Genomic DNA, 115,343 nt, shown 5'->3' on the forward strand with positions numbered 1-115,343 from the left:
AGGGAAAGAATTGCTGGAGAATACACTGTATTTTGGCTCTAAAAAGTTGAACAGCAAAAAGGATGAAATAGCACATCTCAAAAGTTTATTGAAGGATACCATGTGACTTTCTGAAGCTGCTACACTATCTTGAGAAATACTTATACTGGGTATTGAATTTTTATATTAAACTAAATGAGAACAATCAGCTTTATCATTTACTTACTGACTGCCTGTTTTTTGGTGATTTCCAGTTGTAACAAGCGTGCAGAAAGTAAAGAAAAGGAAGTCATTACCATTGCAGCAGCTGCCAATATGCAGTTTGCCATTCAAGCTTTGGCAGACTCTTTTGCCAAAGAGCATCGGCTTGAATATAACTTGGTGATCAGCTCATCTGGAAAACTGACAGCACAGATCAAGGAAGGAGCGCCATACGATATTTTTGTCTCTGCCAATATGAAATACCCTAAGGAGATTGACAGCATCGGAAAGGCTGCAACCACCCCAAAAGTATACGCTTACGGGAAACTTGTTCTTTGGTCGATGATGGAAAACATCTCACCATCCATAGAAGCACTTACAGGGAATAAGGTAAACCACATTGCCTTGGCAAACCCTGCAACTGCCCCATATGGAAAAGCCGCTACGGAATCCTTAGAAAAAACGGAATTAACGGAAAAAGTAAAGGGCAAACTGGTGTTTGGGGAGAGCATCGCACAAACCAACCAGTTTATCACATCAAAGTCTGCCGAACTGGGGTTTACGGCACTCTCAGTCGTACTTTCACCTGAAATGAAGGGAAAAGGCAAATGGACACAAGTTCCCGATAGTCTTTATACTCCTTTGGAGCAAGGTGTTATTATTGTCAAGCAAGACAAGACAGTCAGACCTGAAGTACTGCGCTTTTATCAGTACCTATTTTCGACTGACGCAAAAAAAATATTGAAAGCATTTGGATACGCAGTAAATGAATCGACTATCAGGACACATCACTAATATTCGGGTCAGTGGCAGCATGTCTTTGGTTACAGTAAAAGTAGCAACCATTGAACTTCAAACCATTATTATTGAAACACCAGAAACAGCAGCTTACTTGAAGGTTGACCACCCGATTCATATACTTTTCAAGGAAACCGAAGTAGTAATAGGCACTGATACGGAACATGCCGTGAGTCTGACCAACAAGATAAAAGGATCGTTAGCTGTAATTGAAAAAGGTTCTCTTCTAAGCAAGCTGACCATCGAAAGCGAAGTAGGCAACCTGATAGCCATTATCAGCAGCGATGCCGTTAGGCAACTGGACTTACAACAAAACGATACCGTCATAGCCATGATCAAGTTAAATGAAATAATGCTCTCTGAATAATGGATTGGACACCCCTGATACTGACATTTGAGCTGGCAACCGTTACGACATTGCTCCTTTTCCCCTCTCTCTGATGCTGTCCTTCTGGCTGGTGCGAACCAACTCCAAATTAAAGCCCCTGATCGAAACATTGGTCAGTATGCCTTTGGTGCTGCCCCCTACAGTGTTGGGTTTTTACTTTTTGGTGGCATTCAGCCCCAACAATGTATTCGGAGAATGGCTAACCGATTGGTTCGGCATCAAACTGGTTTTCTCTTTCGGAGGATTGGTGGTAGCTTCACTGTTATACAGTCTGCCGTTTATGGTACATCCCCTTCAAGCAGGATTGGCAGGGCTATCTCCCACGCTGACTGAAGCTGCTTATGTGATGGGAAAATCCAAGTTAACCACACTCTTAAAGGTACAGCTACCGAATATCAAACCCGCTATCCTGACAGGTATCGTCCTTTCTTTTGCGCATACGGTAGGTGAATTCGGGGTAGTGCTGATGATCGGTGGCAGTATTCCGGGCAAAACCAAGGTAGCTTCCATTGCTATCTATGAGGAAGTGGAAGCCCTTCATTACGGTGTTGCCAATGTCTATTCCCTAATCCTTTTTGCCATTACTTTTTGTGTATTGCTGTCTGTCTACCTTGTCAATGGCGGCTACCTGAAACGATTTCTGAAATGATTGAACTGAATATACAGAAGCGGCTCAATGCCACAGCAGGAGAAATGCAACTGCAAGTCAATTGTCAAATTGAGCAGGGTACATTTACCACGCTTTATGGTGAATCCGGTGCAGGAAAGACCTCCACCCTCCGCATGCTCTCCGGTTTGATGTCACCTGACAATGGACGCATTACAGTCAATGGCAAGGTATGGTTTGATTCAGAAAAAAGGATTAACCTCTCCCCTCAGCAGCGCAGTATCGGGTATGTCTTTCAGGATTATGCCCTATTTCCAAATATGACGGTACAGGAAAACCTACAGTTTGCCTTGGCGAAAGGTCAACCTCAAAACATTATTGGCGAACTGATAGAAATGATGGAACTGGGAGACCTGCAAAATCGGAAACCCACTACCCTTTCAGGCGGTCAGCAGCAACGTGTAGCCTTGGCAAGAGCATTGGTACAACGTCCTCAGCTGCTACTGCTGGATGAACCGCTTGCCGCACTGGATATCAAAATCAGGCTCAAGTTGCAAGACTTTCTACTGAAAGTACATAGGGAATATAAGCTGACTACCCTCCTGATCAGCCATGATATAGGTGAAATCACCAAGCTATCCCAACAGGTGATGGTACTTGAGAAAGGTAAGATCACCCGACAAGGCACACCTGCCGCCATCTTTACTGATAACCATATCAGTGGCAAATTCCGGTTTGCAGGAGAAATACTTCAAATTGATAAACAGGAAGTAGTTTATATTGTCACCGTACTGGTACAGCAGAATATCGTCAAGGTTATTGCACAGGAGGAAGAAGTCAAAAAATTCCAGATTGGGGATAAGGTAATACTGGCATCAAAAGCTTTCAATCCGATAATTTTGCCAGTGGTAGATTAAATGGTGCGTTTACAAATTCAAACTGTATTTAAATGAATGACATGACATCTATTATAGACGAATATATCCAATTCTGTAAATACGTTGACTTCATAGATAACTATACATTTAAGCATGATACTGTAGATCAGTATACAGTAAAACAATTGGTCCATCAACAAAATTTTAGATCAGCTTATGAGAGTGTCAATGATCATCTAGATGAGAGCCTTACTTGTATAAACTTCTCTTTTAAGAGAATGAGAGAAGCTATTATCTATAACCAAATCAAGAGTGTTTATTCAGAAAATCAGTCACATTATCATAAGTTAATCAAGCTTCAATTTGAACAGAGCTTTTTAGATCATGATCCTATGTTCTTCCGACTAGAATTTACGCTTAATTTATGCTACTATTTCAGCTATGCAAAGCTTGGGAAAGAAGTTCTATTCAATATGATCGACCAATTTATTCGGAGCAGAAACAAAGTTGACAGTTATAGATACCTTGTTTTCTTGGAGTATTTTGTGGACTTAGTCAGCTCTTTTTCTACAGATTTAGGACTTTCAGAAGATGAAAAACAAAGGTTTTATATAGACATCGTTATGACTCCATTTGATCACAATGAATTTTGTGAGGGGGTAACAGATCATCTTCGAAAAGCTTTATGGAATATTAAACCAACTGATGACTGTAGATCTATATTTGAATATTGGGCAAACTCTCCACTCACTACTATTTCAAAAATTGCATCGAAAACTTTGAGTAAAATGTAATAATCATTTAAATCAATGATTCTCAATATAGAAACCAATATTTTTTGGCTGTACTCCTAAATAAATTAAAGCACCACTTTCCAGCAACTGTTTCTCAAATGACTCAATATCTGTTTTCTTTAGAGTGTAATTAACCCTTCGATTACTTTTATCAAGATCAGGTTTCATTTCCATAAATACTTGAAATGGCACTGATGTTTCCTGCTGTATCATTTCATAAATAGTCTGAACTTCTCTGTCTACCTTATTATGTTTCCATTTCTGAACCCTTTCAATCAAATCTAGCTTAAAAACCCAACTCAAAGTATAGATGTCTTTTCTTATATAACCATAAACTAATGGGAATGCGATTTCTGTTCCATCTATTAGTCTTAAAAACATTTTATATTTAAGGTCAATCGCATAAGTTGAAGGGCTATTTTTTCCTTTTTTATAAGTAATAATCTCTCCCTTAGCTCTTATTAATATACCTTGAACTTGAGTGGTTTCTATCGTTTCGATATTATGATGATCTTGATAGATAAACTCTATTTTTCCCGATTTTATATTAATTCCTCCATATTCCCCACCTCTAAATGATTTACGTATTGCCCAAAATCCACCACCTAAATTAATAGGAACAGTAAATAACATAACTGATATAAATGACAAAGGTATATTCTTTTCTACGACGCCTAATATGATATAAATGATTATAGCTGTAGGAATTCCCAAACCTAAAAATTGCTCATACCAAAAGGGTTTAAAGTGTTTAGTATAAGTCTTAAGTACATCTCCCTCAAAAGTACCATAAATATCATCTGTAAATATCGATTTTGGTCTTAGATACTGAAGGTCATAACTTGGTTTTACCTTGATGTTAGTGATCTCCTCTTTGTTTACTTTTCTTAGTACATTAACATCTTTCAAGGAAGATGAAAACCAATCACTTTTAATAAATAAAGATGCTTTCTCTTGTTCATAATCTAAAAACTCATCCAATCTGCTAAGAAGAGTATAATGTTCACTCTTTTGGGAATCAAAATGCACATTTCCCTCTACACAAAACTTATACAGTAGTTGATAAATACCATTTGATTTCAATTGTTTTTTTATCTTCTTATAGTGCCTCCTACGATTGAAAAATGAGAATGATAAAAATAGCGTAGAAAGTACTAATGGAAGCACTCCAAATATTATATTCAATAGTGAAGTCCAACTTTCACTTACATTAAGCAATAGTAAAGTTGTTATTACTGAAAATAAAAGAATCTTAATGAGTATTCCGTAGATTTCCTGATCTTGCCTTCTTGTATTTATATTCCACGCCTTATTATGTATATGCCTATTCCAGCAGTAATCATAGATAAACTTTGATTCTGGTAAATTCTCAACCTCACTAAAATCATAAACAATTGTTCCATTTTCTGTTACATATACATTCCCATCAAATTCAATCAGTAACTTTGTCAAGCTTTCTGTAGCCTCCCATTTAGGAGACCCCGTCAAAGTCATATAATTAGCGACAGTTATTAAATATTCGTGTTTATGAAGATAGGCTACCACCTGATGTTTTACACTTTCCTCTTCATCAACTAAATATTGATCACCTAACAAAAATGATTGAAGAATATGGATATGCGAACGCTTTCTGTTGTCACACTCTAACGTAGGAATGTCCATTGTTTCCTCATAATTAAGATGTTGATCAAAAAACCATCTCAGACAGAAGTAAGTTATTACCAGTAATAAAATACCTATTACAACTTCTGCCTCCAATGCTTTCTTAATATGTAAGACAAATGGATGAAAAGAATAAGATACAAGGATATATGCAATTACACTTAATGCAATTGCATGATAAAAATAGATAGTTGAAGGAAGAGTTATTCTAACAAATTGAAAGACAATGGATTTAGTAATTTTTCGTATACTTTGCCTTACCTTTCTTAAGGTTCGTTTCCACAAAGGCTGAAAAATCATGTTATATATGACACTTTGATCTCTATTGGAGATGCTAAATAAGTGTCCATCTTTTATAAGGCTTTTAATTCCCTGATTTACTTCATTTTGACTGTAACCTGTCAGTATGGTTATTTCGTCTAACGAAGCATTTCCATCAAGCTTTTTAAAAGCCTTATATATTGATTGCTGAATCTCCTTTGATGATGACATCCGATTACAATTAGAATAAAAAATATGCCTCAATAAGGCATTGTCATTTAACCTATGACTTCTTTAATTCCCCATTTTAGAAGTACCTTTCCTGCTTCTCCTTCTAATGTATAAAAATTTTCCAGATCAGTAGTATTTAGCTGTTGTTGAGCTAAGCCTTCAGACAGGCTTCTATTTTTCTCTTCACCAAAGACTTCTATAAATTCTTTAACAGGACGAACTAAGCCTTCATATTCTACATAGTTTAACCATAACCAAACCTTATAAAAAACGCTCTCCTTTTGTTCCATTCCCTCCAACGTACTATCCCAATGGTTTGGTTGGTGTTCAAACTGATACTTTTCTTCAATATATCGAGCAATCAAATAAAGCTTATCACTAGTTTTGACACGCTGACTATACAATCTTTCCTTTGATGCCTTATCCATTAATAACATAGCTTGATTTTAGTTGCTAACTCAAAAAGTGCATTAAAATACACTTTTAATTGCTTTTTAAGCACTTTTTTACTTTTTTGAACTCAAAAGAGCATTATAATGCACCAAGAAGCATTTATTTCTACCATAAAACAAAGGCGTGAAACGCTTGGCATTACGCAACAGGATCTGGCAGAACTGTCTGGAGTAGCACTCCGTACACTGAAGGCGATCGAAAATGGAAAAGGAAACCCTACCCTTTCTACCATTCAGAAACTGCTGGAGGTATTGGGACTCGAAATAGTGATACAGGTAAAGCAATAATAAGATATGAGAAAAGCGGAGGTTTACAGAAATGGTGTGCTGGCGGGTATCCTGACAGAAGAAAACAGGAATAGCTACCGATTTGTCTACGAGGAGGCCTATTTTATGGATACACAACTACCTGCCATAAGCCTAACCTTACCCAAGGTAAAACGGGAATTTCACAGTCCAATCCTGTTCCCATTTTTCTTCAATATGCTGAGTGAAGGTGTCAACCGCAAACTGCAAAGCCTTCAACTGAAAATGGATGAAGAAGACCATTTCGGCCTGCTGCTTGAAACCGCACAATTTGATACCATCGGCGCTGTATCCGTAAAACCGATTGACTGATGAAAGTAGAGATTTACAACTGTCCGGGTACTTTGGCGGAAGGACATTCGACCTATACAACTGCCTGCCGTAAACGACTTTTTGAAGGGAAGAAAGTCAGCCATATACTTCCTTACCGCTCTCCGCAACTTAGTGAAGAGGTGACGGAGCTGTTTATCGAAAACCGCAAGCGTATCTCTATTTCAGGAGTACAGGAAAAACTGAGTATGGTACTGGAAAAGAACAGGCTCAGGCTGACGCATTCCGGTGAACAGGGTACTTATATCCTAAAACCTATTCCGAGAGACCTGAAACTGGTGGAGCAGGTTCCTGCCAATGAGCATTTGACCATGCAGATTGCCCGACAAGTTTACAAGATCAATACGGCTGAGAATGCCCTGATTTTCTTTCAGGACGGTTCCCCAGCCTATATCACCCGACGGTTTGACATAAAATCGGACGGCACCAAGTTTGGACTGGAAGATTTTGCTTCATTAGCCGGCAAGACCAAGGACAATGCAGGACCGGACTTCAAGTACCGATACAGTTACGAGGAAATTGCAGTCTTATTAAGGGAGTTTGTACCTGCTTGGAGAGTTGAAGTGGAAAAACTGTTTGCACAGATCCTGTTCAATTACCTTTTCCATAATGGGGATGCACACCTGAAAAACTTTTCCCTAATTGAAGTAAGGGATGGGGATTACCTGCTAAGCCCTGTATATGACCTGATCAATACACGGCTACACGTTGCTGATTCGGATATGGCGTTGGAAGATGGACTGTTTTCCCATGACTATGAAACTGACAGCTTTGCGGCTAACGGATACTATGCTTACGATGATTTTCTGGAATTTGCCTTGAAGATTGGTGTGCAGGAAAAAAGAGCCATTCGCCTACTGGATACATTCCGCACTGCCAACCCTGAGGTCGAGCAACTTACGCAAAGGAGTTTTCTTTCTGAAGAGCTAAAAGCACAATACCTGACCCTGTACCGTGACCGAATCAAAAGGTTGAATTACTCTTTCAGTGGTAAACTTTAGCAACCAACATAAAGAAAAAGCCCCACCTGATGGCGGGGCTTTTTACTTTTTTGTGTATGTATGAAAATGAATGTCTGCTTTTGATTACAGCGCGATTGTTTCTGTTACGTTAGTCTCGTTGCCTTTGATGTGCACGTAGTAGATACCACTTTTCAGTAGGCTTAGGTCAAGCTGTTTTACTGGCTTGAAACCGCTTACGAAACGTGAGCTGTAAACTTCTTCACCAGCTTCGTTGGTGATTGTAATGTTCAGCACTTTCTCCGCTGCTTTGTTAAAGAACAGGCTCAGTTCTTTACCGTTCAATTTAAACTGGTAAGGCATATCCTTGCTTGTCAGTTGGTAATCTTTCATCACCACTGTTTTAGCTTCTGTAATCTCCAGTTGTCTTACTACACGGTTATCCTCAAACTGAAGTGTCATCGTGTAATCACCTTTTTGCAGTGCTGCAAAGTCCAGTTTAGCAGAAGTTTCTACCACGCCTTCAAACTTGCGGTGCATGACCACTTTGCCTTCTGCATTGCTTAGGATAAAGTCCACTGCCTTACCTTCCATGTCTTTTAGTACCAGTGTTGCCACTTGCTGACCGGTTGCCACTTTAAAGCTGTAAGTGATACCGCCTAGTGGTCTGTAAGTTGCGTTAGCGTTGATCAGTGTAAAGATACTCAGAGTCAGAACTGCCAGAATTGATTTAAATGTTTTCATCGTTCTATGTATTTTCTTGTTTCTTAAAATCTCGTTTAAAGGTCAGACTCCGTAATGTATTTGGTTTTGATCGTTTGGGAACCTCCAGGATTATTTGGTTTGTAGTTCCTTTATCGTTGTCTGACGATACAAACATGAGCAAGAAATTTTTCACTAACAAACGACTGAATATTAAAATAATATTAAGGTTATTTTTACATTTAAAAAATATTTTAAGTGGTAAAAAGTAACTTATAGAATATTGTTTCATGATAAGAATACACTTTTAGAATTTTCTATTTCGCTAATGACACGAAGACGAATAAGCTTTGTTAAGTGTGCTGAGAACATTAAAATTCCTTTTGTAAGCGTATTTGGTTCAGTGAAAATTTATTTTAACATTTTTTAACTTTAATGAAGTTGAATTTTTAACTCAAAAGCCAATAAACGAAATTTCGCTAGTTTTCAACGGACACAAAATCCCCCTCTATCTCTGTATAAAAAGCTGCTTTATTACTATTTGCAAAGGCAGCAACAAATGAGGTTGACCTCGGTCTTAACATATTTTTTCTTCCATTGACTTCTGATATTTACGCTTCCACAATTTCAAGTCAGAATAATAAACCAGACGCTCACTTCTTTACTCCAATTCTATTTCGAACTGAATTCAATTCAAAAGCTTCTCAAATAAAAGGAACTAGCAGCCAATTGAAATATTTGACTCAGGTCAGCCAGTTGATTCATTTATGTGAAATATCTATTTATCGTTTTGACCAATGCAGTCGCCTGTATTTTCCTATGCTATTTCTGAATAGCGCTCGTCTCAACTTCTCCAATTAAATTGACTAATATTAAAATTTACTCAACATTAGAAGCCCTCACATAACAGCCATTTAAACATTTGATTATTGAATTGTTACACATAGTTATAGCTAATTATTTTTTTGATATCATCGCAGCATAAATTTACAAATATTCAAATCTCATGAACACACAAAAACTATTTAAAGCGCTATTACTAGCCATCTATGTAGCAATTTGCAGCTGTAACAATGCTATTATTGACACACAGCCAAACAACCAAGTTGAACCAAATTCAAACTTAAGAACAGCATCTGGCAAGCATGTGCTTTTCATTGGCATTGATGGATTACAGTATGAAAAAATGGCAAATGTGAGCACACCTAACTTAGACAAGTTGAATATAAGTAAAGGCTTTACAGGTGGTATCATGGGTACCCCTTCCGAGCAGAGTACTTATAGCGGTCCGGGATGGGCTACCCTTTTGACTGGTGTATGGTTTGATAAACATGGAGTTCCAAACAACAGTTCTTCCACCTACAAGTCTCAAGCGAAAAGTATCTTTGCCTATGTAAAAGAAGCACAGCCTAATGCAGAAATAGCTTCAGTAGCAGTTTGGTCTCCCATCCATGAGTTTATGGAAAATGACATGAGCTATGTAGACCGTCGATATGACGGCGGAGATGATGCTCATGCCGTTACATGGGCTGTCAATGACCTACAGGATGAAAATACAGACTTACTATTTGTCCATCTGGATAATGTAGACCACGTAGGACATGCCAGTGGATGGGGAAGTGCCTACAACAATGCTATTGCTGAAGTTGACGTACAGGTGGGAACCTTATTACAAGCAGTGGAAGACCGTATAGACCAAACAGGCGAAGATTGGCTGATCATAGTGGCTACCGACCACGGACGTGACCCAAGTTTAGGTTACTCACATGGTAACCAGACCACTTATGAAAAAACCATCTTTGTAGGTATGAACAAGGCAGGTAATGATGAATTCAATTCTTCAGTTACTTCTATTCCAAATTCAGGTTTTAATGGACTGTATGGGACAGTTGCCCAAACTTCAGTGGCTCCTACTATCCTGAGACATCTGGGTATCACGATCCAACCGGAATGGCAATTGGCATCTGCCCCATTGATCGGAGAAGATGGGCCAAGAAAAGTGATGCAAGCTTCTCAAGGAGGAAATAGCGTTTTCTGGTATTCGCAAAGTAGCAATAGTGCCAATATCTACCGCAACAACCAATTGGTAGGAACCATTGCTGGAAATCAAGGTAACTTTACGGACACTACGGCTACAATTGGGTTAAATACCTACACAGTCGAGTTGAATGGTGCTACAGGTTCATTCAGTATGTACGGCAATAGTAATAACCTGTCAATTTCAGCTGCTCTTGACTGGAATGATCTGGCTAACAATACAGCTTACTTCTTCCGAAATGATTATCAGTATGTGCGTTACAACAAATCCAACGACTCAGCTGATGCTGGATACCCTAAACCTGTCAACAGCTCAACATGGCCCGGACTTGATAGTTACAAGGAACTTATCAGTGCATCTTTTAAATGGCACAACCAGTATGGCTACTTTTTCATGAGCGACGGAAGGTACCTGAAATATGATATGAGTACAGACCAAGTGCTTTCCGGCTATCCGAAACAAGTGAACAACTCAACTTGGCCAGGATTGCAAGGATATGGAGATAAGATTGTGGCAGCACTTAACTGGGACAATGACAAGGCTTATTTTTTCCTGAATGATGGCACCTATATCAGTTACAGCATCAGCAATGACCAAGTAGATACTGGTTATCCAAAAGCAATTGACAACAGCTCATGGTCAGGGTTGGAGCCATACGGCAATGCTATTACCGCTGCCCTTGACTGGGACAGTACTTACTGCTATTTCTTTTTGAGTGACAATACCTATATCAAGTACAATAAATCAACCAATACGGCAGAAAGTGGTTACCCAAAAGCTATCAATAGTAGCTCTTGGCCAGGATTAATGTAATTCCGATCAAAACGGTTTATAAAGCAAATAGCCGCTTCTTTATTCAAGAAGCGGTTGTTTTTATTCGTTAGCAAAAAAGCTGTTACCCATTTACATCCATCAGGTAAACCTTGAACAGCAATGCCTTCTGGTCTGTATCGTTGGTGACAGAGTGAGGAATATTGCCATCAAAAAACAGGGTATCTCCCTCGTGCAACTCAATCATCTCCTCACCTAACCCATAGTTGATATCTCCATGAATCACGTACAGCAGTTCCAACCCGTTGGTTGCAATTGGCGGACGGTGAACATTACCGCTCACTTCCACCAAGTTGACCCGCATATTGACATTGGTAATGGCTTGTGATATAAGATCAAAGTAGCGAAGCCCTTCCGAGTCAGAACGCTCTATAGGAGATACCTCCCCTTTCCTGATCAGGATATAATCCATAGATGAATGCCTGACATTCCTTACCAATTCAGCCATATCTACATCCAATGCACGGGCGATATTGAACAACACCGGTAAAGAAGGTACTGTCCTGAAATTTTCAATCTTTGACAACAGGCTAGGTGTTACATCACTCTTCTGAGACACCTCCTGCAAGCTGAGTCTTTTGTCCTGTCTTATTTCCTTAATTGCCTTGCCTATATTTCCAAGACTCTCGTCCTTGATTGCCATCCTTGGTCTGTATTATGTTTCTTAAAAAATTTCCTAAAAATAATGAAATACTTCGTGGTTTCTATCAGATTTCATTTTTTGACAAATATTCACTTTCAATAATTATGCATTTTGTCTGAACGGTATACCAATATATGCATTTGATGATTTTTTAACCTTTCCATTTTTTCCCCTCAATATTACCATAATGTGTATAAATACACATCAGAGTAGCATTTACAGTAAACTAAACATGAACTAAAGTTATACGCAATATTCCCAAATCTATTTTTCAAGGCATTTAATTATTGAGCATCATTCACAAAAGTTGAATATATATCAAATTATGTATTGATTTGTACCAAGCAATTCAGCCAAAGATACACTGGCTGAAAGATGCTTATCACGAGATCTATTTAAAAGGAATAACGAATGGCTTTTAGCCTGAAATGTAAATCCAAAAAAGCATGGGAATCAAACTGGCAGTCTTTGACATGGCAGGTACTACAGTCAAAGACAAGAATTATGTACACAAGGCATTTGTAGACGCTTTTGAAAAAGGCGGCTTCAAGACAACTGAAGAGCAGGTAAACCCACTAATGGGATACCCTAAGCCAATCGCCATCAAAAAGGTATTGGATGATAACAAGGAAGCCTATACGGAAGCTGACATCAAGGTTATCCATGATCAGTTTGTTCGGAATATGGTAGAATTCTACCAAACCGATGCAAGTGTAAAGGAAGAGGAAGGAGTGAGAGAAACTTTCACAGCACTTCACAACAAAGGGATCAAGATTGCCATTGACACAGGGTTCAGCAGGGATATCATGGATGTGATCATCGACAGACTAGGCTGGAAAAAGGACAACCTGATTGATTTCAGTGTGGCTAGCGACGAGGTGACTCAAGGAAGACCGTACCCTGATATGATCTTCAAGGCGATGGAACATTTCGGTGTGGAAGACAGCCAGTCAGTGATCAAGATTGGAGATACCAGCTCTGATATGCAACAGGGTGACGCTGCAAAATGTGGCATGGTGATCGGCATCACGACAGGTGCATTTACGGAAGAGACTTTCAAGCCTTATCCATATACGCACATTATTCACGCTTTGCCCGAGCTTATTCCATTACTCAAGTAACAAAATACAGGGAAAGGTGAGCAATCGCCTTTCCCCTTTCAAAAAATAAACAGCGATGTATCATTTCGAAAAGTTGAATAATTGGTTAGGTAAAAGCCCCAAGCTCACATTTGTGCTTTTCGGTTGGATGACGGCATTTGTGACCTACTCCGGTACCTATGCTTTCCGTAAACCGATCGGTGCTGCCACATTTGCAGGCATGGAGCAATGGGGAGTCGATTACAAGATACTGGTACTGACAGCCCAACTGATCGGATACACGCTTTCCAAGTTTATTGGGGTCAAGTACGTGTCGGAGATGAACAATAAGCAACGGCCTTGGCTTATCCTGATCCTGATCAGCATAGCGGCCACCTCACTTATCCTTTTCGCCATCGTACCAGCGCCTTACAATATATTCTTTATGGTGCTCAACGGGTTACCGCTTGGCATGGTCTGGGGAATTGTCTTTTCCTATCTGGAAGGCAGAACCACTACTGAACTGTTGGGAGCCGGACTTTCTACCACACAGATATTTTCATCAGGTATTGTAAAGTCCGTAGGCAAGTGGCTGATGCTGGAATTGAACGTCTCAGAGTTCTGGATGCCTGCCATAACCGGTTTGCTTTTCCTGATCCCGCTTGTATTGAGTGTATGGCTGATGGACCATTTACCTGTTCCAAGTAAGGAGGATGAAAGGCAAAGAACCAAGCGTATGCCGATGGATGGTAAGGCAAGATGGAAATTTTACCTGCATTTCGGCTTTGGCTTATCCATGTTGTTGCTGCTTTATGTGTTGCTGTGTGTGTTCAGGGATTTCAGGGACAACTTCGCTGCCGAAATCTGGGTCTCACTCGGAAAGGGCAACGATGCCGCAATATTCACGCAAACTGAAACCCCGATCTTTGTCGTGATGCTGGTGATTATAGCCTTGATGATGCGCATCAAAAACAATATGCTGGCTTTTCAGCTGAACCACCTCCTGCTCTTTGGCGGATGTTTGCTGATTGCTGGAGCCACGTGGCTGTTCGAGAGTCATATGATTACACCTGAGGTATGGATTACCCTGATAGGCTTTGGTTTGTATGTGGGGTATGTACCTTATCAAATTATGCTGATGGACCGACTGATTGCAGCATTCAAGTATGTCAGTACGGTGAGCTTCCTGCTCCTGCTCTCAGATGGGCTGGGTTACCTTGGCAGTACAGGATTGCTATTGTACAAGAATTTCGGGATGCCTTCTGCCAGTTACCTGACCTGGATGATCAAAGGCAGCTACATTATCGGCTTTATGGGAGCAACTGTGACACTGGTCAGCAGCCTCTATTTTATCAGGCGATATAAATCTCAAACAGCAGAAACAACCATAGCAGAACCTGTCATGTCAGGTTGCTAATAGACATAAAACACTATCTCATAACAAGGTTTAAACGTTGCACTTGTACGGTTAGACCACTGATGACAAAATATTAATTCTCTATTATTTTTTATCGGAACATAACGAAGTTTTAAACCTCAAACACAGTCATGTACAACATTTACAGGAACTACTTCCTCTTGATAGCCATGCTGCTATTAGGACAGGTTACTTATGCCCAAAAACTGGCGGGAGTCAAAGGTAAAATAGTGGACGATAATGGTCCGTTACCTAGCGCCATGGTATTGATAAAAGGAACCAACAAAGGCACTACTACCGACTTGGAAGGACACTTTCAGTTAGGAGTAGACAAAGCCGGAAACTATACATTGGAGATTGCATTTCTAGGTTATAAATCCATAGAAAAACAAATAACCATCACAGACAACCAGCTGCTAGATATAGGGACCATCTCAATGGTTGAGGATGCCAGTGAATTGACCGAGGTAGTTGTAATGGGTTCCATGAAAGCTTCAGAAGCCAAGGCACTTTCTGTACAGAGAGCATCCCTGAATATCAAGAATGTGCTCTCAACGGATGGTATCGGTAAGCTTCCAGACAGAAATGCAGCTGAGGCAGTACAACGTATTGCTGGCGTTTCGATTGAACGTGACCAAGGTGAGGGGCGTTTTGTAGCAGTACGTGGTCTTCCGGCAGACTGGTCTTCAGCCACCATCAACGGTGACCGTATTCCAGCAGCTGAGGAAGAAACAGGTTCTCGTGCATCCGCTTTTGACTTTTTCCCTTCTGACCTAATTGAAATGGTCGAAGTCTCAAAAGCTATCACACCAGACATGGAGGCAGACGCAATGGGCGGTAGCGTGAACTTTATCACTAAAACAGCACCTGACAGCAGAACCCTGAATGTTACACTTGGTGGTGGTGCCAACCAAAAAGCAGCAGGTGGCATCTACTCTGCCAACGTACTATATGGCGATAGGTCAAAGAATGGAAAATTCGGTTATATCCTGAATGGAACCATCTGGGACAGAGCTTGGGCAACGGACAACTATGAGCCAAGAAGAAAATCTGACGGTGTGTACAGACTGGAACTAAGAGACTATGACGGCAGAAGAAGAACTGTTGGCTTCAACGGTGGTATGGAGTACAACTTCAATGAGAACAGCAAGATAACAGCAAGAGGAGTTTATGGTACTTTGAATGATCATGAAACACACTTCAAACACAGGTTACGTTTTGATAAAATCGATACTGATACAGGAGAAGGCAGAGTGGAGCTACAACACATTGACAACATCCTAATCACAGAGATGTGGGGAGCCGAATTGGCAGGTGACCACAAGCTGAACAGCAAGACAAAAGTGGACTGGAAACTGTCAAGCTACGATAACCAATTCTACTATGGTGATATCCCTGACGGACAGGATAATTCTTACTTCCTCGCGCAATTCAACCAGAGCGGTGTTCCAATGAATGTAGGCATGTTGGAAAGTGGGGATGACAATAAGAACAGACTTCAGTTCACGCCTGACGGAGGACAATTCACGCTGGAAAACCTGGATCAGGTATTGGGTGATGACTTTCAGGTAGACCCTTCTCAAATGAAATTGGCTACTTTCGGTATTTACCGTGTGGCAAAACGTGACAGGGACCGTATCGTTGCACAAGCCAATATTGAATCCAACCTTTCGGATATATTTACCTTGAAGGCAGGATTAAAATTCAGAGACAAGCTAAGAACAGAGTCTTTCTCAGATGAATACTATGAATACACCGGTACAGAGGAAATCACGATGGCCAATGTGGATGAGTTCTTGGGTAAAGCCGCAGGAAGCAGCCTTCAGGATCAGCCAGGCAAAAATGACTACATGAGTGAACTCAATAGCTCATTCAGCCAGAACTTCTCTAAAGTACTGGACCTTGAAACAACACACGAGCTGTATGTCAAACTGAGGGATGCAGGACAACTGAAGCTGTTGGAAGATGATTCAGGGTTGCTATCAAATGGTGGTGCAATAGGCCGTAACTTTGAAGTGCACGAACAGCATATCTCAGGTTATGTGATGGGCACTTACAAGCCAACAACAAAACTGACACTGATTGGCGGCCTAAGGATGACACAAACCCTCACAACGCTTGAAGGCTACAATCTTGTGGACGGCGAGGTACAGCCAACAACCGTTGAAAACAACTACTTGTCTTTACTGCCAATGCTGCACGCCAAGTTCCAGCCTAGCAATATGACCAACTTGAGATTTGCCGTAACAAGAACATTTGCACGCCCTTCATTCTGGCAGATGGCTCCGGGTGGTTCATACATGTCGTTTGACAATATCTACACTGGAGGTAATCCTGAGTTGAAACCCACTTACTCTTGGAACTTTGACCTGATGGCAGAGCATTTCTTTGGTAATGTTGGTGTGATCTCAGGTGGTGTATTTGCAAAGAGCATAGCAGACCCTGTCTTTACCTCTACACGCAAAGGAGATGTATTGACTTATAAAAACATTGAAATCACAGCACCAGACAATGGCGACAATGCATGGTTGGCAGGTGTAGAGGCCAATGTTTCAAGACAGTTTGATTTTCTTCCAGGCTTCCTGAGCGGTTTCGGCATCAATGCAAACGCTACATTTATGAAGTCTGAAATGACCATCCCACTGGATGATGGGGAGGTAAGGGAAACAGCAATCCCTCGTCAGGCAGATGCCCTGTACAACATTGCCCTTTACTATGAAAAAGGTGGCTTTAATGCACGCCTAGCTTGGAACCATAAAGGTGCCTATATCATGGAGCATGGTAGCAGTGATGCACAGGATGAGATCTACGGCGCCTACACCACAATGGACTTTACCACTTCATACAAGGTATCAGACAAGGTGATGATCTTTGCCGAGATGAATAACCTGCTGAATGAGCCGATGACCTATTACCTTGGCGAAGAAGGCAGGCCATTGCAAGTAGAATATTATGGCATCAGAGGACAAATGGGCGTAAAAATCTCGTTGTTCTAATAAAAACTTTAGTTCTCAAAAAACTAATAAATACCTAGTCAGTCAAAAGCCACCTCATATTGAGGTGGCTTTTCTTATTTTGAAATAATAAATCCTTAGGAAGACTCTAACAAAAAAACCACCCGAAACGAATATTCAGGTGGTTACCATTTTCAAAAATGCAACTTCAATCAAATCAAATCATCCCAATTCCCATTGGCGATACGGTCAGCTACTCCAAATGAGAGCGTCATCCCCGCACCTCCCAAAGCGTTCATCAGGATAATATTTTCTTCAGGCTGTGCGATCAGCACTGTTTTTCCAGTTGTAGATTTAGGATATATACCATGCCATGACTCCTGTAAGGCGAAAGTAGGAGCATCAAGGAAAGTCTTCAGATAATCCAAAACAAGTTGGTTGATTTCCATACGGTCAAACGGATCGTGTGTCAGACCATATTCGTGAGAGTCTCCCAATGTCAACTCACCCAGTCCTGTTTGTGAAGCCATCACGTGGATGCCATATTTCGGGTACAGGGGCATCTCTTCTTCAATTCTGCTTTTCAGCTTACCCAAGGAAGGACACTTATCAAACGCCTTATAATGTGTCAGTGTCAAGCCAGCAGCCAAAGCAGGTCCAAGCCTCCAGTTGTTTGGCTGCGCAACTGTACGCATCATCTGCAACTTACATTTGGTAACACCCCATGAGGTATAAATTTCAGGGTAAAGCGTCTCAAGATCTGGACCGCTGCAAACATAAATCTGGTCAGCCACAAAGATTCTTCCATCAGAAGTCGTCACCTTACTGTCACCCACTTCCTTCACTAAAGTATTCCAATGAAACGTTACGCCAAGTTGCTCAGACAAGTAGGAAGGAAAAGTTCGCAGTGCCTCTCTTGGGTCTACAATCACCTCTGTCTTGCTGAATACACCACCCTTCAGGTTTTCCTTCTTGACCGCATTTGAATATTTGTCAATCTTGCCTGCCTCAACCAATTCCAACTCATAAGGTCCATCCTGATAGGCTTGATAGAACTCCTGCAGGACATCCCACTCATCATCACGATAGCCAAGGTGTAAGCTTCCTATCTGGTCTGAGTAGATCCCTGTAGCAGCAATCAGCTCTTTCCATATTTGCCTTGATCTCAGTGCTACCTCATAAAAAACACCTTCTGGCTGTCCAATAGGCCATACCATTCCGAAGTTCCTGACAGATGCGCCAACAGGTTGAGAAGTCCTGTCAAATACGGTAACCTTATTACCTTTCTTAGCTTCAGCCAGTGCCAAAGCCTGTCCTGCTATACCAGCACCAATAATTATGATATCCTTTTTCATATAAGTCAAATTATATCCAAATAAACGGTATATTTTTGACTAATATTCAATTATGTAGATTAAGTTAATTTTAAGGATTTGGTAATTTATGAAGAAGTAAAGAAGACATGGCATTGGTTAATATTCCAAACCAACACTTATAAGTGTGCTTTTTTTCTATCCAAAAAATGATGCTTACGATTTTAAAAAGATCATTTGAGTTTTTAATGTTTAAACTTCTACACCTAAAAAATGATGATTTCTCTAATTGTGTTAGAGAAAAATTAAAATCCTCACTTCCTAATTGAATTTCAAAAACCTCTTTATCAAATACTTACAAACAAAATAGTAGACCTTTGTTATTTTAATTTGATCTAAATAATATTTTAAAATAGCTTTGCCCGCTAATTTTTAAACTAAATAAAGTAAGATGAAAAAGGTTTTAACACTATTACTAGCAGGTGCTTTATTCGCGTCATGTGATAACGAAACGGAACCAACAACTGACAATTCTACACTTGAAGCAGCGGTGCTTGAGAACTACTCTGAGATTGTATACGCAACTTACGACGATGCATACCTAACTGCTTTAGCGCTACAAAACCAAGTAAACCTATTCCTGAACGACCCTAGCCAAGCCGCATTGGAAGATGCAAAGAAGGCATGGTTGGCTGCAAGAGAGCCTTACGGACAATCTGAAGCATTCAGATTCTACGGTGGCCCAATCGATGATGCTGATGGACCTGAAGGTCAGCTGAATGCATGGCCATTGGATGAGGCACATATTGATTACGTAGTTGAAGGTTCAGGTACAAACATCATCAACGATACAGAGACTTTCCCTGAAATCACTAAGGAAGTACTGCTGGAGCAAAATGAGAATGGCAGTGAAACAAATGTCGCTCTAGGCTACCATGCCATTGAGTTCCTTCTTTGGGGACAAGACCTTTCTGATGGCCCGGGTGGCGGAGAAAGACCTTATACAGACTATACCACTGCTGACAATGCCAACAGAAGAGCTACTTACCTGAAACTGGCAATCCAGATTCTGGTAGATGACCTTGCTTCTTTAAGAGCAGAATGGGCTGAAGGCGGTGACTACAGAACTACTTTCGTAGCAGAGAATGGTTCAATCGGCTACATCCTATCAGGTATGGGTAAGCTAAGCAAAGGTGAACTGGCTGGTGAGCGTATCTTTGTGGCTTATGATGAGCAAAGCAAGGAAGACGAGCACTCATGTTTCAGCGACAATACACACAGGGATATTGTAACCAACGCATTGGGTATCAAAAATGTGTACTTGGGTAGCTATACAAGAGTGGATGGTTCTAAAATAGATGGTGCTGGTATTGATGACTTGGTACAAGCTAAGGATGAAACACTAAACACTGAGATCACTTCACTGGTAAATGAGTCAGTGGAAACTTGTGAAGCAATCCAAAGTCCATTTGATCAGGAAATTCTGTCTTCAAATCCTGATGGTAGAGAGAGGGTAAAGAATGCCTTTACGATCCTGAGAGAGCAAGGCGACAAGATTGCTGAAGCCGCTCAAGTGTTGGGTTACTCTTTTGACCCTTCAGATATTTAAGCCACTTTTTCAAGATGAGTAAGCAGGGTAATCGTTTGTATTACCCTTGCTTTTTTCTCCTTAACAGAAAAGTATAACGAATGAAAAAAGTTTACTTACTGAGTATACTCCTGCTGGGTCTTTTGGCATGTGAAGACAAGGATACTACAGTCGCAACGTCATGGTATGAAGAGGGTGAGGAATTTCCGGGAGGCGCAACCTCACATTATGACATCTCTGTCAATGCCTTTTCCAATCCTGCTCCTAATCTTGAAGGTGATGGTGACCTGATCTTTGTGACTGGAAATTCATTTTTTAACCGAAACTGGGTAAAAGCCCCTTCCTCAACGGAGGATTTGGATGGTCTGGGTCCTTTCTTTAACTCCCGCTCATGCGCCGGGTGCCACTTCAAGGATGGCCGTGGAAAAGCTCCTGACCAGTTTGGCGATCCGTTATCCTCTATGCTGGTTCGCTTGAGTGTTCCAGGAAGTGGAAGTCATGGTGAACCTGTAGGCGAACCGACATACGGCGGCCAGTTAGCCAACAATGGCATTCTGGAAGTCGGAGAAAGTGGTGAAGGTGAACTGCTGATTGCATATGAAGAGATTACAGGCGAGTATGCGGATGGGGAAAAATATACAATCCGCAAGCCTACCTATACTTTTAACCTGAATCTGGGAGAGTTTGAAAGTGGTGTCATGTACTCGCCAAGGGTAGCCAACCAGATGATTGGTTTGGGGCTTCTGGAGGCAGTTGAAACTAATACCATCCTGTCTTTTGCTGACGAATTCGATACAAACAAAGACGGCATCAGTGGCAGACCAAACATGGTCTGGGACATGATTGCCCAAAAAGAGGTAATCGGGCGATTCGGTTGGAAAGCCAATATGCCCAACCTGAAACAACAGGTTGCTGGTGCCTTCCTTGGTGATATTGGCATTACCTCATCCCTATTTCCTGACGAGTCTTGTACAGATCTTGAGCAAGCTTGCAATGAAACAATAAGCGGAGGTAAACCGGAATTGAAGGAAAGCATTTTGGACAAGGTTACTTTTTACAGCTCTACACTCGCTGTACCTGTCAGGTCTCAAGCCAAGGATGAGGAAGTGCTTAAGGGAAAAGCCCTCTTCAAGCAACTTCAATGTAGCGGGTGTCATATCCCGAGTATGACAACTGGGGCACATACGATCTCTGCACTGGCCTATCAGACCATCTTTCCTTATACAGATCTCCTGCTTCATGATATGGGTGATGATTTGGCTGATAACCGACCAGACTTCCAAGCAACTGGCAATGAGTGGCGTACTCCGCCTTTATGGGGTATTGGACTGATTGAGACGGTCAATGGACATACGCAACTGCTCCATGACGGTAGAGCCAGAAACGTGGAAGAAGCCATCCTGTGGCATGGTGGAGAAGCTAGCAAATCAAAGGAAAGTTTTATTCAGCTATCAGCAGAGGAAAGAACTGCATTGATCACTTTTGTAAACTCCCTATAACGAATATGAAATCTCTAAAAATATTGGCTTGGGCAATGGTTATCCTGTCCCTTTGCGCCTGTGAATCCGATGAAGGAAGCCGTGACTTTGACAAGGAAGTATTGCTGAAAGACTTGGCTACGAATATCATTGTCCCATCCTATACACAATTTTCGGATGCCTCTTCCTCTTTCCTGAATGCGACAGTGACATTTACCGAAACGCCACAGGAAGATAACCTGATTGCCTTACAGGCAGAATGGGTGAAAATGACCAATTCATGGGCCAGCATCGAAATGGTTGACTTGGGACCCGTTGCCATCAATTACTTCCGCACGTACATCAGCCGTTGGCCACTAACAGAAACTGCGCTGATAGAGGAAGCCATCAATACGACTGAGACCATTGATGAAACCTATGTCAGTAATCAAGGCTCTACCAGAAAAGGACTACATGCAATTGAGTACCTGATCTTCGATCAGGACAATGATCACCAAAAGATCATTGATGCATTTGCAGATCCAAACAGAGGATTGTACCTGAAAGCCTTGGCGCAAAATCTGGTGACGATCTCAACACAGATGAGTAACGACTGGAGCAACACCTATCAAGCTGAGTTTATCGAAAAAATCGGCAACGGCATTGGTACGTCAGTCAATGATCTGGCGAACAATATTATCGTGTTTGCTGAGAATATTAAGAACAAGAAACTAGGTGCACCGCTAGGAAAAGGCTCCCTTACGCAAGAATTGGCGCCCGACCTTGTGGAAAGTCCATACTCCAAGACCTCGGTTGAGCAACTGAAGGAAAACCTGACTTCATTAAAATTATACTTCGAGGGGAATGGAGGAACAGGCTTAGCAAAACTGATTGATTTCTCTACTGAGAATACAGAAAACCATCAGCTCTCAGAAAAAATCATCAGCCAGATTGAGGGAATCATTACTCTTCTGGATGGTTTTAACACACCGCTCTTTACAGCAGTTGAAAACCAGCAACTGGAACAGTCGAATGAACTTTACACCGAGATGGAAAACCTGATTCGCTTGTTAAAGTCTGATATGATGTCGGCTCTTAGCCTGACGCTGACTTTCAGCGATAATGATGGGGATTAGTAATTAAACGCTTCCAAACCGACTCATTTTCAAAATAGATTATGAGTCGGTTTTTTATTGGATCAAAGTTTTACATATTTCTCTACAATATGTCTTTTAATGTTTTGCTCCTCTACAATTTCCCATCCGCTCTGAATCAGGCTATCCCCTTTTACTTCCAGTTCAAAAGTAAACTGATGCCCTCTCATCTCTTCAATTCCTGTGAATGAAAGTGTCTCTGTATATTGGTTTCCTTCCAGTGAATAAACACCTGCTCCACCATAAAAAACTTTCTGTTCATCATTGCTCTGGTTGAAAAAAGCAAAGTGTTTCCCATTGATTATTTTGATAAAATCAGTTGAGGAAAGGTCCTTATAGGTGACACTGCCGTTTTCTTGTGTTTCTGCCTGAACAAGTTTCCAGCTTCCCTGAATCTGATCAGCCAAAATAGGTTCAACGGATTCTTCTACCGAAGCAACTTTCGTGGAGTTACCTTGATCCTGACATCCAAAAAACATAGCAATTGAGGCAGCGGCTATAAGCAAGTATGTTATGCTAATTTTCATTTTTATTGGGTTTAATTACAGTTACAAAAAATTTGAGTTACGAAGATAATCCAATAACTGATAAGTAATAATTTCTTTCTGTTTACAAACTCCTTAAACCCAACCAAAAAGAAAAGTCACCTTATAAACCATAAGGTGACTTGAATAATGTCTTTTAAGCAAAAGCTTAAATCTCCTGCATTTGCCTGATTTGCGAAAGCAACACTTTTTTAGGTGTAAATGGAATCGCAGAGAGCATCACTTTTTGTGCAAAAGTTAACCCTGATACAACGTCCAACTTGCCAGCCAACATCCCTTCGTAACCATCCTTTGCTACGGAACTGGCACTCGCAGTCTTCTCAAACAACGAAGTCTTGTCCATTCCTGATACTGCTGCAAACCCCGTTTCAGTAGCACCTGGCATCAATGTAGTGACTGTTACCTTGGTGTCCCTTAACTCTTCCGCAATGGCATTGCTGAAGAATGTAACGTAAGCCTTTGTTGCATAGTAAACGGCCTGTAACGGTCCGGGCAACAGACTCGCTGTCGAGGATACATTCAGTATTTTCCCTTTATTCTTGGCGACCATATCAGGAAGAAAAAACCTTGTCAGGGCTGTCAGTGCAACAATATTCAGGTTGATCATAGCCAAATCCTGTTCCCATTCCCTTTCGTGGAACTTACCATGTCCACCAAATCCTGCATTATTTATCAAGTAATCTACTTCAATGCCTTTTTCTTTTACCTCATCGTACACTTCTTTTGGCGCACTCAGTTCCGTTAAATCTTTGGTTATCACATAAACCGCACACGAGTACTTGGCCTCCAACTCGCTTTTCAATTGGTTAAGCTTGTCTGCACTTCTGGCAACGATTACCAGATTACCTCCCTTTTCTGCATGAATTCTGGCGAATTCCTGACCTATACCACTTGAAGCTCCTGTAATTAGTGCTGTTGCTTTCATAGTTATATTTGAGTTAAAATGTGTTTCAGATTTTCGATATACAAAGCTCCCTATTTTGGCTATCTTCTTTCAGCACATTTTACAGAAAGTAAAACACATATTCCTTTTACTAAGGAAAACCATAAGCCTCACTCCTAAAATTCAATTGAAATACAGCCATTTAAATAAATGAATAGACAAAAAAATAGGATCACCCTTCTGGATGATCCTCTAAAAAGTCAATTTGGTTTTGATCTCAAAATCTTATTGAATAGCCAGAACTTTACGCCCTTTCTTCTTTTTTGATGTCTTTTTCCTCCTACCCCACCAAATCACTGTTCCTGTTACGGGTAACGAAGCAATGATCAGGCTGGCAAAGAATACAATTAGCTTACCCGGCAGTCCCAAGATTGCCCCAATATGGATATCGTAGTTCATCCGTTGCAGTTTCTTGGCAAAATCGGCATCCTCATACTTCCCGTCAAAAGGCATATCAGCCCCCAGTTTTTTGCCTGTAAACTGGTCAAAGTGGAAATAGTCTACCTGATGGAAACTGCTCGGCTTATGGTTGATATACGTATAGAAAGATTCTGTTTTCAGTTGTGGTACCGAGATATAAGCCTGACCTGTAGCCGGCTTATCTGCCTCCAGTTTTTCCCACACCTGATCGATAACAGGTTTTGGAAGCTCATCAACCACAACAGCAGTTGTATCTGAAAGTGGCATCTGGTAGACTGCACTACCCTTTCCGCCAGTCAGTGTGTAAACAGTATCTGCAAACCACTGAAATCCCATTACCATACCTGTCAGTGCCAAAGCAAGTCCTACCAGCATGGCATAAAAACCCAATACATTATGCAGGTCGTAATTGACCCTTTTCCAGCTGGCGCTCCACTTGATACTGAAACGCTGCTTCCTTGCATTCTTATTTTTGGGCCACCACAGGATAAGCCCTGATATCAACAGTAAAGAGAAAATCAGCGTAGCATAAGTCACGATCGGCTGACCAATCTTTTCAGGCAACCAAAGGAAATGATGCCCGTCCAGTATAAAGTGGAAGAAGTCCTTTTCATCATCTGTAATTGCCTTTACCTCTCCTGTATAAGGGTTGATATGAACCGTGTAGAAATAGTGAGGTTCAAAACCCCAAAACCATACGCTGGCAGTCTTACCGTCTTCAGGATACAGAATACCGTTGGCATCTACGCCCTTACCCAAAGCTGCTGAAGCCTTGGCTTTCAATTCTGTAGGAAGCATCAGGCTTTGTCCTTGCTCAGGCATTTCGATATTGCGAAAGCCTTGTTGCATATCCTTGATCTCATCCTCAAAGGTAAGTACACAACCCGTTATCGCTACGATAAACACCACTAATCCTGACGCCAGCCCTAGCCACAAATGCAGCTTTCCGATGATTTTCCTAACCTTCAAAATGCTATACTTTTTAAATAAAAATGGTTTGACGGATGATCAGCCAAACCGCTTCTTATTTTTATATAAATACTGATGGAATCATTTACTGAATGATAAGTTTATTCGTATATCTACAACGTCTGTTTACGAAATCCTATCGCAGAGAAGAACCCTTTCTACGCTATTTGATTGAATGTCAAATCAGTAAATTACCTTATTTAGACTTGTTTTAAATAAACACGCACGAAGGTAAAAATCCGAAGCCCTATTATCAAACAATATTTAGATTTATTTTAAATAGAATGTGAAATTTTTAAGTCTATAAATAACAAAAAAGCACCTCCAAAACTGAAGGTGCTTTTTGCTATAAAGCCACTGACACTGATGACTCACTGACTCGCAACTTGTAATAGGTCTGTGCCGAGACATCAGTAATGACTCTAGAGACAGTGGATACCGTTTCGCCTCTAATGAGTTTCGCTGTAACGATCAACGGGGCAACCTCAAAATAACCCACACGACTCTCTAATGACGAGAATGTCAATTCGCCTCTTGGTGCTTTTACGATTACCTCATAACTATCATATTGGCTAAAAATACTTGAATCAAATGCTACACTAACCAGATTATTGGCTAAAGAACACATTAGGTCAATACTTTGATTACTGCCAGTTGTGACACCAAATTCTTCAGATTTCCCTGTATAATAAGGCTGATCAAAAGCAGCCGCCTTTGGTGTTTCCAGATTGAAGGTTCTAATGTAATAATTGCCTACAGGTAGGTGAATACCATCTGATATATCAGAAAAATGTTCGAAGTACTTCACTTTTTGTTGGCTTTCGGCATCATATATGGCCACCTGCAATTCATTATTGGAAATACCAGCTACCCTGCCATGTTTTATCGAAATTTGATGATCGATAGACAAGCCTAATCTTACTATTCCTCCTTCTATTGGCTCAACGCTTTCTACCTGATCACAAGCCGAAAACAGCCATACAAGCATAATTGCTCCTATAATTTTTACCTTTTTCATTTTCCAATTGAGTTATAAAACAGTAAAAACAGAAGCAGGCTTAGCGGTATTGCTGATCCCTTTTTCACTTTCAAAAATCATCTTGCCCCATTCGGTCAGTTGTGAACCTTCCCAATCTACCGCCAAATCCAAGTAACTGACAGGGTCACCATTTCCTTTCCATGACCAAGCCAAATACCCCAACTGAAGTTCTTCACAAACTTCCAGTATAGTTTCCCAAGCTACAGCTGCCGGTGGATCACCGTGCTGGAAACCAAATTCCCCTACAATAAGTGGCAACTGGGCATCAACGGCCTGTCTCAACATACTGCTCACCTTATCTGGAGATTTCCAGCTTTCATACATATGGACGGAGAATAAAAGGTTATGCTGCGGATCACTATCCAAAAATGTCTGGCCATATTCCAGAATCAGGTTCAGATCCTGTCCCCAACTACTGCCATCAATGACAATCGTATGGTTCAACCCTGCATTCCTCATCATAGCAATAGCTTCCAGATATGCACTCTTGTAGGTCTGGTCAAAACCACTCCACTCATTGGCAATGTTCACCAGCAAAAGTCCTTCATATTCTTTCAATACCTGACTGATATCTTCCCGAGCCCAGTATGCCGCCATACTCACCAACGATTCCTTGGAGGTTTCGCCTGTGGCATCATGCAATTCCACCATAGGAATCATGCCCCTGTTGATGGTTTCCTGAATGATTTTGCGCAGCATATTCGCTTCCGTATCACCTTGAGCTATATTAGCTTCCCACTGGTTATCATCCCACTCTGCTTCCCACACCAATCTCACTGTATTTGTCCCCTTTGCTGCAATATGAGGCAGTGCCTTGTATGCTTCATAACGACCATAGCTGTCAAACCAGTAGTGTGGGTTGTTGATTCCTCTCATCACAAAGTCATGTCCGTTCATGTCATAGAGACGACCATTCTTGACAAAAAATCCTGATGACTGGATATAGTCGGGGCGGGTTTCATAATGACCTTGATACACGTTGATCAGTGCTGTTTTTTCGTTGACTGTTTCATCTATGATCAACGTTGTCGCTGTCCCACCAGTTTCCACTGCGATCCCAATTGGATAATAGGTACCTTGCTTTGCTCCTTTGATAACAGAACGGGCAATGGTTTCCTTTCCTGAGAGATCAAACAGGTGTGTTTCAATAGTGATATCCTCTCCTTCTACAATATTGAAAAAACCTTCCCGCTCTTCACCTTGCTCAAAGGTCAGGACACCTTGCAATGTCCCTATCTTTGTATAGTATTCCTTGTAGTAATTTTCTACAAATGCATCGTATTCCAAAGTAACCTTGACACTCTGTACTGCGGCAGTAATCGTTGTTGCCTTTGTTTTTTCTGCCTGTACTTCAATTCCTTCTATTTTCCCATAATAATAAGGGTTACCAAATCCATACGGCTCCTTGGTATTTGACTCCACCACGATGTAATACTGTGCTGCTTCCAGTTCCACAGATTCGGGAAGCGTACTTGCATCCGTAAATGCTGCTGCCAAAACGCCGTTGACCTGATAGACTTTGACCTGAAGTTGTGAAAGTGTTGCTGCGATTCTGGCATTAGACGATGCTTGTGTCATTGTGCTGTCCAGGCTTACCGATATTGTCAGGTTACCTTTTGCTGCTGAGGGGGAAGGTTGTGGGTCTTCAGTATTACATGAAACTATAGACAAAATGCTCAACAACCCATACAGCCAAGGGAGTAACTGTTTTTGCATAAGATTGGGTTTTAAAAAGTAAATAAAATGCCGTGACCTTTCAGCCACGGCATTGAAATTATATTCGGCATTACATGGTAACTTTACCTTCCGTTACCTTGATATCATCGATATGGATTTCCATACCTGCCAGATCAGCTGTAGTAAAGGCAATTCTCAAGCGGTCATCTCCCTCATCTGTTCCCCAGTCACCATTGATGCTTGACAATGGCACTGACACGACTGTCCACTCAGTTACGGCATCTCTTGAGACCAAATCGCCACCGTATTTCGCACCATCAATCAGTCTTTCGCACTGGATATATACCTCAGTACCATTGGTATGCATATAGAATGTCAGGTATGGGTCTTTGAAGTCGCTCAGGTCAGGATGGGCATATTCCAGATACCCGAACCAACTCCAGTCTCCACCTCTATCCGCTTCATTCAGGATAACACTTTGGTAATTGCTGCCTTCATAAGCAGAAAGGCCACTCAGGTTCAATCCGTGTGTTGAAGGAACGCCTGTCCAGTCCGCAGCAGTGAAATGATCAATGCCGCTCTCAAAGTTGTCTATACTGATTTCCACCTTTTTCCCATCCGTAATCATCACCTGATCAAGGTAGATTTCCATATTATTTGGCAGGTCAGCAGTAGTGAAAGCGATTCTCAAGCGGTCTGAACCTTCTTCAGCACCCCAATCACCATTGATAGATGCAATCGGGAATGAAACAATCTCCCAACCATTTGTACTTGAGCGTGATACCAGATCACCACCAAACTTGCTGCCACCTTTCAGCATCTCTGCCTGTGCATATACGTCTGTTCCATTGGTATTCAGGTAGAATGTCAGGTGAGGGTCATTAAAATCACTCAGGTCAGGCAGTGCCATTTCTACATAACCAAACCAGTTCCAATCCCCGCTTCTGTTCGCTGCATCAAGTTTCATACCCTGATAATTACTACCCACAGCCGCTTTCACAGCTGGGTCAAGATTTATACCCGAAGTGATGGTGACATTGGTCCAGCTTGGCTCAATCACTTGATTGACCCCATCCTCAAAATCCATCAGCACCAAGTCACCTGCAGCCGGTTTCGAACCATAAAACATTGGAATCGGGTCAGATACTGGTACCTCATTCCCCTGAAGAGTCGTCATACTCAAAATGGCCGTCTCTCCGAATGCCTGATCTGATGGAACTGTAACTTTGATCTCATCTTCTTTGGCAGAGGTAAAGTTGACACTCAGTTCTGTCGAGTTCAGGTAAACCTTGTCCACTAAATCCACATTATCCCCTTTGATTGAGATATTGCTACCCGCCACAATTCTGTCAGGATATTGTACATTCTCAACTGCCAGATAGATTGGCTTAAACATCTCAGCCGTTTCTGACTGCTGGCGGTACTGGTTGCGCAACGTAAATGGATTCTGCTCAATTCTTCTTGGCAGTTTCACCTTCAACTCATTCTCACCCAGACTAATCACCTCACAAGTTATGCCACCAAGCTGTACACTGTTTACCTTGCTTAATGCTTCTCCCCTCAGTGTCACTTCAGATCCGACCACCGCTTCAGCAGGCTCAAAAACATTCACCTGCGGTACTGGCCACACGATATCATTAGGGTCTGCTTCTACATCTGTACAGCCCATAATGCTTGCCGCCGCACCTGCCAATACAAGCAGGCGCAGCAAAGCTGATTTTATATTGATATGTTTCATGAATTTCAATTTTAAAGTGATCAGAAAAAATTACATGCCCAGCCACTGCTCATCCTGCTGAGGAATCGGTACAAATGGCTGGTTTTCCCACTTGTCACCCAATCCATCCTTGTAGGCATTGAGTACCGCTCTTGCACGTCGCTGTCTGACAATGTCAAAGTACCTCAGTGCTTCCATTCCCAGCTCCACTCTTCGCTCATGCCAGATCGCATCTCTCAACTCAATTCCAGACTGATTGGTAAGTGCAGGCAATGCACCGCCAATTACATCAGATGAATAACTCAGATCACCATTCAGGGTAGCGCCATAAGGTTTTGTACTTCTTCTTGCTCTATCCCTGATCATATTTACATAGTCTCTCGCTTCGCCTTCAAAACCAAGGTTGTAGGCAGCTTCTGCATGCATCAGCAGGACATCCGCATATCGCATCTTGCGCGTATTCACAGGGCTTTCACTCTGAGGTGCTTTCTGCTCAGGGGCTACCTGTGCTTTTCGGTTAGAGAAACCTGTTCCGCCTGATTCACTCAAGAAAATCTCCAAGTCATTGCCATACAGCAGAATGCCGTCACCAAATTCATAGATCGTCGATTTCTGACGAGGGTCATTGGTTTCGAATGCATCATGCAAACTTTGTGTTGGAGAATTGAAACCCCAACCGGTATAGCGCTGGTCACTCCAGTCAATTGGTCTGATTCCCTGAAAGATGGTGCTATGTGTACCGTCATTCTTGTCACCATAGAAATCACCACTTGAATTCTGGTTGACAAACTGGATTTCAAAGATGGATTCCACACTGTTTTCACCTTCCATCTCAAAAAGCTGAGCATAGTTTCCCAACAGCGCATACTCACCTGAATTGATGATATCCTTTGTCTGGTTATATACTGTCTGCCAGTTTTCCTGATTGTCGTTGGCTTCCAGCTTCATGGTGTACATCAGTACCCTTGAGAGGTATGCCTTTGCCGCACCTTTTGTTGCCCTGCCGATATTGGCTGCATCATAGTTTAAAGGCAGCAGTTCAATCGCTTCTGTCAGGTCCTTGATGATCTGGTTAAACGTTTCCTGCTCAGAAGCCCTAGTTTGTGTTCTGTATTCACTTGGGGCAATCGTTTTAGTGAAAACGGGCACTTCCCCAAAGATTCTTACCAAGTGGAAATAACCAAAAGCCCTCAGGAACTTGGCTTCCCCAATCAGTCTTGCCTTCTTGCTTTCCTCCGCAGGAGAGCTGTCCAAACCTTCCAGTACAGAGTTAGCCCTGCTCACGATTCTGTAACCGTATTCCCATGCAGCCAAACCAATCAGGTTGGTATTCGTCGCCTCAAAATTTTCGATTGCCTTCAGCTCTGGAAGGTCACTGTCACTTGATCCTTTTACGGCATCATCCGAACGAACATCCCCAAACATCCAGAACTGGTGGTGAAAAGGGTCCGTATCTCGCTGCAATGCATCATAGATGCCGTTTACTGCCAACTCTGCATTGGCTGGATCATTGTAGAAGTTCGCACTTGTTTCCTTTGCCAAAGGTTCTTTGTCAAGGAAGTCTTCACAGGCAGTGCCCATTCCGAGGAGCGCTACCAAAGGAAGGATATATCTCTTTTTCATGATTGTTCTCAGTTTTTGCTTAGAATGAAAGATTGATACCTGCTCTGAATGTTCTTGCCTGCGGATAAGACGCCATGTCCACACCATAAGTCAGTGTCGGGATTGGATCACTTGACGAGGCACTCTGCACCAGTTCACCGATTTCAGGATCAAGTCCTGTATAGTTGGTGAAAGTCAGCAGGTTGTCTGCCGCTACAAAAATTCTCAGCTTGCTGATACCCATTTTCTCTTTCAGGGAAGCAGGCAGTGTGTAGCCCAACTGTACAGTCTTCAGGCGGATGTAGCTCGCATCTTCCACATACAGATCAGAGTAGCGTTCATTCTGGTTCGGGTTATCAGCCGAGAATCTTGGGCCGTTTCGTTCTGGGTTTGCCTCAGTCCAATGGTTTTCTACCCTGTAAAGTGGCATGTTTTCACCTTCCAGAGAGTAATCAATATGGTACCTAAGTGGATTCACAGCCTCTGCCCCTTGCACTCCTGAGATAAACATTTGAAAGTCAAAGTTCTCATAGCTGGCAGATGCATTGATACCATAGAAGAAATCAGGTGTTGCACTTCCCAAGTAGGTACGGTCATTTCCGTCAATCACCCCATCATTGTTCAGGTCAACAAACTTCACGTCACCTGGCTGTGCTTTAGGCTGGATTAAGTTACCATCCTTTACATAACTGTTCACTTCCTCCTGGCTATTGAAAATACCATCCGTTTTCAGGCCATAGAAATAAGCAATCTCATAACCTTCTTCCGTACGGGTTGTATTACCTACCTTGTTCACGTTACCAGCTTCAATCGCTGGCGTATCACCCAAATCCATTACCTCATTGGTGATTTTGGAGAAATTCACCCCTACTTCATATTGGAATTTACGCTCCAGACCACCCCTGAAATTCAGTGAAAGTTCGATACCACGGTTCTGCATTGTACCGATGTTAACTGGAGGTGCCTGATAAGATACAAACTCAGGAACGGGTACCGCCACAATCATGTCCTTTGTATTCTTGATAAAATAGTCAGCAGTCAGTGTCAGCCTGTCCTCAAAGAATCCTGCATCCAGACCGATGTTAGTCATCTCGGTAGTTTCCCATTTCAACTCAGGGTTACTTAGCTCAGTTTGAGCCACACCCTGTACTGGTGTCTGGTTACCGAATGGGTACTTCTGCTCATTGGTCAGTGTTACTGCATACTTATATGGTGCTACAGCATCCTGGTTACCAACCTGTCCCCAGCCACCTCTAAGCTTCAGCTGAGTAATCTGGTCAACTGAGTTCAGGAAGCTTTCTTCCTTTACATTCCAACCCAATGAGAACGAAGGGAATAGCCCCCACCTTGACTCAGGCAAGAACTTGGAAGAACCATCGTATCGCACACTCGCTGTCAGCAGGTACTTACCAGCATATGAATAGTTTGCCCTTGACAGGAATGACAACAATGTTGACTCCTCTGCACCACCCTGAGGCAGGTTTTCTGAAGGTTGTTTACCAGTACTTGGAAACTGAAGTGATGAATCATTCGGCACATCTGTTACAGCAACTCTCGTCCATGCATAATAGCCGGACTGTGCTTCCGTACCGACCATCAGACCGATGTTGTGGTCTCCAATCTCCTTATTGAAATTGGCAAAGTTGGACCAAGTATATCCGTGGAAATCACTTCTCTGTTCTGACAGAGAACTAACTTCTCTTTGTTGTGTAGGCTTCAGGTAATATACAGGCGAATAGGACTTACTGTAATCACCACCCAGATTCGCTGTGAATTGCGACTTGAATGAAATACTAGGTAGGATCTGATAATTCAACCAAACGTTACCCAATAGGTTATTCTTGTTATACTCCGACTGTCTCACATCTTCCTGCATATACAGCGGGTTGTTGATGCTGTTTGCCAGGTATGTTCCCTGCCAGTTACCATCTACATCTTTTGGCGCTGTTACAGGGTCAGCCATCATAGCACCTGTCAATACACCACCATACTGGTCATTTCTGAATGGACCTCTGTCTTCCATAGCCAAAGCCACGCTCAAACCAGAAGTTACTTTGTCAGACATCTTGAACTCAAGGTTGTTTCTCACCGTGAATCTTGAGTAGTCTGTATTCTCAAGGATACCTGTCTGGTCAAAGTAGGAGCCTGAAACTGCATATTTCACGTTTTCATTACCTCCGGTTACTGACAAGGCATAATCCTGCTGATAGCCCTGCTTGAATACTTCCCTGAACCAATCTGTTCCCTTGGCCTGCTGTTCCAGTACGTAATCCACCATTGGGTCAGCTGCATCACCGTGCATCTCTTTCTGGATCGTAGCATATTGTGTAGCATCTGCCATCTCCATAATGTTCCAAGGCGTCTGTACACCAGCACTAGCGGTAAAGTTGAATACTGCCTTACCAGACTTTCCTTTTTTGGTAGTTACCAATACAACACCATTGGCACCTCTGGAACCATAAATAGCTGTCGCTGAAGCATCTTTCAACACTTCAATTGACTCAATATCAGCAGGTGATAGGAAGTCAATATTAGCAGTAGGGAATCCATCCACTACATACAGTGGATCAGAGTTGTTGATTGTTCCAATACCACGAATCCTGATTCGCATACCCGAACCTGGCTTACCTGACTGTGAGGTCACCTGCACACCGGAGATCCGGCCTTGCAGTGCCTGTCCGACACTTGGCGTAGAAATCTGGGTAAGTGCTTCTGGCTTTATGGAGGCAACCGAACCTGTAATGTCACTTTTCTTCTGGACACCGTATCCGACTACTACTACTTCCTCCAGCTGGTCAGCATCTGGAACCATCTGATGGTTGATCGTGCTTTGCCCATTGACTGAGATTCTCATTGTCTCATAACCAATAAAGCTAAACACTAGCTCGGGATTTTCCACTGTTCCCAAATTAATACGGTAGCTACCGTTAAAGTCGGTAATGGAACCTTGGGTTGTTCCGTTGACCAGAATGTTTACACCCGGAAGGCCCTGACCTGTTTCATCGGTTACTGTTCCTGAAACAAATCTTTCTTGCGCAATGAGGCTTAAGGGTGCCAGCAATATAAAGGCAAGTACTGCCATTAGCTGCTGCAATGTTTGTAGTTTCATTTTCATATTGTCAATTATTGAATCACTGAAAAGACCGGAGGCCACACCCCTGCCGGCATCACAAACGTACTTAACACACTTGTGTGAGATCAGTTGATATGATTCAATTATGAGGTATGTTTATTACAATTGTATTTTTCATATTTATTGCAATAGGTAAAAAATTTGCACAAATCCATTTTAAATCATTTAAATGGATTTTATACGTAAAAAAACACCCCCATTGACTCAGCCCATTATTTGAATAATTCCAATTTTCATGAAAAATAATTACCCAAATAAGAAAAGGAATCAACAGGGGTGTTTATAGCAGATAAAAATTACCAGTGTCTATTTGACTATTTAATGGACCTCAGAAACTCTGAAGGTGTTTGCCCAAACTGTTTCTTGAAACATTTCCTGAAGTACTGCGGGTCATTGAAACCAACCTCGTAGGCTACCTCAGAGATATTGAGTTCCTGCTTTTTCATCAGCTCAACAGATTTCTGTAACCTGATGGTCCTGATAAACTCATTGGCAGATAGACCCATATCTGTCTTCATCTTCCTGTAAAGCTGCATTCTGCTCATATTCAATCCTTCTGCCAGTTCATCTACATTGAACTCAGTTTCTGAAATGTGCTCTTCCACCACCTTGCGAACCTTGTCCTCAAAACTGAGTTGCTTTGTACTGACCAATCCCTTTCCTGTATACTCCTTGTTCACTTCCTCACGTACCTTTTCCTTAATTGCTGAACGGGACTCCAGCAACTTATTGACCCTGATTTCAAGGTGCATTGGATCAAATGGTTTAGGAATATAGGAATCAGCTCCAGCCTCCAATGACTCAATGCGTTGCTTGTTATCCGTCAGGGCTGTCAGCATAATAACTGGAATATGGTTGGTTGTCTCATTTTCCTTGATCTTTGCACAAAGTGTTTTACCGTCCATCTTAGGCATCATCACATCCGAGATAACCAGTACAGGACTATACCTGACCACTTTTTCATAGGCATCTTTACCATCTTCCGCTTCCATAACGGCATATTTCCCTTTCAGAATACTCTTGACGTAGGTCCTGATCTCAGCATTATCATCCACGACCAGAATCAGATCCTTCCGCAATAAGGTATTTTCCTCTTCTACAGGTTTATTCAACAGAATCGAAGCATCTGGCAATTTCTTGTTGCTGATTGAAAGATGCTGCTCTTCCCTTTTATTGGCCTTTGGGAAAATGTCCAGATCAGCAGGAATGTACAGTGTAAATACCGTTCCTATATTCTCTTCACTATCTACGAAAACACAGCCATAATGCAGGTCTATAATCGATTTTGTCAGTGAAAGTCCTATCCCTGTTCCACTATCCATGTTTCCCTTTACCTGATAGAACGTCTCAAAAACCTTGTCCAATTCTTCTTTCGGAATACCAAATCCAGAGTCCTTGATCATTACTTCCAGATACGATGAGGAGGTTTTCTCATGATGGGATAGTTGCTGCTTTACCCTGCCCGCCAATGTAGCATGATCGATAATTGTCGCTTCACACCTGATAGAGCCAAAGGCATTGGTAAACTTAAAGGCATTGGAGAGCAGGTTATAGAACACAGATTCCATCTTCTCGAAATCCATCATGACCTGACGCCCACTATCCACATTGAAATCATAAGTGAAAAGAATGTTCTTCTCCTGAGACATATTCTGGAATGCACCACATATCTGCTCCAGAAACTCTTTCATAAAAATCTCTGTCGGTCTGAGTGTCATCTTTCCTGCCTGAATCTTCCTGAAATCCAGCAACTGATTGATCACCCTCAACAGTCTTTGTGTATTACCATACATCACCTTATGCAAATCTTTCACCCCCTTGTTGTCCACTTCCATCCGCATAAGCTGCTCCAACGGCCCTATTATCAGAGAAAGCGGTGTTCTCAACTCATGCGAAAGGTTGGTAAAGAAAGAAATCTTCATCTCATTCACTTCCTGCGCCTTATTGTACTCCAGTGCCTTCATCTTCAACTCATTCTGACGTTTCATCCGGATAAGCAATACCTTGAACACCAGATAAAGTAAGGTCAACAGCAACAGGATATAGCCTATATATGCCCAAACACTCAACCACCAAGGCGGCAACACTGTCAGCTTAATCGTCAGCATGTTCGGGTTCCACTTGCCCTGACTGTCAGTGGATTTCAGTTGCCATGTATAGCTTCCCGGTGCCAGCCCAGTATAGTACGCTTTCCTTTCAGCAGCAGACTTCAGCACCCAATCCTTATCAATACCAGTCAGTTTGTAGGCATATTGCACCTTTCCTGGCAGCAGGTAATCCATGGATGAAAATGTCAATGCAAAGCTATTCTGCTCGTGTGTCAGCGTAATTTGCTTGATTTCCTCCAGTGCTTCCTTGAGAATCACCTCTCCACCTACTTCCTGTCCTGCCAATACTTTTTGCCCATGCAATTCGAATCCTGTCAGTACTGGTGTCTGATGATGGATATACGTTGTTATTTCATTTGGATTGATCACATCCAACGCTTCCCTGCCTCCAAGCAGCAACTGACCTGAACCAGTCATAAAACTGCTGTAAAAATGTGCTCCTCTCAAGCCATTCTGCTGATCAAAACGGTTAACTTCTTTTCCACTCTTATTCAGCTTGTAAACCGCATTCTGAGCGATTGCCCACTGGTTTCCAGCTGTATCAATCTCTACAGATTGTAGGTTGTATGAATTTTCCAGTTCAGGTAAAAGTTCCCTTACCAGTACGCCCTGACTGTTCAATACAAACCCTCCTTTTTCCGTCGCTATTGCCACTTCACCATTCTCAAAAATCTTCAGGTCATTGATAAACAATCCTCTCCTTTTGGACTCCGGAACATAGCTGTCAAACTGCTCCAATGAGACCATCTGACCATTTTTGACTTTCAGTTTGAAGACACCTTTTCCCCTGCTGGCTACCCAAAGGAATCCCTGCTGATCTTCCCTGATACAAACCAAAGGGGTATTTTTAAGTTGTTCAGACTCACTCTGGTTCTCAAAAGTCAACTGCCTGAACTGATTTTCCTTGCTATCAAAATAGTAAATCCCGTGGCTCCATGTTCCTAGCCAGACCACTCCTTTGCTGTCTTTCGTCATGGCAATCACATAATCATCATCCAAATTGCCCCCTCCATGAAAGTAGTGTTTTACACCTTGAACTGTACCTGTATTGTCATTCAAGGCATTACGGTCAAAGGTGAAAAGTCCATCACCCGAAGTGGCTACCCATATATCATTCCCATGCTGCAAGACCTTAGTAATATGCATCGGGTTCTTCAAGGCTTCTTCCTTGGACTTGAGGAATACCCTGACCTTTTTATCTCCATCAAGCCGATACAAACCATGCCTGTGTGTACCCAGCCAAACAGTCCCTACATCCGTCTTATTGATCGTGGTAATTACCTTGATATCGTGATCCTTAACACACTCAAAAGCCTTGTGCTGCTCATGGAATTTGAACATACCCATCAAGGTAGCCACCCATACATTTCCCTGCTGGTCTTCATATAAATGGTCTGGCTTGTTTCCGATAGCCTGTCCTGACTTGTCCAAATATTTGTAACTACCTTCAACCTGCTTGCTGGCAAGGTTGTACCTCACCAGTGCCTGTCCCGTTGCAATCCAAAGAATATCAGGGTTTAGTCTGGAAGGGGTTATCCTTCCCATTGTATTGCTTAACGCCTTCCCATGGAGTGACAGTGGCTGTACATCCATCGTATTGCCGACCCACTCACAATGGTAAATGCCATTGTCGCCCGCTGCCCAAACGCTTCCATCATGAGACTGGACAAGGTTTCGGGTATAAGCTATGTTATTGTTATCATAATAGAATATCTCTTCCCTTGCTGTATTGAGCACGCCCAAGCCAAATGTCATACTGAATAGGACATTGCCATTATTGAGCATACAAAGGGCCAATACATCATCCACAGTATTGATGGTACTGTTGACGGCATTCTTTTTCATGGTATAGGCCACAAAGGAATTGGACTCATCCTGATAAAGGTTAATCCCCCCACGTTGTGTTCCTATCCATAGTTTCCCCTGCTCGTCTTCCATAAAACAGGTAATCCGGTTACTGCTCAAGGAAGCAGGGTTATCTCCTCTGTGCTTGTAGTGTTTGAAGGTTTCGTCAGCCCGATTGTACACATAAATGCCATCGTCATCCGTACCAACCCATACTTCCCCGTTTCTTCGTTCAAGCGTACAGGTGATTTTATTGGTCTCAAACTGACTGACTGCTCTCTGTGCCAAATTTGTCAGCTCATAACCATCATATTTATACAATCCTTCCCAAGTGGAAAGCCACAGGTAACCTGTATGGTCCTGCATCACATGGTTAATACCTGAATGTCGATGGATTACTTCCCTGACCTGCGCTTTCAGGTTCCCCAAAGCACAAATGACGCTACAGATAAATGAAATAATAAATAGGTTGACTCTCATAAAAAGTAACAGTCGTGAAAAATCTCTATCCATCCCGTCAAAATATTTCTGATTCAATTTTCAGACGAGATCTCAAGAAATCCTCCTGATTACACACTTAAATAATGATTACAAATATCTGTATTTCCTACACTAATCAACATTGTACAAGTATATTTTTCCCTGTACAAAAATTCAGGCAATTGAAAATAACATTCCCAATTATCAAATAAACACTTAGCATAATCCAATTTAATCACAAACAAGCCTTTCAATTTTATGTTCATTTATTACACCAAAACATCATTTAATTACAAAATATAGCTTTCATGTAATTTTTATACCTAAAAGCACTCACTTTAAAAAGTACAATGAAATTTTAAAGTAGGAAATTTGAAACTTCTCCCACCAACCCTCCAACATTCCTTTAGCAGTTTTGTATCGGGCCACACACCCTAACGGAATAAGCAATTATTCTTGATTAGTGATGGAGATATGATGCTCCATCCATTAAACCTTTATGAGAATGCAAAAGAAATTCGAACAGCGAACGGCACATACCTGGCAGAAATGGGTTGCAATCGGCCTGTTAAGTTCCGGTTTGTTGTATGCAAATGGAACGATGGCACAAAACGCTTCGCTGGTAGATACCGAGGCCAGCAAGAAAACAGGATACCTTTACGACCAGATGCACTTACTTTCCGGCAAAGGACTCATGCTTGGGCATCAGGATGACACCTCTTATGGTGTTAACTGGTGGGATATGTCTGTCAGTAAAGGATTTGGAAAGTGGCGTAAAAACCAGCCCTCTGATACCAAACGGTCGATCGGTGTTTATCCTGCGGTGTATGGCTGGGATCTCGGGCATATCGGTGAGCCGAATAACCTTGACAAGGTGCCATTTGAAAAAGTGCGTGAGAACATCATCAAGGCATACAGAAGGGGTGGTATTAATACCGTTAGCTGGCATATGAAAAACCTGAAAACCGGTTCCAGTTCATGGGATACGACACAGGTGGTGAAAGACATGCTGCCGGGTGGTACTCTGCATGGCAAGTTCAAGGAAAAACTGGATTTGGTTGCGGACTTCTTACACTCCCTCAACTATTGGGGTGAGCCTATACCGGTACTGTTCAGACCTTGGCATGAGATGACGGGAAAATGGTTCTGGTGGGGAGAAGGAAATTGCACCACTGAAGAATACAAAGCGCTTTACAAGTTTACGGTTGAGTACCTGAGAGATGTCAAGCAAGTACATAACCTGATTTATGTTTACTCCACTGACAGGTTTGACAGTGAGGAAACCTACCTAAAATACTATCCAGGCGACGCATATGTAGATGTACTGGGCTTTGATGACTACCATAGCCTCAAACCTGAGAATAGTGCATCAGGACCTACCTTATTTGCCAAAGAAGTACAGATAGTAGTGAAACTGGCTAAGGAAAAAGGAAAACTTTCTGCCATGACTGAGACTGGCCTGATCGGCTTGCCTGACACTACTTGGTTTTCACAATCACTGCTGTCCAATATTATGAAAAGTGAGGAAGGTAAGCAGCTCAGTTATGTACTGGTGTGGCGCAATGCCAATATCGAACATGATCGACCTGACCATTTCTGTGTTCCACATGAAGGCCATCCTTCGGTAGCTGACTTCAAGGAATTCTATCAGTCACCATTTACCCTTTTTGAGGACCAGCTTCCTGACATGTACAAGAAGGTCAAGGGAAAGGATAACCAGAACGGCAAAGACAAGCAAGCCGATGCGGTTGTGCAGTAATGAAGTTTAACCTAAACCAACACACAGATGGAACTACAAGCGCTGGACCTGGTCATAATTGGGCTGTACCTGCTTTCTACTGTTATTGTGGGGCTTTGGCTCAAAAAACAGGCCTCCAAAAATATGAGCTCCTATTTCCTTGGGGGTAATACGCTCCCTTGGTATATGCTGGGGCTTTCCAATGCCTCAGGCATGTTTGATATCTCAGGTACCATGTGGATGGTGTACCTTGGTTTTGTTTACGGCCTTAAAAGTGTCTGGATTCCATGGCTCTGGCCGGTTTTCAACCAAATATTCCTGATGATTTACCTGTCTGTCTGGCTGCGGAAGTCCAATGTGCTGACAGGAGCCGAATGGATCAGAATCCGATTTGGAGATGGATTGGGAGGCAGGCTTTCACACATGGTAGTTGTGGTCTTTGCCATCCTGAGCGTACTCGGATTCTTGAGCTATGGCTTTATCGGAATCGGAAAGTTTATTGAGATTTTTGTGCCTTGGGATAGCATTTCTGCCTACGTGCCCTTTGAGGTTTCAGCAGAGAATGTCCCCAAACTCTATGGTATTGCCTTTACAGCAATTGCCACATTCTATGTGGTAATGGGGGGAATGCTAAGCATTGTATGGACAGACGTGATACAGTTCTTTATCATGACACTTTCAGCCTTGGTTATCGCAGGTATTGCGATGTCAAAGGTATCTCCTGAAATGCTGGATGCTATAACCCCTGAGGGATGGAGCAATCCTTTCTTTGGTCTTTCACTGGATATGGACTGGTCTGGGCTGATTCCTGCCGTCAATGAGAAAATTGACAGCGACGGTTTTTCCCTGTTCTCCCTGTTCTTTATGATGATGCTTTTCAAGGGCATCTTTGCTTCCATGGCAGGTCCTGCTCCAAACTTTGACATGCAAAAGGTATTGTCTACCAAGTCTCCGAAAGAGGCGGCGAAGATGTCAGGATTTGTTTCACTGGTACTGCTTTTTCCCCGCTACCTGATGATTACAGGGTTTACTGTACTGGCACTGGTATTCTTCAGTGATACTATCAATACGACAGGCAGCTCATTTGACTTTGAGAATATCTTGCCTATGGCTATCAAGGAGTTTGTACCATCAGGGCTGATGGGCTTACTGTTGGCAGGTTTGCTTGCGGCCTTTATGTCAACCTTTGCCTCGACAGTCAATGCAGCGCCTGCCTATATTGTCAACGATATTTACTTACGATATATCAATCCTAAAGCAGGACGAAAACTGCAAATGAGAGCCAGTTACCTGATTTCCACACTTGTGGTTGTGATCAGTACCATCATTGGCTTTTATGTACAGGACATCAATTCTGTACTGCAATGGATCGTATCTGCGCTTTATGGTGGCTACATCGCTGCCAATATGCTGAAATGGTACTGGTGGAGATTCAACGGATATGGTTTCTTCTGGGGAATGGCGGCAGGCATTTTAGCCGCTATGGTCTTCCCGATGATCTTCCCTAATACACTGGAGCTTTACTACTTCCCTTTACTCTTCGCAGTTTCATTGGCGGGCAGTATTCTGGGTTCTCTATTGACTCCTCCTACAGAAGAAGAAACACTGATTGCCTTTTACCGCAAGGTCAGACCTTGGGGATTCTGGAAGCCGGTACATGACAAGGTAATCGCTCAATACCCTTCCTTTAAAGGAAACAAGGATTTCAAAAGAGATATGGTCAATGTGGCTGTCGGCATTGTATGGCAAACAACGCTTACAATTATGCCCGTCTATATCGTGATCAAAGAAGGAATGGGATTCGCAGCCACTGCCGTAATATTCCTGATCTCTGCCCTTATCCTGAAGAAAAACTGGTGGGATAATTTGGACAAGGCATGCGAAACAGATGAGTCAACTCCAATCAGGAAAGAAGAGGCCCTAGCCGAATAAGACATTCAACATTTGAGATAAAAATATTAATACAGCAATGAAAACATTTGAAACAAAACTAAAGGCATTGATCAATGAACAAGAGGCATTGATCAGCCAGAAAAATACACCAAAAGCCGCTTACAACGGTATCTATGATCGCTACGAAAATCCTGTTCTGACAAGGGCACATGCCCCTTTGCACTGGCGTTATGACATGAACCCTGACACCAACCCATTCCTGATGGAAAGGATTGGTATCAATGCCACATTCAATGCAGGTGCCATCAAGTTCAACGGCAAATACATTGTTGTAGCAAGGGTAGAAGGTAACGACCGCAAGTCATTCTTTGCGGTGGCAGAAAGTCCTAACGGAATTGACAACTTCCGCTTCTGGGACTATCCGGTTGTATTGCCTGAAACAGATGAGCCTGACACCAACGTCTACGACATGCGTCTGACGCAGCACGAGGATGGATGGATTTATGGACTGTTCTGTACTGAAAGAAAAGACCCAAAAGCTCCTCAAGGCGATACTTCTTCTGCTGTGGCACAATGTGGCATTGCCCGCACAAAGGATCTCAAAACTTGGGAAAGACTACCTGACCTGATCACCTATTCAGGGCAGCAGCGCAATGTGGTATTGCACCCTGAGTTTATTGACGGGAAATACGCACTCTATACACGTCCGCAGGATGGCTTCATCGATACAGGTTCCGGCGGGGGCATTGGTTTCGGGTTAACGGATTCCATGGAAAATGCCGAAATCAAGGAAGAGTCCATTATCCACAACAAGACTTACCACACCGTCTATGAGGTGAAAAATGGACAGGGACCTGCTCCAATCAAGACCGAAAATGGCTGGCTGCATCTGGCACATGGCGTACGAAATACAGCAGCTGGACTTCGCTACACGCTCTATATGTTTATGACAAGTCTAGAAGATCCTTCAAAAATCATTGCCGTTCCGGGTGGACACTTTATCGCTCCTTACAGCGAAGAGAGAGTGGGTGATGTACCCAATGTCACTTTCGCAAATGGGTGGATTGCAGACGAGGATGGCAAAGTGTTTATCTACTACGCATCCTCTGATACAAGATTGCACGTAGCCACATCTACCATTGACCAATTGATAGATTACTGCCTGAACACCCCACAGGATGGTTTGCGTTCTGATGCTTCTGTGCAGACCATATGCCAACTGGCAGAAAAGAACCTTGCCTTTATGAACCAATTTGCCAATCAGGATTAATGACCATTAAAATGAATCAATATAAATCAGCCATAGAAAAAGAACTGAAGGATAATATCCTTCAGTTTTGGCTCAAGTACACCATAGATAAAGAAAGTGGTGGATTCTATGGCTATATCAGCTATGACAATCAGGTAAAAAGGTTTGCACCAAAGGGTGCGGTGCTTAACGCCCGCATCCTTTGGACATTTGCGGAGGCTTACCAACACTTCAAGCAGCCTGAATACCTACAAGCAGCCAAACGTGCCTTCGACTATATTCGCCAATATTTTATAGATGAGGAATATGGAGGTGTGTACTGGATGGTAGATCATCAGGGCAATCCATTGGAAACCAAAAAACAGGTCTATGCCGTTGCTTTCACCATCTATGCTTTTGCTGCCTATTATAAGGCAACCAATGACAATACCGCATTGATGGATGCACTAACACTTTTCAATGACCTTGAAAAGTATGCTTTTGACAGCATCAAAGGAGGTTACTATGAGGCTTTCAGCAGGGAATGGGAACTGCTGGAAGACTTGAGATTGAGTGACAAGGATGCCAACGAGGCTAAAACCATGAACACACACCTCCATGTGCTGGAAGCCTATACCACGCTATATGAGGTTAGCAAGGACAGGCAAGTAAAAAGACAGCTAGAGCACCTGATTGCTCTATTTGAGGAGAAAATCATCAATGAAAATGCTCATTTCAATCTCTTCTTTGATGAGAACTGGGTTCTGAAATCTTCCGCTGTTTCTTATGGTCATGATATTGAAGGCTCATGGCTGCTGGAAGAAGCAGCAAGGGCACTGGAAGATCAACCCACTTTGGAGCGTATCAGGAAAACAAGCCTTAAGATGGCATCCGTGACGTTGGAAGAAGGGCTTGACCAGAATGGTGCTGTACTGAATGAACTGCATGGAGATGGCACGTTGGATGATGAGCTCCACTGGTGGCCACAGGCTGAAGGTACAGTCGGTTTTCTAAACGCCTACCAGCTTTCATCAGACCCCAAATACCTTGATGCGGCTTTCAGGCTGTGGGATTTTATACAGGGTCGCCTTATCAACAAGGAATATGGTGAGTGGTATTGGAGGGTTGATGCCAATGGAATACCAAACCTGAATGATGAAAAAGTAGGTCCTTGGAAATGTCCATACCACAATGGAAGGGCTTGTCTTGAATTGCTTTACAGAATCAAGCAGCTGGAGGATATTTCACAAACTTCAGCACAATAATGGTGTGCCCTTCGGGGCATCATTATTTACTCTAAAACTAACTTAACCGATGATGAACTAATGAAAATGAAAAAAATTTTAATCTACTCACTGATCCTCTCGATCATACCATTCACATTTTCCTGCAATACATTCAAGAACAGCTTTGTCCGTACCCAAAACACCCAGTTTGTTGTAGGCAACAAGCCCTATTACTTTGTGGGCACCAACTACTGGTATGGCATTACCCTTGGCATGGCAGGCGAAAAAGGAGACAGGGAAAGACTCAACAGGGAACTGGACCAGATGCAGAAAATGGGCATTACCAACCTGCGTATCCTTGCCTCATCTGAAGGTGCTGCCGATGCTCCCTGGCGTGTCCAACCTGCCGTACAAACTGCTGCAGGTGTTTATGACGAGCAAGTTCTTGAAGGGTTGGATTACCTGCTTGTTCAGATGAGAAAAAGGGGAATGAAAGGCGTAATGGTACTCAATAACTTCTGGGCATGGTCTGGCGGTATGGTACAATACCTTGAGTGGAGCGGAAAAGGCCCTGTTCCCTACCCATTTGACGGTAGCCATTCCTGGAACGAATACATCTCCTATGCCAAGCAATTCTATACTGACAAGGGAGCCATGCAACAGTTTGAGGCTTTCCTTGCCATGCTGATCAACCGAACCAACAGCATCAATGGCAAAGCTTACAAGGAAGACCCTACTATTATGGCTTGGCAGCTGGCCAATGAACCCAGAGGTTACGACCAAAGAGAAGCTTACCTGAAATGGGTGGACCATACTGCTTCTTACATCAAGTCATTGGACAGCAAACACCTGGTTTGCATTGGCACAGAAGGCAACACACCGGGCAAGGATGCCGGAACTGATGTATATTCAGATAACCTTTCTAACCAAATCGACTATGTAACCATGCATATCTGGATTCAGAACTGGAGCTGGTTTGACCCAACAAAAGCTGAAACCACATATCCTGAAGCACTGGTAAAGGTCGATGACTATTTCAAAAAACATATCGAGGCTGGCCAGCAACTGAATAAGCCAGTAGTGCTGGAAGAGTTCGGCATCAGCAGGGACCATAATGACCACAAGCCGTCTGCAACCATTGAATGGAGAGATAAATACTACGGCTACCTGTTCAACAAAAGCTGGGATGCGATAAAAGGCAATTCACCATTGACTGGCATCAACTTCTGGTCGTATGCAGGTGAGGGCAGACCTAACAACCCTGAAGGATTCTGGCAAAAGGGTGATGACCTGATCGGTGACCCTCCACACGAGCCACAAGGCTGGTACTCGGTTTATGACCAGGATACCACGACAATTGATATCATTTCAGGCTATGCCGAAAAAATCAATGATTTCAGCAAGCAAGCTGAATTGCTTCAGAAAAAGGCTGTCAAGCAGCAGGAGCAAACTTCACGATAAACCTATTGGACAATTCAACACATCATTTTTTAATTCGATAAATATGAAAAAGTTACTGATAAGTATCGCAGCTATCCTCTGTACAATTGGCTCATTGCAGGCTCAAAAGTTTGATGGACTGGCTAAAACCCCTCCTATGGGATGGAACAGCTGGAATACATTTGCGACTGATATCAATGAACAGCTGGTAAAGGATATTGCGGATTCATTTGTCAAGTATGGGTTAAAAGATGCGGGCTATGAATATATCGTACTAGATGACGGTTGGATGACAAAAGAGCGTGACCAGAACGGAAACCTTGTTCCTGACCCTAAAAAGTTTCCTAATGGAATGAAGGCACTGGCAGATTACGTTCACGCAAAAGGCCTGAAATTCGGACTATACAACTGTGCAGGTGCACAGACTTGTGCAGGTTACCCTGGAAGCCGTGGCTATGAGTATCAGGATGCCCAAAAATATGCTGAATGGGGTGTTGATTTCCTGAAATATGATTGGTGTAATACAGAAAAGCTGAATGCAGAAGGTGCCTACATGACAATGAGGGATGCCTTGTACAAGGCAGGAAGACCTGTGGTATTCAGTATCTGCGAATGGGGCGACAATGAGCCTTGGGAATGGGCGGAGAATATCGGTCACCTTTGGAGAGTCTCAGGCGATATCATCAACTGCTGGGACTGTGAAGTGGGACATGGCTCATGGTCTTCATGGGGTGTTTGGAAAATCATCAATATGCATCAGAACATCCGTAAGCATGCAGGCCCTGGTCACTGGAATGACCTGGATATGATGGAGGTAGGTAACGGCATGACGGACGCTGAAGACCGCAGCCACTTTGCCATGTGGTCAGTTATGGCATCACCACTGATCTTGGGTAACGACCTTAGAACCGCCTCAAAAGAAACCCTTAAGACACTAACCAACAAGGAAGTGATTGCCATCAATCAGGATGAGTTGGGGATTCAGGGATTCAGGTTTACCAACGAGCATAATGTGGAAGTTTGGATCAAGCCACTTAAAAACGATGAGTGGGCATTTGTCTTTGTCAATATGAATGACGAGCCTTACGAACTGAACTTTGACTGGAAAAAACACGGCATCGGCGATGATGTCAATGGCAAATGGCTAGATTTGAGTGCCAATAACCTAAAGGTAAGGGACTTGTTCAACCAAAAAGACCTTGGCGCTACAGACAAAAGTCTGAAAGCAACCATCGGTGTACACGATGTACTGATGATCAAGCTTAGCAATGACAGTCTATAAACGATAACCTGACAGGAAGCAGTGACTAGCCACTGCTTCCTGTCCAAAAACAACACTGAAACCATGAACCATCTGAAAACTTTACTTTGCCTGCTGCTGCTCACCTTCTCCTTTGATCTGTTTGCCAATATCTCCCTTCCGTCCATCTTTGGTCACCATATGGTATTGCAACAGCAGGAGACCGTCAACTTTTGGGGGTGGGGCAAACCTGGAGAAGAAGTGCATATCACTTGCAGCTGGTCTCCTGAAACGGATTACAAGACCATTGTCTCAAACCTCGGCAAATGGAATATTGATGTCAGTACGCCTGAAGCTGGTGGCCCATTCAATATTCATATAAAAGGTTATAACGCCATTGATATCGAGGATGTACTGATCGGAGAAGTATGGCTCGGCAGTGGACAATCCAATATGGAATGGACACCTGCCTTGGGTATAGACAATGCGGAAGAAGAGAAAGTAAAAGCCAATTATCCTGAAATCAGGTTCTTCAATGTATTGAGCAGTACAGCTGACACACCTCAGCAACAGTTGCATGGAGAGTGGGTAAAGTGTACGCCTGAATCCATGTACTACTTCAGTGCCTTGCTTTACTTCTTTGGCAGAGAGCTGCACCAACAGATGAACGTCCCTGTAGGTCTTATCAATTCTTCTTGGGGAGGAACACCCGTAGAGGTCTGGATCCATGAGAGTGCCATCCAGAATGACCGTATTCTGGCTAAAAATGCTTCCCTTCTGCAGGAAATGTCATGGGGACCTCATCAGCCCGGCAAGGCATACAATACAATGATTCACCCACTTATCCCTTACAAGATTAAAGGTGCATTGTGGTATCAGGGGGAGACCAATACAGCCAACCCTCACCACTATGCCCGTACACTCAAAACACTGATTGAGACATGGAGAGCGGAATGGGGCTACGACTTCCCGTTCTACTATGCCCAGATTGCACCATATAGAGACTATGGAAATGACAATGTAAATGGTGCGGTAGTTAGGGATCAGCAAAGAAAAGTCATGGAGCTGGTTCCGAATACAGGTATGGTCGTTACTTCTGATATCGGAAACCTGGACAATATCCACCCTGGCAACAAACAGGATGTAGGTAAAAGATTAGCGACGTGGGCTTTGAGCAAACAGTACGGAAAAGTAGGCTATGCATTTTCAGGCCCTGCCTATAAAGCTTATGAACTGAAACAAGATAAAATTATACTGTCTTTTGACTATGCAGAAAGTGGTCTGGTAGCCAAAGGAGGAGATCTGAAAGCGTTTGAAATACAAGGCGATGACGAAAAATGGTATTCGGCAAGTGCTAAAATAAAAGGTAATAAAGTAACGGTTTGGAGTGATAAAGTCTCCCACCCTACAGCTGTCAGGTACGGCTATAGCAATGATTCTGATCCAAAATTATTTAATGAATCAGGTTTACCCGCTTCCTGTTTTCTATTCTATATTAACTCACCTGAATTATAGAATAGCTAATTACAAATAGTTGAAAAGAAAAAGCGAACCGCCCTAACTTTGGCCAGTTCGCTTTTTTTGTGAGTCTTCCAACTCAATATTATTATTCTACCTCCTTGGCAGGTGTCTCAGGCTTACCTTCCATCAATTCATACATCTTGATAGCAAACTGCTCCCCCATATCAATGTAACCCGCACTGGTATAGTGCCAAGGGTCAGAGTATTCGTAGAACTTGGTTGTTCTTACGATTGCTGCTTTGCTGTCTGTTCTAACAAACTTCTCTTGCGCATAACGAACAATATCTCCATAATTCCAAACAGCTCCATCTTCCTTGTCATTGAAGGAATCTGTAATCTTACCGATTACCACTGGCAGGTCATCTGTCAGCAGGCTTGCTCTCAGCAAATCCATCAGCTGCTTTAGGTTGTCGTGGTAACGGTAAGCTACTTCCTCATTGTAATCACCGTCACTTTCCCCTTGCATCCAAAGGATTCCGGCAGGTTTCAGGATATCCTCTTTTCCATCGCCATCAATATCCTTTACACTGTATGCATTTCTGATTGTTGCTAATGCATGGTCATACTGGTTAATACCTGTTTTTCCATCAAAATCAGGAGTCCAGCAGCCGGCGTAACGGGCAGCCATACTGTCAATGGAAGTTCCGCCTCTTGAATACTTGATCAGGGCGATTTTCTCATTTGGATACAACTCCTGCAACTTTTTGGCAAATGTCATCTCCAAACCAAAACGGTCAGCATGGTTGTTTTTCTTCTCAGTAGCTGTAAAGCCTACGCCATGTCCTGGCTGTAGTTGTTCCCACTGTCCAACACTTCCACCTTCAACCTGATCGTCTGCGGCTGAGTTGCCATGAAAAATCCAAACATTCTTGAACTTGGATTTCAGGTTAGATGGTAAGTCCTTGTTGTAGCCATAGCCATCCATATTGGACTGACCTGCCAACAGAAATACTTTCACCGTATCTTTTTCAGCCTTTTTCTGACCAATTGCCAGAGCTGGGATCAGGAACATAAAAAGTATTCCCAGAGATTTAAGATTTCTCATTTTCAATTTATCATTTAGTGCTTGTTACTTAGTTCAACGTGAACTATGGATTCGTTTCGTGGCTTATTGCATACATCTGGTCGATGGAATAATCGCGCGTGCAACAGCCATCACTATTGTATCTTGCCCATTCATGGCAAAAATTCCGAAGGAACGAGATATAATAGCGATGGGTAATATCCATCGTTTAAATCAGCCATTACTGCTTTGGTGCTGCAATGGTGAGTGTAAACTCCTTCAGTCCATCAGCTGTGGCTTTTAGGGTAACATCCTCTCCTGTTCCATCAAACTGGACGATCACCTGAGCCAGACCATTGAACAATGAACGGTTCCATTTTGGTGCTGCCGTTATCAGCTGAATTGTACCCGGCACTTTATTCGCCTCATCCCACTGGTTCTTTTTCGGCAGCGGCTCCCCTACAATTACGAGCTTGTTTTCACCTTCCTTAAAGAGTTCACGCTTCAATACTATCTCATTCTCACCATCTTTGCGACCAACGTTTTGTCCATTCAAGTAAACCATAGTATTGTTGGCTACCTTCTGGCAGAACCAACTGATTTCAGCATTTTCAAATGCTCCTTTTTCAAGGTTGAAAGTGCTGATCAATGCCTTCTCCGTACCGGAAAATCCTGTGCCTGACTCAGAAACAATTGATAATGATTGCATCAGTTCCTCAGTCAGTTCAGTTACTTTTACCTCCGGAAGTTCCAGCAGTTGGCGCTTATCTACATATTGCTCAAGCTCAACACCTGTTGGATCACCGTTGCCAACCCCAATAAGCTTACCTCCTCCTTCAATCTCAAAGGTGATGTTGTTGCCAGCGGTTGGTACCTGCAAGCCTTTCTTGTCTTCTACTGAGACCTTTACCATGGCAACATCATGATGTGTTGCAGCCTCCATCTTGATTCTGGCAGGAGCTCCAGTCGTCTTGTGCTTCGTTTCCTTGATCTTCTTACCCTTGGCATCATAGCCAATTGCCTTGATCTCACCTGCCTTGTATTTCACCTGCCACTCCAGATGGCCATTGGTTTCCATCGCTTTTCTGCCAAGGCTTTTGCCATTCAGGAACAATTCCACTTCAGTACAATTGCTGTACACCCAAACTGGAACTTCCTCACCTTCTTTACCTTCAAGGTTCCAATGAGGAAGAATATGCAAGACGGTCTCCTTATCTTGCCACCATGATTTCAGGTAAAAGACATTGTCTTTCGGGAATCCGCAAAGGTCCATCATTCCGAAATAAGACAAGTTTGAAGGCCAAGAATAAGGTGTTGGCTCTCCGTGATAGTCCAAACCAGTCCAGATAAACATACCTGTCAAGTAATCACGGGCTGCATAATATTGCCAGCTGCCTTCAATGGTGTACCAGATTTCTCTTGGCTTCCTGTCATAGGCAGCAATGTATTGCTTCACTGAGTCATCGAAATAAATGCCTCTTGTAGCAAACGTAGAACCTTCTTCTGTTCCGATTGTTGGTGTATTCGGGAACTGCTTGTGGTATTCGTCTGTATTGCCATGAGGTAAATAGTTGAAACCCATTACGTCAATGGTTGTGGAAATACCATGTCCCCAACCTCCACTGATCGCTGCATTGATCGGACGGGTAGTATCATACTGCTTGGCAAATTCCTGCATTTTGGCAGCAATCCTTGCTCCTTTCTCATTGCCTTCAATCATCCACTCCTCATTTCCGACAGACCAAACGATCACTGACGGGTGGTTGCGGTCACGTTCCATCAACCTTGACACTTCGTGTAATGCCTCATCATGCGTTCCCATCAAGCGGTTCTCATTGATCACCAGCATACCCATCTCATCACAAAGGTCTAGCAGTTCAGGTGTTGGAGGGTTGTGGGAACTACGGATAGCATTACTTCCCATATCCTTCAGCAAACTGATTCTGTATGCCATCACACCTTTTGTCATGGCTACACCAACACCCGCATGATCCTGATGCAGGTTTGTTCCTTTCAACTTTACGTGCTTTCCATTCAGGAAGAATCCTTTGTCAGCATCAAACTTGATGGTTCTGATACCGAATCTGGTAGTGTATTCATCGACTAGTTGACTTCCCTGATAAACTTTTGTCTTACAAGTGTACAACTGAGGTTGCTCTAAAGACCAAAGTGATGGATTCTCTACCGTTAATTGCTCTTTCAATTCCGAACCTGAAACACCATTCAGTTTGACCTTACTGTTATCAGACTTTGCGACAAGTGTACCTTCCGGATTGTAAATCTCATGGGTCAGTTTCGCTTCAGTACCCTCAAGTGCTGCATTGAAAACCTTAGCCTCCACTGTTACAATTGCCGCATTGCCATTGATTTCACTATGGATAAAAGTGCCGTTTTTAGGAATGTGCAAAGGTGCAGTCTTTCTCAACCAGACATTACGGTAAATACCCGCTCCTTCATAGTACCAGCCTTCTTCCATGGTGACATCTGCACGAACGGCAATTACATTCTCTCCCCCATAATTCAGGTACTCAGAAATGTTGTAGCTGAAGCTTTGGTAACCGCTTGGTTCCTGTCCAAGATAGAATCCATTGACCCAAACCTGAGCATTTCTTGATACACCATCAAAGTCAATGAAAAACTGCTTTCCATCGTCTTCAGCTGCTACATTGAAGTGCTTGCGGTACCAGCCTACACTTGTTTCAGGGAAATTTCTGCCTACTGTCTTGTAACCGTGGCTATGGCTTGCCTTTTCACTGAACGGCATCTCTGCTGCCCAATCGTGCGGCAAATCAAGCTCACGCCATGCCCTGTCATCAAATGCTTGGGCAGTAGCACCATCTCCATAACCCGCTTTTGCCAAATAGGTAAAGTATCCGGTTCCGGTACCAAAGTCCTTTTGCGTATCAAAAGGGTGACCGTAAGCAAATCGCCAATCCCTATTGAAGTTGATCTTTTCCCGATCGTTAGCGTAACTAAGCTTCGGGAGAAGCAAGGCTGCAAACAGTAATAAACCTAAAAAATATGCTCTCATTTTTTGTCGATGTCTATTTTAACTCCTCTATTCGGAAATTTCTTGATATAGGCTGATGGCAACATGCCATACTCTTTCTCGAAATACTTACTGAAGTACCTTGGGCTATTGAAACCTACCTCATAAGCAATCTCAGAGATGGACAGCTGGCTTTTCTCCAGCAGTTGCATACCCCTTTTTAATCTTATAATTCTAATAAACTCAATTGGTGACTTACCGGTAATCGCAGTCAGCTTTTTATATAGCTGCACCCTACTCATACCCAACTCCTTACTCAGGTCTTCTACCGAGAACTTTGGTTCTGCAATGTTTTCCTCTACCAGTCCCATTGCTTTCTTGATAAGCTTCTCATCAATCGGCGTGATCTCCACCTCTGATGGGGTCACCTCCATTTTCTGCTGGAAATTCTGATGAGCTGCCTTTCTACGGCTCATGTACTGCTCAATTCTCAGTTTCAGAATATCCATTCGGAATGGTTTCGTGATATAGTCATCAGCACCTGTCTCATACCCTCTGAGCTTGTCTTCATCACCAGAACGAGCCGTAAGAAGTATGATTGGGATATGTGATGTTTCCACGTCTGACTTCAGTCTTTTACAAAGTTCCAAGCCATCCATTTCCGGCATCATGACATCGGAGATAATCAAGTCAGGCGAGGCCTTTTTAGCCATATTCAGACCTGCCAATCCATCCTCTGCCTCAATCACAGCATACTGATCTTCTAAGGTCTCACGCATAAAGTGACGGAAGTCTGCATTATCTTCTACCAACAATACAGTAGGCTGTGTTGACTTTTCAATTGTTTCTTCCTCTTCCTGTACTTCATTTGGTTCAGACACTTCTACTTCTTCTGCAATTGGCGCTTCAGCATGTTCAACATCAGAGCGAATTGGTAGCTGAACAATAAAAGTAGAGCCCTTACCTATTTCACTTTCAACCTTAATATCACCACCATGAAGCAGCACCATTTCCTTTACAAGGTTTAGCCCAATACCTGAACCGCCAATGCCCATTGACTTCACATTATCAGACTGATAGAAACGGTTAAAGATTTTATCCAAATCTGAAGCCTCTATACCAGTACCCGTATCTGTCACTGCCAGCTCCAACCCTCCTGTTCCATCGAACAGCTCAGGTTTTGTGCTGATTTTTACATGAACGGCTCCATTTGGAGAGGTAAACTTGAGTGCATTTGAAAGTAGGTTCATGGCTATTTTCTTCACCTTCTCCTGATCGAACATAAAGGATTCGGCTTTTACCTCACTCTCATATTTGAAGTCAATCTTCTTTTTCTTAAAACCTTCTTCGAACATCTCACAGACATCCAACAGGAACGAGACTGCATCTCCATACGAGAGATTCAGCTGCATGCCATGCAGATCCAGTCTTCTGAAGTCCAGTAACTGATTGACAAGGTTCAACAGCTCATGTGCATTCTTCTCAATTACACCTAACACCTTTTTCTGACTCTCGCCCAAATTCTCATTCATCAATTTCTCAATAGGTGTCAGAATCAGGGTCAGTGGCGTTCTCAACTCATGGCTGATATTGGTCAAAAACTTTAACTTAAGGTCATCCAGCTCTTGGTTACGTTTTGTCTGCAAGCGTTCCTGTTCTGCAATAAATTTCTGTCTTTCCCGCTTGAGCATGTAATACCTGTACAGAATCAACCCCATAATAAGCAGCAGCCCATAAATCACATACGCCAAAGGTGTCATGTAAAATGGAGGCAATACTGTAATTTTCAAGGTTGAATACTTATCCTGCCAATTGTCCCCTTTTGATGCTTTTACCTTAAATACATAATCTCCAGGGTTTAGGTTGGTATAGGTCACTCTTGGGAAATCATCCCCCATCAGTACCCAATCCTGATCAAAACCCTCCAGCATATAGGCAAACTGAAGTTCATCCGTAAAGTAATCCAGTGTGGCAAATTCAATAGAGAAGACATTCATATTGTGCTTCAGCTCCACTTCCTCCGTATCCTCAATGCATTGTTGCAACAAGATGTTACCATTGAGTTTCTCCCCAACAGACATAGACTTGTTGAATACCTGAAAGTCTGTAAAGATGACCTTTGGAGCGATGGAATCATAAGCCACATCTTCAGGCTTGAACAGGTTAAAACCATTGAAGCCACCAAAGATCAGTTCACCCTTGCTAGTCCTCAACTTGGCATTTACGTTGAATTCCAACCCCTGCAAGCCATCTTCAGGAAGGAAGTTATTGACTTCAAAAGCCAACCCATAGGCAGAAGAGTCTTGTTCAACATGAACCTTGCTCAATCCTGTTGACTTACTCACCCAAATATCCCCCTGTCTATCTTCCAGAATACAGCTGATGATATCAGGCGCCAAACCTTGACTCTTTCCTAACTGTAAAACCTTGTGCTTATCAGGACCCAATACATTCAGCCCTTCCTTGGTCGCAATCCATACATACCCTCTTGAGTCTTCAATAACATCTGTTACATAGTTATCGCTAATCTCAATAATGCCACTTTCTTTTCTGTCAGGAAATGTCTTGTAGGAAGCCGTTTCCATATCATAGAAAATCATCCCTTGTGACGTTCCGATTGCCATATCTCCATTATGCATAGGAGTTATCTGTGTAATCGACTCATCCGGAAGTGAAATTCCTGACTCATTCTCTGGCTTGAAAAAGCGTTTGCTTTGCTTATCAAACAATACAATTCCATTTCCTAACGTACCGATCCAAATCCTTTTCTTTCGGTCTTCTGAGATTGTCCAGATATTGTTGTTAGGCAAACCACCTTCCTTATCAGGATCAAAAGTATATCTGGTAAATTTGTTTCCATCAAACACATTCAGACCTCCTGTGTAAGTCCCGATCCATACCAATCCGTCAGAGTCAATGAACAGACTCACAATTACATCATGACTCAGGGATGAATTGTCTTTAGGATTATGCTTGTATACCTTATAGGTCTGGTTTTTACGGTTGAAATAAATCAATCCTCCACCATTGGTTCCAATCCAAAGGTTGCCTCTAGCATCTTCAGCAAAACAGTCTACATCATTGTATGGAAGGCTGTTTGGCTCTGAAATAAAATGTTGGAAATGCCTGAATTTAAAGAATGAAGGGTGGTAATAACTGATACCATTCTTGTAAGTCGCAACCCAGATAATCCCTTGATCATCCTTGTAAAGATCCATAATGGAGTTTTGCGAAATACTCTTGTCATCTTCTGACTGATGGTACATTACCTGCTGCTTTCCACTTTTGGGGTCAATCAGGTTAATACCACCATGGTCAGTACCAATCCAGATATTGCCTTCTCCATCTTCCACTATTTTGGAGACCAGGTTTGAAGTCAAAGGTCTTTCCTTCAACTTACTGCTATACTGTGTCCATGAGTTGGTTTGAGGAGAGTAAACAAAGGCACCTTCCGCCATAATGTACACCCATATCCTGTTAGCACTATCAATAAAGATCCCTCCTTGCCTTACAGGCTCCTGTACTCTTTTCTGAAGAAAATTAAATGATTGAATTGCCTTGTAGGTCTTGCCATCAAACACCTCTACTACCCCATTATCATACAGGTAATAATACTTGTCCTTATGGTGTGTAAAGACTATCGGGCTATTCGTGTTGTAGGATGTGTTTTCGAAAGGGTCTACCAGCTGTTCTGCCGTTTGGTCATAGAACTGGTAGTGGTTAGATCGTGAGGTCTTGATCCACATGGTCTTGTTTTCGTCAAAATAGATATCCTCAACTGGCTCGTTGATACCCATTTCCAAAAACTTGCGATGTGGCTGGATAAACTTGTCCTGATTAAAATCAAAAATGGCAAACTGCCACCTCAACTTCAACCATAGGTTCCCATCCTTATCTTCCATGATGCCGGCGATATTATTATCCATCAATGATGATGAATCACCTGCTTCATGCGTGTAGTTCTTGAAGTTTTTTCCGTCATAACGGCTCAATCCGAAGGAAGTGCCAAACCACAAGAATCCTCGGGAATCTTTGAAAATGCAGGAGGTTTGGTTATTCACCAAACCTTCTGCACTAGATAATTTGAAAAACGTATTGTGTGGAAAGCTGGCACTTGCATGCAACGACACAAGTACCAGTAATCCCATTATCAACAATTTACCTAATTTCATACTTCACTATATCATGGGAACCCTCACTAATTGATTGTGATAGATTTCTTCCCTGTTATATTATCAGATGCATTTCCCAAATATAACACATACTTTCCCGACTCAAGCACCCAGTCCTGCTTATCATTGTCATAATAAGCTAAATCATCAACTGACACTTCTAAAGTCACCTTTTTGCTCTCACCTGCCATCAGAGATACTTTATCAAAGGCTTTCAGTTCCTTTTTCGCTCTTTCCACTTTAGAGCCAACTTTACCTACATAAAGCTGTGCAACTTCACTTCCTTGTACATCTCCTGTGTTAGTCAGTGTACAAGTCACTTCAATTGTACCACCTGACTTGAACTGTTTGTCGTTTACTTCCAATCCTGAGATTTCAAAAGAGGTATATGACAGACCAAAGCCAAATGCGAACTGAGGTTTGATTTTCTTCGTGTCGTGCCAACGGTAACCAACCAGAATATCTTCCTTGTAGTATTGGTTTACGCTATCACCTGGGTAAGAAAGCTCACCATAGAAGTGCGCTCCATTGTCTTCCAGCTTTACAGGGAAAGTGAAAGGCAATTTACCTGAAGGGTTGATGTCACCTGAGATCACGTCAGCAATTGCATTACCAGCTTCACTACCCAAGTACCAAGCCTGCATTACTGCCGGCACTTTTGATAACCAAGGCATTGACACCGCATTGCCGCTGACCAGAATCATACCCATATTTGGATTTGCCTCCAGCAGTTTAGCGATTAACTCATCCTGTCCGAATGGCAGATCGTATGATAGACGGTCTTCACCCTCACAGTCCTGATGATGGTTCTTGTTCAAGCCACCTACAAACAATACCAGATCAGCTTTTGAAGCAATCTCAATGGCAGCATTTTTCAGTGAGTCCTGATCAAGCTCTGAAGGAATTACCCTTCCATAAGCTGAAGGTCCTGAAGCATAACCCAAAGAGTGCAGGATAGTCGCATTCGGAAAACGACTACGGATACCATCCAGTGGAGAAATCTCATACTTTGCTTTCAGTTCTGAAGAACCACCACCTACAGTCATAGACTTGGTTGCATTTTCACCGATTACTGCAATCACCTGCTTTTTCTCAGGGTCAATCGGGAAGAATCCTTTCTCGTTTTTCAACAAAACGATCCCTTCCTGAGCAACCCTTCTCGCTACGTCCTGATGCTCCTCTGTATTGACACTACCCCAAGGTCTATTTCTGTCCAAACCAGTTCTGAAGATCATTCTCAGGATTCTTCTCACCTTATCATTCAGTTGGTCTTCGCTATACTTACCTTCTTTCAATCCATTCAGGAATGGATTTGCCAAGAAGTAGTTGTCGTATGCCAAGTCGATGCTTGAAGTAAGACCATTAGTCCAAGTACCCATCTCGATGTCCAAACCGTTTTCTACAGATTCCTTTGTATCGTGCGCTCCACCCCAGTCGGTAACCACAACACCATCAAAAGCCCAGTCCCTTTTCAGGATATGGTTCAGCAGAATATCATTGTGGCAGCACCACTGTCCATCGTATTTGTTGTAAGCACCCATGATAGACCAAGCTTTTCCTTCTGTTACTGCCGCCTTGAATGCAGGCAGGTAAATCTCATGCAAGGCACGGTCGCTAACATTTACATTGATATGTCCTCTCCACTTTTCTTGGTTATTCAATGCGTAGTGCTTGACACAAGCCGCTACTCCATTTTGCTGAACACCTTGTACGTATGGAACTACCATTGTAGAAGCCAGGAACGGATCCTCGCCCATATATTCAAAGTTTCTTCCGTTGAGCGGTGTACGGTAAATGTTTACACCTGGCCCCAACAGTACGTCTTTCTTACGGTATCTTGCTTCTTCCCCGATAGCAACACCATACTGGTGCGAAAGCTCAGGGTTAAAAGTTGAAGCCAAGGCTGTCAGTGCCGGAAATGCCGTGATGGAATCATTGGTCCAGTTGGCATAACCCCAGTTGTCCCAATTGATTTCTCCCCTTACACCATGAGGTCCGTCTGACATCCAAACCTCAGGAATACCCAAACGGGGAACGCCTGGTGAACTGAACTTTGACTGTGCATGACACATCGCCACTTTCTCCTCCAAGGTCATCAGAGACATGATGGAATCGATCTTACTTTCAATCTCACGGTTCTCCTGTGCCATGGCATTCCCAGTCCACAGGCTAAAAAATGTGATAATCGCTATTATTGACTTTTTCATAAGAATACTGGTTTACTACTCCCAAACAACCTCTACTTTCACTCCTCCTTGTACTTTCACTTTGATGGTGCCTCCTTGGTTTTCCAGCAATTTTGCTCCTGAAACCTTTACTTTCTTGCCATTTGCTTCAACACCAAAATCCAAGGTCAGCTCCTGATCCTTACCTGAAGTAAAGCTTAAGTCTACCTCTTTCTCAGTCCACTCTAACTTATTTACTTCAACCTGTCCTCTTACGAGCACTCCTTCTACTGAACCGTTTTTCCAATCATCAGGTAAAGCAGGGAAAACATCAATATGACCTGGTCTACCGTTCACCAGCATTCTGGTAATCAATGAAGGGAAACCACCACTGATATCCATATTGAACAAGTTGCCAGGATTATGGGTAGTACCCATTCCTTTTGTCCAGTAATACATGGACAGGTATTCCAATACTTCACTAGTGTTCTCCTTGTCTCTCAATGTTACAGCTGAGTTACCCATCAGGCACATACCGAAAGACATTTCACCTCCGTGGTGTTGCTTACGGATTTTCATTCTTTCTTCAATGGTCTTTGCCGCTGCCGCTTTCAGTGTAGGGTCTGTCAATAGGTCCATATCAGGCATTTCATACAATCCGTACAGGTGGCTTGCATGACGGTGTGACTGGTTCTCAGAAAAACCATCCCACAACCACTCCCTGATCGTACCATCCGCTTCATTGATCTGGTATGGCGGCAACAATGCCATCATGTTTTCCTTCTTGCGGATTTCATTCTTGCTTACACCCAATACTTTTGCTGAAGCAATCCAGTTTCTCAACAGTTCTTTTACCAATACAATATCCATGGTCGCATTGATACAGTTTTGCCATCTGTGCTCCAATGGATTGTTCTCAGGAGAGTAAGAAGGGTTTACCATATACATCCCGTCTTCCCCCAAAACAAGGAAGTCTTCCCAGAAAGCCAATGCCTCTGAAATAAACGGAAATGCTCTTTCCTTCAGGAACTCCACATCACCTGTGTACAGGTAGTAGTCGTAGAAGAATGAGGCAGTCCATGCTGCACCACCGTTCCAGTATTCCATTGTCCATGTCTCGTCATAATGGTTATTGAGACCGTGAGTACTGGTATGGGAAGGAACGTGGATACCTTTTGCTCCATAGAATTGTCTGGCATTGATGCGGTACTGCTCCAACATACGTTCATGGTAATCAAAGTAAGACAGCATTAGCTCAGGCATATTGCCATTCAGGTAATGTGAAACGGCTACTTCAACGTTGCCATCATGTGTAAAGTCTGATGACCAAGGTGGTGTCCAAGTACCACTCCAGATACCTTGCAGGTTTGGAGGGTTGGTTCCTGTTGCACAAATGATATTGTATCTGGCAGCTTCAAACTGTCTTTGGATAATACCCGCAGATGTTTTCTTTTTTGCTGTCAGTACCAATGTTTCTGAAGTCATTGCCTGCTCTTCCTCAGTTGGTTTCAGGTCAAGCTTCATGTTACCGAAAAGTCTACCGTGACTTTCCAGCTGACTTTCAATCAGTTTGTCATAAGAAGTAGATACAGCTGAGATTGTCTTTTTCAATCCTGCCAATGAGGCACTGTTATCTTCTGTATAGTATGGCTTGATATCTACGTAGATCAGCACTTCTTCCGCATTGCGGATAACGGCTCTGTTACCATTAAACTCCAGTGAACCTCCTTTTACCTCAAAACGGGCAACGCCATCATAACCCAAAGGTGAGTTTTGATGAGGTTTGTTATAAGTCACGTGAAAATGCAGATACTGGTCATCCTCAACAGTCGTATTGGCTTCCTTGATTACAGATGAGATAAACTCACTCTGGTTCCATGCATGTGGGTGCTTTACAAGGTTTACATCCAAATCGATTGGGGCTGTACCTGTCACTCTGGTTACCAGTACGCTATCTTTTCTTGAGGCAAAAGTGCTACGCTCAAACTTACCCTTTTGGTCTTTCCACTGCACAATAGCTTCTGCAGTTTCATAGTTAACCATTCTGCGGTACTCTTTTATATTAGAAGCTGGCATCTCAAAGTTCAAGTTTGCCGCAGGTACAAATGGATCAGTCCACTTCTTAGCACCGTAACCTGCCTCTTCCCAAAGCTGAACGCCCATTCTGGCTGCTTCTTCCCACTTACCATCCAGCTGAAGCTGACGGATTTCTTCCAAGTGGTTAGCCATATTTGGAGGAGTTACAGGCCCCTCATTAGGTAGGAACAACAAAGCATGGTTCAGGATAATTGTTTCCTCAAAAGGATCACCCATGACCATCGCTCCTAAAGTACCATTACCAGTCAGCAGGGCATCTTCCCACTGTGCGGCAGGCAGCCAACTTGTAAAACCCTTTTCAGGAGTATCATGCATTTGGGCAAAAGTGCTTGATGCACATAAGACCAAACTGCTGATAACGACTAAGAATATATTACGTAACATAATTTCTGATATTTATGAGATAGCTGTGAAGGTAGTCATGTCTTGAAAAGGACACCCTCGGCTCTGGACAAAGACGGCACTGCCTTGCCAATCAAAACCACAATAGTGATGATGGCGGAAACGAATCCACCACCATCAGATAATAAACACCCAAGATTCACTTTCACCACATTGTTATATGACCAACATTCAGGCACATAACAACGCAACGGGATGATTATTTTAAGAGAAATTATTTAAGCGAAACCTTCACTTCTTCGCCAGCATATTTCACTGACTCGAATGAGAATGATTTCTGAGCAATATCAACAGGATTGTTCTTGTCAACTACCACTACTCTGAACTCACGGTCTTTCACCATGCCATCAAATGCACCTTGACGAGCCTTGATTGTCAGTGTCTGGTCAGCTTCAGACCACTCCATTGGAATCATTGTATAGTTACCTTTTTCGTAGTTGTAGTTAGTACCTTCATCCTCATACAACTCAAAAGTAGCATCCGCACCAGTGTAAACCAGCAAGGTAACAGGCGCATCAGGTTTTTCGCTTGTATACTGGATATCAACACCTGTAGGAACAATTGAACCTGCTTTTACGAACAACGGCATTTCCTCGTAAGGAGCATTGACCACTTTCTTCTGTCCACCTTTGATAAACTCACCTGTGTGTGCATCATACCAGCCATTGCCAGCAGGGAAGTATACTTCTCTTTCACGAGCCTTGTACTCATATACTGGACAAGCCATTAGTGAAGGGCCAAACATAAACTGGTCACCGATGTTGTACACATTCTTGTCTTCAGTAAAGTCCATTGCCAAACCACGCATGATTGTGTAATCCTTGAAGTGCGTCCAACCTGCCAATGAGTAGATATAAGGCATCAGGCGGTAACGCAGCTTGTTGTATTTCACGATTGACTCGTATGCTGGGTGACCTTCAGGGGCAATGTTGTACACCTCTCTGAATGGGTACTGACCGTGCACTCTGAAAAGAGGTACAAATGCACCGAACTGGAACCAACGCGTGTTCAACTCTCTCCACTCTCTCATATCTTCGCTGCCTTCAGTCGCTCTCTCGTATCTTTTCTCAACACAGAATCCACCTACGTCCATTGTCCAGTAAGGAAGACCTGACATTGCAAAGTTGATACCTGCTGAGATTTGAGCTTCCATATCTTCCCAACGTGTTCCAATATCACCACTCCAAGTTACCGCACCGTATTTCTGAAGACCTGCAAAACCTGATCTTGTCAGAATAAATACACGCTCGTCATTATCTACGCTACGCTGACCTTCGTAAATACCTTTCGCATTCATCAGTGCATAAGCATTGAAGTACTGGGTAGATGATCCCATTGCAGTCGGGTTCATCAGGTCTTTACGGTATTGAACGCTTGCATTTGAAAGGATATCTGGCTCAGAAGCATCCATCCACCATGCATCAAATCCTTTTGTATAAAGTTTCTCCTTGATCTGCTCCCAGAACAGTTTTCTAGCGCCTTCACTGTAAGCATCGTAGAATGAACCTACATAACCCTGTGCAATCCAGTCTTTCACGTTATCATCGATCGCTCTTTTGTACATCCAGCCTTTCTCGTCGAACTGCTTGTAATGCTCTGTTGACTCGTAGAACTTAGGCCATACAGACACCATGATATTGGCATTGTTCTCATGAACTTCGTCAATCATTGCCTTTGCATCAGGGAAACGGTCAAGGTCAAAGTCGTGGCTACCCCAAGCATCTTGTGGCCAGTAAGACCAGTCTAGTACGATGTTATCGATTGGAATTTGACGCTTTCTAAATTCTTTCAGTGCACCTAGCAACTCGTCTTGCGTCTTGTAACGCTCACGGCTTTGCCAGAAGCCCATTGACCATTTCGGCATTACCTGTGCCTTACCTGTGATAGTACGGTACTGTCCGATCACTTCATCCATTGACTCACCTTTCATAAAGTAGTAACGGATATCCTGTCCCATTTCAGAGAAGAAAGACAGTCTTTCCTGCTCCTTCTTGTCTACTGGAGAAAGGACTTTCAAACCAATGTAAGAGATACCGCCATCAGGGATCCACTCCAGCTTGATGTTGTGTTTCTTACCTTTTTCCATCTGTACGCTGAACTTGGCAACAGAAGGGTTCCAAGCTGTTCTCCATTTGTCAAACTGAAGCTCGCCATCTACCCAAAGCTTTGTGTAACCTGCATAGTAGCAAAGGAACTTGAATTCACCAGTCTCATCTGCTTCAATGGCACCTTCCCATGTGATGATGGCATTGTTGAAATCCACACCTTTAGGGAAGTTCTCAACAGTCTCAAGGTTTTCGTAGTCAATTGTGCTTTCCTTACGCTCAATAAATACATGCTTGTTGTTACCATGCTCACGGTAAGAAGCATCCAAACCACCTGGATTTCCTGCCTTGTCATACAGCTTCAATGTATTGATCTGCGCATATGGTCTTGCATCACCGAAACGGCTCAGAGAATAGTTATCCCAAAGGATACCATATTTTTTAGTTGATACTACAAACGGTACAGACACCTTCGTGTTGTATTGGAAAAGCTCCTCGTTCTTTCCTTTGTAGTTCATTTCATTAGCCTGATGCTGACCCAATCCATAAAGGGCCTCATCTGCTGGAGAGTCAAACTGCTGACGAAGCTCGTAAGCAGCTACACTGTCCACAGTAACAGGAGAGAATGTTCTTCCCTCAACCGCTTTCTCCTTGATGATCTCACTACCATCTGCGTTGAAGTAAGCGACTGCTCCTGACTTTTTATTTACTGTAACCTGCAAAGCATCTGTTTTGATTGCCCATTCAGATGAATGCTCAGTTACTTCAAAATCTTTAAACTTTGAAGGCTGCTCTGCCTCAGTCAAACTTTTTGTCTGATCGAAATTAGCATTTGCTGTTGCCTCCACTTTTACAATATCATCTTGCAGGAGTGTCAAACGCACTTTCTTCACCTGATCAGCCCCTTCAATATCGAAAGTCAATGCATTCCCATCTGCCTTGAAGCTTTTCTTACAAGAAGAAAATACTGTTAGGAACACGATTGAATATATAAGCCACTTTTTCATTTCTTAAGCTTAAATGGTTGAAATTGTTTGCTAGAGGCATGCCCCCTTTTTTTGAGGGCATGCTTCATGATAAATTACTCTTGTCCTTCCAGCACAAAGTGGAATACCATATATTCTGCTTTATCTGGGTCACGCTTACCGAACCAGATATCAGTCACTACCTCACCAGCTGTCTGCGTTTTGACAATTCTCCACTCATTGTCCACTGTAGTAGTAGCTACTACCCATGAACCAATGTTGAAGGCAGGTGTAACCTCATTAAACGTTACGATATTTGTACTTGCATCTACTTCAAATGTTCCTTCAGTTACAACACCAGCATTGTCTGTAACTTTCACTACACCGTCGTTGAAGAACTCAACCTGGCAAGGTGCAATACCATCCTGATCTGCTGCAGTGTAACCAGCCCAATCAGGGTAGTCTTCAACTGCTGTAAAGCCGTTCAGCAATTCTCCTGTCAGGCTAGCCCAGTCAAATGGTGTTTCCTTGCTCAACACCCACTTCTTGCTGTTTGAAGTACCCAATGCATCTTCAACGCTGTCACCACCTAGATCCACTTCGATATCAGGATCACCAGCAGGTGTCCAGTTCTCAGCATAATCCTTTGAGATAAAGTTGTAAATCAACAATGCTGCACCTTCACCTGACAATGCAGGGTCACGTGTCACTGCCAATTGCATAGCATTCTCAGAGATAGAGATTACTTTAGTTTTACCCCAGTCTACCACATTACCGTCATTAGGCTCACCATGAAGGATGCCAGCATCTGTCAGTTGCAGCGTTTTGGCATCAGTATCCAGGAAGTAAACACCTGTCTCTACTTTCCCTAGCATATTGTGGTCTACGGTTACAGATGGTTGTCCTTTAAGGCTAAATGTCATAGAACCATAGTCACCCGCAGGCATCATCCAGCTACCGTCATACCCAGCTTCCCATACCCAGCAATCAGCATCACCATAACATTCATTATCCCAACCATAATCAAGGCCAGCATAGTACAATGGACCGTTGAAGTACTTCAGGTTAGCATCAGCATCCAGATCAAGGTACCATACCTTTTCATTACCAACACCACCTGACAACAGCTCCCACATTGGGTCTTTCAGGTAATCAAAGTTGGTTGTTGTAATTTCAAGGCTAAATGTGTCAGCAGCCACGTAACCACCTTCACTCATCACACCGTATACAAATTGGTATTCACCCGGAAATGCCAGTTTTACGGTATCTTCTACTCTTGTGGAACGTCCTAAAGGCGTAATCCAAAGTGGCGCAGCATTTGGTGTTTCACTTGACAGGATCACCATATTGGGATCTTCAGGATTTGATACAATGGAAAATTTCAAATCTTCCTTTGACATCATATTTCCCAAATCATATTCTTCAGGTTGGCAACTCCAAAAACCGATGATAGTAAGCAGCAGGAGTGACCATCTATTTATATTTCTTTTCATAATTCTTCGATTAAAAAGTTATTACTTCCAACCTTCATTTTGAGTAAGTACACCCCCTGATCTCGTGATCTGATTCTGAGGAATCATCTGAAGACCACGAGTTTCAATCAGGTTGCTTGCCTTAATCGTCTTTTCAGTGTCAACCCCACCATCTTGCAGTGTGATTACCTGATTGACAGTAGCTGCTGCTACCTCAACACCTTGGCGAAGCAAATCCCAGTAACGGATACCTTCAAATGCGAACTCCCACATACGCTCACGAAGAATGTTTTCATTTGTAGCTGCAACTGAACCCAAACCAGCACGTCCTCTTACCTGATCAAGGTAGTCTTGCGCATTAGCGCTTCCCAGCTCGGCTGCCATCAGCAATACATCTGCATAACGCATCACTACATAGTCCTGGAACTGTCCAATCTGGAAGTTTACAGCACCATTAGCTTCTGCTACATCAGTACCATCAGGGTTGGCAAGTGGTGTATATTTTTTATTGGTATAACCACTGTATTCACGCTGATCAGAAACATCAAAGTCCAATCCTTCTTCCTCAATAGCAATGATAGAAGCATCTCTTCTGTTATCATTTGTTGCATATGAGTTATAAAGTTTAGGGTTTACAGTACATGCACCCCAACCTTTTCCATAAGGGCTATATGATTTCGATTTTGCATCACGAAGTCCCAACATTACCAACCAGTGGTTACCGTCTGTGTTGCCATCGTAATCTGAAGTAATGTTATACTTTATTGCAAAAACAGTTTCTGCATTGTCTTTACCTGCATAGGTAGTTTGCAACTCCTCTCCTGACGCAGAAGTATATGAAGAGGCAGCAGGCCACAAGTCTTTAAAGTCTGCTATCAGTTGGTAGTTACCACTACTGATTACCTCTTCAAGACCCGTCAAAACCTCTTCCTTACTTACCAAACCAACCAAGTCAGACTTACCATAGTAACCTGTGTAAAACAAGAATACTTTAGCTAAATATGCTTTAGCCACAAAACGGTTAACTTTTCCTGGACTTACTGTTTCACTACCAAACTCAGCCGCAAAAAGAAGGTCTTCCGTAATGGCTTTATAAGTTGAATCTGATTCAGACTGCGGGATGTTACCGTTCACTGGTTCAAGTACCAAAGGAACTCGCTCCCATAGACGAACCATATCAAAATAAGCGTAAGCACGAAGGAACCTTGCTTCAGCTTCTGTCTCTACTTTTGCAGTTTCATCACCTTCCCAATCGATCTGGTCCATTTTCTGGAGCAGGGCATTGGAGCGGTAAATTGCCTTGTAGTAATTTTTCCAGTTCTCGTCGAAGATGTTGACTTCTCCTGGTGAACGCTGGAGATCAAACTCATCCAACACCTGATAGTTGTAAGCATCGTTGTTTCCTACTCCTCCAAAACAGTTGTCTGAAAACACTTCTGAAGCAGTTGGAAATGCAACTCCACTTGAATAAAGCTGTTGCATTCCATCATAGCAACCAACAATTGCCATCTCAGCATCAGCTTTAGTTTGATAAAAGTTTTCGTCCGTTATTTGCGTTAGCGGCTCACCATCCAGAAAACCTGAACATCCACCAGCCATCAGCAAACCCACAAAGGACATATATCTAATTACTTTTTTCATGATATTTCTTTCCTTAGAAGTTAATATTTGCACCAACTAGATAAGTTTTAGGGCGAGGGTAGAAACCTAAATCGACACCTGATGATCCTCCTTGAAGGCCATATCCAACTTCAGGGTCCATACCATTGTAGTTAGTGAATACAAATGGATTTTGAACTGTTGCATACAGTCTCAAACGCTTGAAGAAACCATTAGAAACAAGGTGCTTGAAATCATAACCTAGCGTGATGTTGTTGATTCTCAAGAAATCGCCATCTTTCACAAAAATATCTGAGAACTGAACGTAGTTCACGTTCGTTTGTGTTACTCGAGGTATTGTATTAGAGGTTCCCTCACCGTGCCACCTGTCTAGGATTTCAGTTGTATAGTTCGAATAGCCATTTGCATGGTTTCTGTATGACTGGACAATCTGATTACCCGCTACACCGTATGCCAATACAGAGAAGTCAAACCCTTTGTATTCTGCGGATAACGTGAAGCTAAACGTATAATCAGGGTTAGGGTCGCCTAGGTTTACCTTATCGTTATCATCAATTACACCATCATTGTTTACGTCAATATAGCGTAGGTCACCTGGTTGTGCATTTGGCTGAATCAAGCTGCCTTCAGGACCTGTATAACTTGCTACTTCTGCTTCGTTCTGGAAGATTCCATCAGTTTGCAATCCCCAGAAGTAACCAATAGGCAGACCTGTTTGCGCTCTACGATAGAATTGTCCTGCATTGTCATACAACACGTTTTCCAAACCAGGAACAATACCATCATCCGTTGGCACATCAGTAACTTTATTCTTGTTCTTGGTAATATTAGCTCCAATGCTATACTTCAACTCACCTACCTGATCAGACCAGTTCAAACCAATCTCAATACCTTTGTTGATAACATTACCTCCATTAAAGACAGGAGCATCTGCACCATCTGTTGCATAACCTGGTCTTTCCAATAACCAATCTTTAGTTGTCTTATTATACCAGTCAAACGTTGTTGAAAGCTTACCTTTAAGGAAGTCAGCATCAAAACCAATATTGGTTTGCTCTGAGGTTTCCCAACGTACATCAGGGTTACCGAGACGGCTAGGATACGCGCCAATTGCATTACCGGAAGCATTGAAATCTTCTGAGCCGAAATAGTAATTACTATTGCCAATACTTATAGGAGCTAAGAATTGCCATGCTTCAATACTTTGGTTACCCACCTGTCCCCAGCTGGCTCTCAACTTAAAGAAATCCATAAAGGGCTCTGTGAATGACATAAAGTCTTCAGCAGAAACAATCCAACCTGCTGAAACTGAAGGGAAGTATCCCCATTGATTTACATTAGCAAACCTTGAAGAACCATCCGCACGGAAAGTGGTATTGAACAGGTACTTCTCATTATAGGTATAGTTCAGCCTTCCATAATAGGATAATCTATTTTCAGGATCATTTGGAGAACCATCATAAGTCAGTTGGGCATAATCTTGATTAGTAGTATTATTAATCCAAGCATGGTCGTAATCATTAAAGATCATGTCTGTATTGGTTATACTCAATGATTGACCTGTATTCTCATAAGCAGTTACACCAGCCATCAGGCTAAGGTCACTTTTGCCGAATCTCATGTCATACTGAGCAAAGTTATCCCAAGTCCAAGCTAAGCCTTGTCCTAATGCTTGTGAAACACTATTATTGATTCTTCTATCATAGATTGACAGTTCATATTCAGGTTTGTAATAACGACTCGAAGTATAGTAGTAATCAAAGCCTATACGAGAAGTAAACTTCAACCCATCAAGTGGATTCACCTCAACGAATACATTACCCAATAACTTCGCTTCTGTATTCTTACCTTGATTGTTCAACATCATAGAAGCAAATGGATTGGATTCACCGGGAAACCAAGGACTCCATTCTTCTCCCTGATACATTACACCTGCTAGGTTGCTCATGTAATTACCATTATCATCATATACAGGCAAGAATGGGCTTGTATTGAAAGCACCTCTCAATGAGTTGTTGTATTGATCTCCTACTGATACCCCTCTTCTTGTAGAGTGAGAGAAAGTCAGGTTCTGACCGATCTTAACAATATCTCCCAGCACTTTGTGGTCTGTATTTATACGCAACGAGTAACGTTCGTAGTCTGATACTTCAGGTCCACCCATGATACCTTCCTGTCCTGTATAAGACAGTGACATTGAGTATACTGATGTTTGGTTACCACCATTAAGACCCAATACATAGTTTTCCGTCACAGCGTTGTTATAGATCATTTGATCTAACCAATCTGTTCCTTCACCCATTGAAGCAATCTGCTCACTCGTAAAGATTGGCGCTTTACCAGAGTTGATGGCAGCTTCATTCATGATCACTGCATACTCTTTACCATTTAGCAAGTCAACCTTTCCCGCTGGCTGCTGAACACCATAATAAGTATCGAAAGTCACATTCATAGAACCTTCTTTACCTTTCTTAGTAGTAATCAGTACTACACCATTGGCAGCCTGAGAACCATAGATAGCAGCAGAAGCAGCATCCTTCAATACGTCAAATGACTCGATATCTGCAGCATTTAGATAAGAGATGTCTCCTGTCTGTACACCATCTACAATATAAAGTGGCTGTGAATTACCAATGGTACCAACACCCCTGATGTTTACTTTCATTGACTCACCAGGCTGACCTGATGTAGCAGTAATATTAACACCCGGAGTTTGTCCTTGCATTGCGTCCAGCGGGTTCGCTGTACTTAACTTTGATATAGTTTCACCTTTTACCTGGCCTGTTGCACCTGTCAAAAGTTTCTTCTTCTGAACACCATATCCCACAACAACAATTTCTTCCAGTTCAGCAGCATCTTCTGACAAAGCAACTTTGACTTGTGACTGTCCGGTTAGAAGGACTTCCTGAGAAACATGCCCTACGAAAGAAACAACCAGTGTCTCTCCTTCTTTTGCTTGTATCGCAAATTTCCCATCAAAGTCAGTCAACGTTCCCGTTACGGTTCCTTTGATTAGAACATTGGCACCCGGTAAAGGAGAACCATCCATTTCCGAAACAACTACACCTTTAATCATTCCTCCTGTTTGTCCAAATACTGTAGTAGTACTCACAACAAAGAGAAATATTAAAAGATAGAAGTGCGATCTAGAGAAGCTAAATCTGTACTCCCCAAAATCAATTTTGTCTTTGTGCTTCATATTTATTGGTTTTACATAAATAAGAGTTCACACTTAAACCCCCAAGTGTGTATGGCAAATGTAAAACTCACCCTTAAAGAGGAGTGGCGAAAATGTTAACAATATGTGTCGAAATGATACTTTATGAAAAAAAAGTAGGATTTAACGAGTGTTAAAATGATCGAAACATTATGACATTTTTAAAATAAACCCACAAAATCAACATATAAACCAACATTTACGCACTTATTTTAAAACATACCTAACAATAATTGTAAATAACTGAAGTGACGATTTGATACATATCATATGTGCCATTGACACTATTTGAAGGTATCCAGCAAAGGGTAATTTTATTACGCTTTTGAACACTTATTACCTAAACCCTGTCTTTGGATACATTTGATTGGCTCAAAACGAATGGCATTTTTTATACCTACTCAAACTTGCACAGCAAGCCACATCTTCTTGTGAATTCACAAGCCTAGCAAACCCGATAAAATCAGCGAAAAAGTATCAAATAGAGGCATTGAAAATGAATAAGGTTCATTTAAACACTTATTGTTATCAATTTAACCATTTGGTTTCCGCTATATATCGGATTTTTGAGCAAAACAAGGTGACAGCTATAAAAGGGTACAAATATAAGCTTTATTCCCTTGAAAATGAGTTAACAGAAATCACCAAATGCACAAAGGGAATAAAAAGCCCTTGTAAGCAACCAAAACTTCTAAACTAGCAAGGCAACACATGAGAAAACTGATACTCTTTTTTGTAACCTATACGTTTATTCTTCAGGCTTCTGCTCAGAAGTACGACTTTCAAGACCAAACACAAACAACTGAACAGCGGATAACATCCCTTCTATCCTCCATGACATTGGAAGAAAAAATTCATTGTCTAGGAACAAACCCCACAGTGAGTAGGCTCAATGTTAGGGGAACAGATCATATAGAAGGTCTTCATGGTGTAGCAATGGGAGAACCAGGTAATTGGGGAAAAGACAATCCTATTCCGACCACTACATTTCCACAAGCCATCGGTATGGCCCAAACATGGGATACACTGCTCCTCAAAAAAATGGGAGAGGTTGAAGGGTATGAGGCAAGATACCTATTGCAGTCTCCTGAATTCCAAAGAGGAGGACTTGTTGTCAGAGCACCTAATGCTGACATTGGAAGAGATATCCGTTGGGGTAGAAATGAGGAGTGCTACGGTGAGGATGCCTTTTTCAATGGCAAAATGACAGCCTCCATGATCAGAGGCTTGCAAGGAGATCATCCAAAATACTGGCAAACTGCCGCTTTAATGAAACATTTTCTTGCCAACAGCAACGAAGATACCCGCACTTTTTCCTCTTCTGACTTTGATGAGCGCCTTTTGAGAGAATATTACGCCTTACCATTTGAAATGGGTATCAAGGAAGGTGGTTCTAGAGCCTTTATGGCAGCCTACAACAAAGTAAATCAGGTACCGATGATGGTAAGTCCCCTGCTCAAGTCACTGGCTATTGAAGAATGGGGGCAGGATGGTATTATCTGTACTGATGGTGGCGCACTTAAGTTGTTGATTTCAGATCACAAGTATTTCAGCGATGTTACATATGGGGCATCTTCAGGGGTAAAAAGAGGAATCAACCAGTTTTTGGACGACCATAAGGAAGCCATTGCAAAAGGTATTGAGAAAGGAATCATTACTGAACAAGATATAGACGAAGTACTAAGAGGTGTATTCCGTGTGATGATCAAATTGGGCATGCTGGATAATCCTGATGATAACCCGTATGCCAAGATCGGTTTGAACGAAAAACAACACCCTTGGGAAACAAATGAACACATGCAGGCAGTACTGGAAGCAACAAAAGCATCAATTGTACTCCTAAAAAACGAAAACAACACCCTTCCAATTAACAAAAAGAACATATCCAAAATCGTTTTGGTAGGTCCAATCGCCAATGAGGTTCGACTGGACTGGTACAGCGGAACGCCTCCCTACTCTGTTACCATTCTGGAAGGTTTAAAGAAATTTGCTGGCAAGCAGGTAGAGATTGAATGGATTGAAAATTTCGACCGAAAATCCGATTCACTAAAAGTAGCTCAGGCTGACATTGTCATTCCATGTGTCGGTAATCACCCGACAGGAGAAGCAGGTTGGGCTAAAGTAACCCGTGACAGCTACGGCAAAGAAGCCGTTGACCGCAAGTCAATCATTTTGGAAGATGAGGCATGGGTAAAAGACCTGTATGAACTGAATCCAAGAATGGTAATGGTATTGGTGAGTAGCTTCCCTTATGCAATCAACTGGTCTAACCAAAATGTTCCTGCCATTTTACATATGACACACAACAGTCAGGAAATGGGTAATGCCTTGGCTGAAGTGGTATTTGGCGCTTACAGTCCTGCAGGCAAATTGGTGCAAACCTGGCCAATGTCTGAACAAGACCTTCCTGAACTGATGGATTACAATATCCGTAACGGCAGTACTTACCAGTATTTTAAAGGGAATCCACTTTATGCGTTCGGTTATGGTTTGTCCTATACCGAATTCAAATACGACGACCTGAAAATCACGCCTTCCGATGACCATTGTTTAGTAAGCCTAACAGTGGAGAATATTGGCGCATTTGATAGCGATGAGGTAGTAGAGGTATATGTCCGTTATCCGCAATCAGAAGTAGAGCGACCAAACAAGTCGCTGATGGGATTTGCACGCAAGACCATCAAGAAAGGTAAAAAAGTAACCGTTGAAATTCCGGTTAGCTACAAATACCTAAGGTACTGGAATACGGCGGAACAGACTTTTGAACTGGAAAAAGGTCCTATTCAGATATTGGTAGGCGCTTCTTCCGATGATATCAGACTAAAAGAAACGACAAACATAGCAACTTCAAATCTGTAAATTTCTGAAGATGAAAAAACTGTATATAGGATTACTATTACTGTTACTCACAGGTCAACTTATGGCCCAATCCTTTTTCAAGAAAGAGGATATGATGAATGTGGGTGTGTATTATTATCCAGAACATTGGGATAAGGCGCAGTGGGAAAGAGATATCAAGAATATTGCAGATCATGGATTCGAGTTTATCCATATGGCTGAGTTTGCTTGGGCCAATATGGAGCCAACGGAAGGCAATTATGATTTCAAATGGCTGGATGAGGTAATTGATCTGGCAAACAAACATGGGCTTAAAGTCATTTTGGGTACACCAACGCCTTGTCCCCCACAATGGATGGGCGAAAAGTATCCTGAAATTTATGTGATGGATGCCCATTACCAGCGCAAGGAGCATGGTACAAGGGAAAATATGTCGCTGTCTCACCCGAAAGTAATTGCGGAGACAAAAGCGATTGTCACACAAATGGCCAAAAGGTATGGGAAAAATCCTGCCATCATGGGTTGGCAAATTGACAACGAGCCAGAAGGTAAGGCTGATTACAGCCCTGCTGCCCTAACAGCATTCAAGGAATGGCTGAAAGCTAAATACGGAACCATTGAAGCATTGAACCATGCTTGGGGTAACCTATTCTGGAGCCAGACATACAACAGTTTTGAAAGTGTTGCCATCCACAATGCCACACAAGTTGGCTGGTGGGGTGTCAACCCAATTGCATTACTGGACTTCAATCGCTTTACAGCTGACCAGCAAGCTAGATTTTTGGACTTACAGGCAGAAGTATTGCGTGAATACATCAATAGAGAACAATTTATCACAACCAACTACGTAGCCAAAAGCTACAGTGCAGACCCTAGCAGAACAGAGAAACTGGATTTTGCCAGTTTTACAGCTTATCCAAACTACGGCTCTACCAACCTTGGCGACCTTGGATTCAGATTGGGAGACCACAATGTACTGTTATATGCCAATGACTATTACAAATCTCTTTCTGGTGTTACAGGCGTAATGGAACTGCAACCCGGACAAGTAAACTGGGCTTCTGTAAACAGCCTGCTGCTTTCTGGAACTGTAAGAATGTGGCTGTGGCACAACTTCGCAGGCGGCAGTGACTATGCATGTACTTACCGTTACCGTCAGGTACTCTACGGAGCCGAGCAATATCACTCAGGCATTGTAACAACAGATGGTGTAAGCCTGTCACAGGGTGGTAAAGAGTATGTAGACTTTATCAATGAAGTAAAAATGCTCCGCAAACAATACGATGCCAAGGCTGAATTACCAAAAGCTTGGCAAGACAGAAAAACGGCTGTGATGTGGAACTATGATAACTTCTGGAACCTAAACCAGCAAAGCCAAACAGGTAAATGGAACAGCTGGGAACACCTACACAAGTATCACCGAATCCTGAACAGTTTTGGCGCTCCTGTTACATTTGTGGATGAGAAGGCTGACTTCTCTGAGTATCCGTTTATGGTGGTTCCTGCCTATGAAATGGTAGATGAGGTACTGGTACAGAAATGGAAAGACTACGTAAAACAAGGTGGTAACCTGATCATAAGCTGTCGTACAGGTGCTAAAGACAAGAACAATCACCTTTGGGAAGGAAACCTTTCTGCGATTATGAATGAGCTAATCGGAGGTGAGATTCAGGTTTTTGACATGATGCCTTATGGCAAGACAGGTAAAGTAGCACTGAACAACCAAACCTACGACTGGGGTGTTTGGGGGGACCAGATCAAACCTTCGAAAGGGACTGAAGTAATCGGTGCTTATGCAGACCAGTTCTATAAAGGTGAAGCAGCAATCCTTCGCCATACGATTGGCAAAGGTAACGTCTGGTACATCGGGGCTGACTCACAGGATGGCTTACTGGAAAAAGCAGTGATGGAAATGGCTTATGCAAAAGCAAAAGTAAGTGTAGACCAATATCCAGAGGGTGTCCTGCACTACTGGAGCAACGGCTTCTATATCGCAGTCAACTACTCATCAGAGACAGTCGAGTTACCGCTGCCAGCAGAAGCGAAAATCCTGATCGGGTCAAAATCTATTGAACCGGCAGGTGTAACGGTCTGGAAAGAAAATTAATTCTCAGAAAAATAATATTAAACGCCTTTTGTAAATTCGTCACAGCATCTACTATCAATAGGCAATATACAGATATCATATTTTTGACAGGATTGGGAAGCGACACACTTCTTCCCTTTTTTAACCATCAAACATCAACAAAATGAAACTATTAAAAACGGCATTGGGAATAGCTGTTGGGGGCGCCATGTTCACCCTGATGGGCATGCAGTCGAAGAGTCCTGAAATGCCACCAAAAGATAAAACTGATCAGAAGGTGGAAAAACTACTCAAGAAAATGACCTTGGAAGAAAAGGTCGGACAAATGACACAGGTAACGCTGGAAGTCATCTCAGTAGGAGAAGGTACTGCTGTAGCTTCCCCTCACCAATTGGATGAGGAGAAAATGCGCAAGATGATAGTGGACTACAAAGTAGGTTCTATCCTGAACTGCGCTGGCATGCCACATAGCAAGGAACGTTGGAATGAGATGATCTCCAAAATGCAGGAGATGGCAACCAAGCAAACGCGTTTGGGCATTCCAATCATCTACGGTATTGACGCTATTCACGGCACCAACTATACAACAGGTTCTACACTTTTCCCTCAACAAGTGGGATTGGCTGCAACTTGGAATACTGAACTTGTAGAGCAGGCTGCTGAGCTTTGTGCTTACGAAACAAGAGCTTCTTCCATTCCTTGGAACTTCAGCCCTGTACTGGATTTGGGCATTGACCCAAGATGGCCACGCCAGTGGGAAGGTTTTGGTGAGGACCCTTACCTTTCTTCTGAAATGGGCGTGGCAATGGTAAAAGGCTTTGAAGGTGATCAACTTGACAAATACCATGTGGCTTCTTGCCTGAAGCACTACATCGGTTACGGTGCCCCACAGAGTGGTAAAGACCGTACACCAGCATGGATTCCAGAGCGTATGATGTACGAACTGTTTGTTCCTGCATTCAAGAAAGCCATTGATGCTGGCTCCAGAACAATCATGATCAACTCAGGTGAGGTAAACGGTGTGCCTGTTCACGCAAGTCACAAGCTGCTGACTACCCTACTGAGAGATGAGCTTGGTTTTGAAGGTGTTGCGGTAACTGACTGGTACGACATCTGGAACCTTGTAGAGCGTCACCATGTGGCAAAAGACAAAAAGGAAGCGGTAAAGCTGGCTGTTTTGGCTGGTGTAGATATGTCAATGGTTCCTTACGATGTGGAATTTGCTGACCTATTGATCGAGCTGGTAAAAGAAGGTACTATTACAGAAGAGCGTATAGACCTGTCTGTTCGCCGTATTTTGAAACTGAAATACGAACTGGGCCTGTTTGAAAACCCTGTTACAAATCTTGCTGATTACAAAGACTTTGGTTCTGACAAGTTTATCGGCATTGCGAAAGACGCTGCAACAGAGTCAATTACCTTGTTGAAAAACAACAAAAATGTATTGCCACTGAACAAAACAGCGAAAGTACTGGTAACTGGACCAAACGCAAACAGCATGCGTACACTGAATGGTGGTTGGTCTTACACTTGGCAAGGTGATCGTACAGATGAGTTTGCTAAAGACAAGCAAACTGTACTCGAAGCTATTCAGGCTAAGATCGGTACTGAAAATGTACTGTTTGAGCAAGGCGTACAATATGTAGCAGGTGCTGATTACAAAACAGACGAGATTGTTGACATCAACGCTGTATTGGATGCAGCTGACAAAGCTGATGTAATCCTGCTTTGCCTTGGTGAAAACTCTTATACTGAGAAGCCAGGTGACCTAAATGACCTGACACTTTCATCAAACCAAATTAGACTGGCTCAAGCTGCTGCTTCAACTGGAACGCCAGTAGTATTGCTGCTGAACGAAGGCAGACCAAGAATCATCAACGGTTTTGAAGGTGAGATGGATGCTATCTTACAAGCTTTCCTTCCAGGCAACGAAGGTGGTGTAGCTATTGCTGACATCCTGTTCGGTGATGCCAACCCTAGTGGTAAACTGCCTTACACTTACCCTAGAAACGTGAATGACCTGGTACCATACTACCACAAGTTCTCTGAGAATCTGGCACATAATGACGGTAACGAATACACTGATCCGTTCTTCAACCCTCAATATGAGTTCGGTTTCGGTTTGAGCTATACAACTTTTGAATATAGCGATCTGAAATTGGCGCAGAAGGAAATCAACAAAAATGGTGAGCTGGAAGTAAGCATTAAGCTGACAAACACAGGAAACAGAGAAGGTAAGGAAGTAGTACAACTTTACACTACTGACCTTGTTGCGTCAATCACTCCTTCAGTGAAAAGACTGAAAGCATTCCAGAAAGTAGCACTGAAAGCAGGTGAGAGCAAAACTGTTACATTCAGCATTCCTGCCAAAGACCTTTCATTTATCGGACTTGAAAACAAGCCGGTACTGGAAGAAGGCACTTTCAAGGTAACTGTAGGCAACCTGACTGAAGAGTTCGAGTTGGTTAACTCACTGTAATTTGAAAACCCTTTCTAAGGAAAGGACATTTAAATTCATCAAATAATATGGAGGAAGGTAATCTGTTTTCTGCACAAGCAAACGATGCCTTCCTCTATTTTTTTCTTACAATACATCTATCTGCACTTCACTACCCCTATCAAGATTTGTGACAGAAGACTACTCCCCTACTACCAGATTCTTTAGATTTTATGAATTCCACATATGAAAAGAATCATTTGATAATTCCGTATATTTAAGTAGCTGGTAATAAGCGAATTGTTAAATATGAATAATCATCACAAATGATACTTAGATGGGAGATCATAGCGTAAATTCAAACAAAACCAACAGAGAGGCACATGCCCAATTTATCCGCAATCTGCTGAACGACCTGAGTGCCTTGGATAAAATGCTCGAACGACGGCTGATTGAACGGGGAATTACAAGGATCGGTTCTGAACAGGAATTCTGCCTGATTGATGAGAACTGGCGACCAGCCAAAAATTATGACAAGATACTCTCCGCCATTGATGACCCTCACTTTACAATCGAACTTGCCCGATTCAACCTCGAAATCAACCTGGACCCCATCGAACTAAAAGCCAATTGTTTTTCTGAAACAGCCCAGCTATTGCACCAGTTTCTGGATAAAGCCAGAAAAGCCACAGCACAAAACAACTCAAAAATACTCCTTACAGGTATCCTTCCCACCATCAGCAACAATGAGCTGGAGTTATCCTATATGACCCCTTCTCCCAGATATGAAGCTTTGAACAAGGTAATCAAGGAACTGCGAGGGAGTGATTTCAATCTTCACATTATGGGTATTAACGAACTTTCCATTACCCATGATTCCGTCCTGTTTGAGGCCTGCAATACCAGTTTTCAGATTCACCTGCAAATTTCTCCCGAAGACTTTATACACAGCTACAACTGGGCACAAGCCATCGCTGCACCTGTACTGGCGGTCAGTGCCAACTCCCCACTCCTACTCGGTCGGGAACTATGGAGTGAAACCCGTATTGCACTGTTCCAGCAAAGCCTAGATACAAGAAGCTCTTCCTATGCCTTAAAAAACAAGCAACCTAGAGTCACATTTGGAGACGCATGGGCGACAGGTTCCATTGCTGATATATTCAGGAGTGACATTTCCAGACATCCAATCCTGATTGAAAAAAATGTGGAATCCAATTCACTGGAGGAACTTGAAAAAAGCAATATTCCAAAGCTACAGGCACTAAACCTGTATAACAGTACAGTTTACAGATGGAACCGCCCATGTTATGGTACAAACAACGGAAAAGCCCATATACGCATCGAAAACAGGTACTTACCAGCCGGACCAACCATTGCTGATGAGATCGCAAATTTTGCTTTCTGGATTGGTTTGATGATTGGCCGTCCGAAACTATCTGACCAATTACCAGGCTTGATGGATTTTAGGGATGCCAAAGCCAATTTTGTAAAAGCAGCAAGGACGGGTATCGAATCAGTATTGATCTGGAAAGACCGTCAGATTCCTGCCAAGGAATTGGTCTTAAAAGAATTACTCCCAATGGCATACGCAGGTTTAAAAGAAGCCAAAGTAAGTCAGGAAGACATTGACCATTACCTTGGTATTATTGAAGCCCGAACCCAAGGAATGAATGGGGCAATATGGCAGGTAAAAAGTTATCGGAAGCTACAGAAAAAGCTGAAGCAGGATGATGCTCTTTTAGCTCTTACCCAATCCATCTATAACAATCAGCTTACTGACAAACCCGTCCATGAATGGGGAATCCCTGAGTCTGATTATAAGCCACAAGTTGATTCAAAACAGGTTGGTCAGGTTATGTCAACGCAGCTTTTCACTGTCAATGAAAACGATTTGGCAGAACTGGCTACCAATATCATGTACTGGAACAATATCCATCATGTTCCGGTAGAAGATAATTCCGGTAAACTTGTTGGGCTTCTGACCTGGTCTATGATGAACCATTTCCTGATGCAGAATGACAGCGATATCTATACCGTATCGGATATCATGGTCAAGAATGTGATTTCCGTCAATATCAAAACTGATATTGATGAAGCTATCAAACTGATGCAAAAGCATGAGATTGGGTGTTTACCTGTGATCCAAAATGACTACCTCGTTGGTATCATCACCAGAAATGACCTAACAATACCTGAAAATGGACAAAATATGTAACCAGACATCCCATCGAATTCATGGACTGAAAAGAATTATAGGGCATTTTAAGAGCGATCACCCCGGACCTACCCTTATTTTTATCGGTGGCATACATGGCAATGAACCTGCTGGGGTGATCGCCCTGCAAAACGTTTTGGAGGAAATTCGGAACAAAAGCATCAGTATTCGGGGCAGTCTGTATGCGATCAGTGGTAACCTTTGGGCGTTGGAAAACGGAGAACGCTTCCAAATGCAGGACCTGAACCGCCTGTGGACATCTGAAAGGATTAAAGAGTTGGAAATGAATCATGCTTCTACAGATAACGAGGACATGTCCCAACAGGTAAGCATTTACAAAACCATTCGGCAGATACTTCAATCGGAACCTCCTCCCTTCTACTTCTTTGACCTTCATACCACCTCAAGTCAAACTGCTCCTTTTATGACTGTCAATGACAGCCTACTCAACAGGAAATTTACGCAGCAGTATCCACTACCCATGATATTAGGCATAGAAGAGTATCTGGATGGACCATTATTAAGCTATCTCAATGAGCTTGGCTACGTATCCTTCGGTTTTGAAGCAGGTCAGCACGATGACCCAAATTCTATCCAAAACCATATGGCTTTTATCTATCTTTCGTTGGTTTATGTCAATGCAATTGACAAAAGCAGCGTTGATTACAAAGCCTATTATAGGCAACTGGCCAAAACAACGGATTTCACACACCGCATCTATGAGATCTATTACCGCCATAAGGTCTGCCAAGAGGATTCCTTTCACATGCAATCCGGTTTTCAAAACTTCCAAAAGGTAGGCAAGAGTCAATTGCTGGCTCTAAGTAATGGGAATCCTATCACAGCAAAGCATAAGACCCGTATTTTTATGCCGCTCTATCAGCAAAAAGGAGATGACGGGTTTTTCCTGATTCGAAATATCCACCCCATTTTTTTATCGCTTTCAACACTTGCAAGGAAGTGGAAACTCGATCACTTGCTTCCATTATTACCAGGAATAAAATGGGCTTCAAATCATCATAATGCACTGATCATTGACCGACGAACGGCATTTCTTTTCAATAAAAACCTAATGCACTTACTGGGTTATAGAAGCAAAAAAACTGACCAAAAGTTGATGGTGATCAAAAACAGAGAGGCTTTCTCAAAAAGGGAAGATTATAAGGATGAGCCATGGTATAAAAGCAGGAAATAAATCTGTTTCAGACAAATGGAGGAAACGTTAATCGTCAATACCGAAAAATTTCAACTCACTCAGATGGATTTTTTTATCCGGCTGATCGTATCGACAGGCATTGGTTTTCTTATAGGTCTGGAACGGGAATATGCTTCCAACCCTGCTAAAACAGAGATTTTTGCCGGAGTAAGAACCTTCGTCTTTGTTGTCATTTTCGGATATTTATCTACCCTCCTCAGCTTTTTTTTTACAAACTGGATGATACTAGTTGCTTTACTAGCTACCGTGGTCATCGTGTCTCTTTCCTACTGGGTTGGCTCCAATAAAGGAAAAGTTGGGGGAACTACTGCATTTGCCACATTGATTGCCTTTCTGCTCGGATGTACCACATTTCTTGGCTTTATCGAGATCAGTCTAGCCGTTACTGTGATATTGCTTGTTTTTTTGTCTCTTAAAGGCACTCTCCATAACTTTATCAGGCAGATCACACAGGAAGAGATTTTCGCCCTGATCAAGTTTGTCGTGATTGCCCTACTGATATTGCCCTTCCTACCTGATAAAGAACTGGGACCTTTTGAAGTCATAAATCCCCGTGAGATAGGTTGGGTCATCATTCTAACTTCAGGAATTGGGTTTGTCGGCTACCTGCTTATGAAGTTTCTTGGCCGTGACAAAGGGATATTACTTACAGGAATAGTGGGAGGACTGGTATCCAGTACGGTTGTCGCATGGGTATTTTCCAAAAAAAGTAAAAAGATACAGGGACTTTCAAGGCATTGTGCTGTGGCTATACTGGCTGCTTCCACCATTATGACGATTAGGGTATTTGTTTGGGTCATTATCTTTAAGCAGGCTCTACTGCCAAAACTGACAATTCCTTTATTGCTTATTTTTCTTGCAGGTTTTGGTATTGCCTATTATTTCTACAAGAAACAAGAGCCTTCCTCTGAAATGAAAACGGATTTCCCTTTGGGAGAGCCTTTAAACCTAAAAGAAGCCTTTTTTTTCGGATTTATCTATACAGGCATCCTATTGCTGGTCAGCTATGCCAACAGTCAGTTTGGAACAAAAGGTATATACATTTCAAGTGCAATAGCTTCTTTGACGGATATCGATGCCATTACCATTTCTATTTCTAAATTGGCAGGTAACGCTGTACCCCTGCTTACTGCCCAGAATGTGATCCTGTTGGCTACCCTTTGCAATACGTTAGTCAAAATAGGTATCTCCCTCTCTTTTGGCAGCAACCTGCTCAGGAAGTATATCCTGATGGGGTTTGGATTGATGTTTTTAGCCGGAATCATGGGGTTTGTCATTATCAATAGCTGATACCAAACTCACTATTCAACATAGACAGTAAGAAGCAATATGACCAAATACCCGTGACTCCTGTCATCAGATTTAGCATCACAAATACCTACTTTAGTGAAAGTAAAAAGGATGACTTGAAATTATAGTTGGATAAACCAGCTAGCATAGATATAAATCCTATTACACAATAACGTAACGATCTATCACCATGAAAAAGAACATGGGAATTGCAGACCGAATCATAAGAATTGTGATCGCTGCTATCATTGCTGTACTTTATTTCACTGGAACCGTGACAGGTACACTGGGAATCGTTCTTATCGTATTGGCAAGTGTATTTGTATTGACAAGCCTTGTCAGTTTCTGCCCACTTTATACGATCTGTGGAATCAGAACATGCTCAGTTACAAGATAAATCTATCTATTTTATCAATTCAATTAAAGCAATTAGCCCAGTCCAGATACTGGGCTTTTTGTTTATAGGATAATCAACTAATTTATTTCCCTATACTGTTGTGGGGTAAGACCTGTTTTTGCCTTAAATAAACGACTAAAATAATGTGGGTAATTAAAACCCAGCATATAGGCAATCTCACCTATGGAATCCTGCGTACTGAGAAGTTTGTTCTTTGCTTTTTCTATCAGAAAGTCATTGATATGATCCTTGGCACTTCTTCCGGTTTCCTTCTTCAGCAAGTCACTCAGGTAGTTAGCAGAAAGGTGTATTTTCTCAGCACAATACTGAATAGATGGCGGACCGTATTCTGTCAGCTGTCCTGTACTGAAATAATCCTTTAACACTTGTTCCATTTTTGCCACTATATCCTTGTTTTGAGCCATTCTGGTATTGAACTGCCTTTCATAAAAACGAGAGCAGTAATGTAGCAGCAGTTCCAAACTTGATACTATAACCTTTTGGCTATGGTTATCAATCCGCTCCTCATATTCCTTTTTTATCCTGCTGACACAATCATTCAACGTATGTTTTTCATCATCTGAAAGGTGCAATGCTTCATGTGTATCATAGGAGAAGAAGGTAAAGTGCTCAATATTTTCTCCCAACGGAAATGGTCGGATCAGGTCCGGATGGAAGAAAAGCATCCAACCCTCACTTGTATTTATATCCATCTCTGAAGTAGCTGCCACAACCTGATTCGGAGCAGTAAAGACTAAGATCCCTTCCTCAAAATCGTAATGGTGTCTTCCGTACATCATGCCACATTCACTGCTCTTCAAACCCACATAATAAAGATCAGCCGATGCCTTTTTACCCTCCATCTCTTTTTTTAAACTTATTTCTGAGGCATTGATCACACTAATCAAGGGATGCTTGGGTTTATCGTGATCAAGTACCTGATGCAGCTCACTGATGGATTTTATTCTGATAATGTCTTCTGCCATAACCGTATATTTATTCCACTTTATGCAAATGTCACTAACCTCGAAGTAATATCGTAACACATTTCCCTATAAGTCTAACACTTTTTACAGAAGTGAGGTTAAGCCTCTCTCCCGCTCATTATACATAATTCCGCTATATTGCAGCATTATATTTAAATGGAACATCTTGATGATGGAAGAGCAAAAGAACAATCCGCTTCATGGAAAGAAGCTGGCAGATATACTGGAAGAACTGGTAAAACACTACGAATGGAGCAGACTGGGGTATTTGATTAAGATCAATTGCTTCACCAGCAATCCAAGTATCAAATCAAGTCTCAAGTTTTTACGAAGGACTCCTTGGGCAAAAAAACAGGTGGAAGACCTTTATATTGAGACGTTTATCAACAGAGATAACAACTGATAAATTATATGAAAAAAGCCTCCCAAAGTCGGGAGGCTTTTTTACTGAGTTATCTGAAAAGAATTGGAACACTATCCACCAATCTATTACCATCCAGACAACGTGCGATAAACATTCCATGACCCAGCAAAGCCTTATTCAAAAGTATCCGCTCATTTGCCTTGAATTGTTTACTCAACATAAGGCGTCCATCAATTGTATAAACCTCAATCGTTTTTATGTTTTCCGCTTCAAAACGGATTTCCATTTCAAAACTGCTTGGATTAGGGAAAACACTTACCTCTGCAACACTTTTCTGTAGGTTTCCTGCCAATCGGGCATTCCCATTGGCATTGATCAATTCCAATGTCCACTGCTGCCCTTGATCCGAAGTGCTTTCAGTCCATTGAACCACTTTTGCCCCATTGGCAGTTGAATTATTCTCAATATCCAATACCTTATTACTGTGCAATACACGAAGCCTGAAATAACCACTGCCTGCATCCACAAACTGCCACTTCTGATTATCCCCACTGCTCCAGTCCCACTGCTGTATCTCAGCACCATTGGCTTGTGAAACATCCACTACATCCAACGCTTTACCACTATGCAAGGCAGATAAGCTATAATATCCCCCTCCTACGCTTGTTACAATCCACTGCTGGTTCTGACCACTGCTCCAATCCCATTGCTGAATCCTTGCCCCATTGGCAGTAGAAACGTCCTGCACGTCCAATGATTTACCACTTAACCTGTTCACTAACCTATAAGTCGCTCCTGAAATAATACCGCTTGATGTAGGTGTAGCATTGAATTTGAACCAGTTAAGATTGGCTATTCCACTACCTCCATTAAATACCAAATAAAGGTTTTGTACCCCACTTGCTCCTGAAACATTGACACTCCGAGTCTCCCAACTTTGCCAGCCACCCGTATTGTTAGTGGAAAGTGTACCAATCAGCGTCCCTGTGGTACTTCCCAAACGGAACTCAATCGAGCCTGTATAACTGGCATCTGAAGCCATTCTTACCTCCACACTCGCAGCTCCACTACCAAAATCAACCTGATTGTAATTCAAATAGTCACCAGCATCTATCCAGCCTACATCCTGACCTCCACCTGTATCGCTGCAACTTTCCAGTTGTGTACCACTTTCAGATGAGTAGTTTTCAGCCTCAATTGTCGAATATGCATTGATAGTAGTAGTACCTCCTCCGCTCTGACCTGACCACTTAAAGGTCACCACTGCACCACCATCCAGTGTATAGCTGAATGCATCTGATCCTGAAACTACTTTAAAGGTGATAGCCCCTCCTCCTGTATTGTGTACCAGTAAAACCTTTGAGCCATCAGGGTTTTTCATTGCTACGTTTGCCAAGGTACTTGGGGTATTGGTTGCAAACCTCACTGCTCCCGGCTGTACAAACTTGGATACCTGACTTATGATATAGTAAGAGACGTTTCGGGTAAAGGAGCTGCTGCCGTTTACAGTAATCGCTCCAAGACACTCAGAACAGCCTCCTGGCGTTTTCGGTCCCAAACTGGAATTGTTAGCAAGGTTCCATTCTATGACCGACTTTGACCAATTTCTCAAAGAACCGATGACCACATTGTTCATATGCCAACCCAAATCACCACCAAAACTCCCGTTTGAACTGGTAAACTGCTCCGTGAAATACACATTCTTGCCCGTCTGGTTTCTTACAGTAGACATGGCAGAGATATTTCCGGCATACAAGTGGAAAGCTGCACCATCCACATAAGAACTGCCATTTAGTACATCAATTGGGTAAGCAGTATTGTCACAGTTATGGTCAAATGCAATAATCTTGGTGCCATGTCCAGAAGCGGCAATGGCAGGTCCCAGATGACCATTGATAAAGGATTTTTGTTCTGTGGAGTTCATCAGCATACTTGGCTCATTGTAGGGGTTTTCAGGTTCGTTCTGTGGCGTGATAGCCCAAACATTGATTCCCAGAGCTGCCATGGCATCCAAATACTTTACAAAATAGTTGGCATAAGCACCATAGTAAGCCGAATTGAGGCTCCCTCCTATCCATGTTCCATTGGTTTTCATCCAGGTTGGTGCCGTCCATGGGGTTGCCAGTACTTTTATGGAAGGATTAATCGACAAAATCTGCTGCAAAATGGGAATCAGGTAATCCTGATCGGGTCCAGCTAGGCTGAAGTTATTCATGTTAACATCCCCTGAGTTCTCATTGTAGGTGTACACAGAGTTACTGAGATCAGATGCTCCAATACTGATGCGGACAATGGATATTGCATTACCAGAGGTAGGGTTAAAAAGTTCATTGAGCAATGCCGAACGGGTTGAACTGTTGAGCGTGCTCAGTGCCTGTGCGCTTCCTTGTGTCAAGGCAAAACCAAATCCTTCAATGGTTTGGTAGGTGGTCTGCTCATCCAATGTAATCGTATTGGCACTGGAACCTGAATTGGCAGTAAATGAGATTGCCCCTTGCTGTTGCAATTTTGCACTTTGGTCGGCTTTTGTCAACCAAACAGAAACTGTCTGGGCATAGTTGTTTACTGTATTGATGCATAGTAAAGCCAGCACTATGATCAATACACATTTCATTTTCAAGTAAATGCGTTTCATTGTGTCGTTAAAGGTTACTAAAGAATAATTATTGAAGTTGATTCAAATTATTCTGTGAATAACCCAATACAAAAATAACGACTACACTTTAGTTACACCTTACAAAATCATATTTCGTCACTTATACACTTAATAAAATTAATCAATTAATAATCAATAGTTTAATTAGAGTATCATCCATACAAGGTTAGGCTAAATAAATGCAGAAAAGTAAAGAACTGTGACAACTATTACAGTTCAGTTGGATCATATGAAAAGAATGTTTGAAACTAAACATTCCATCCAATCATGCTTACATTTACAAAAGAAAACCACCAAATCCAATACTTGCTAATATGTCTGAACAACTGAAACACCACTTAAACAAAGTTGTAGAAATTACTGATGAAGAATTCCCCTCTATTTTGGAGTATTTTGAGACAGTAAAGCTTAAGAAAAAACAAAACCTGCAACAAATTGGGCAGGTATGTCACTCCAATTATTTTGTGGAAATTGGTTGTATCAGGATGTTTTTTGTCAATGAAAAAGGGATTGAACAGACCACCCAGTTTGCAATCGAGAACTGGTGGATTACAGATTACCTAGCTTATACTTTTCAAAAGGAAAGTGAATTTACCTTACAGGCAGTAGAACGGACAACTGTTTTATCCATCCACTTTCAAGCACAAGAAAAACTCCTAAAAGAGTTTCCAAAACTGGAAAAATACTTCAGACATATCTATCAGCGTGCTTATGCTGCCTCACAAATGCGGATGAAGTTTATGTATGATTTCTCCAAAGAAGAGCTTTACCTTCATTTCAATAAACATTTTCCTGAGTTTGTACAACGTGTTCCTCAATACCTACTTGCCTCATTCTTGGGTCTCACACCTGAATATTTAAGTGAAATCAGAAAGAAAAGTATTTCTTAAACCAGTTTAAGAATTTTGATGACTCAAGCAGGTAAGTTTGCTGAAACAAAACTCAAAAGCATATGGAAAAGAGAGTCAAAATTCATGAGAGTCAACCTGCTGCGTACAAAGTCATACTTGAGCTTGAGAACTTCTTGAATAGTTCTGAGCTGAAAACCTCACACAAGGAACTTCTAAAAATCAGAGCTTCCCAGATAAATGGTTGTGCCTTTTGTATCGATATGCATACAAAAGATGCACTTAAGTATGGGGAAACTGCACAACGGATTTTTCTACTGAATGCATGGAAGGAAACAGACCTGTTTACTGAGGAGGAAAAAGTACTCCTTGCTCTGACTGAAGAAGTAACCCTGATTCACCAGCATGGTGTTTCAGATGAAACCTACCACAAAGCAGAGGAGATTTTTGGTGAGTCTTACCTTGCACAACTGATCATCGCCATTGTGACCATTAATGCATGGAATAGGATAGCTATCAGTACTAATTTGGAAGTACCTAGATAATTATTGTTTCACCTCTGAACCTTGCAAGAGCAAGGTTCATTCTTTTAGTTTCTCAAACAACTTTTCTGAAAGTTGCCATTTGGGAATTAACAGGAGCTTTTGCAACCGGATGGGCTTTATGGCATAAAAGCAAATCAGCCAATACAACTAACAAAGAAATACAGACTCCATAAAGCTGTATTCCCTCATTGCTAACCTATACCTTATAGAGAAGTAGAATAACCTCAGTTAGCACCATATCGCAACCATACTTCTTTTTGTGCTTCTGTCATTTCTCCACTGATTCCAAATCTAACTTTTCTAGGTAACAATTCCTTGATGACCATAAACTCCTCAATGGTACAGGTTATTTGTTCCAATGAAGGTAACTCTGCTAATGGAGAAAAATCCTTGATCTCAGTTCTGTAAATAGACAAGTCCTTAAGTTTTGTCAACTGACTTATAAATGAGATATCGTTTACATTGGTGTTGGAAATATCTAGCCTCACCAGTTTTTTTAAAGCAGTCAATTCTTCAAAAGATTCCAACTGATTATTACTGATGTTCAAATCAGTCAAGTTTTTGATTTTGGCTATATCACCCAAAGTGGTTAACCCTGATGATTCAGCACCCAACACTTTCAACTTTTTCATCTCTGATAATGCTGAAAAGTCCTTTAATGAAAGTCCATAAAGACTTAACTGCACCAAGTTTTCCAACTTAGCCAGTTCAGTAATATCCTGAACATTGGTTTTAGCCAGATACAAGATTTTCAGATCAGACAGCTCTGTTAAAGGGGAAATATCAGAGATAGGATTACCAGATAGGATCAACTCTCTTATTCCTGTAAAGTATTTTAAAGGAGATATATCCTCAATTTTATGTTTTAGAAGGCTTAAGATTTTGATTTTACTGACTGCATCACTGCTTACCTTTCCTTTACAAGATGAAGTAACAATGTCTTTCCATTCAGATGATAGCTCCTCAAAATTAAAATCATCTCTTTTTAGAGACAGATCATTGTCAATAGCTGAAACTCCATATGGAAGGTCTAGATTTGAAAGTGCATCCAAAAAATGAGAGTTGGCAGGTTGTTTCAAATACCAAGCGTTATACGTTTCTTCTTTTTCTATAACATAATTTTGATTGTCAATTTGAGCACTAATAAACTGGATAAAAGCTGTAATATTTGGTGCAATCACATAACGAGTAGTTTCATCCCTTCCTGAGTTAATGATTTGCCCTTTTTGCCCTTTTGTATCAGGATCCAGATCTACTACAATATTGTTACCTCCACCATCCTCACTAATTGGAAAATATTTTTTGTTCGCATACTGTTCTTTTATATGACCAGTAGGTACTGAAATGATGGTACTATCAATTGAGGCAAAACTATCATCTCCAGCAATCGTCACCCATAAATTCCATTCTTGTAAGGCTTTTTCTAAACTAAGAAATGGCAATCCAAAAAATAGCCCTGTATAACCAGATTCCCCATTGTGCATACGGTAAAGTGATTTTAAATCTTCAGGTAATTGTAATCCAGTTACCTTTTCAACTTCCATTAACTGAGCTTCAGTTGCTGGTGGATTCAGGGTATTTGCTAACTCTGGAAATACTTCCTGTAATTGTTGTTCTAGTTTCGAAAAAATAGTCTCCATGTTGTTTTAAAATTGGTTTATGTTAAATCCTTTGTCATGCAATAAAGTGAAGCAGAACGTAATTGAAGTCAGTTGTAAAAAATAAGAGTCATTTATAAACAAAACACCCCTTATAATTCATCAATTGATTACAAGGGGTGTTTGATGTATCAAAGTGCCATCGTGACACTTTGTGTTATTTTAGCTTTTTGGTTTTAAGATCATCTGAAACCTTATCTCCCAATACTTTGGTCAGGTAACCCAACATTTGTCTGTATTCCTTTTCACGTTCAAGGTTTACTTGCTTTTCCATCTCCAGTTGTTTCCTCAAAAAACTCACTTCATCTTTTAGCTGTTGAAGTAACTCATTTTGATCCACACCACTGATAGATTGTTTGGTAGATGAAGTATCTGATAAACCGAAGTATTTTAATACATAATTTTCGGCTACAAAATATTGAAGATTATTGCCTCTATATGGTTGTGCAATCATTATATCCTCACCTACTTTTTCAGCAGCTAACTCCTTGATAAACTTACGAATAGTAGTCTCACTCTTGCCTGTAAGTTTTACTATATCAGAAACCTTCAGGTACTTTTTATCTGCCATCAGAGGATAAATTTATGTATTAGTTGATATATTATTTATATATTAATTTTATATATTAGCCTCCAAATTAGGCAATAGTTCAATTTTATACAAAAACTGCCTGTAAAGGCTGGGGGGCCACAGGCAGTTTTTAACTCATTGAAACCATAAATATCAATAAGCTTATGACAAAAATACTAAATCCACTGGAGAAATCCTTTGAGCGATCAAGATATGAAGCACATGTAAGCAGAGCACAAGAAAGATTTGGATGGAAACCTTTTGCATTGCGTTTTGCTTCATTACGTAATATAGCTATCGCTGCCAAATGGAGTTTGCCTGCTGTTTCAGTAGCTACAGCTACTGTTTTTCTTGTTTCAGCACTATCTACTTCCCTCCCCTACTGGGTTGCTATTCCAGCAGCACTTCTTTTACTGACAGGTTGGGAAGCTGCCAAATCTCAGTTAGTAAAACTCAGCTTTGAACAGCACTATGCCAATATCAAAACAAGTCAGCTACTGTTTTTACTGGCATTGCTCCTATCAGCAGGCAGTGTATTAATGAGCATGGAAGGAGCCAGAAAGTTATACCACCTTTCTGATACAGCTAATGAGCAGCTAATGATGACACAGCAACAGCAGCTAGATTCCCTGTCAAAACAGCTACAGATAGAGGTTCAGCTACTGAAATCAGAGAAAAAGCAGTTTTACAAAAATAATACAGTATACCTGGGAAAAGGGAAATATGCCCTAAATCACACAGTAGCTAAAAACTATGCTGACTATGATAATCGTATCAGTAAGCTACAACAGCAACTGCATCAGGAAAAACAGCAGCTGATTGAAAAACATAAAAATGAACAACAGCTTCAGCAAGCTGATAGTCATTACCAAGGATGGGTAATAGGTATAATGGCTGTAGTACTAGATATCATGATCGTATTGGCTGGTTGGTTTGTTGTCTTTTTCGATTATAGAGTACTTCAGGAAGAGATGTTAGTCAACAAGACTTCTACCTTAAAGAATGGTTTTCCTGTTCAGGAAACAGTTGCCAAGCAGCTACTGGACAATTGGAGAATTACACCTGATGTGGCTACTCCTGCTGTTTCAACAGTAAAAAAACAAGAAAAAAGAAAGGACAAGATTGGTTTTTCCATGCCTGACACAACAGTAAAGAACAGGGATATTCAGGATAAGTCAGCTACTGATTTCAGTGGATTGGCAGATGCAGTTAAATCTGGAATACGTGATTACAGATTCCTGATGCATGAGTTCAGGGCAAATGTATTGCAGGTCAAACAAGTGATAGAACAGTATGGATAAAAAAAATTCCCCTGCTGATATGGATTCAGCAGGGGAGTTATAATCAAAGTCCAACCTGATATTTACTGTTCAACAGTTTTATCAAGTAACTGGCAGGAGAAGTGATCTTACCATCTTTCACTCCCATCTTAAATTCATTCAGTAAAAGCCAAATTCCACTTTCTTTACTTACCCCAACTTTTTGCATTACTGTTCGTGATTGCTGTTGTGTAAGGCCATATTCCACTAATATCTGGATCAGCCTTCTTCTCTTCTCTAACAAGCTTCTATTGCCCTTTAAAGCTGTTTCATCGCTATTATTGAAGAGTGAACCTTGAACTGAACCTGACTTTGATACAGGTATATTATTTGCTTTTGGTTTAGAGGCAAAGTCAGGAATAGCATCTAAGCCAATTGCAGCCATTATTTGCTCATCTGACAAGTTTAGGGCTCTCATACCCTCAATTTGCTTTTTGAGGTTCTCATCAACTGCTATAGGGCTTGATTCTTTTAATTCTTGTGTATTTGAGATAGCTTCCTTCCTGTTCATAAAGAAAGTAATATGGGTCACTTTCTTTCCCTTCTTTCTGGACACCTCCCAAGTAACATCGATACCGGACTTCTCACTAATCTCTGTACAAGCTCTATCCAATACTACTTTCCTAAAGTTGCTAAATCGATCATAAGTGCTGGAATTGATAATACCTAACAGGCTTTTTAATTCTTCAACTGAAAATTCACGACTCTTGTACTTATCTACACCTTGCATCAGCAACTCATAGATACGTATTGAGAAGCCTGATTTCATATGTTCTACATCGATATAATGATAGGATGTAAATGATCGTTTAAGACTCGTTATGTGTGGTACAATTACTTGGTTGAACTCAAAAGTAAAAGTACCTTCCTCTGCCTCAGCCCTGATTCGTGAAAAAAGTGGGACATATTCACCCTTTAGAAAATTTCCTGCCTCATCCTCTTCCTCAAAAGCAATTGCTGCGGATGCCAAAGATTTACAGGCTTTTCTTATATCTCTATAATGGTTACTTGTCAAACGCTTTTTGCCAAAAAAGTCTTGAAAACTTACTGACAAGGGTAGTGCAGGTTGGGAACCATCCAATTCTGTTATGGCAAAAAGTACCATTTTCTGTTCCAATGCTGATAACGTCACTTTGTCTTTAGCATTGATCAATGCATTGGATTTACTGATACGTCTTCTCCTGCGTTCCTTTTTAACTATATTATATTTCATCTGTAGCAACTCTTGTTTTCAGAACGCATAAAAATGATTGCTCTATTCTAAAAAAGGTTTTATGGATGGGGAAATCCATATTCATATCAGGGATTGACAATCATTTTTATGCTTAGGGTCCTCAATAACGGTAAAAAAACGATCATTTTTATGTGAGTACACTCTTTTTTATGTATTAAAGCAATCATTTTCATGTTATTGAGCAATCATTTTTATGTAGTGTTACGATCATAATTATGTTATTGAGCAATCATTTTTATGCTTAAATAGCACGTATTAATCTGTTTTACAGTGACATATGAGTCACATAAATAACAAAGAATAATAAACCTAATAATCTCTACAATACTCTATCAGGTATTGAGACATAAAAATGATTGTTGATTTTATATTAAAAATATGTAATCCTTTCTATGATAAAATAAATAGTCATTTCAGATAACGATCATTTTTATGCTAATCACTAATATAGGGGGGATTAAAGAACATAAAAATGATTGCTGATTACATAAATTAATTGTAGATAACGATCATTTTTATGCTATATAAAGTAGTGAGAACTATCATTCTGATATCTTTACTACTAAAAAATAGCTTTGACAATCATTTTTATGTTTTGAAATAACAGATAGGTGAATTTTATAGAGAAGGGAATAACACCAAAATGACGTAAAGACATAAAAATGATTGTCAAATAGAGCTTTTAGATATCTAATAACCACAAGAAGTGTACTGTATTGAGTTATAAATCAGATACTTAATGTTTCTACTATATTAGAACTAACATTAGTAGGTGTTTTTGACAATCATTTTTATGTAACAACAATCATTTTATAGCAATTCTTCGATTTGTCTCAGTAAGTCATTTAACTCACTCACTGCATCTTTATCTTTCTTTGTAAACAATCTTTTTGATGTTGTATTGAAAGCCTTTTTCAGTTCCATCAATTGTTTATCCTCATCAGAAAGGGATTTAGCATTTGATTGACCAACTACATTGCTAATGTCTTTTTCAGAAGCGATCTGCGCATCCTCTTCAGCTTGAGCCAATGCTTGAACCTCATTTCTCTTAACCTTTCTATTACCAGATAAGATATCAGCTTTCAACTGAGGGTTACTGTTTCCAATACGGTCAAGTCCAGCTGCAAATTGAGCATCTCTCATTATGGTTCTTTCACTTACACCATATTGCTCACTCAATTCTTTTTTCTTGTTTACAGTTTCCTGAGATCTTGTACCACCTTGTGTTCCCTTTTCGTTGTTGTATCGTAATCCTCTCAAGTAGCTTTTTTGTTCCTCAGTCAAGTTACGTCTGCCAAGTTGAAGGTCTATCATATAATCCTTTACCTGTTCTTTGGTATCAAAGTACAGAGGCTTTTTCAATTTGAATTCAACCTTATTCTTTTGGCAGATTCTGTAACGGTTGTGACCATCAATCAGAACAAATTGTGTTTCTCCATCCTCTATTCTTTCCCAGATTGTTAGTGGTTCACGACAACCTTCTTTCAGAATACTTTCTTCCAACAAATCAACTTCTTCATTGGTTAATGGAGGAATCAGTGCTTCCAATTCAGGAAGTATGGTAATATGCTGTTTGATATTTTGATCTTGTACAATCTTTCTATCTATTTTGATTGACCCAATTGGGCTTGCAATTTTCTTTCTTGCCATTATTAGAATTATATCTAGGTGTCATGCTGGCACCTTGGTTTGTGGTTGAGTTTAGTTAGGGAGAATAACATAAAAATGATTGTGATAATCATTCTGACAATCAAAGTGTCATGCTGGCACTTTGATTAATTTACTCCAAGTACTTCATATGCTAATGACATATAATCATCAGCACCGTTACTTTTTGGTTGGTAACTGAATACATCTTGTTGGGCAGACTGTGATTCTGTAATGGCAACATTGACACGGATAACACTTTCAAATACCCTGAAACCAGCCAATGCCTCTTTTACATAATCCATGTTTTCTTGATGGATAACCAACTGATTTTTTACGAGTGTAAATACAACTCCCTCTACAGTTAACTTATCATTGATTTCTTCCTGTACCTGCTGAACTCTTGAAAGCAGTTTGTCCAATCCTTTGATTGCTGAAATCTCAGGTTGTAAAGTAATCAAGCAACTATCAGCTGCCACCAATGCTGCATTTGTAATTATGTTGAGAGCTGGAGGACAATCAACCAATACATAGTCATAGTCATTAAGGACAGGTTGCAACACTTTGTTCAAGCGGTTGAAACCACCAATTTGTTGAACCAATTCCAAGTCAGCATCTGCCAATTCCAAATCAGAAGGAGATAGGTCAAGGTTTTCAGAGATGTTGTAAATTGGTAGAGGTTCATCATCCAAAAGTGCATTTACCAATTGCTTTTCAGGTTGGTCAATACCTAATGCTTGAGATAGGTTACCTTGAGCATCAATATCAACCAGTAAAACTTTTTTCCCTAAAAGTGAAAGTGCTTTACCAAGGTTGATAGCTGTTGTTGTTTTAGCTACACCACCTTTATGGTTGATAATTGAAATCACTTTAGCTTTACCACTATTATTAGCCTGTTGGTTAAAACCATATTTAACCAGAATAGGCTTTAGTTGCAGTAAATGTTTGTCATTTAACTGTCTTTCTCCTCTTTGTACTTTACTTAAAAGTCCTTTGCTAAGACCTGCTTCTTTTTCTAATGCTGAAAGTGATAGAGCAGGATTTCCATTCAAAAAATCAATTACTGCTGTTGTCTTCATTTATGGTCTTTTAGTTGGTTTTCTGTCCAAATTTGTGACCGTAAATAAATAACATTTATAAATATTGTCCAATATTATGACCAAAAAATATATAATATGACCAATAATGAAGTCAAAATTAATTTATTATTAAAGGTAAATGAGGTGAGAAGGATATTTTCACAAAGTGTCATGTTGGCACTTTGGTCATATTCTGAAAGAAGGAATTACTATTAAATAAAAAAATCAGCAAGGTGCCACTATGACACCTTGAATAAAAAATATTAAATGGAGTGTTTGAGAATCAAAGTGTCATGCTGGCACTTTGCAAGGTTTTAAGGAAACCATTGAAAAAGTAAAATGATATAAAAGCTTAACAGTTACATAAGTTCACTCTACGGTACACTTTTTTATAACCAACTAAAAACCAGTTTTTCAGATGGTGTTTTGGAACTAATTCCCCTCCAAAACTTCTTCCAAAGTCCTTTGATCTCATTACCTACTTGGCGGGGTCTCGTACAGAAATGCTCCTGCAACAGATCTTTTCCCTTTCTGAAATAGCTGTTCTCCCTGTAACCGTGGTTCTTTACTTTTATGTTTTGTACTTTTTCATGGAAAGCCACGCCAAATAAGTGACAAACAGCAAAGGCCATACACACCACAGCAAAAAGTCTTTCAAGCCGATCCAATTTGGTCAGGTGAGTGGCTTCCAGGTTGAATCCCCGCCCTTTGAGCGACTGGAAGAACACCTCGATGCTCCACCGTTTTCTATAGCTTGACAGCAAGCCGCTTTTCATCAGGTTTGAGACTACGATCAGGTAGTCCTTTCGCCCGTTTTTATCCTTGGTCATCTGCATGGAAAGGGTCAGGTCCATTCCATAGATCGTCGCTCTTCGGTCAGTGCAACGAAAACCTTCTTTGCTCCATACCTCTCCTGTTTTCTCCACACCATCGATGTTGATTTTGTGGTGTGATGGAATCCGAACGCAGAAGACAATCCCTTGCATGGTCATAAACCGAAGCCACTTTTTGCCGATAAACTCTCGGTCTGCAATCACTTTCCCGATCCGCTCGGGAGGTACAATCTGAAGCACTTCCTTCAGCAAATCAATACGCTCCTGCTGGTGGCTGTTTCCTTTTTTGTCCAGTAGCCGAAAAGCCAGTGGGAAACCCACGCCATGACTGTAGGCCGTCACGGCCAGAATATTCACTGCCTGCTTTCTGGACTGCCAGTTGGTTCGGTCAATGCAGAGGGTGATCTTTCCGGATGGCAGGCAGGAAAACAACCATGCCATCAGGGCCTGATAATTGAACACAGCTCCTGACATAAAGCGTTTGACTTGCTTGGTCCGAGAAGCTTTTTGTGCCTTGGATGGCAAGTTTTTGGCTATCTGATGAAATTGCACATTTTCATCTTCCACCAAGGCCGTAATTAGCTTGGCTAGTACCTGTTTGCTTGGTTTGCCTTTGACGATTTGGAAACCGCAGAGGATTTCAAGTATATTTGCAGTCAACATAAAGGTAAAGGTCTGGCTTGTGGTTTTGGCGAACGGCAAAGTTAGACCTTTGCTTTTTCTTGCCCCAATCAGCCCTTAAATAACCTGCAAATATCCTGTAATCCAGTATTACACCCTTAACTCACTTTGTTATTAAAACTGTACCGTAGAGTGACATAAGTTAAAAAAGCAACCTAACCTTTAAGCCATAATTTGGCTTCATTCTTATCACTAAATGACTCAAACTTAATTTCTGGTATTTCAGGAGACCACTTTAGTTTTTCAAAAATCAGGTTTACATATTCAAATGAGAATGTAGAATCATAACCTGTTACAAAAGCGATTTTTTCCAAATTCGTTCTTTTTAAAACAGCTTGCCATTCATTCACTTCTTTTATTGTTCTTACAGAAATATGATGATCCAGTAAAAGAGAAATATCAACAAGCCAGAAATGTGGATTGTATTTGAAAAGGCAGGATTGGGTAATTTCCATCTCCAAAAGATGAGATGTTTTGGTTGGGGCTACAGAGTGACTTTCAGTAATGAGAAGTTGCTTTTGTCCATCAAAATAATGGACAGAGTGGTTCGTGATAGTCTTAAGCATGATAAGGATCAGAATGGTTATGGTTATAATTTACGAAAATAGAGTAACACATCCTATTGCCTTCAAAAAGCCTTCACATGTATTAGAATGGAAAAAAAATAAAAACCCCTTGTATAATCTTGATACAAGGGGTTCTGATTTAGATAAGGGATTTTGAAAACTCATCCCATATTCCAGCTTCTCTGATTAAGGAATGTAGGTTGTTTTCAATAGTTCTTTGGTTATTACCAGAGACAGTTAAAGATGCTCTTATTCGGCCATACTCTTGACGTAAATCTAACAGTAACCTTTGACGTTCAATTCCTAACATAATATCAGATGAGGAGAGTCGTTCAACAAGGTTTAAAAAACGCATTGAGCCGAATGCATAAGTATGTTGCATAGTTAATGGATAAAGTGGTTAAACGGTTAAAAGCTTATTTATTAAATAGTTTGCAGGTTCATTACAAAATAGTTAACAAACCTACTGTCTTTTAAAAAATGGCTTATACCAAAAATAAGATAAAGTATTGAATTAGTGTAATCTTACGTTTAAATATTAATAAACTTTTAAGCAGATTTTCAAAAACCATTCCATGTTAAAATTGAACTTGATAATATTAATTTTCATGGGTTAATGAGGATGGACAGTTCTTGATTTTATATCCAATAATTTACACTCATTTATTTATAAGTTGGTTAATGGAGTGAATACCTACATAAACCAAAGAATTTAATTAGATGAAGGTAAAGCATTCAGTAATGGAACAATTTGAAGAAGTGAATAAGGTTAGAGGAAAAGAAAATAAATAAAAAAAATATAACTCCGTAATTCTTTTACGATCTGTAAGATGACATTTGTATTATCAATCAATTAAAAATGATTACAGCATTATGGGACTTATACTTGAAGAAATATCCAAAACCAGTATCAAGCTTTTGCTAAATGAACCTTTTTATGGGCACTTTTTTACTGGTATTGTTAAAGAGGTATCTGATAGGGTAAATACAGCTGCTGTTGGGATGGTAAATCCACAGATGGTCAAACTGATGGTAAACCCTGAGTTTTGGGAGAGTCTTGAAAAACCAGAACACCGTTATGGACTAATAAAACATGAAGTGTTGCATATAGTTCTAAAGCATTTGACAAAGCAGAAAGAATTTTCACATAAGTACCTTTACAATATAGCTGCTGACTTGGTAGTAAATCAATATATAAATGAAGAGCAGTTACCTGAAGGTGGGATCACTCTACAAAGGTTTTGGTATATAGAAGAAAAATATAATATCAAACTAAAACCCAATCAGGATGTAGGCTATTATTACCATAAACTGAAAAAACTGATTGATAAGAATACTATTACATCAGCCAATGAATGTAATAGTGAAGAAGGAAATTTAGAAGGAAAACCTTCTCCAATTATGCTTGATGACTTGTTGAAGGATGACCATCCAGAACTGGAAAAACATAAATTCTGGAAAAGTGTAGAGGAGTTATCTGATGCAGAACAAAAAATAATGGAACGGTATGTTAATGATATTATCAAGCAAACTGTCAATAGGATAAAATATAAGGGTAAAGGAATAGGGCATTTGCCATTAGGATTGCAGGAATACCTGAATGAGTTATTGGAGTCCTTAAAACCCAATCTTGATTGGCGGAGAGTCTTAAGACTTTTTGCAGCATCCAGTAGTCGTACTTTTTTAAAGACTACTATTCAAAGACCATCCAAACGGTATGGTACTACACCAGGTATTAAGGTCAAACGTAAGCAAAAGCTGTTGGTAGCCATTGATACATCTGGCAGTGTATCGATACCAGAGTTACAGGATTTCTTCAGTGAAATATACCATATATGGAGACAAGGAGCCGAAATCTATATTGTGGAATGTGATACCCATATTCATCAACAGTATTTGTATAGGGGTAAACCACCAGAAATAATAAGTGGACGGGGAGGAACAGCATTTGATGAGCCAATCTTGTTTGCAAACGAGCAGTACAACCCTGATGCCATCATTTATTTTACAGATGGATTTGCTGCAGCACCTTCAATTAAGAGCCGATGTTCGATCTTATGGCTGATATCCAGTCAAGGGCTAAAAGAGGATGATTCATCTTGGGTGACTTTACCAGGAAGAAAGGTAAAAATGGCAACCCGCTAATTCGATTTTTTTAAAACACAAATTCAATTTCCAAATGACTACACAACAACATCAATACGTTTATTATGGCACCGAAACACATGCTGCAGAAGTAGAAAGTTTCGTGAAACATATTTTGGAAGCTAATGCAGTGGCAGAAGAAGCGGGTAAGAAAAAAACACCAATCTGTATTTGGGGACGACATGGAATCGGTAAAACTGAAATAGTTGAACAGATAGCTGAAAAGCTTGACTATAAGTGGGCATATGTAGCACCTGCCCAATTTGAAGAGATGGGTGATTTGGTGGGGATGCCATCCATTGAAAACGGAAAAACTGTTTTTAGAGCACCAGAATGGGTACCAACAGAAGAAGGACCAGGTATTTTATTGATTGATGATGTCAATAGGGCTGATGACAGGATCCTAAGAGGAATTATGCAATTGCTTCAAAACTTCGAACTGGTGAGCTGGACATTACCAAAGGGTTGGCAGATTGTCTTAACTGCAAACCCTGATGGGGGAGACTATTCTGTAACACCAATGGATGATGCTATGCTAACACGAATGATGCATATCACAATGCGTTTTGATCCTAAAGATTGGGCATTATGGGCTGAGCAGCATGATGTAGATGAAAGAGGAATCAACTTTGTATTGACATATCCTGAGGTTGTGGATGGAAACCGTACAACTCCTAGAACATTGGTACAGTTCTTTGAAACAATTTCCTCTATCAAGGACCTGAATAAAAACCTAGGACTTGTCCAGATGTTGGCAGATTCTTGTTTGGATGAAAGTACAGCTGTATCGTTTATGTCTTTCGTTAACCAAAATTTAGGTAAGCTGATTTCTCCAGAAGAAATCCTGAGTGCGGAGAAATTTAAGGACAAGGTTTACAACCATATTCATGAGATTGTAAACAAGGATACTTTAAGGGTTGATATAATAGCGACACTCTGTACTAGAATGGTCAACTATCTTACCTTAAACAAGGTCAAACTAGAAAAACAACACCTTAAAAACCTTCAGGATTTTATCAAAATGGACTTCCTTCCTAATGATATTCGCCTAACAATGTTGCAAGACTTGGTTTCGTCCAAAAATGCGGCTTTGAAGATGGTAATGGCTGATCCTGAGATTAGCAAAATGTTATTGAAGAAAATGTAGTCAAATAAGAACCCATTAGCTAAGAGATTAAAACCATGAGTTATATATATAGTGCAACTGATTCATTAGTGAAAACTGATCCTTTGTCTGTTCGTTCAGCTCATTTACGTGAAGGAAAATTAGAGGAACAGTTGAATGCAATCAAGGCATGTCAAAACCTTGAAAAGCTTTTTGTTTACAACGTAAAAGATCAAATAGTACCGGATATACTGCTTCATTTCAAGAAGCTGAAAGAGGTATCATTCAATAACTGTGTTTTCTCTGATATTCCATCTCAAATAGGGGAATTGAGTGAGCTGAAGAACTTAACATTGGAAGCAAGTAAGCTAAAAGTATTACCTGAGTCATTTTTTCAGCTTCCATTACAGAATTTGAGCCTGAAAGCACCTGTGGAGAACCTTTCAAAGAATCTGGAAAAGATGTTTCATCTGATTGAAGCAAGTTTTCAGAATACGGTATTGGAGGAGTTGAATTTTGAGAATGTCAGATTTCCACATTTACAGTCACTGAATATTACCAGTTCAGGGTTAAAAAAAATCATATTGGGTACTGATACCTTGCCATCTTTGCTAACATTGGAGATTGTCAATAACCCAATAGCATCCTTGCCATCTGATTTTGGAAAGTTAAAAGCACTTCACAGTCTGAATATTGTAGGAAGTAACTTGCAAACATTACCAAGTTCTATTGTTGAGCTTTCTAAGCTAAAGTTTTTGAATATATCCATTGGCAAGCTAAAAGAACTTCCTGAGGAAATGGGAAAACTTACTGGGTTAGTTCATTTGCATTGTCAGGGAAATCAGCTTACGACTATACCTAAGTCTATGGAAGCGTTACAGTCATTGAAGTCACTCAACATTGGACGTAACCCTTTGGGAATTTTACCTGAACCTATAGCAAACCTACGGAGTTTGGAAGCATTGGAAGTAGAAGGAGCCAAATTGGATGAGCTTCCTGATTGGATTGGACAACTTTCAAACCTTTGTGTCTTGAACTTAACACAGAATAACTTGGCAACCTTGCCTGATACATTTAGTCAGTTGAGTAAAGTGGTACATCTGGTATTGGACAGGAATGCCTTTCAGGAATTACCTGCAAGCCTTACTCTTGACAAATTATCCTTGTTGTCCATAAAATATAACCCACTAAAGACATTTGAAGGGCTATCCAAATTACCTTCACTCAGAACGGTTTCACTGGCAAGTGTGCCAAAAGAGGCTGACCTGTTTGGTTTGGTAACACAAAATAGGGTCTATTTCCAAGATGGAAAGCAAGTTTTGGGTTTTAGATGTACACAAAATCAGTTTGAGCAATTGACCTCTTCATTAGGGAAAGCGAATATCTCAGAGGAAAGTAAACGATGGTTCTTTCATGAGGTAAGCAAAAGGAGAGATATTGAAAAGATACCTGATACAGGCAAAAACAGGACTTTAGAAGGGCTTTCTGTTCCATACAAGCCACTTCAGACAGTAATGATGAAACGTCTTTCTGCTATTATTGAGGCAGAAAATGCCCGTGAAAGTTTATCCAAGTCTTCAGTGATTACTGTTATGGGACGAACTACATTGAAGAAGACAGAAATCAGGGAAAAGCTGAAGGAGATTGGTGTTAAATACAGTAGTAAGCTGACAGATAAAGTAACACATATTGTAGTAGGGGCCAGTCCAAAAGAGATTACACAATATGAGGGGGAGGTCAATGCAAAAGTCTTGACTGAATCGGTTCTGACAGCGTTTTTGAATGAACATATGCCTACATATCTTCTGGATGAGGATACTGATGAAACCATGGCCGAGAACCTGATGGATTTACTGAAAAGTGAAGATGTAAGCAATGTCCTTTTAGGGGTAGAAATGCTGAAAACTGGAGGAGTTCCGAAAAAACTTATCGGTGAACTGTTTTATTTACAGAAGACAGCAGGGCAGACAAAAGTAAGGAGTGAAATCAGGAAACTGATGCTTGCCAATGCACCAGAATACCTATTGCCAGCAGTAAATGACAGAGTTGGGATGCCTAATCCTCACAAGCTTAAGGAGTATGAGATTGTAGGCAAGCTTCGCAAGGTTGAAAAGACTTGGACAAAAGAGGTTTGCTTTGAGTTCTGTCATATGCTTTATGAGCATCATAAGAAGGGTTTGCGCTATGTATTCAAAAAGACAAAACCCAATCAGGAATGGAGAATAAAAGCAGTTGCCTTGGTATATGAGGATGGTTTTCTGGACTGGACAAGGGCATTGGGGTATACAGATTACAGTCAAAAGTCAATTGAAGATATAGACTTGGGTTACTCCAATAAAAATACAGACTTGCCAACTGATATACTGGATAGCAAGAAGGTTACTCACCTCAAGCTTCACAACGTAAAGATGGAAACACTTTCAACTGATATTGCCAAGTTTGAGGATTTGGAAGAATTGGATTGTTCAGTCAATTTTCTGACTAAAATTCCTCAGGATATCAGTCAGTTGTCAAATTTGAAAAGGTTGAACCTGTCTGTTAATCAATTTACAACATTTCCAATGGAATTATTGAACCTGAAAGGGTTGGAAAAGCTTGATATGAGAGGAAATAAAGTGGGTTATGGAGAACATGCAAAGTCTCTTCAGATACCTGATGAGGTTTATCAGGCATTACCAAACTGTGAGATATTAGTTTGAGGTAAAAAGTCTTTATTTTCTTTCTTACACTTTAAAAATATGTTTATTGAAAACGGTTGCGAAACCGTTTTTTTTGTTTCCAAGCCTGCTTCAGATTGAATATATGTAATTTATACACTAACATTCAAAACCTTTTGATGAGCTGTCCTGTATGGATGGATCTTTTTAACCATTAAATGATGAGATTGTATGAGCACTATTCAAACTGAGGGACCTGTCAGAACCAGCGAGGAACATAAAGAGATACAAATTGGATTTATTACTTCAGTAACTTTAGTGGCAGCGCTGGGGGGACTCCTTTTTGGTTATGATACAGCTGTAATTTCTGGAGCTATTGGATATCTGAAAACAGCTTTTGGATTAACCGCAATGGAAATGGGCTGGGCAGCTTCCAGTGCCTTGATAGGTTGTATTGGTGGTGCTGCTGTTGCAGGCATGATCAGTGATACATTGGGACGTAAAAAGACGTTGATTATTGCTGGTGTATTGTTTCTGATATCAGCTGTAGGCTCTGCAATTCCTGATACGCTTACCATATTTGTTATCTTCCGTATAATCGGTGGTGTTGGTGTAGGTATCGCATCTATGCTTTCCCCAATGTACATCGCTGAGTTGGCACCTTCCAACATTAGGGGACGATTGGTAGCTGTAAATCAGTTTGCCATCATTTTCGGTATGTTGATAGTATATTTTGTGAATTACTTCATTGCTATGCAAGGAGGTGAAAGCTGGAACCAGGAAGTAGGCTGGCGTTGGATGTTTGCTTCAGAAATGATTCCTGCCTTCTCGTTTACATTGCTACTGCTGATTGTACCAGAAAGTCCACGTTGGTTGGTGATGAAAGGGAGAGAAGAAGAAGCACATACAGTATTGGATAAAATTGGTGGTGATGTAGAAACTGCCTTCAGTAATATTAAAAGATCACTTTCAGCAGAGAATAACCAGACTAAAGTGAGTATCTGGCAATCTTGGGCATTGAAAATTGTACTGATCGGTTCAGCTCTGTCATTGTTCCAGCAGGTAACAGGTATCAACGTATTCTTGTATTATGCACCAGAGATTTTCAAGAAACTGGGTAACGGTAGTTCAGATACAGCATTGTTACAAACGATTGTGGTAGGGGCAGTAAACCTTACGTTTACAGTTATCGCCATTTTCTCAGTAGATAGATTAGGTCGTAGACCATTGATGATAATCGGTTCAGCAGGGATGGGTATCTGTATTTCTGCCATCGGTTTTGCTGCATACCTTCAGAATACGGATGTGTGGTTATTGGCATTCGTTTTGGGTTATATAGCCTTTTTTGCACTGTCATTGGGACCTGTTGTTTGGGTATTGCTTTCTGAGATCTTTCCTAACAGTATCAGGGGTGTAGCAATGTCTGTAGCAGTTGCCGTACAGTGGATTTCCAACTTCTTGGTATCACAGACCTTCCCAATGATGATGGAGAATGAGTACTTGCAAGAGCAGTATCATGGAGGATTCCCATTTTGGGTATATGGGTCTATGTGTCTGGTGACAATATTCTTTGTTTGGAAATTTGTTCCTGAAACGAAAGGGAAAACCTTGGAGGAAATGGAGCAGCTTTGGAAAGAAAATGAATAGTAGTTGTGATAAGTTGTGTTTATAAACTAAACTAATAACATGAGTTTACCCGAATTTTCGGTGTAATATAAAAGAACCTTCAAAAGGGAATGTTATTTCTCTTCTGAAGGTTCTTTTTTATGAAGAATTATATTCTACATAAAGAAACAAAGCCAGCTCCCAAAGAGTGCGCCCGTCTGGCAAAAATCACCTTAAGTCGGTTGTACGTATTTCTGGAGCCTTTACTTGAGACCTTGAACCAAGTATTGGACAAACGTCTGGTCCGAACTTTCTACCATTTATTTGTCTCGATCCTGAGCCTGGAAAACAGTCGGCACTCCTTGCTGGTGACCAGGTTAGGCGCCCACTTTTTGGGAGAGCACCAAGGCTGGGCAGGTATGAAACGTATCCATCGGCTACTGGACTCACAGAAGTGGATGTCAACCTTGCTGGATAATTTCTTTGAGCAGCAGGCTGTAGCATTTGCCACAGAGGTAGTGGCTAGCGGCAAGTGGTTGCTGGCCCTGTGGGACGATGGGGAAATAGAAAAGCATGAGACGGAAAAGGGGGAAGGGCTCTGCCCTGTACGCAGCAGCAAGTTCAAGCGTCTGATCCGCATCCGGAAAGGGTATTACGATCCTCCTACCACCAAGCCTGCTTTTGTAGCAGGCCTGCATTGGCTAACGGTATTGCTGTCGGGTATGGATACGGCTCCCATCCTGTTTCGCAGTGACTGTTGGAGCCATCGTGGTCCGCAGGCGGAAGGCTGGTATGACCGGCATGTCAGGCTCCTGAAGCGATGTCAGGAGTTGCTTGGAGATACCGCGCTACATGTATTTGACAGAGGCTTTGCCGCAACCCGTTGGCTCAGCTTCCTGATCGGACTGCAATGCCGGTTCCTCATCCGGTGGAACGGACACTACATCCTGCTCAATTCCGCCGGGGTGAAAAAGAAGACCTGTTACCTGTCCATTGGAAAAAAAGCCACCTCTACACGGATGGTATGGGACATGAAACAGCAGGTCTACCGAAAAGCCGGTGTCCTCTGGATGAGGGTGACGCACCCTGCATACCCGGATGTGCCACTCACCCTGATCATCTGCCGGTCAGGAAAGATGGGAAGAAGCCCTTGGTATCTACTCACTTCCGAGAGGGTGGAAAACAGTCGACATGCCTGGAAACTGGTTTTTGCCTATTCAAGAAGATGGCTTGTCGAAAGCACTTTCCGTTACAACAAAGCTGAGCTGGGTATTGAGTCTATCAGAGTCATGACATGGGAAAAGCGAATGAAGTTTATCAAGATCGTCATGCTTGTTTACCTGTTTTTGCTTTGGCTGATGCATTTGAGGAAGGGTGTCCTAGTAGTACTTATTCTAAAACATACTTCTGACAAAAAAGGAAAGCGGTACAGAATTGCTTCCATACCGCTTTATAGACTTAGAGATGCCCTGATTTTCTTGATGAAACAAGAATTCGGGTAAACTCATGTTGTTTTTTAAAGCAGTACCAACATTTGCATAAGAAACGCATTACCATTGGCTTATATATATCAAACAAGTCAATTACTTATAAAGACAAAAAAGAAAGGGAGCTTCGGTTCCCTTTTTTTATGCAGATACCTATAACTGTTGCAATTGAACAGGATGACATAGCGGGGTAATGTACATTTAGTTAAACAGAATAAAGAAGATTTAAAGCCAAGTCAAACAGCAAAGAACTTTACTTATCGTTCATTCCATGGAATGATTTAAATCGGTAACCCTATATTGTGCTGAAAGTACAATATTCAATAGCAAAGGACTTTAGTCCTTTGTCTTCCCACTAATGCAGATATTAGCTCAATAAGTGAGTGAAGCGAATGTTGCAGGGTGTTACTTATGCTTAATATTTTACTACTATTAGCAAGGGATTGATTTTTTAGGGGAAGAGGAGCGATTAATTATTTTAGGCACAAGTAGCGTATTTCTGCACTCGCTATGCTCCTTTGAAATACTAATACTCATATAATTGCACATCATATAAAAGTACAATTTCTTTATTTACTTGGGGTATGTTCAGCAGGGAAGAGTAAGGGCTCAAATACTAAGTATACATTTTGTAATACAGTGCGCAAGGGACTCCCTTCCCTGTATATTCTTTCAGAACCTGAACAGTACCTAAGGACACAGGCTTATACCTGTGATCCAGCATCAAAAATGAGTAAAGGTGAGCAAAGAATAGGAACATTTCAGATGTATAATACCAAACTCTCTCTACTATGGCGGTTAAGTATTCCCTCGGTATCGACATGTCCAAACAAAACTTCAAGGTATGTTTCCTATCCAAGGATCTTGATGGACATTGCAAGGTGAAAGGCAGCAAAGGATTTGAAAACTCTTTGGCAGGCTTTACCAGATTCAAGGAGTGGTATGAGCAGCGGCAAAGGGAAAAGTTACCTTGCAGTTTTGTACTGGAGGCAACCGGCAACTACCATGAGCAGCTGGCTTGGTTTCTTTTTAGAGAAGGGCAGACTGTTCATGTAGTATTGGCCAACCGGGCGAAAAACTACCTGAAGAGTTTGGGGTTGAAGAGTAAAAATGATCACATCGATGCAAAGGGGTTAGCCCAAATGGGGGCAGATCAGCAACTATTGGTTTGGCAGCCATTGTCTGAAAACCTGTATGTGCTTCGAAGCATGACCCGTTACCATGAGGACCTGTGCAAAGTACTGGTACAATTCAAGAATCAGTACAAGCAACTGACATACAGCATGTACCCACTCCGAGAAGTTGCTGAGGGGCTTCAAGTTGCATTGGAGGCAATAGAAAAACAGCTTCAGGAAATAGAGCAACAGATCGGGTTATTGATTGAAAAAGATGAGGCTTTGCGTAAAAAAGTAGCATACATGACTTCTGTCAAGGGAGTCGGTCTGATGACAGCTGCTATAGTAGTGGCTGAGACCAATGGGTTTTCACTGGTTCATAACGGAAAGCAACTCACTAGTTATGCCGGCTATGATGTACGGGAAAACCAGTCAGGTCAGCGGCGGGGTACTACTAGTATCTCCAAGAAAGGGAACAGTCATATACGCCGGATCATGCACATGGCCGCTTTGAATGTAGTGCGCTATAAAGTGGGAAATTTCAGCAACCTTCAGCAACGGGTCTATGAGCGCTCGGGCTATAAAATGAAAGGCTATGTGGCTGTACAGTCCAAGCTTTTGAGATTACTCTATACTTTATGGAAAACAGAGCAATGTTTTGAACCTAGGCGGTCAGAAAAGAATACAAAAGGTCTAATCAATGAAACTAAAAGTTAGGAAAGAGATATGAATCGCTCTTAAGGGCGGGAAATGACAGCGTGTGAGTGAAACGAGCTAAGCGAAAATTTCCGCCTGAAAAGGCGATACTAGTCTGCTTTTGCCAAATAAAAAGTAGCCACACGATGGTGGCTACACGGGGTAGATACAGAAAATGTTTTTCTATGATCTCCTCTCAAAGAGCAATCTACAAAAAATACAAAAATTTTTCTTGCATTTAATCACAGTACCTTGCGCCAGTGGGGTGTTTGCTGTAAGAGAAAAAATCCCAAAGGGATTGAACAATAATAGCCGTAGGCAAAAGCCTGCGGTATAAGTAAATCCATTGATCCAACTCCAAAGGAGTTGAACCTATAAATCATTGAAGTGCTTAAAACTTCCGATTTCAATAATACACCTGCTTATCTTGTCAGATATGCTGTTTGAGTAGGTCAAGTACTTTGATAATCTCGTCTTCATTTAGGGAAGCAAACCCTAGTCTCATGGCATTTTCCTTGAAGGAATCATTTTGGTAGGAGGATGGAGCCAACATGGAAACCCCCTTTTGGGTCATGGTCGCTGTAAGTTTATTCAGGTCTATTTTTTTATCAAATCGGGACCATACAGCCATTCCTCCTTCAGGAACCTTGAAATGGATACTGTCCTTGAAATCTCTTTCCAGAATCTCACAGAACAGGTTTCGCCTTTCCTTATACAGTTTTACTGATTTCCTGAAATGCCTATTCAATTCACCACTCTTGATCATGGCCGCCATGGCCTCTTCCAATACCGTATCTCCCTGTATGTCAATCAACCTTCTCCGATAGGTCGCTTCCTGAATAAAATCAGCAGGGCCAGTCAGGAATCCTAAGCGTATGCTTGGGGCAAAAGTCTTGCATAACGAACCGATATACAGTACGTTTTGGCTGTGGTCTATACTGGCGATTGGCAAATGTGGCTTGCTCCGGTAATGGAAATCGTAATCGTAGTCATCTTCAATAATCGCAAACCTGTATTTTTGGGCAAGCTGAAGTAGCTTTAGCCTCCGTTTCATATTGAGTGTCACAGTAGTAGGCCAATGGTGATGCGGAATTATATAAACTGCTTTAATTGTTTGGTGATGTAGTGCTTGCTCCAGAAAATCTATATCCATCCCATCTTCATCAACAGGGATTCTCAGCAGGTTTGCCCCACTGTGACGAAATGTGGTATCAGCAGCAAAGTAATTGGACATTCCTACAGCTACTGTATCACCCTTCTTCAGAAGTAACTGAGCCAACAGGTAGATACCCATCTGACTTCCTTTTGTGATCAACAACTGGTTTGGCTGGGTATTGAGCCCACGTGATTCGGACAGGTAACGGCAAATTTCCTGTCGGAGGTTCTCTGACCCTTGTGGATTTCCATACTTGAGAAAAGACCTATTATACTGTGCCTTGGCGATGCTGCGGTATTCCCTCATAAAGATGTCAATAGGTGTTAGCCGGACATCCGGAAAACCATCATCTATGGCTAAAGAGGTTTTAAAGTTGGGGTAGAAATTAGGGTTTGGAAAGGCTGGTTTGTTCCACCTGAAAGAACCCTCTGCAATGGTTTCTTGATTACGATGTGATGAAATAGCAACTTCTGGCAGATTGTCAATAACAAAAATGCCCTTCCTGTCCAGTGAGATAGTCCAACCTTGGCTGATAAGCTCTTCGTAAGCTTGGTTGATGGTATTCCTGTTGATGCCAAGCAAGGTGGCAAGTTCACGTGAACTAGGCAATTTTGAAGAGGGTGTCAAAATTCCCTTGGAAATAATGTTTATAAAGTGATTACAGATTTGAATGTAGACAGGAATCTTGGTGTCTCGGTCTATTGTGATAAGCGTTTTATATGGCAGCATCTGGACTAGAGAACTTATTAAAATTGGTATAGTAACATATACCAATGATACACTATTTTCGCACGACTATCATAAAACACAGATTAAATATGGATAAATCAGCAAAATTTGCGCAGCTTTTTTTACGTCTTGCATTAGGTTTCAGCTTTCTAAGTGCAGTTGCAGATCGCTTTGGCATGTGGGGAGCACAAGGTGAACCATCGGTTGCATGGGGAAACTGGAGTAGCTTTTTAGACTACACCTACCTGTTGGTTCCTTATATGAGTAGAGCCTTGTCAGATATTGCAGGAACTGTTGCTACAGTAGCAGAGGTGCTCTTTGGTATTCTATTGATCATTGGCTTTAAGACCAGACTTGCGGCTTTGGGAAGTGCTTTGCTATTGGTTGTTTTTGCCTTATCCATGTTTGTATTTTTGGGCGCAAAAGCACCATTTGATTATTCTGTTTTTACAGCAGCAGCGGGTGCGTTTCTGTTGGCGGCAGTTGCTAAATATGAGTGGAGTGTTGATCAGTCGATAGGTAAATAATTGGAACCTTGTTACTTCAATTCAAAATTTGTCTTAGGGGTGAAGAAGTTGCTATCTTTGGGGTCTTTAAATGCTTAGACTGATAATAGCATAACAACCAGACATAAAAATGAGTAACGAGCAGAAAGCAATCAAGACGGTATACTTCAGTATTATCGGAAATACGAGTTTGGCCTTAATCAAGGGGTTTGCCGGTATATTCGGGAACACCTATGCGATGATTGCCGACGCTATCGAGTCAACTACAGATATTTTTTCTTCTCTGCTGGTCTTGTTGGGACTCAAATATGCCAAAAGACCAGCAGATGAGAACCATCCCTACGGACACGGTAAGATTGAGCCGCTCATTACTTTTATTGTGGTTGCTTTTTTGGTAACCTCTGCTACTATAATCGCTTATGAAAGTGTTCAGCATATCCTTACGCCACACAAGACGCCTAAACCTTGGACACTGATTGTACTGGGCGGAATTATACTCTGGAAAGAAATCTCATTTCAGATCGTCATCAAGAAGAGCAAAGAGACCAACAGTACTTCACTGAAGGCAGATGCTTGGCACCACAGAAGTGATGCCATCACATCGGTTATGGCATTTATCGGAATTTCAATTGCCATTATTTTTGGGGAAGGTTATGAGACAGCGGATGATTGGGCGGCCCTGTTTGCCTCAGCTTTTATCCTGTATAACAGTTACTTGATTTTTCGTCCTGCTTTGGGAGAAATCATGGATGAGCACCTTTATGATGACCTGCTGATCGAAATCCGTGAAAAGTCTACGAATGTACCGGGTGTTCTAGGAACAGAAAAGTGCTTTATACGTAAAGCAGGGATGAAATACCATGTGGACTTGCATTTGATAGTTGATGGGGAAATTTCTGTAAGAAAAGGACATGATATCGCCCACCAGTTGAAGGATTACTTATGCGAAGAAATCCCTAACCTGGATCATGTATTGATTCATGTTGAGCCGAATTGAATTGGGACTTAGGGACTTTTTTGATAACAGTTTTTCTTATAGATTAACATCGAAATAGCCTTCTGGCTATTTTTTGCATTTAGTTTTTTCAACTCCCTGATAAAGATGAACATCACATACCGAAAGTTAAGTCACGCAGATATAGCTCAATATCATCAGGCAAGGTTACAGTGTCTATTAGAATTTCCTGATTGTTTTGCTACGACTTATGAAGAGGAAAAACAAAAGGAAAACTTTCTTTTTGATCTTTACTTGAAAGAAGGAGATCAACATAATTTTGTGGTTGGCGCATTTGATGGAGATACTTGTATTGGTTTATGTGGATTCTTACGGGAGTTTAAGAAAAGGACCAGTCACAGAGGTAAGATAGTCCAGATGTATGTGGCAAAAGCGTATCAGGGAAAAGGAGTTGGAAAAGCATTACTTTCTATGGTAATGTACCATGCTTTCGAAGAGTTGGGTGTTGAGCAAATTATATTGGAAGTAATTGCAGCTAACAAGGTAGCGACACAGGCTTATCAAAAACTGGGGTTTGAGGAATATGGCTTTATGAAAAAATATTTTAAACTAGGAGACCAATATTTGGATGCCAAGTTGATGATCAAAAACAAAATATGATGCTAAAACAGGAAGTTTATCAGAGAGCCATCAAGTTTGCAGGTGAGAAACATTGTGATCAATTGGTGCCTGGAACTACTGCCAATTACCTTTTACACCTTTCCAATGTGGCGATGGAAGTGATGGTGGCTTATCAAAATGAGGCCAATTTTGAGATCAATACAGCGGTTCAGCTGGCATTATTACATGATGTATTGGAAGATACCAAAACCAGTGAGTCTGAATTGGTAGAGCTGTTTGGGGATGAAATCGGTGTAGGTGTTAAAGCCCTGACAAAGGATGATGATATTCTTGACAAGCAGGAGAAAATGGCAGACAGCTTAAGAAGAATCAAGAAATCTTACAAGGAGGTCAGCCTTGTTAAACTAGCAGATAGAATCACGAATCTTCAGCAACCGCCAAAGCATTGGAATACAGAAAAAATTAAAAAATATTGGGAAGAAGCTACTTTAATCCATCAGGAACTTTCAGGTTTTAATAAATTTTTAGACCAGCGATTAGCAGCCAAAATAAGCGAATATCAAAAATATTGGAGTGAAGATACCCTTTAACTGAAAAGCATCAATCGTGCATAGATGGGGAGTAAGAAACTCCATCAATAAATTCTTTCTACGTTTTGCATAAATCTTCTTGAATACTTGAAAGCAAGGGGCTTTTTATTTCAATATACTTCAGGTAAGCAAGTATTGAATTGGAATAGAGATTTCCTACTCTAATCCTTTCTCATATTATGAGGTACTAAATGATCCTGTTACCCTGTTCAACCCTTTCAGGGTTATGATAGATTGATTGCTGTCAAATCCAGATTTCCATCTGGAGCTAATATGGTTTGTTTCCTTCTGAAACGGTGTTTGCTGTAAGAGAAAATAATACCGAAGGGATTGAACAATAGTAGCCTTAGGTATAAGTAAATCACATTTATCCGACCCCAAAGGAGTTGAACCTATAAACCATCGATGCGTTTAAAACTTCCGATTTCAATTATACCTCTGCTTAAAAACCGTTATTGGAAACGTTCCCAAAGCTTTGCACGTTATGAATCCCCGTGTTGTGGTTGGTCCATAAAGCTTTTCAGGAAATCAGCCAAGGCATCTTCATGACTCATCTGAAGCTTTTTGCGCAGACGGT

At 41.5% G+C, this 115,343-nt stretch carries 77 protein-coding genes and 1 pseudogene (1 of these 78 running past the window's edge); 43 read left to right on the top strand and 35 right to left on the bottom strand.

Annotated elements, in window-relative coordinates; genetic code table 11:
- Positions 1–174: 174 nt before the first annotated feature.
- The 5 genes and pseudogenes from modA (at position 175) to V6R21_RS03855 (ending at position 3,645) form a co-directional block, all read left to right on the top strand.
- Positions 175–975 carry a molybdate ABC transporter substrate-binding protein gene (modA, locus tag V6R21_RS03835; RefSeq protein WP_334241029.1) on the top strand — a complete coding sequence of 267 codons (801 nt, stop codon included), beginning with the start codon at positions 175–177 and terminating at the stop codon, positions 973–975.
- Positions 947–1,345, top strand: a complete 399-nt coding sequence (locus V6R21_RS03840; RefSeq protein ID WP_334241031.1) for a TOBE domain-containing protein — start codon at positions 947–949, stop codon at positions 1,343–1,345. The genes modA and V6R21_RS03840 overlap by 29 nt, the downstream gene beginning before the upstream one ends.
- A pseudogene (modB, locus tag V6R21_RS03845) lies at positions 1,345–2,015 on the top strand (molybdate ABC transporter permease subunit). The gene V6R21_RS03840 and the pseudogene modB overlap by 1 nt, the downstream one beginning before the upstream one ends.
- A complete protein-coding gene (locus V6R21_RS03850) occupies positions 2,012–2,890 on the top strand; it encodes an ATP-binding cassette domain-containing protein (RefSeq protein ID WP_334241033.1) in 879 nt (292 codons plus the stop codon). The pseudogene modB and the gene V6R21_RS03850 overlap by 4 nt, the downstream one beginning before the upstream one ends.
- Positions 2,891–2,922: 32 nt before the next feature.
- The gene (locus tag V6R21_RS03855; protein WP_334241035.1) at positions 2,923–3,645 is read left to right on the top strand and encodes a hypothetical protein; all 723 of its coding nucleotides are present in this window, start codon (positions 2,923–2,925) and stop codon (positions 3,643–3,645) included.
- A 12-nt stretch (positions 3,646–3,657) separates the two neighbouring features.
- Here the strand turns inward: V6R21_RS03855 and V6R21_RS03860 are convergent, their stop codons facing one another.
- Together V6R21_RS03860 and V6R21_RS03865 are read right to left on the bottom strand one after the other, a co-directional pair.
- Positions 3,658–5,799, bottom strand: a complete 2,142-nt coding sequence (locus tag V6R21_RS03860) for a hypothetical protein (RefSeq protein WP_334241037.1) — start codon at positions 5,797–5,799, stop codon at positions 3,658–3,660.
- Positions 5,800–5,846: 47 nt separating this feature from the next.
- Positions 5,847–6,227 carry a hypothetical protein gene (locus tag V6R21_RS03865; RefSeq protein ID WP_334241039.1) on the bottom strand — a complete coding sequence of 127 codons (381 nt, stop codon included), beginning with the start codon at positions 6,225–6,227 and terminating at the stop codon, positions 5,847–5,849.
- Positions 6,228–6,335: 108 nt separating this feature from the next.
- On the opposite strand from V6R21_RS03865, the gene V6R21_RS03870 reads away from it, so the two are divergent.
- Genes V6R21_RS03870 through V6R21_RS03880 form a run of 3 tightly spaced genes read left to right on the top strand, consistent with a single transcriptional unit; the run spans position 6,336 to position 7,888 of the window.
- Positions 6,336–6,539 carry a helix-turn-helix transcriptional regulator gene (locus V6R21_RS03870; protein WP_334241041.1) on the top strand — a complete coding sequence of 68 codons (204 nt, stop codon included), beginning with the start codon at positions 6,336–6,338 and terminating at the stop codon, positions 6,537–6,539.
- A gap of 6 nt (positions 6,540–6,545) precedes the next feature.
- Positions 6,546–6,869 carry a HipA N-terminal domain-containing protein gene (locus tag V6R21_RS03875; RefSeq protein ID WP_334241043.1) on the top strand — a complete coding sequence of 108 codons (324 nt, stop codon included), beginning with the start codon at positions 6,546–6,548 and terminating at the stop codon, positions 6,867–6,869.
- On the top strand, positions 6,869–7,888 hold the full coding sequence (locus V6R21_RS03880) for a type II toxin-antitoxin system HipA family toxin (RefSeq protein ID WP_334241044.1): 1,020 nt from the start codon (positions 6,869–6,871) through the stop codon (positions 7,886–7,888). The genes V6R21_RS03875 and V6R21_RS03880 overlap by 1 nt, the downstream gene beginning before the upstream one ends.
- A gap of 84 nt (positions 7,889–7,972) precedes the next feature.
- On the opposite strand, the gene V6R21_RS03885 is transcribed toward V6R21_RS03880, so the two are convergent.
- On the bottom strand, positions 7,973–8,590 hold the full coding sequence (locus tag V6R21_RS03885; protein WP_334241046.1) for a DUF3244 domain-containing protein: 618 nt from the start codon (positions 8,588–8,590) through the stop codon (positions 7,973–7,975).
- A gap of 964 nt (positions 8,591–9,554) precedes the next feature.
- Here V6R21_RS03885 and V6R21_RS03890 point away from each other — a divergent pair.
- Positions 9,555–11,399: an alkaline phosphatase family protein gene (locus V6R21_RS03890; protein WP_334241048.1), complete on the top strand. Its 1,845-nt coding sequence runs from the start codon at positions 9,555–9,557 to the stop codon at positions 11,397–11,399.
- Positions 11,400–11,481: 82 nt separating this feature from the next.
- Here the strand turns inward: V6R21_RS03890 and V6R21_RS03895 are convergent, their stop codons facing one another.
- Positions 11,482–12,060: a helix-turn-helix domain-containing protein gene (locus V6R21_RS03895; protein WP_334241050.1), complete on the bottom strand. Its 579-nt coding sequence runs from the start codon at positions 12,058–12,060 to the stop codon at positions 11,482–11,484.
- A 446-nt stretch (positions 12,061–12,506) separates the two neighbouring features.
- On the opposite strand from V6R21_RS03895, the gene V6R21_RS03900 reads away from it, so the two are divergent.
- From V6R21_RS03900 to V6R21_RS03910, 3 genes are all read left to right on the top strand, one after another.
- Positions 12,507–13,181 (top strand): phosphonatase-like hydrolase, encoded by a 675-nt coding sequence (locus V6R21_RS03900; protein ID WP_334241052.1) that lies wholly within the window; start codon positions 12,507–12,509, stop codon positions 13,179–13,181.
- 55 nt (positions 13,182–13,236) lie between these two features.
- A complete protein-coding gene (locus tag V6R21_RS03905; protein ID WP_334241054.1) occupies positions 13,237–14,556 on the top strand; it encodes a DUF5690 family protein in 1,320 nt (439 codons plus the stop codon).
- Between the two features lie 131 nt (positions 14,557–14,687).
- A complete protein-coding gene (locus V6R21_RS03910; RefSeq protein ID WP_334241055.1) occupies positions 14,688–17,552 on the top strand; it encodes a TonB-dependent receptor in 2,865 nt (954 codons plus the stop codon).
- A gap of 170 nt (positions 17,553–17,722) precedes the next feature.
- Here V6R21_RS03910 and V6R21_RS03915 read toward each other — a convergent pair whose 3' ends face one another.
- The gene (locus V6R21_RS03915; protein ID WP_334241057.1) at positions 17,723–18,865 is read right to left on the bottom strand and encodes a TIGR03364 family FAD-dependent oxidoreductase; all 1,143 of its coding nucleotides are present in this window, start codon (positions 18,863–18,865) and stop codon (positions 17,723–17,725) included.
- A gap of 409 nt (positions 18,866–19,274) precedes the next feature.
- On the opposite strand from V6R21_RS03915, the gene V6R21_RS03920 reads away from it, so the two are divergent.
- The 3 genes from V6R21_RS03920 (at position 19,275) to V6R21_RS03930 (ending at position 23,004) form a co-directional block, all read left to right on the top strand.
- Positions 19,275–20,432: an imelysin family protein gene (locus tag V6R21_RS03920; RefSeq protein ID WP_334241059.1), complete on the top strand. Its 1,158-nt coding sequence runs from the start codon at positions 19,275–19,277 to the stop codon at positions 20,430–20,432.
- 80 nt (positions 20,433–20,512) lie between these two features.
- The gene (locus V6R21_RS03925; protein ID WP_334241061.1) at positions 20,513–21,910 is read left to right on the top strand and encodes a di-heme oxidoreductase family protein; all 1,398 of its coding nucleotides are present in this window, start codon (positions 20,513–20,515) and stop codon (positions 21,908–21,910) included.
- 5 nt (positions 21,911–21,915) lie between these two features.
- Positions 21,916–23,004, top strand: coding sequence for an imelysin family protein (locus V6R21_RS03930; RefSeq protein WP_334241063.1), 1,089 nt, complete (start codon positions 21,916–21,918; stop codon positions 23,002–23,004).
- A 62-nt stretch (positions 23,005–23,066) separates the two neighbouring features.
- Here the strand turns inward: V6R21_RS03930 and V6R21_RS03935 are convergent, their stop codons facing one another.
- From V6R21_RS03935 to V6R21_RS03975, 9 genes are all read right to left on the bottom strand, one after another.
- Positions 23,067–23,549: a hypothetical protein gene (locus V6R21_RS03935; protein WP_334241065.1), complete on the bottom strand. Its 483-nt coding sequence runs from the start codon at positions 23,547–23,549 to the stop codon at positions 23,067–23,069.
- Between the two features lie 166 nt (positions 23,550–23,715).
- The gene (locus V6R21_RS03940) at positions 23,716–24,492 is read right to left on the bottom strand and encodes an SDR family NAD(P)-dependent oxidoreductase (RefSeq protein ID WP_334241067.1); all 777 of its coding nucleotides are present in this window, start codon (positions 24,490–24,492) and stop codon (positions 23,716–23,718) included.
- A 243-nt stretch (positions 24,493–24,735) separates the two neighbouring features.
- Positions 24,736–25,899 (bottom strand): PepSY-associated TM helix domain-containing protein, encoded by a 1,164-nt coding sequence (locus tag V6R21_RS03945; protein ID WP_334241069.1) that lies wholly within the window; start codon positions 25,897–25,899, stop codon positions 24,736–24,738.
- Between the two features lie 346 nt (positions 25,900–26,245).
- A complete protein-coding gene (locus tag V6R21_RS03950; protein WP_334241073.1) occupies positions 26,246–26,917 on the bottom strand; it encodes a DUF4493 domain-containing protein in 672 nt (223 codons plus the stop codon).
- A 12-nt stretch (positions 26,918–26,929) separates the two neighbouring features.
- Positions 26,930–28,654 (bottom strand): cellulase family glycosylhydrolase, encoded by a 1,725-nt coding sequence (locus V6R21_RS03955; RefSeq protein WP_334241075.1) that lies wholly within the window; start codon positions 28,652–28,654, stop codon positions 26,930–26,932.
- Between the two features lie 70 nt (positions 28,655–28,724).
- On the bottom strand, positions 28,725–30,353 hold the full coding sequence (locus V6R21_RS03960) for an IPT/TIG domain-containing protein (protein ID WP_334241077.1): 1,629 nt from the start codon (positions 30,351–30,353) through the stop codon (positions 28,725–28,727).
- 30 nt (positions 30,354–30,383) lie between these two features.
- Positions 30,384–31,955: a RagB/SusD family nutrient uptake outer membrane protein gene (locus tag V6R21_RS03965; protein ID WP_334241080.1), complete on the bottom strand. Its 1,572-nt coding sequence runs from the start codon at positions 31,953–31,955 to the stop codon at positions 30,384–30,386.
- A 19-nt stretch (positions 31,956–31,974) separates the two neighbouring features.
- Positions 31,975–35,049 carry a SusC/RagA family TonB-linked outer membrane protein gene (locus V6R21_RS03970; RefSeq protein WP_334241082.1) on the bottom strand — a complete coding sequence of 1,025 codons (3,075 nt, stop codon included), beginning with the start codon at positions 35,047–35,049 and terminating at the stop codon, positions 31,975–31,977.
- Between the two features lie 332 nt (positions 35,050–35,381).
- Positions 35,382–39,500, bottom strand: a complete 4,119-nt coding sequence (locus tag V6R21_RS03975; RefSeq protein WP_334241084.1) for a hybrid sensor histidine kinase/response regulator transcription factor — start codon at positions 39,498–39,500, stop codon at positions 35,382–35,384.
- A gap of 505 nt (positions 39,501–40,005) precedes the next feature.
- Here V6R21_RS03975 and V6R21_RS03980 point away from each other — a divergent pair.
- The 7 genes from V6R21_RS03980 to V6R21_RS04010 all read left to right on the top strand — a co-directional run bounded on the left by V6R21_RS03980 (position 40,006) and on the right by V6R21_RS04010 (position 49,780).
- Positions 40,006–41,259 (top strand): glycoside hydrolase family 26 protein, encoded by a 1,254-nt coding sequence (locus tag V6R21_RS03980; RefSeq protein WP_334241086.1) that lies wholly within the window; start codon positions 40,006–40,008, stop codon positions 41,257–41,259.
- 27 nt (positions 41,260–41,286) lie between these two features.
- Entirely contained in the window at positions 41,287–43,170 is a 1,884-nt protein-coding gene (locus V6R21_RS03985; RefSeq protein WP_334241088.1) for a sodium:solute symporter family protein, read from the top strand.
- A gap of 37 nt (positions 43,171–43,207) precedes the next feature.
- Positions 43,208–44,401 carry a glycoside hydrolase family 130 protein gene (locus V6R21_RS03990; RefSeq protein WP_334241089.1) on the top strand — a complete coding sequence of 398 codons (1,194 nt, stop codon included), beginning with the start codon at positions 43,208–43,210 and terminating at the stop codon, positions 44,399–44,401.
- A gap of 11 nt (positions 44,402–44,412) precedes the next feature.
- The gene (locus V6R21_RS03995) at positions 44,413–45,624 is read left to right on the top strand and encodes an AGE family epimerase/isomerase (RefSeq protein ID WP_334241091.1); all 1,212 of its coding nucleotides are present in this window, start codon (positions 44,413–44,415) and stop codon (positions 45,622–45,624) included.
- A gap of 66 nt (positions 45,625–45,690) precedes the next feature.
- Entirely contained in the window at positions 45,691–47,046 is a 1,356-nt protein-coding gene (locus V6R21_RS04000) for a glycoside hydrolase 5 family protein (protein WP_334241092.1), read from the top strand.
- A 43-nt stretch (positions 47,047–47,089) separates the two neighbouring features.
- Complete coding sequence (locus V6R21_RS04005) at positions 47,090–48,307, top strand: glycoside hydrolase family 27 protein (RefSeq protein ID WP_334241094.1); 1,218 nt, start codon at positions 47,090–47,092, stop codon at positions 48,305–48,307.
- A gap of 63 nt (positions 48,308–48,370) precedes the next feature.
- A complete protein-coding gene (locus V6R21_RS04010; RefSeq protein WP_334241096.1) occupies positions 48,371–49,780 on the top strand; it encodes a sialate O-acetylesterase in 1,410 nt (469 codons plus the stop codon).
- A 91-nt stretch (positions 49,781–49,871) separates the two neighbouring features.
- On the opposite strand, the gene V6R21_RS04015 is transcribed toward V6R21_RS04010, so the two are convergent.
- The 9 genes from V6R21_RS04015 to V6R21_RS04055 form a co-directional block, all read right to left on the bottom strand.
- Entirely contained in the window at positions 49,872–50,831 is a 960-nt protein-coding gene (locus tag V6R21_RS04015) for a sialate O-acetylesterase (protein WP_334241097.1), read from the bottom strand.
- A gap of 199 nt (positions 50,832–51,030) precedes the next feature.
- Positions 51,031–53,820 carry a beta-galactosidase GalA gene (gene galA, locus V6R21_RS04020; RefSeq protein WP_334241099.1) on the bottom strand — a complete coding sequence of 930 codons (2,790 nt, stop codon included), beginning with the start codon at positions 53,818–53,820 and terminating at the stop codon, positions 51,031–51,033.
- Positions 53,817–57,950, bottom strand: a complete 4,134-nt coding sequence (locus tag V6R21_RS04025; protein ID WP_334241101.1) for a hybrid sensor histidine kinase/response regulator transcription factor — start codon at positions 57,948–57,950, stop codon at positions 53,817–53,819. The genes galA and V6R21_RS04025 overlap by 4 nt, the downstream gene beginning before the upstream one ends.
- Before the next feature lie 26 nt (positions 57,951–57,976).
- Complete coding sequence (locus tag V6R21_RS04030) at positions 57,977–60,157, bottom strand: beta-glucosidase family protein (RefSeq protein ID WP_334241102.1); 2,181 nt, start codon at positions 60,155–60,157, stop codon at positions 57,977–57,979.
- Between the two features lie 15 nt (positions 60,158–60,172).
- Positions 60,173–62,596, bottom strand: coding sequence for a glycosyl hydrolase family 95 catalytic domain-containing protein (locus V6R21_RS04035; protein WP_334241105.1), 2,424 nt, complete (start codon positions 62,594–62,596; stop codon positions 60,173–60,175).
- A gap of 232 nt (positions 62,597–62,828) precedes the next feature.
- Positions 62,829–65,666: a TIM-barrel domain-containing protein gene (locus V6R21_RS04040; RefSeq protein ID WP_334241107.1), complete on the bottom strand. Its 2,838-nt coding sequence runs from the start codon at positions 65,664–65,666 to the stop codon at positions 62,829–62,831.
- 74 nt (positions 65,667–65,740) lie between these two features.
- The gene (locus V6R21_RS04045; RefSeq protein ID WP_334241108.1) at positions 65,741–67,117 is read right to left on the bottom strand and encodes a hypothetical protein; all 1,377 of its coding nucleotides are present in this window, start codon (positions 67,115–67,117) and stop codon (positions 65,741–65,743) included.
- Between the two features lie 21 nt (positions 67,118–67,138).
- On the bottom strand, positions 67,139–68,737 hold the full coding sequence (locus V6R21_RS04050) for a RagB/SusD family nutrient uptake outer membrane protein (protein WP_334241110.1): 1,599 nt from the start codon (positions 68,735–68,737) through the stop codon (positions 67,139–67,141).
- Positions 68,738–68,750: 13 nt separating this feature from the next.
- Entirely contained in the window at positions 68,751–71,915 is a 3,165-nt protein-coding gene (locus V6R21_RS04055; protein WP_334241111.1) for a SusC/RagA family TonB-linked outer membrane protein, read from the bottom strand.
- A gap of 729 nt (positions 71,916–72,644) precedes the next feature.
- On the opposite strand from V6R21_RS04055, the gene V6R21_RS04060 reads away from it, so the two are divergent.
- From V6R21_RS04060 to V6R21_RS04090, 7 genes are all read left to right on the top strand, one after another.
- Positions 72,645–74,792: a glycoside hydrolase family 3 C-terminal domain-containing protein gene (locus V6R21_RS04060; RefSeq protein ID WP_334241113.1), complete on the top strand. Its 2,148-nt coding sequence runs from the start codon at positions 72,645–72,647 to the stop codon at positions 74,790–74,792.
- A 10-nt stretch (positions 74,793–74,802) separates the two neighbouring features.
- Entirely contained in the window at positions 74,803–76,878 is a 2,076-nt protein-coding gene (locus V6R21_RS04065; RefSeq protein ID WP_334241116.1) for a beta-galactosidase, read from the top strand.
- A 142-nt stretch (positions 76,879–77,020) separates the two neighbouring features.
- Positions 77,021–79,336 (top strand): glycoside hydrolase family 3 N-terminal domain-containing protein, encoded by a 2,316-nt coding sequence (locus tag V6R21_RS04070; protein ID WP_334241118.1) that lies wholly within the window; start codon positions 77,021–77,023, stop codon positions 79,334–79,336.
- A gap of 295 nt (positions 79,337–79,631) precedes the next feature.
- Positions 79,632–81,509 (top strand): CBS domain-containing protein, encoded by a 1,878-nt coding sequence (locus V6R21_RS04075; RefSeq protein ID WP_334241121.1) that lies wholly within the window; start codon positions 79,632–79,634, stop codon positions 81,507–81,509.
- Complete coding sequence (locus V6R21_RS04080; RefSeq protein ID WP_334241124.1) at positions 81,493–82,704, top strand: succinylglutamate desuccinylase/aspartoacylase family protein; 1,212 nt, start codon at positions 81,493–81,495, stop codon at positions 82,702–82,704. The genes V6R21_RS04075 and V6R21_RS04080 overlap by 17 nt, the downstream gene beginning before the upstream one ends.
- 15 nt (positions 82,705–82,719) lie before the next feature.
- The gene (locus tag V6R21_RS04085; protein ID WP_334241128.1) at positions 82,720–84,015 is read left to right on the top strand and encodes an MgtC/SapB family protein; all 1,296 of its coding nucleotides are present in this window, start codon (positions 82,720–82,722) and stop codon (positions 84,013–84,015) included.
- Between the two features lie 190 nt (positions 84,016–84,205).
- On the top strand, positions 84,206–84,412 hold the full coding sequence (locus tag V6R21_RS04090; RefSeq protein ID WP_334241132.1) for a YgaP family membrane protein: 207 nt from the start codon (positions 84,206–84,208) through the stop codon (positions 84,410–84,412).
- Positions 84,413–84,489: 77 nt separating this feature from the next.
- Here the strand turns inward: V6R21_RS04090 and V6R21_RS04095 are convergent, their stop codons facing one another.
- Positions 84,490–85,398, bottom strand: a complete 909-nt coding sequence (locus V6R21_RS04095) for a helix-turn-helix domain-containing protein (protein ID WP_334241134.1) — start codon at positions 85,396–85,398, stop codon at positions 84,490–84,492.
- A 169-nt stretch (positions 85,399–85,567) separates the two neighbouring features.
- Here V6R21_RS04095 and V6R21_RS04100 point away from each other — a divergent pair, with 169 nt between their 5' ends.
- Positions 85,568–85,801 (top strand): VF530 family protein, encoded by a 234-nt coding sequence (locus V6R21_RS04100; protein WP_334241135.1) that lies wholly within the window; start codon positions 85,568–85,570, stop codon positions 85,799–85,801.
- Positions 85,802–85,850: 49 nt separating this feature from the next.
- Here V6R21_RS04100 and V6R21_RS04105 read toward each other — a convergent pair whose 3' ends face one another.
- A complete protein-coding gene (locus V6R21_RS04105) occupies positions 85,851–88,397 on the bottom strand; it encodes a carbohydrate-binding protein (RefSeq protein ID WP_334241138.1) in 2,547 nt (848 codons plus the stop codon).
- A gap of 335 nt (positions 88,398–88,732) precedes the next feature.
- Between V6R21_RS04105 and V6R21_RS04110 the strand changes: the two genes are divergently transcribed.
- Positions 88,733–89,308 carry a Crp/Fnr family transcriptional regulator gene (locus V6R21_RS04110; protein ID WP_334241140.1) on the top strand — a complete coding sequence of 192 codons (576 nt, stop codon included), beginning with the start codon at positions 88,733–88,735 and terminating at the stop codon, positions 89,306–89,308.
- A gap of 62 nt (positions 89,309–89,370) precedes the next feature.
- Entirely contained in the window at positions 89,371–89,811 is a 441-nt protein-coding gene (locus tag V6R21_RS04115; RefSeq protein ID WP_334241142.1) for a carboxymuconolactone decarboxylase family protein, read from the top strand.
- Positions 89,812–90,035: 224 nt separating this feature from the next.
- On the opposite strand, the gene V6R21_RS04120 is transcribed toward V6R21_RS04115, so the two are convergent.
- Positions 90,036–91,451, bottom strand: a complete 1,416-nt coding sequence (locus V6R21_RS04120) for a leucine-rich repeat domain-containing protein (RefSeq protein ID WP_334241144.1) — start codon at positions 91,449–91,451, stop codon at positions 90,036–90,038.
- A 175-nt stretch (positions 91,452–91,626) separates the two neighbouring features.
- Positions 91,627–92,040: a hypothetical protein gene (locus tag V6R21_RS04125; protein WP_334241146.1), complete on the bottom strand. Its 414-nt coding sequence runs from the start codon at positions 92,038–92,040 to the stop codon at positions 91,627–91,629.
- Between the two features lie 164 nt (positions 92,041–92,204).
- Between V6R21_RS04125 and V6R21_RS04130 the strand changes: the two genes are divergently transcribed.
- Positions 92,205–93,341, top strand: a complete 1,137-nt coding sequence (locus V6R21_RS04130; RefSeq protein ID WP_334241148.1) for a hypothetical protein — start codon at positions 92,205–92,207, stop codon at positions 93,339–93,341.
- A 43-nt stretch (positions 93,342–93,384) separates the two neighbouring features.
- On the opposite strand, the gene V6R21_RS04135 is transcribed toward V6R21_RS04130, so the two are convergent.
- The 6 genes from V6R21_RS04135 to V6R21_RS04160 form a co-directional block, all read right to left on the bottom strand.
- Entirely contained in the window at positions 93,385–94,572 is a 1,188-nt protein-coding gene (locus V6R21_RS04135) for a replication initiation protein (RefSeq protein WP_334241150.1), read from the bottom strand.
- An 831-nt stretch (positions 94,573–95,403) separates the two neighbouring features.
- Positions 95,404–96,243: a ParB N-terminal domain-containing protein gene (locus V6R21_RS04140; protein ID WP_334241151.1), complete on the bottom strand. Its 840-nt coding sequence runs from the start codon at positions 96,241–96,243 to the stop codon at positions 95,404–95,406.
- A 125-nt stretch (positions 96,244–96,368) separates the two neighbouring features.
- Positions 96,369–97,319, bottom strand: a complete 951-nt coding sequence (locus tag V6R21_RS04145) for a ParA family protein (RefSeq protein ID WP_334241154.1) — start codon at positions 97,317–97,319, stop codon at positions 96,369–96,371.
- Positions 97,320–97,708: 389 nt separating this feature from the next.
- The gene (locus V6R21_RS04150) at positions 97,709–98,815 is read right to left on the bottom strand and encodes an IS4 family transposase (RefSeq protein WP_334240759.1); all 1,107 of its coding nucleotides are present in this window, start codon (positions 98,813–98,815) and stop codon (positions 97,709–97,711) included.
- A 173-nt stretch (positions 98,816–98,988) separates the two neighbouring features.
- Positions 98,989–99,399 carry a hypothetical protein gene (locus V6R21_RS04155; protein ID WP_334241156.1) on the bottom strand — a complete coding sequence of 137 codons (411 nt, stop codon included), beginning with the start codon at positions 99,397–99,399 and terminating at the stop codon, positions 98,989–98,991.
- 139 nt (positions 99,400–99,538) lie between these two features.
- Positions 99,539–99,781, bottom strand: a complete 243-nt coding sequence (locus V6R21_RS04160; protein ID WP_334241158.1) for a hypothetical protein — start codon at positions 99,779–99,781, stop codon at positions 99,539–99,541.
- 491 nt (positions 99,782–100,272) lie between these two features.
- Between V6R21_RS04160 and V6R21_RS04165 the strand changes: the two genes are divergently transcribed.
- The 6 genes from V6R21_RS04165 (at position 100,273) to V6R21_RS04190 (ending at position 110,230) form a co-directional block, all read left to right on the top strand.
- Positions 100,273–101,544: a vWA domain-containing protein gene (locus tag V6R21_RS04165; RefSeq protein WP_334241160.1), complete on the top strand. Its 1,272-nt coding sequence runs from the start codon at positions 100,273–100,275 to the stop codon at positions 101,542–101,544.
- 34 nt (positions 101,545–101,578) lie between these two features.
- Positions 101,579–102,691: an AAA family ATPase gene (locus V6R21_RS04170; RefSeq protein WP_334241162.1), complete on the top strand. Its 1,113-nt coding sequence runs from the start codon at positions 101,579–101,581 to the stop codon at positions 102,689–102,691.
- Positions 102,692–102,726: 35 nt separating this feature from the next.
- Positions 102,727–105,348 (top strand): BRCT domain-containing protein, encoded by a 2,622-nt coding sequence (locus V6R21_RS04175; protein WP_334241164.1) that lies wholly within the window; start codon positions 102,727–102,729, stop codon positions 105,346–105,348.
- 189 nt (positions 105,349–105,537) lie between these two features.
- Positions 105,538–106,953 carry a sugar porter family MFS transporter gene (locus V6R21_RS04180; protein ID WP_334241166.1) on the top strand — a complete coding sequence of 472 codons (1,416 nt, stop codon included), beginning with the start codon at positions 105,538–105,540 and terminating at the stop codon, positions 106,951–106,953.
- Between the two features lie 119 nt (positions 106,954–107,072).
- A complete protein-coding gene (locus V6R21_RS04185; RefSeq protein ID WP_334241169.1) occupies positions 107,073–108,413 on the top strand; it encodes a transposase in 1,341 nt (446 codons plus the stop codon).
- Positions 108,414–109,189: 776 nt separating this feature from the next.
- Positions 109,190–110,230, top strand: a complete 1,041-nt coding sequence (locus V6R21_RS04190) for an IS110 family RNA-guided transposase (protein ID WP_334241171.1) — start codon at positions 109,190–109,192, stop codon at positions 110,228–110,230.
- A gap of 409 nt (positions 110,231–110,639) precedes the next feature.
- Here the strand turns inward: V6R21_RS04190 and pdxR are convergent, their stop codons facing one another.
- Positions 110,640–112,094 carry a MocR-like pyridoxine biosynthesis transcription factor PdxR gene (pdxR, locus tag V6R21_RS04195; RefSeq protein WP_334241173.1) on the bottom strand — a complete coding sequence of 485 codons (1,455 nt, stop codon included), beginning with the start codon at positions 112,092–112,094 and terminating at the stop codon, positions 110,640–110,642.
- Positions 112,095–112,183: 89 nt separating this feature from the next.
- On the opposite strand from pdxR, the gene V6R21_RS04200 reads away from it, so the two are divergent.
- The 4 genes from V6R21_RS04200 to V6R21_RS04215 all read left to right on the top strand — a co-directional run bounded on the left by V6R21_RS04200 (position 112,184) and on the right by V6R21_RS04215 (position 114,766).
- Positions 112,184–112,621: a DoxX family membrane protein gene (locus V6R21_RS04200; protein WP_334241175.1), complete on the top strand. Its 438-nt coding sequence runs from the start codon at positions 112,184–112,186 to the stop codon at positions 112,619–112,621.
- Positions 112,622–112,730: 109 nt separating this feature from the next.
- Entirely contained in the window at positions 112,731–113,597 is an 867-nt protein-coding gene (locus V6R21_RS04205) for a cation diffusion facilitator family transporter (RefSeq protein WP_334241178.1), read from the top strand.
- A gap of 105 nt (positions 113,598–113,702) precedes the next feature.
- The gene (locus V6R21_RS04210; RefSeq protein WP_334241180.1) at positions 113,703–114,215 is read left to right on the top strand and encodes a GNAT family N-acetyltransferase; all 513 of its coding nucleotides are present in this window, start codon (positions 113,703–113,705) and stop codon (positions 114,213–114,215) included.
- Positions 114,215–114,766: an HD domain-containing protein gene (locus V6R21_RS04215; protein ID WP_334241181.1), complete on the top strand. Its 552-nt coding sequence runs from the start codon at positions 114,215–114,217 to the stop codon at positions 114,764–114,766. The genes V6R21_RS04210 and V6R21_RS04215 overlap by 1 nt, the downstream gene beginning before the upstream one ends.
- 482 nt (positions 114,767–115,248) lie before the next feature.
- Here the strand turns inward: V6R21_RS04215 and V6R21_RS04220 are convergent, their stop codons facing one another.
- On the bottom strand, positions 115,249–115,343 hold the end of the coding sequence (locus V6R21_RS04220; RefSeq protein ID WP_334241183.1) for a helix-turn-helix and ligand-binding sensor domain-containing protein. The gene runs 2,731 nt beyond the window's last position; 95 of the gene's 2,826 nt are visible here — the last part of the coding sequence; the start codon falls outside the window, past its right edge — the gene reads right to left on this strand; the stop codon is at positions 115,249–115,251.

It is taken from the genome of Limibacter armeniacum (assembly GCF_036880985.1).
Classification (GTDB): domain Bacteria; phylum Bacteroidota; class Bacteroidia; order Cytophagales; family Flammeovirgaceae; genus Limibacter; species Limibacter armeniacum.

Excerpts from the sequence above, each read along its gene's own strand:
- V6R21_RS04125 (WP_334241146.1), bottom strand. The coding sequence starts at position 92,040 with ATGGCAGATAAAAAGTACCTGAAGGTTTCTGATATAGTAAAACTTACA.
- V6R21_RS04060 (WP_334241113.1), top strand. The coding sequence starts at position 72,645 with ATGAGAAAACTGATACTCTTTTTTGTAACCTATACGTTTATTCTTCAG.
- V6R21_RS04105 (WP_334241138.1), bottom strand. The coding sequence starts at position 88,397 with ATGAAACGCATTTACTTGAAAATGAAATGTGTATTGATCATAGTGCTG.
- V6R21_RS03855 (WP_334241035.1), top strand. The coding sequence starts at position 2,923 with ATGAATGACATGACATCTATTATAGACGAATATATCCAATTCTGTAAA.
- V6R21_RS04205 (WP_334241178.1), top strand. The coding sequence starts at position 112,731 with ATGAGTAACGAGCAGAAAGCAATCAAGACGGTATACTTCAGTATTATC.
- V6R21_RS04065 (WP_334241116.1), top strand. The coding sequence starts at position 74,803 with ATGAAAAAACTGTATATAGGATTACTATTACTGTTACTCACAGGTCAA.
- V6R21_RS04190 (WP_334241171.1), top strand. The coding sequence starts at position 109,190 with ATGGCGGTTAAGTATTCCCTCGGTATCGACATGTCCAAACAAAACTTC.
- V6R21_RS03925 (WP_334241061.1), top strand. The coding sequence starts at position 20,513 with ATGAAAAAAGTTTACTTACTGAGTATACTCCTGCTGGGTCTTTTGGCA.
- V6R21_RS04100 (WP_334241135.1), top strand. The coding sequence starts at position 85,568 with ATGATGGAAGAGCAAAAGAACAATCCGCTTCATGGAAAGAAGCTGGCA.
- modA (WP_334241029.1), top strand. The coding sequence starts at position 175 with ATGAGAACAATCAGCTTTATCATTTACTTACTGACTGCCTGTTTTTTG.
- V6R21_RS03940 (WP_334241067.1), bottom strand. The coding sequence starts at position 24,492 with ATGAAAGCAACAGCACTAATTACAGGAGCTTCAAGTGGTATAGGTCAG.
- V6R21_RS04160 (WP_334241158.1), bottom strand. The coding sequence starts at position 99,781 with ATGCAACATACTTATGCATTCGGCTCAATGCGTTTTTTAAACCTTGTT.
- V6R21_RS04010 (WP_334241096.1), top strand. The coding sequence starts at position 48,371 with ATGAACCATCTGAAAACTTTACTTTGCCTGCTGCTGCTCACCTTCTCC.
- V6R21_RS04000 (WP_334241092.1), top strand. The coding sequence starts at position 45,691 with ATGAAAAAAATTTTAATCTACTCACTGATCCTCTCGATCATACCATTC.
- V6R21_RS04155 (WP_334241156.1), bottom strand. The coding sequence starts at position 99,399 with ATGCTTAAGACTATCACGAACCACTCTGTCCATTATTTTGATGGACAA.
- V6R21_RS04215 (WP_334241181.1), top strand. The coding sequence starts at position 114,215 with ATGCTAAAACAGGAAGTTTATCAGAGAGCCATCAAGTTTGCAGGTGAG.
- V6R21_RS04135 (WP_334241150.1), bottom strand. The coding sequence starts at position 94,572 with ATGAAATATAATATAGTTAAAAAGGAACGCAGGAGAAGACGTATCAGT.
- V6R21_RS03875 (WP_334241043.1), top strand. The coding sequence starts at position 6,546 with ATGAGAAAAGCGGAGGTTTACAGAAATGGTGTGCTGGCGGGTATCCTG.
- V6R21_RS03895 (WP_334241050.1), bottom strand. The coding sequence starts at position 12,060 with ATGGCAATCAAGGACGAGAGTCTTGGAAATATAGGCAAGGCAATTAAG.
- V6R21_RS04040 (WP_334241107.1), bottom strand. The coding sequence starts at position 65,666 with ATGAAAAAGTGGCTTATATATTCAATCGTGTTCCTAACAGTATTTTCT.
- V6R21_RS04115 (WP_334241142.1), top strand. The coding sequence starts at position 89,371 with ATGGAAAAGAGAGTCAAAATTCATGAGAGTCAACCTGCTGCGTACAAA.
- V6R21_RS04120 (WP_334241144.1), bottom strand. The coding sequence starts at position 91,451 with ATGGAGACTATTTTTTCGAAACTAGAACAACAATTACAGGAAGTATTT.
- V6R21_RS03920 (WP_334241059.1), top strand. The coding sequence starts at position 19,275 with ATGAAAAAGGTTTTAACACTATTACTAGCAGGTGCTTTATTCGCGTCA.
- V6R21_RS04030 (WP_334241102.1), bottom strand. The coding sequence starts at position 60,157 with ATGAAAAAGTCAATAATAGCGATTATCACATTTTTTAGCCTGTGGACT.
- V6R21_RS03865 (WP_334241039.1), bottom strand. The coding sequence starts at position 6,227 with ATGGATAAGGCATCAAAGGAAAGATTGTATAGTCAGCGTGTCAAAACT.
- V6R21_RS03910 (WP_334241055.1), top strand. The coding sequence starts at position 14,688 with ATGTACAACATTTACAGGAACTACTTCCTCTTGATAGCCATGCTGCTA.
- V6R21_RS04180 (WP_334241166.1), top strand. The coding sequence starts at position 105,538 with ATGAGCACTATTCAAACTGAGGGACCTGTCAGAACCAGCGAGGAACAT.
- V6R21_RS04070 (WP_334241118.1), top strand. The coding sequence starts at position 77,021 with ATGAAACTATTAAAAACGGCATTGGGAATAGCTGTTGGGGGCGCCATG.
- V6R21_RS03840 (WP_334241031.1), top strand. The coding sequence starts at position 947 with ATGAATCGACTATCAGGACACATCACTAATATTCGGGTCAGTGGCAGC.
- V6R21_RS03880 (WP_334241044.1), top strand. The coding sequence starts at position 6,869 with ATGAAAGTAGAGATTTACAACTGTCCGGGTACTTTGGCGGAAGGACAT.
- pdxR (WP_334241173.1), bottom strand. The coding sequence starts at position 112,094 with ATGCTGCCATATAAAACGCTTATCACAATAGACCGAGACACCAAGATT.
- galA (WP_334241099.1), bottom strand. The coding sequence starts at position 53,820 with ATGAGAGCATATTTTTTAGGTTTATTACTGTTTGCAGCCTTGCTTCTC.
- V6R21_RS04045 (WP_334241108.1), bottom strand. The coding sequence starts at position 67,117 with ATGAAAAGAAATATAAATAGATGGTCACTCCTGCTGCTTACTATCATC.
- V6R21_RS03990 (WP_334241089.1), top strand. The coding sequence starts at position 43,208 with ATGAAAACATTTGAAACAAAACTAAAGGCATTGATCAATGAACAAGAG.
- V6R21_RS04150 (WP_334240759.1), bottom strand. The coding sequence starts at position 98,815 with ATGTTGACTGCAAATATACTTGAAATCCTCTGCGGTTTCCAAATCGTC.
- V6R21_RS03975 (WP_334241084.1), bottom strand. The coding sequence starts at position 39,500 with ATGAGAGTCAACCTATTTATTATTTCATTTATCTGTAGCGTCATTTGT.
- V6R21_RS04075 (WP_334241121.1), top strand. The coding sequence starts at position 79,632 with ATGGGAGATCATAGCGTAAATTCAAACAAAACCAACAGAGAGGCACAT.
- V6R21_RS03970 (WP_334241082.1), bottom strand. The coding sequence starts at position 35,049 with ATGAAAATGAAACTACAAACATTGCAGCAGCTAATGGCAGTACTTGCC.
- V6R21_RS03960 (WP_334241077.1), bottom strand. The coding sequence starts at position 30,353 with ATGAAACATATCAATATAAAATCAGCTTTGCTGCGCCTGCTTGTATTG.
- V6R21_RS03860 (WP_334241037.1), bottom strand. The coding sequence starts at position 5,799 with ATGTCATCATCAAAGGAGATTCAGCAATCAATATATAAGGCTTTTAAA.
- V6R21_RS03915 (WP_334241057.1), bottom strand. The coding sequence starts at position 18,865 with ATGAAAAAGGATATCATAATTATTGGTGCTGGTATAGCAGGACAGGCT.
- V6R21_RS03905 (WP_334241054.1), top strand. The coding sequence starts at position 13,237 with ATGTATCATTTCGAAAAGTTGAATAATTGGTTAGGTAAAAGCCCCAAG.
- V6R21_RS03900 (WP_334241052.1), top strand. The coding sequence starts at position 12,507 with ATGGGAATCAAACTGGCAGTCTTTGACATGGCAGGTACTACAGTCAAA.
- V6R21_RS04035 (WP_334241105.1), bottom strand. The coding sequence starts at position 62,596 with ATGTTACGTAATATATTCTTAGTCGTTATCAGCAGTTTGGTCTTATGT.
- V6R21_RS04145 (WP_334241154.1), bottom strand. The coding sequence starts at position 97,319 with ATGAAGACAACAGCAGTAATTGATTTTTTGAATGGAAATCCTGCTCTA.
- V6R21_RS03890 (WP_334241048.1), top strand. The coding sequence starts at position 9,555 with ATGAACACACAAAAACTATTTAAAGCGCTATTACTAGCCATCTATGTA.
- V6R21_RS04050 (WP_334241110.1), bottom strand. The coding sequence starts at position 68,737 with ATGAAAAAAGTAATTAGATATATGTCCTTTGTGGGTTTGCTGATGGCT.
- V6R21_RS03965 (WP_334241080.1), bottom strand. The coding sequence starts at position 31,955 with ATGAAAAAGAGATATATCCTTCCTTTGGTAGCGCTCCTCGGAATGGGC.
- V6R21_RS03850 (WP_334241033.1), top strand. The coding sequence starts at position 2,012 with ATGATTGAACTGAATATACAGAAGCGGCTCAATGCCACAGCAGGAGAA.
- V6R21_RS04165 (WP_334241160.1), top strand. The coding sequence starts at position 100,273 with ATGGGACTTATACTTGAAGAAATATCCAAAACCAGTATCAAGCTTTTG.
- V6R21_RS04170 (WP_334241162.1), top strand. The coding sequence starts at position 101,579 with ATGACTACACAACAACATCAATACGTTTATTATGGCACCGAAACACAT.
- V6R21_RS04025 (WP_334241101.1), bottom strand. The coding sequence starts at position 57,950 with ATGAAATTAGGTAAATTGTTGATAATGGGATTACTGGTACTTGTGTCG.
- V6R21_RS04080 (WP_334241124.1), top strand. The coding sequence starts at position 81,493 with ATGGACAAAATATGTAACCAGACATCCCATCGAATTCATGGACTGAAA.
- V6R21_RS04055 (WP_334241111.1), bottom strand. The coding sequence starts at position 71,915 with ATGAAGCACAAAGACAAAATTGATTTTGGGGAGTACAGATTTAGCTTC.
- V6R21_RS03985 (WP_334241088.1), top strand. The coding sequence starts at position 41,287 with ATGGAACTACAAGCGCTGGACCTGGTCATAATTGGGCTGTACCTGCTT.
- V6R21_RS03935 (WP_334241065.1), bottom strand. The coding sequence starts at position 23,549 with ATGAAAATTAGCATAACATACTTGCTTATAGCCGCTGCCTCAATTGCT.
- V6R21_RS04005 (WP_334241094.1), top strand. The coding sequence starts at position 47,090 with ATGAAAAAGTTACTGATAAGTATCGCAGCTATCCTCTGTACAATTGGC.
- V6R21_RS04140 (WP_334241151.1), bottom strand. The coding sequence starts at position 96,243 with ATGGCAAGAAAGAAAATTGCAAGCCCAATTGGGTCAATCAAAATAGAT.
- V6R21_RS03980 (WP_334241086.1), top strand. The coding sequence starts at position 40,006 with ATGCAAAAGAAATTCGAACAGCGAACGGCACATACCTGGCAGAAATGG.
- V6R21_RS04130 (WP_334241148.1), top strand. The coding sequence starts at position 92,205 with ATGACAAAAATACTAAATCCACTGGAGAAATCCTTTGAGCGATCAAGA.
- V6R21_RS04210 (WP_334241180.1), top strand. The coding sequence starts at position 113,703 with ATGAACATCACATACCGAAAGTTAAGTCACGCAGATATAGCTCAATAT.
- V6R21_RS04200 (WP_334241175.1), top strand. The coding sequence starts at position 112,184 with ATGGATAAATCAGCAAAATTTGCGCAGCTTTTTTTACGTCTTGCATTA.
- V6R21_RS04185 (WP_334241169.1), top strand. The coding sequence starts at position 107,073 with ATGAAGAATTATATTCTACATAAAGAAACAAAGCCAGCTCCCAAAGAG.
- V6R21_RS04085 (WP_334241128.1), top strand. The coding sequence starts at position 82,720 with ATGGAGGAAACGTTAATCGTCAATACCGAAAAATTTCAACTCACTCAG.
- V6R21_RS03950 (WP_334241073.1), bottom strand. The coding sequence starts at position 26,917 with ATGAAAAAGGTAAAAATTATAGGAGCAATTATGCTTGTATGGCTGTTT.
- V6R21_RS04015 (WP_334241097.1), bottom strand. The coding sequence starts at position 50,831 with ATGAGAAATCTTAAATCTCTGGGAATACTTTTTATGTTCCTGATCCCA.
- V6R21_RS03955 (WP_334241075.1), bottom strand. The coding sequence starts at position 28,654 with ATGCAAAAACAGTTACTCCCTTGGCTGTATGGGTTGTTGAGCATTTTG.
- V6R21_RS04095 (WP_334241134.1), bottom strand. The coding sequence starts at position 85,398 with ATGGCAGAAGACATTATCAGAATAAAATCCATCAGTGAGCTGCATCAG.
- V6R21_RS04110 (WP_334241140.1), top strand. The coding sequence starts at position 88,733 with ATGTCTGAACAACTGAAACACCACTTAAACAAAGTTGTAGAAATTACT.
- V6R21_RS03870 (WP_334241041.1), top strand. The coding sequence starts at position 6,336 with ATGCACCAAGAAGCATTTATTTCTACCATAAAACAAAGGCGTGAAACG.
- V6R21_RS04175 (WP_334241164.1), top strand. The coding sequence starts at position 102,727 with ATGAGTTATATATATAGTGCAACTGATTCATTAGTGAAAACTGATCCT.
- V6R21_RS03885 (WP_334241046.1), bottom strand. The coding sequence starts at position 8,590 with ATGAAAACATTTAAATCAATTCTGGCAGTTCTGACTCTGAGTATCTTT.
- V6R21_RS03930 (WP_334241063.1), top strand. The coding sequence starts at position 21,916 with ATGAAATCTCTAAAAATATTGGCTTGGGCAATGGTTATCCTGTCCCTT.
- V6R21_RS03995 (WP_334241091.1), top strand. The coding sequence starts at position 44,413 with ATGAATCAATATAAATCAGCCATAGAAAAAGAACTGAAGGATAATATC.
- V6R21_RS04090 (WP_334241132.1), top strand. The coding sequence starts at position 84,206 with ATGAAAAAGAACATGGGAATTGCAGACCGAATCATAAGAATTGTGATC.